The sequence below is a fragment of the Treponema rectale genome (assembly GCF_014202035.1).
Lineage (GTDB): Bacteria > Spirochaetota > Spirochaetia > Treponematales > Treponemataceae > Treponema_D > Treponema_D rectale.
Genome location: NZ_JACHFR010000001.1, coordinates 230,687 through 346,029 on the forward strand (window position 1 = coordinate 230,687; position 115,343 = coordinate 346,029).

General features: G+C 40.0%; 94 protein-coding genes and 2 tRNA genes (2 of these 96 running past the window's edge). 73 read left to right on the plus strand and 23 right to left on the minus strand.

The window, feature by feature from the left end; all coding sequences use genetic code 11:
- Both tgt and HNP77_RS00940 read left to right on the plus strand, forming a co-directional pair.
- Nucleotides 1–724, plus strand: the 3' portion of a protein-coding gene (tgt, locus tag HNP77_RS00935; protein WP_184651287.1) for a tRNA guanosine(34) transglycosylase Tgt. 413 nt of this gene lie to the left of the window's left edge; the window shows 724 of its 1,137 coding nt (coding positions 414–1,137); the start codon falls outside the window, past its left edge; the stop codon is at nt 722–724.
- Between the two features lie 3 nt (nt 725–727).
- Nucleotides 728–2,470, plus strand: a complete 1,743-nt coding sequence (locus HNP77_RS00940; protein ID WP_184651288.1) for a HEAT repeat domain-containing protein — start codon at nt 728–730, stop codon at nt 2,468–2,470.
- A gap of 68 nt (nt 2,471–2,538) precedes the next feature.
- Here HNP77_RS00940 and HNP77_RS00945 read toward each other — a convergent pair whose 3' ends face one another.
- From HNP77_RS00945 to HNP77_RS00955, 3 genes are read right to left on the minus strand one after another with little or no spacing between them, the layout of a single operon-like run.
- On the minus strand, nt 2,539–5,142 hold the full coding sequence (locus HNP77_RS00945) for a helicase-related protein (protein WP_221266501.1): 2,604 nt from the start codon (nt 5,140–5,142) through the stop codon (nt 2,539–2,541).
- Complete coding sequence (locus HNP77_RS00950; protein WP_184651289.1) at nt 5,133–6,338, minus strand: CapA family protein; 1,206 nt, start codon at nt 6,336–6,338, stop codon at nt 5,133–5,135. The genes HNP77_RS00945 and HNP77_RS00950 overlap by 10 nt, the downstream gene beginning before the upstream one ends.
- A complete protein-coding gene (locus HNP77_RS00955; RefSeq protein ID WP_184651290.1) occupies nt 6,322–8,676 on the minus strand; it encodes a coiled-coil domain-containing protein in 2,355 nt (784 codons plus the stop codon). The genes HNP77_RS00950 and HNP77_RS00955 overlap by 17 nt, the downstream gene beginning before the upstream one ends.
- 172 nt (nt 8,677–8,848) lie before the next feature.
- Between HNP77_RS00955 and HNP77_RS12465 the strand changes: the two genes are divergently transcribed.
- Together HNP77_RS12465 and HNP77_RS00965 are read left to right on the plus strand one after the other, a co-directional pair.
- Nucleotides 8,849–10,756, plus strand: a complete 1,908-nt coding sequence (locus tag HNP77_RS12465) for an EAL domain-containing protein (protein WP_184651291.1) — start codon at nt 8,849–8,851, stop codon at nt 10,754–10,756.
- A gap of 114 nt (nt 10,757–10,870) precedes the next feature.
- Complete coding sequence (locus tag HNP77_RS00965; protein ID WP_184651292.1) at nt 10,871–11,545, plus strand: hypothetical protein; 675 nt, start codon at nt 10,871–10,873, stop codon at nt 11,543–11,545.
- Nucleotides 11,546–11,558: 13 nt separating this feature from the next.
- Here HNP77_RS00965 and HNP77_RS00970 read toward each other — a convergent pair whose 3' ends face one another.
- Entirely contained in the window at nt 11,559–11,996 is a 438-nt protein-coding gene (locus HNP77_RS00970; protein WP_184651293.1) for a YcgN family cysteine cluster protein, read from the minus strand.
- Between the two features lie 136 nt (nt 11,997–12,132).
- Here HNP77_RS00970 and rocF point away from each other — a divergent pair, with 136 nt between their 5' ends.
- Entirely contained in the window at nt 12,133–13,044 is a 912-nt protein-coding gene (rocF, locus tag HNP77_RS00975; RefSeq protein ID WP_184651294.1) for an arginase, read from the plus strand.
- 74 nt (nt 13,045–13,118) lie between these two features.
- On the opposite strand, the gene HNP77_RS00980 is transcribed toward rocF, so the two are convergent.
- The 3 genes from HNP77_RS00980 to HNP77_RS00990 form a co-directional block, all read right to left on the minus strand.
- The gene (locus HNP77_RS00980; RefSeq protein ID WP_184651295.1) at nt 13,119–14,441 is read right to left on the minus strand and encodes an aspartate kinase; all 1,323 of its coding nucleotides are present in this window, start codon (nt 14,439–14,441) and stop codon (nt 13,119–13,121) included.
- 30 nt (nt 14,442–14,471) lie between these two features.
- Complete coding sequence (locus tag HNP77_RS00985; protein WP_184651296.1) at nt 14,472–16,421, minus strand: ribonuclease catalytic domain-containing protein; 1,950 nt, start codon at nt 16,419–16,421, stop codon at nt 14,472–14,474.
- Between the two features lie 76 nt (nt 16,422–16,497).
- Nucleotides 16,498–17,715 (minus strand): ABC transporter ATP-binding protein, encoded by a 1,218-nt coding sequence (locus HNP77_RS00990; RefSeq protein WP_184651297.1) that lies wholly within the window; start codon nt 17,713–17,715, stop codon nt 16,498–16,500.
- Nucleotides 17,716–17,922: 207 nt separating this feature from the next.
- On the opposite strand from HNP77_RS00990, the gene HNP77_RS00995 reads away from it, so the two are divergent.
- The 11 genes from HNP77_RS00995 to dapB all read left to right on the plus strand — a co-directional run bounded on the left by HNP77_RS00995 (nt 17,923) and on the right by dapB (nt 29,608).
- The gene (locus HNP77_RS00995) at nt 17,923–18,429 is read left to right on the plus strand and encodes an RNA polymerase sigma factor (RefSeq protein WP_184651298.1); all 507 of its coding nucleotides are present in this window, start codon (nt 17,923–17,925) and stop codon (nt 18,427–18,429) included.
- A gap of 9 nt (nt 18,430–18,438) precedes the next feature.
- Nucleotides 18,439–19,200 carry a hypothetical protein gene (locus HNP77_RS01000; protein WP_184651299.1) on the plus strand — a complete coding sequence of 254 codons (762 nt, stop codon included), beginning with the start codon at nt 18,439–18,441 and terminating at the stop codon, nt 19,198–19,200.
- 1 nt (nt 19,201) lies between these two features.
- Complete coding sequence (locus HNP77_RS01005; protein WP_184651300.1) at nt 19,202–21,424, plus strand: caspase family protein; 2,223 nt, start codon at nt 19,202–19,204, stop codon at nt 21,422–21,424.
- A gap of 73 nt (nt 21,425–21,497) precedes the next feature.
- A complete protein-coding gene (locus HNP77_RS01010; protein ID WP_184651301.1) occupies nt 21,498–24,023 on the plus strand; it encodes a TonB-dependent receptor plug domain-containing protein in 2,526 nt (841 codons plus the stop codon).
- A 119-nt stretch (nt 24,024–24,142) separates the two neighbouring features.
- The gene (locus HNP77_RS01015; protein WP_184651302.1) at nt 24,143–24,781 is read left to right on the plus strand and encodes a MotA/TolQ/ExbB proton channel family protein; all 639 of its coding nucleotides are present in this window, start codon (nt 24,143–24,145) and stop codon (nt 24,779–24,781) included.
- A gap of 14 nt (nt 24,782–24,795) precedes the next feature.
- Nucleotides 24,796–25,206, plus strand: a complete 411-nt coding sequence (locus HNP77_RS01020) for an ExbD/TolR family protein (protein WP_184651303.1) — start codon at nt 24,796–24,798, stop codon at nt 25,204–25,206.
- Nucleotide 25,207: 1 nt separating this feature from the next.
- Nucleotides 25,208–25,609: an ExbD/TolR family protein gene (locus HNP77_RS01025; protein ID WP_184651304.1), complete on the plus strand. Its 402-nt coding sequence runs from the start codon at nt 25,208–25,210 to the stop codon at nt 25,607–25,609.
- Between the two features lies 1 nt (nt 25,610).
- Nucleotides 25,611–26,204 carry an energy transducer TonB gene (locus HNP77_RS01030; RefSeq protein WP_184651305.1) on the plus strand — a complete coding sequence of 198 codons (594 nt, stop codon included), beginning with the start codon at nt 25,611–25,613 and terminating at the stop codon, nt 26,202–26,204.
- Between the two features lie 90 nt (nt 26,205–26,294).
- Nucleotides 26,295–28,211, plus strand: a complete 1,917-nt coding sequence (locus HNP77_RS01035; RefSeq protein WP_184651306.1) for a clostripain-related cysteine peptidase — start codon at nt 26,295–26,297, stop codon at nt 28,209–28,211.
- Between the two features lie 20 nt (nt 28,212–28,231).
- Nucleotides 28,232–28,585 (plus strand): hypothetical protein, encoded by a 354-nt coding sequence (locus HNP77_RS01040; protein WP_184651307.1) that lies wholly within the window; start codon nt 28,232–28,234, stop codon nt 28,583–28,585.
- 234 nt (nt 28,586–28,819) lie between these two features.
- On the plus strand, nt 28,820–29,608 hold the full coding sequence (gene dapB / locus HNP77_RS01045) for a 4-hydroxy-tetrahydrodipicolinate reductase (protein ID WP_184651308.1): 789 nt from the start codon (nt 28,820–28,822) through the stop codon (nt 29,606–29,608).
- Between the two features lie 10 nt (nt 29,609–29,618).
- On the opposite strand, the gene HNP77_RS01050 is transcribed toward dapB, so the two are convergent.
- Nucleotides 29,619–31,967 (minus strand): alpha-L-arabinofuranosidase C-terminal domain-containing protein, encoded by a 2,349-nt coding sequence (locus tag HNP77_RS01050; protein WP_184651309.1) that lies wholly within the window; start codon nt 31,965–31,967, stop codon nt 29,619–29,621.
- A 148-nt stretch (nt 31,968–32,115) separates the two neighbouring features.
- Here HNP77_RS01050 and HNP77_RS01055 point away from each other — a divergent pair, with 148 nt between their 5' ends.
- Nucleotides 32,116–33,612 (plus strand): Do family serine endopeptidase, encoded by a 1,497-nt coding sequence (locus HNP77_RS01055; protein WP_184651310.1) that lies wholly within the window; start codon nt 32,116–32,118, stop codon nt 33,610–33,612.
- Between the two features lie 286 nt (nt 33,613–33,898).
- Here HNP77_RS01055 and HNP77_RS01060 read toward each other — a convergent pair whose 3' ends face one another.
- Genes HNP77_RS01060 through galT form a run of 3 tightly spaced genes read right to left on the minus strand, consistent with a single transcriptional unit; the run spans nt 33,899 to nt 37,380 of the window.
- Entirely contained in the window at nt 33,899–34,780 is an 882-nt protein-coding gene (locus HNP77_RS01060; RefSeq protein WP_184651311.1) for a hypothetical protein, read from the minus strand.
- Between the two features lie 27 nt (nt 34,781–34,807).
- Nucleotides 34,808–35,845 (minus strand): aspartate--ammonia ligase, encoded by a 1,038-nt coding sequence (gene asnA, locus HNP77_RS01065; RefSeq protein WP_184651312.1) that lies wholly within the window; start codon nt 35,843–35,845, stop codon nt 34,808–34,810.
- 14 nt (nt 35,846–35,859) lie between these two features.
- Nucleotides 35,860–37,380: a UDP-glucose--hexose-1-phosphate uridylyltransferase gene (gene galT, locus HNP77_RS01070; protein WP_184651313.1), complete on the minus strand. Its 1,521-nt coding sequence runs from the start codon at nt 37,378–37,380 to the stop codon at nt 35,860–35,862.
- 135 nt (nt 37,381–37,515) lie between these two features.
- Here galT and HNP77_RS01075 point away from each other — a divergent pair, with 135 nt between their 5' ends.
- Entirely contained in the window at nt 37,516–38,343 is an 828-nt protein-coding gene (locus HNP77_RS01075; RefSeq protein WP_184651314.1) for a DNA/RNA non-specific endonuclease, read from the plus strand.
- A gap of 22 nt (nt 38,344–38,365) precedes the next feature.
- Here the strand turns inward: HNP77_RS01075 and HNP77_RS01080 are convergent, their stop codons facing one another.
- The gene (locus HNP77_RS01080; RefSeq protein ID WP_184651315.1) at nt 38,366–39,244 is read right to left on the minus strand and encodes a metal ABC transporter substrate-binding protein; all 879 of its coding nucleotides are present in this window, start codon (nt 39,242–39,244) and stop codon (nt 38,366–38,368) included.
- A 151-nt stretch (nt 39,245–39,395) separates the two neighbouring features.
- On the opposite strand from HNP77_RS01080, the gene HNP77_RS01085 reads away from it, so the two are divergent.
- From HNP77_RS01085 to ilvN, 5 genes are all read left to right on the plus strand, one after another.
- The gene (locus HNP77_RS01085; protein ID WP_184651316.1) at nt 39,396–40,550 is read left to right on the plus strand and encodes an iron-containing alcohol dehydrogenase; all 1,155 of its coding nucleotides are present in this window, start codon (nt 39,396–39,398) and stop codon (nt 40,548–40,550) included.
- A 306-nt stretch (nt 40,551–40,856) separates the two neighbouring features.
- Nucleotides 40,857–42,191, plus strand: coding sequence for a glycoside hydrolase family 27 protein (locus HNP77_RS01090; protein WP_184651317.1), 1,335 nt, complete (start codon nt 40,857–40,859; stop codon nt 42,189–42,191).
- 123 nt (nt 42,192–42,314) lie between these two features.
- Nucleotides 42,315–44,807 (plus strand): bifunctional aspartate kinase/homoserine dehydrogenase I, encoded by a 2,493-nt coding sequence (gene thrA, locus HNP77_RS01095; RefSeq protein ID WP_184651318.1) that lies wholly within the window; start codon nt 42,315–42,317, stop codon nt 44,805–44,807.
- 11 nt (nt 44,808–44,818) lie between these two features.
- On the plus strand, nt 44,819–46,762 hold the full coding sequence (gene aroF / locus HNP77_RS01100) for a 3-deoxy-7-phosphoheptulonate synthase (RefSeq protein WP_184651319.1): 1,944 nt from the start codon (nt 44,819–44,821) through the stop codon (nt 46,760–46,762).
- A gap of 74 nt (nt 46,763–46,836) precedes the next feature.
- Nucleotides 46,837–47,328: an acetolactate synthase small subunit gene (gene ilvN, locus HNP77_RS01105; RefSeq protein ID WP_184651320.1), complete on the plus strand. Its 492-nt coding sequence runs from the start codon at nt 46,837–46,839 to the stop codon at nt 47,326–47,328.
- Between the two features lie 12 nt (nt 47,329–47,340).
- On the opposite strand, the gene HNP77_RS01110 is transcribed toward ilvN, so the two are convergent.
- Entirely contained in the window at nt 47,341–47,808 is a 468-nt protein-coding gene (locus HNP77_RS01110; protein ID WP_184651321.1) for a hypothetical protein, read from the minus strand.
- Nucleotides 47,809–47,870: 62 nt separating this feature from the next.
- Between HNP77_RS01110 and HNP77_RS01115 the strand changes: the two genes are divergently transcribed.
- Nucleotides 47,871–49,550 (plus strand): hypothetical protein, encoded by a 1,680-nt coding sequence (locus tag HNP77_RS01115; RefSeq protein WP_184651322.1) that lies wholly within the window; start codon nt 47,871–47,873, stop codon nt 49,548–49,550.
- Nucleotides 49,551–49,552: 2 nt separating this feature from the next.
- On the opposite strand, the gene HNP77_RS01120 is transcribed toward HNP77_RS01115, so the two are convergent.
- Together HNP77_RS01120 and HNP77_RS01125 are read right to left on the minus strand one after the other, a co-directional pair.
- Nucleotides 49,553–50,122, minus strand: coding sequence for an MBL fold metallo-hydrolase (locus HNP77_RS01120; protein ID WP_184651323.1), 570 nt, complete (start codon nt 50,120–50,122; stop codon nt 49,553–49,555).
- Complete coding sequence (locus tag HNP77_RS01125) at nt 50,119–50,811, minus strand: pentapeptide repeat-containing protein (RefSeq protein ID WP_184651324.1); 693 nt, start codon at nt 50,809–50,811, stop codon at nt 50,119–50,121. Before HNP77_RS01125 ends, HNP77_RS01120 begins: the two co-directional genes overlap by 4 nt.
- A gap of 93 nt (nt 50,812–50,904) precedes the next feature.
- Here HNP77_RS01125 and murI point away from each other — a divergent pair, with 93 nt between their 5' ends.
- The 6 genes from murI (at nt 50,905) to HNP77_RS01155 (ending at nt 57,473) form a co-directional block, all read left to right on the plus strand.
- Nucleotides 50,905–51,735, plus strand: coding sequence for a glutamate racemase (murI, locus tag HNP77_RS01130; RefSeq protein ID WP_184651325.1), 831 nt, complete (start codon nt 50,905–50,907; stop codon nt 51,733–51,735).
- A 54-nt stretch (nt 51,736–51,789) separates the two neighbouring features.
- Nucleotides 51,790–53,652, plus strand: a complete 1,863-nt coding sequence (gene iorA, locus HNP77_RS01135; RefSeq protein WP_184651326.1) for an indolepyruvate ferredoxin oxidoreductase subunit alpha — start codon at nt 51,790–51,792, stop codon at nt 53,650–53,652.
- Between the two features lie 47 nt (nt 53,653–53,699).
- Nucleotides 53,700–54,275: an indolepyruvate oxidoreductase subunit beta gene (locus tag HNP77_RS01140; protein WP_184651327.1), complete on the plus strand. Its 576-nt coding sequence runs from the start codon at nt 53,700–53,702 to the stop codon at nt 54,273–54,275.
- Nucleotides 54,276–54,303: 28 nt separating this feature from the next.
- A complete protein-coding gene (locus tag HNP77_RS01145; RefSeq protein WP_184651328.1) occupies nt 54,304–55,584 on the plus strand; it encodes an O-acetylhomoserine aminocarboxypropyltransferase/cysteine synthase family protein in 1,281 nt (426 codons plus the stop codon).
- Nucleotides 55,585–55,678: 94 nt separating this feature from the next.
- Nucleotides 55,679–56,920: a phenylacetate--CoA ligase family protein gene (locus tag HNP77_RS01150; RefSeq protein ID WP_184651329.1), complete on the plus strand. Its 1,242-nt coding sequence runs from the start codon at nt 55,679–55,681 to the stop codon at nt 56,918–56,920.
- A gap of 43 nt (nt 56,921–56,963) precedes the next feature.
- On the plus strand, nt 56,964–57,473 hold the full coding sequence (locus HNP77_RS01155; protein ID WP_184651330.1) for a GNAT family N-acetyltransferase: 510 nt from the start codon (nt 56,964–56,966) through the stop codon (nt 57,471–57,473).
- 940 nt (nt 57,474–58,413) lie between these two features.
- Here HNP77_RS01155 and HNP77_RS01160 read toward each other — a convergent pair.
- Nucleotides 58,414–59,685, minus strand: a complete 1,272-nt coding sequence (locus HNP77_RS01160; protein ID WP_221266502.1) for a phosphoglycerate kinase — start codon at nt 59,683–59,685, stop codon at nt 58,414–58,416.
- 219 nt (nt 59,686–59,904) lie between these two features.
- On the opposite strand from HNP77_RS01160, the gene rplU reads away from it, so the two are divergent.
- The 8 genes from rplU to rsfS all read left to right on the plus strand — a co-directional run bounded on the left by rplU (nt 59,905) and on the right by rsfS (nt 64,920).
- Nucleotides 59,905–60,222, plus strand: a complete 318-nt coding sequence (rplU, locus tag HNP77_RS01165) for a 50S ribosomal protein L21 (protein ID WP_184651331.1) — start codon at nt 59,905–59,907, stop codon at nt 60,220–60,222.
- Nucleotides 60,223–60,579 (plus strand): ribosomal-processing cysteine protease Prp, encoded by a 357-nt coding sequence (locus HNP77_RS01170; RefSeq protein WP_184651332.1) that lies wholly within the window; start codon nt 60,223–60,225, stop codon nt 60,577–60,579. It begins immediately after the preceding gene.
- 33 nt (nt 60,580–60,612) lie between these two features.
- Nucleotides 60,613–60,867: a 50S ribosomal protein L27 gene (rpmA, locus tag HNP77_RS01175; RefSeq protein ID WP_184651333.1), complete on the plus strand. Its 255-nt coding sequence runs from the start codon at nt 60,613–60,615 to the stop codon at nt 60,865–60,867.
- Nucleotides 60,868–60,967: 100 nt separating this feature from the next.
- Nucleotides 60,968–62,086, plus strand: a complete 1,119-nt coding sequence (gene obgE / locus HNP77_RS01180; RefSeq protein ID WP_184651334.1) for a GTPase ObgE — start codon at nt 60,968–60,970, stop codon at nt 62,084–62,086.
- Entirely contained in the window at nt 62,083–62,739 is a 657-nt protein-coding gene (nadD, locus tag HNP77_RS01185; protein WP_184651335.1) for a nicotinate (nicotinamide) nucleotide adenylyltransferase, read from the plus strand. Before obgE ends, nadD begins: the two co-directional genes overlap by 4 nt.
- Nucleotides 62,723–63,301, plus strand: a complete 579-nt coding sequence (gene yqeK / locus HNP77_RS01190; RefSeq protein WP_221266503.1) for a bis(5'-nucleosyl)-tetraphosphatase (symmetrical) YqeK — start codon at nt 62,723–62,725, stop codon at nt 63,299–63,301. Before nadD ends, yqeK begins: the two co-directional genes overlap by 17 nt.
- A gap of 17 nt (nt 63,302–63,318) precedes the next feature.
- Entirely contained in the window at nt 63,319–64,560 is a 1,242-nt protein-coding gene (locus HNP77_RS01195; protein WP_184651336.1) for an LCP family protein, read from the plus strand.
- A 3-nt stretch (nt 64,561–64,563) separates the two neighbouring features.
- Nucleotides 64,564–64,920, plus strand: a complete 357-nt coding sequence (rsfS, locus tag HNP77_RS01200) for a ribosome silencing factor (RefSeq protein WP_184651337.1) — start codon at nt 64,564–64,566, stop codon at nt 64,918–64,920.
- A gap of 223 nt (nt 64,921–65,143) precedes the next feature.
- Here rsfS and HNP77_RS01205 read toward each other — a convergent pair whose 3' ends face one another.
- Complete coding sequence (locus HNP77_RS01205) at nt 65,144–65,416, minus strand: hypothetical protein (RefSeq protein ID WP_184651338.1); 273 nt, start codon at nt 65,414–65,416, stop codon at nt 65,144–65,146.
- 192 nt (nt 65,417–65,608) lie between these two features.
- Between HNP77_RS01205 and ispE the strand changes: the two genes are divergently transcribed.
- From ispE to HNP77_RS01290, 17 genes are all read left to right on the plus strand, one after another.
- Nucleotides 65,609–66,493: a 4-(cytidine 5'-diphospho)-2-C-methyl-D-erythritol kinase gene (gene ispE, locus HNP77_RS01210; protein ID WP_184651339.1), complete on the plus strand. Its 885-nt coding sequence runs from the start codon at nt 65,609–65,611 to the stop codon at nt 66,491–66,493.
- Between the two features lie 35 nt (nt 66,494–66,528).
- Nucleotides 66,529–66,807, plus strand: coding sequence for a septation regulator SpoVG (gene spoVG / locus HNP77_RS01215; protein ID WP_184651340.1), 279 nt, complete (start codon nt 66,529–66,531; stop codon nt 66,805–66,807).
- 42 nt (nt 66,808–66,849) lie between these two features.
- A complete protein-coding gene (locus HNP77_RS01220; RefSeq protein ID WP_184651341.1) occupies nt 66,850–67,404 on the plus strand; it encodes a 50S ribosomal protein L25 in 555 nt (184 codons plus the stop codon).
- A gap of 117 nt (nt 67,405–67,521) precedes the next feature.
- Nucleotides 67,522–68,889: a tRNA lysidine(34) synthetase TilS gene (gene tilS, locus HNP77_RS01225; protein ID WP_184651342.1), complete on the plus strand. Its 1,368-nt coding sequence runs from the start codon at nt 67,522–67,524 to the stop codon at nt 68,887–68,889.
- Between the two features lie 26 nt (nt 68,890–68,915).
- A complete protein-coding gene (locus HNP77_RS01230) occupies nt 68,916–71,051 on the plus strand; it encodes a tetratricopeptide repeat protein (RefSeq protein ID WP_184651343.1) in 2,136 nt (711 codons plus the stop codon).
- A complete protein-coding gene (locus HNP77_RS01235) occupies nt 71,041–72,693 on the plus strand; it encodes a S1C family serine protease (RefSeq protein WP_246428833.1) in 1,653 nt (550 codons plus the stop codon). Before HNP77_RS01230 ends, HNP77_RS01235 begins: the two co-directional genes overlap by 11 nt.
- A 21-nt stretch (nt 72,694–72,714) precedes the next feature.
- Nucleotides 72,715–74,520 (plus strand): translation elongation factor 4, encoded by a 1,806-nt coding sequence (gene lepA / locus HNP77_RS01240; RefSeq protein WP_184651344.1) that lies wholly within the window; start codon nt 72,715–72,717, stop codon nt 74,518–74,520.
- Between the two features lie 69 nt (nt 74,521–74,589).
- Nucleotides 74,590–74,663 (plus strand) — tRNA-Asp (locus HNP77_RS01245).
- Nucleotides 74,664–74,705: 42 nt separating this feature from the next.
- A tRNA-Pro gene (locus HNP77_RS01250) sits at nt 74,706–74,778 on the plus strand.
- 471 nt (nt 74,779–75,249) lie between these two features.
- Nucleotides 75,250–76,707, plus strand: coding sequence for a SurA N-terminal domain-containing protein (locus HNP77_RS01255; protein WP_184651345.1), 1,458 nt, complete (start codon nt 75,250–75,252; stop codon nt 76,705–76,707).
- A gap of 11 nt (nt 76,708–76,718) precedes the next feature.
- Nucleotides 76,719–78,386: a 6-hydroxymethylpterin diphosphokinase MptE-like protein gene (locus tag HNP77_RS01260; protein ID WP_184651346.1), complete on the plus strand. Its 1,668-nt coding sequence runs from the start codon at nt 76,719–76,721 to the stop codon at nt 78,384–78,386.
- A gap of 51 nt (nt 78,387–78,437) precedes the next feature.
- On the plus strand, nt 78,438–79,430 hold the full coding sequence (locus HNP77_RS01265; RefSeq protein ID WP_184651347.1) for a formylglycine-generating enzyme family protein: 993 nt from the start codon (nt 78,438–78,440) through the stop codon (nt 79,428–79,430).
- 12 nt (nt 79,431–79,442) lie between these two features.
- Complete coding sequence (locus tag HNP77_RS01270; RefSeq protein WP_184651348.1) at nt 79,443–80,420, plus strand: PhoH family protein; 978 nt, start codon at nt 79,443–79,445, stop codon at nt 80,418–80,420.
- Nucleotides 80,401–82,284: an HDIG domain-containing metalloprotein gene (locus HNP77_RS01275; RefSeq protein ID WP_184651349.1), complete on the plus strand. Its 1,884-nt coding sequence runs from the start codon at nt 80,401–80,403 to the stop codon at nt 82,282–82,284. Before HNP77_RS01270 ends, HNP77_RS01275 begins: the two co-directional genes overlap by 20 nt.
- Nucleotides 82,274–82,753, plus strand: a complete 480-nt coding sequence (gene ybeY, locus HNP77_RS01280) for an rRNA maturation RNase YbeY (RefSeq protein WP_184651350.1) — start codon at nt 82,274–82,276, stop codon at nt 82,751–82,753. Before HNP77_RS01275 ends, ybeY begins: the two co-directional genes overlap by 11 nt.
- A gap of 18 nt (nt 82,754–82,771) precedes the next feature.
- A complete protein-coding gene (locus HNP77_RS01285; RefSeq protein ID WP_184651351.1) occupies nt 82,772–83,551 on the plus strand; it encodes a hemolysin family protein in 780 nt (259 codons plus the stop codon).
- A 21-nt stretch (nt 83,552–83,572) separates the two neighbouring features.
- A complete protein-coding gene (locus tag HNP77_RS01290) occupies nt 83,573–85,726 on the plus strand; it encodes a tetratricopeptide repeat protein (protein WP_184651352.1) in 2,154 nt (717 codons plus the stop codon).
- Here HNP77_RS01290 and HNP77_RS01295 read toward each other — a convergent pair.
- Nucleotides 85,720–86,700, minus strand: a complete 981-nt coding sequence (locus HNP77_RS01295) for a tetratricopeptide repeat protein (RefSeq protein ID WP_184651353.1) — start codon at nt 86,698–86,700, stop codon at nt 85,720–85,722. The genes HNP77_RS01290 and HNP77_RS01295 overlap by 7 nt on opposite strands.
- 64 nt (nt 86,701–86,764) lie before the next feature.
- Here HNP77_RS01295 and HNP77_RS01300 point away from each other — a divergent pair, with 64 nt between their 5' ends.
- The 14 genes from HNP77_RS01300 to HNP77_RS01365 all read left to right on the plus strand — a co-directional run bounded on the left by HNP77_RS01300 (nt 86,765) and on the right by HNP77_RS01365 (nt 102,739).
- Entirely contained in the window at nt 86,765–87,079 is a 315-nt protein-coding gene (locus HNP77_RS01300; protein ID WP_184651354.1) for a CRISPR-associated endonuclease Cas2, read from the plus strand.
- 71 nt (nt 87,080–87,150) lie between these two features.
- Nucleotides 87,151–88,290, plus strand: coding sequence for a peptide chain release factor 2 (gene prfB / locus HNP77_RS01305; RefSeq protein WP_184651355.1), 1,140 nt, complete (start codon nt 87,151–87,153; stop codon nt 88,288–88,290).
- Nucleotides 88,291–88,293: 3 nt separating this feature from the next.
- Nucleotides 88,294–89,979: a coiled-coil domain-containing protein gene (locus HNP77_RS01310; RefSeq protein WP_184651356.1), complete on the plus strand. Its 1,686-nt coding sequence runs from the start codon at nt 88,294–88,296 to the stop codon at nt 89,977–89,979.
- Nucleotides 89,980–89,993: 14 nt separating this feature from the next.
- Nucleotides 89,994–90,875: a signal recognition particle-docking protein FtsY gene (ftsY, locus tag HNP77_RS01315; protein ID WP_184651357.1), complete on the plus strand. Its 882-nt coding sequence runs from the start codon at nt 89,994–89,996 to the stop codon at nt 90,873–90,875.
- 10 nt (nt 90,876–90,885) lie between these two features.
- Nucleotides 90,886–91,872, plus strand: a complete 987-nt coding sequence (locus HNP77_RS01320) for a hypothetical protein (RefSeq protein ID WP_184651358.1) — start codon at nt 90,886–90,888, stop codon at nt 91,870–91,872.
- An 8-nt stretch (nt 91,873–91,880) separates the two neighbouring features.
- Nucleotides 91,881–93,158 carry an ABC transporter permease gene (locus HNP77_RS01325; protein WP_246428834.1) on the plus strand — a complete coding sequence of 426 codons (1,278 nt, stop codon included), beginning with the start codon at nt 91,881–91,883 and terminating at the stop codon, nt 93,156–93,158.
- Nucleotides 93,151–93,831 (plus strand): ABC transporter ATP-binding protein, encoded by a 681-nt coding sequence (locus HNP77_RS01330; RefSeq protein WP_184651359.1) that lies wholly within the window; start codon nt 93,151–93,153, stop codon nt 93,829–93,831. The genes HNP77_RS01325 and HNP77_RS01330 overlap by 8 nt, the downstream gene beginning before the upstream one ends.
- 2 nt (nt 93,832–93,833) lie before the next feature.
- Nucleotides 93,834–95,159 carry an FtsX-like permease family protein gene (locus HNP77_RS01335; protein ID WP_184651360.1) on the plus strand — a complete coding sequence of 442 codons (1,326 nt, stop codon included), beginning with the start codon at nt 93,834–93,836 and terminating at the stop codon, nt 95,157–95,159.
- Nucleotides 95,160–95,197: 38 nt separating this feature from the next.
- On the plus strand, nt 95,198–95,743 hold the full coding sequence (locus tag HNP77_RS01340; protein WP_184651361.1) for a UvrB/UvrC motif-containing protein: 546 nt from the start codon (nt 95,198–95,200) through the stop codon (nt 95,741–95,743).
- Entirely contained in the window at nt 95,730–96,842 is a 1,113-nt protein-coding gene (locus HNP77_RS01345; protein ID WP_184651362.1) for a hypothetical protein, read from the plus strand. Before HNP77_RS01340 ends, HNP77_RS01345 begins: the two co-directional genes overlap by 14 nt.
- Nucleotides 96,843–96,853: 11 nt before the next feature.
- Entirely contained in the window at nt 96,854–99,397 is a 2,544-nt protein-coding gene (locus tag HNP77_RS01350) for an ATP-dependent Clp protease ATP-binding subunit (RefSeq protein WP_343042491.1), read from the plus strand.
- 34 nt (nt 99,398–99,431) lie between these two features.
- Nucleotides 99,432–100,043 (plus strand): phosphoribosyltransferase, encoded by a 612-nt coding sequence (locus tag HNP77_RS01355; protein WP_184651364.1) that lies wholly within the window; start codon nt 99,432–99,434, stop codon nt 100,041–100,043.
- Between the two features lie 6 nt (nt 100,044–100,049).
- Nucleotides 100,050–102,143 carry an FN3 associated domain-containing protein gene (locus HNP77_RS01360; RefSeq protein WP_184651365.1) on the plus strand — a complete coding sequence of 698 codons (2,094 nt, stop codon included), beginning with the start codon at nt 100,050–100,052 and terminating at the stop codon, nt 102,141–102,143.
- Between the two features lie 5 nt (nt 102,144–102,148).
- Complete coding sequence (locus HNP77_RS01365) at nt 102,149–102,739, plus strand: ribonuclease HII (protein WP_184651366.1); 591 nt, start codon at nt 102,149–102,151, stop codon at nt 102,737–102,739.
- A 23-nt stretch (nt 102,740–102,762) separates the two neighbouring features.
- Here HNP77_RS01365 and HNP77_RS01370 read toward each other — a convergent pair whose 3' ends face one another.
- From HNP77_RS01370 to tmk, 5 genes are all read right to left on the minus strand, one after another.
- Complete coding sequence (locus HNP77_RS01370; protein ID WP_184651367.1) at nt 102,763–103,215, minus strand: DUF3276 family protein; 453 nt, start codon at nt 103,213–103,215, stop codon at nt 102,763–102,765.
- Nucleotides 103,216–103,306: 91 nt separating this feature from the next.
- Complete coding sequence (locus tag HNP77_RS01375; RefSeq protein ID WP_184651368.1) at nt 103,307–104,482, minus strand: cysteine desulfurase family protein; 1,176 nt, start codon at nt 104,480–104,482, stop codon at nt 103,307–103,309.
- A gap of 1 nt (nt 104,483) precedes the next feature.
- The gene (locus HNP77_RS01380; protein ID WP_184651369.1) at nt 104,484–105,641 is read right to left on the minus strand and encodes a 3-dehydroquinate synthase; all 1,158 of its coding nucleotides are present in this window, start codon (nt 105,639–105,641) and stop codon (nt 104,484–104,486) included.
- Nucleotides 105,642–105,650: 9 nt separating this feature from the next.
- Entirely contained in the window at nt 105,651–106,265 is a 615-nt protein-coding gene (locus HNP77_RS01385; protein ID WP_184651370.1) for a hypothetical protein, read from the minus strand.
- Between the two features lie 49 nt (nt 106,266–106,314).
- On the minus strand, nt 106,315–106,956 hold the full coding sequence (tmk, locus tag HNP77_RS01390) for a dTMP kinase (RefSeq protein WP_184651371.1): 642 nt from the start codon (nt 106,954–106,956) through the stop codon (nt 106,315–106,317).
- Between the two features lie 85 nt (nt 106,957–107,041).
- Here tmk and HNP77_RS01395 point away from each other — a divergent pair, with 85 nt between their 5' ends.
- The 4 genes in view from HNP77_RS01395 to mutS are tightly spaced (at most 15 nt apart) and all read left to right on the plus strand, a layout consistent with a single transcriptional unit that may run on beyond the window.
- Entirely contained in the window at nt 107,042–111,511 is a 4,470-nt protein-coding gene (locus HNP77_RS01395) for a translocation/assembly module TamB domain-containing protein (RefSeq protein WP_184651372.1), read from the plus strand.
- Nucleotides 111,512–111,526: 15 nt separating this feature from the next.
- Nucleotides 111,527–113,998: an outer membrane protein assembly factor BamA gene (gene bamA / locus HNP77_RS01400; protein WP_184651373.1), complete on the plus strand. Its 2,472-nt coding sequence runs from the start codon at nt 111,527–111,529 to the stop codon at nt 113,996–113,998.
- Between the two features lie 12 nt (nt 113,999–114,010).
- The gene (locus HNP77_RS01405) at nt 114,011–114,547 is read left to right on the plus strand and encodes an OmpH/Skp family outer membrane protein (protein WP_184651374.1); all 537 of its coding nucleotides are present in this window, start codon (nt 114,011–114,013) and stop codon (nt 114,545–114,547) included.
- A gap of 1 nt (nt 114,548) precedes the next feature.
- Nucleotides 114,549–115,343 carry the 5' portion of a DNA mismatch repair protein MutS gene (mutS, locus tag HNP77_RS01410; protein ID WP_184651375.1) on the plus strand. The gene runs 1,809 nt beyond the window's last position, so the window shows 795 of its 2,604 coding nt (coding positions 1–795); the start codon lies at nt 114,549–114,551; the stop codon falls past the right edge of the window.

Below are 115,343 nucleotides of genomic sequence, written 5' to 3' on the forward strand. Positions count from 1 at the left end.
ACTTAATTCAGACATACAGATGCAGCTGGATGTATGTACCGGATATGATGTAAAGAGAAAAGAGGCAGAGAAGGCTCTTCAGATAACCACAGACTGGGCTAACCGTGCCGTAGCTGAATGGAAAAAGCAGCAGGAGAACGGATACAAAGGAGTTCTTTTTCCTATAGTTCAGGGAAACTTCTTTGATGATCTTCGCAAAGAAAGCGCTCAGTTTGTAAGTGAACTTGATACTCCCGGTCTTGCAATCGGCGGCTTAAGTGTCGGTGAGCCTGCAGATGTTTTTGCAGAAAAACTTCAGTATACGGTTCAGTATATTACCAGAAGCAAGCCCCGCTATGTTATGGGAATCGGTACGCCTGAATATATTTTTGAAGCAGTTGCAGACGGAATTGATATGTTTGATTGTGTTCAGCCTACACGTATTGCCCGTCACGGTATGTACTTTACAAGAAAGGGAATGGTTTCAATTAAACAGAAACGTTATGAGCATGACTTTACTCCCGTTGATCCTGAATGTAACTGCAAGGTATGCAGAACTTACAGCCGTGCATATCTCAGACATATTTTCAGGGAACAGGAAATTCTTTCTTCAATGCTTGCAAGCTACCATAACCTGTATTTCTTAAATGACATGATTCATCAGATTCGTGATGCAATTAATCAGGATCGTTTTGAAGAATTCCGCAGGGAGTTTCTGGATAGATTTCATTCCGGCGAGGTGTGATTTATGAAGAAGATTTTTTTTACTGCTTTTCTTTTATTAAATGGAATTTTTTTTGCTCAGGAATCTGAAACTGTTCCGCCTGCTATAGATAATCTTCTTACGGCTCCTGAATCATCAGAAGAATCGGAAGATTCAGTTTTATCTGCTGATAATGCCGGTGCCGTTCAGGAAGAATCTGTTGCTGAAGTTAATTCAGAAACACCGGCATCATCTGTTTCTGAAAAAAAAGAAGATCCTATAGTTCAGGCTTATCTTGAAAGCGAAAAGAAAGGAAAGAAAGAAAAAAAATCTGAACCTTACAAATACACAAAAGAAAAACAGTTTGCAGATTCCCGCCGGCCAAAAAAGCCTGATTCTGCAGATATAGAAAGGGCTGCATCCCGGGACGAAAAAAAATCAGGTAATGATTATATCGAAAAATGCAGGGAAACTTTTAAGTTTGGTCTTGAATCAGAGATAAGCGAGCTTCTGGATGAACTTACAAAAAACGAAGACCTGCGGTTTGTTGATGAGATTTATGATCTTTTTTATGTAACGAAAAATCCTGCAATCAGAAATAAAATCCTTACGTACTTTACAAAACTAAAGGATCCCTGTCTCTGTGATTACGCCACTGAAGTTGTAAACGATCCCTATGATGTTCAGAAAGATACTGTTGACTTATGCTTTAAGTATGCAGCTGAAGTAGAGTGTAAGGAAGCTGTTCCTGGACTTATATATCTTATTGATAAGGAAGAAGAAGATTATTTTAATATAGCCCTTACTGCAATCGGAACATTAGGGGGAACTGATGAAGCTCAGTTTCTTGCAGGCTATCTTGACCGTGATGACCTTTCTGTTTCTCAGCGTCAGTCCCTTATGCGGGTACTTGGAAAGATTAAGGCTGTAGAAACATGGGACAAGCTCAGCGAAATTGCACAGGACGAAGACGAAAATGCATTTGTAAGAATGTATGCGGCAGAAGCAATCGGTGCGATGGAAAAAGAAGAAAGTGAAGAAATTCTTGTAAAGCTTTTTGAAGAGAAAGATCCTAATTTCAGACAGTATGTGGTAAAGGGAATCTCTCATTTTCATGATAAGACTGCTGATGAAATTATTTTGCAGGCTTTAAGGGACGGCCAGTATAAAGTAAGGCTTGAAGCCGTAGACTGCGTAAGTGAACGCAATATGAAAGAGGCAGTTCCATATCTTGTTTACAGATGCAAGGATAAGACTGAAGAAAAAGTTGTAAAAGAAAAGTGTTATTCTGTAATTGCAAGACTTGATACAAAAGAGGGAAATGAATATCTGATTTCTCTTGTAAAAGATAAAAAGCTGAATGATACTGCAAGGGCAAAAGTTGCAGCAGCTCTTCTTGAGAATAATCATGCAGGAACGGAAGAAATAATAGAAGTTGCAAGAGATACACTGAAAGATGATCTCCGCAAAAACCTCAGGTATGCCCTTGGAAAAGAATTTGCAAAGTACGGAAGAAAAGAATTTGAAGATATCTGTAAGGCTTATATCGAACACTCTGATGTTGCTACTCAGGGAACAGGTCTTGATATCTGGGCAAAGGGAAGGTATTCCTCTTTAAGGCAGATGGTTGCAGATATTGCTAAGGATGCGGAAGAAACTGAAGAAGAAAAAGAGTCTAAGGATTCAAAAGAAAAGAATAAATTCCGTCCTAAAAAGAAGAATGCAAATGCTGCAAAAGCAAAGCGAATTCTTGAGAGTGTTGATTCCATAACAGGAAGTGATAAGTAAATACCATAATAAGCATAAGGTCCGTATATGGAAGCTGTTCCAGTGTACGGGCCTTTTTTTACGGACGTTTATTCATATAAAGAATTAAGAAGTCTGTATATGACGTTTACCTTTTCTTTCTGTGTATCATTTAACTCCATAGCATTGCATTCATCTATCAGGCGCTCAAGAGATGATATGCTTTCATTCAGTGCAGTAGGAAAGCCTCTTGATACTTTATACCAGAAGGTTCCCCTGTTGTCTGTAAAAAGTGTAATGAAACCAAGTTCCCTGGAAGAACTTTTTGCAATTGCAACGCGCATTATGCAGCCGAGGGTTTTAATAAGCTGTTCTAGATTTTCCTGCGTGCTGATATTTATATTAAGCTTTCTGTTCCATTCCTGTTCATCAATAGGATTAAGATTAAGGATTCTTGCTGCCTTAATGATGATTTCTGCTTTTTCATTATTAAACAGAGTAAACTTTTTATTCATCAGTACACGGCCCTTCATTGCACCGATCTGAGCCAGAAGGTTTTCATTTTTTTCTGCAGCAGCAGCCTCTTTTAATTCATTCCATGGAAGTAAAAGAACTTTCTTTCCTTTTGCTTTTTCTATCTTAAAAATGTGTCCGCCAAAACTTACGGAATCATCATTTTTTTCTTTATTTTTCTTTTCCAGTTTTTTTGCAAAGCGGGAATCACTTCTTCCGACTTTATGGTTTTCTTCCCTGAAACTTGTTCCTGAATATTCAAAGGAGCCGGTAAGCTGACGGGAAGCCTTGCCCCTGAGATGCTGAAGATTAAATTCCAGTTCCGGATTTATTTTTGTAATAAGATTTTTTGTCAGAGGTGAGACGCTCATTGCAAACATACGGCTTGTCTTGACGATTTCTCCTGCAACAATGTAAAGGGGATTTGTCTTGAACATTGAAGAGCCGGGATGAATGGAAATATGATCAGCAGTCAGCGTACGGTAGGTTTCCCTTCCTTCCCTGATGCATACAAACTGAATCATTCCGCTGGCAATGCAGCACAGGTAGTTATCCATCTGTCCGCCGCCTGTAATCGGAACTTTCATTCTGTCTCCGACAATTTCTTCCAGCTGTGTTTTTACATTAAAGATTTCGGCCATGACTTTTTCGTCAAGGTAATTGTTCCTGCACCAGCGTTCCCTGTTGTTTACGGAAGTATAGGTTTTGTAAATCTTTACATAGCTTACAAAATCTCCCTGTATGTCACGGAAAGCATGATGAGCCTGCCGTGCATCCATTTCTTCACCTACTGGAAGTATAAATGGATTTTGTGTACTTAGGAATGCAGCTGCAATAAGAACTTCATCCAGAACATCAGGATACATAAGGAGGCTTTCTACGATGATACGGCTTACTCTTGGTTCAAGAGGAAATTCAACCATGAGTTTTCCGATGCGGCTTAAGGTTCCGTCCTGTTCAAGTGCTCCCAGCATGTTCAGTGTGTTTACTGCTCCCATAAGGTCTTCGTGCTGAGGAGGAGAAATAAAATCAAATTTATCAAAGTCTGTAATTCCAAGTTCAGACATTCTGAGGACAACTTCACTTAAGTCTGTTCTGTAAATTTCTTCAGTTGTATATTCCGGCCTGCTTTCAAATTCCGATTTTTGGTAAAGACGGTAGCAGGTTCCTTCCTGTGTACGGCCGGCACGTCCCCGGCGCTGGTTGCAGCTTGCCTTGCTTACAGGACATTCAATAAGGCTTGAAGTAAAAGTCCGTGGTGAATAAAAATTGAGTTTTGCAAGACCTGAGTCGATTACAGTTGTAATTCCGTTAATCGTAACGGAGGTTTCTGCAATATTTGTACTGAGAACGACTTTCTTTTTACCGAAAGGTGCGCTGTCAAAGACTTTTTCCTGTTCTTCTTTAGGAAGCCGTCCGTAAAGGGGAACTATATGAATCTTTGAATGAAAATGTGCTGCTTCAAGTTTCTGCATGCAGTCTTTAATAACTTTTTCTCCCGGAAGGAAAACAAGAATGTCTCCGTTTTCTTTATTATCCAGGACACGGTCAATCGTAGATTCAATTTTTTGAAGCAGGGCTTCTTCTGCTTCCTCATTGATTGTACTTGCTTTTATAAGAGGCGGATCATATACCATGGCAACAGGAAATACCTGAGTTTCTATCGTTACGATCGGGCAGTTGTTAAAATATCTGCTGAAGGCTTCAGCGTTCATTGTCGCAGAACTTACTATTACCTTGAAGTCTTTTCTTACAGCCAGTACGCGTTTAAGGAGACCGAGAACAAAATCAATGTTAAGGCTTCTCTCATGAGCTTCATCAACCATGATGACAGAGTATTTACTCATCCACGGATCAAGTTTCATTTCCTGAAGGAGGATTCCGTCCGTCATGATTTTTATTTTTGTAGTTGAGTCAGTTTTATCTTCAAACCTCATTTTGTATCCGACAAGTCCCGGATAAGAAGTCTTTAACTGTTTTGAGATAAATTCACTTACGCTTAAAGCTGCAATTCGCCGCGGTTGGGTTACGGCAATAATACCATTTTCTGAGTAGCCGGCTTCGTGGAGTATTACAGGAAGCTGTGTTGTTTTTCCGGACCCGGTCGGGCTTTGTACGACAATAACCTGATTTGTTTTTAATGTTTCAAGAATGCGGTCTTTCTGTTCATAGACCGGGAGTTTTTTGTAGTTTATTCCCATATTAATTTTCCTTTTATTTTTTCCATCAGCAGCATTCGTTTGTGCAGGTAGGCTGACCAGGTTTTCTTTCCCTGCTTTTTTAATTCTTCAATAAAAGAATCATCAAGTTTTTTTATTACAAAATGCCACTGGTTTGTAATGTATGTTGTGATAAGTACAGGATGAACCTGTACAACTTTTACTATTGGTTTTCCGTCATTAATAAGTTTTTCAAATTTTACCTGAGTTATAAAACCTTCTCCGGTGTAGTCCCTTATAGTGTCCGGAGCATCATAGCTTGGAGAAGTTCTCTGCGCACTGATGGTATTGCCCTGTGAATAAAAAATTATTTTATCAGATGCTCCTTCTTTTGAACGGTAGAGTTCCCATTCCTTTGGAACATGGGGATGATTAGCATTTATAATGTCAACGCCGGCATCCAGAAGCTTTTTATAAAAACTTCTTTGTGATTTTTTTGTTGTAAGTACGTATTCTTCTTCTGCAGTATGAAAACTTAGTATGAATAAATCACAGGGATTTTCTTCGCGGATTTTCTTTACAAGTTCAATAAAATTTTCACGGCTTTTTGAATCTGTTTTTATGTAATTTATGTAAGAATTATAATTCGGTTTGTTAAGAAGTTCTGTAACTGCAAGATATACAATTTTCCAGTCCCGTATGTTTATTGTTTCAAAAGTAAACGGAGAAGAAGGAGAGTCCTTTACCCCTGAAGAATATACCGGACGGGAACTTCCGGCTGTAGCGGTTCTTTTTTCGTCAAAGTATTTTTTTGTTGCTTTAATTCCTTCCAGTTCCTGATCATTAGTGTGGTTGTTGCATAAAGAAAATACGTTAAAGCCTGCTTTTACCGCTGCATCGGCATACTGATGATGAACGTTAAAAGCGGGATAACTGGAATAGGGCAGTGAGTCTGTAACCGGTGTTTCAAGATTTACGAAGGCTGCATCGCTTTGGAGAAGAAAATCTTTTATGTCCTCATAAACTTCATCAAAATTGCTGATGTTCCAGTTAGGCTTGTGGGCCATTATGTCTCCGGCAAATGTAAGCGTTATGTTGTTTGTACCGTCAAATAATGTATCTGAAGTTTTAAAAACAACTTCTTCCGTTCCGGATGTAGAGGCGCAGGACAATAAGAACAGGGATGCTGCTGATGACAGTATTATATTACGGAAGCAGAAACTAGAAGCAGAGTTCATAACCTAATGTAAATTTTCCCAGTATTTTTTCTTTCGTACACAATGCCGTAGCACTGACAAATGCACCGCCGCTGGAAGGAGTGTAAAGTTCAAGACTGGCTCCCATTCCGCAGCCTGCTTTATTACAAATGGCACCGCCTTCAAGCCAGCCGCTTATCCTGACATATTTCAGAAGGTTGAAACTTGTTCCCACCATTCCCGTAACGTCATAGTAAAAATCAAGTTCTTCAGCTGTTTCTGCGCTGTTGTAGTAAGAAGAATTCTCTGTGTTTGATTCCAGAGTCTTGCGGTCACCCCCTGCACCAAAGTCAAAGTTTGCACCGATGAATATATTCTTTGTCAGTCCTACTGTAAAAGTATATCCGATTGTAAGGTAAGCTTCTTCCTGATTCATGATGAGGCTGATGTTTCCAGGAACTGCCATGCCGTTGCTGTAGAATGCACTGAAGGTGTCTCTGTCATCCTGAAAACCTGTATATGCAGAATCTGTTGAAGAGGCTTTTGATTCTGACTTTTCCTTTTTCTTTTTTGAGCCGCTCTTTTCTGTTTTTTTCTCTTCTTCAAATTTTGCCCGGGCTTCTTTTTTGATGTCGGCTTCCTGTTCTGACTTGGTACGCCAGTCAACTTTACAGGCAGGAGTATAATTGTATCCTGCTTTTACAGTAGAGTTAATGCTTTTGATTGTTTTAGAGTTGCTTACGTTTTTAAGTTCGATTTTCGTAATCTTAACCTGATAGGCAGAAGGTTTTGTATACCTTTCGGAAGCGATTTTGTAAGTGATGATTGCCTCAATGTACGGAATGTTCATTCTGAAAAAACTGTCATAGGTATCTACTGTGTCGAAATATTCCTGAACAAGCCGGTTTTTCTTTTCAAAATTCTTGTCCCCTGCCTTAGGAGCTTCAGGAATGTCCTTGCCGGTTATTTCCTTGTAGGTAATGAGGTCTGTTGCTGTATGAATTGTTTTTCCGCTGAATGCAAATACAAGGGTGTAATGCCATCCGCCTGCATTACCGTCATAGTTGTCTACACGGAAGTATATGCTGCTGTCTGTAAGGGAGCCGGATTTAAATTCCTTTGATTCCATCTTTGAAATGTCAGAACTGATTTTTTTTCTCAACTGATTCTGAACATCCATAATGCTTTTGTTCAGTTCCGTAGAGTTTTCTACGGCTTTTTCTTCATATTCATTCTGAAGGGCCTGAATGTCAGCGTCAAGACGGGCCTGGGAAAGTTCCGAGCGTTTTCCGTCAGCATCTTTTTCTGCTGTCTGGAGAGGACGGTTTTTTCTTGCTTCTATTTTTTTATCGTATTCTGCCTTAAGGTTTTTATTGTAGGCAGCAACAGCGTCGTTTACAGATTTTTCGTTGGCGTAAAGAGTCTGCTTTTCTGCTTCTATAAGTTCCACATATTCACGGGCAGTAAGTCCGTCAATTTTTTTATTGCGGATTTCCATTGCCTTCTGTTCTACTTCATTTGAAATCTTAAGAATTTCCTGCTGCTGTTTTGCATCGCGGTCCATCTTTGCAATTTCTTCTTCCTGCTCACGCTTGGCATCTTCCTGAAGCCGCTGGAGCTTTTCTTTTTCAGCAGCCTGCTGCCGTTCAAGTACAGCTTTCTGTGTTTCGATCCTGGTGCGTTCTGCTTCCAGTTCAAGGTCTGTGAGTTTTGTTCCGGACAGACTGTTTTCTTCTTTTGAAATGCGTTCAAGTTCTGCTGTAATTGCAGAAAGGTTTTCTTTCATTTCGTTTTCAGAAGCGGAATTTGTTTCTGTAAGCGAGCCTATCTGAATGAGGCGTTTTCCGGCAGAAGTAAGGTTTACTCCCAGGTCGGAAAGAAGCTTTACTGCAGCAGTGCCGTGAACTTTTGTAATGTAGTCCGTCTGAGAGTAGAACGGAGAAGTGTATCCGCCTTCTGATTTGCGTGTTTCTATGCTGAAAATAGTTGCAGAAAGGCTGTAGGTGTCTTTATCTCTGGTTGTGCTGAGGGTAATGTAGTATTTTGCCTGAATGGATTTGCCCAATTCCACAGGATTTTCTGATGAATATTCAGAACTTTCATACTGACGCTGAATTTTACGGATCGTTTCCGTCTGTTCAGCATCTATAATCTGAATGTTTGAGTAACTGTTAAGGTCATTTATTATGTCTGCTTTTATTTTTATTGGAATCCATTGATCACTTTTATCTGATTTACCGTTCAGAAGGGTTGAATCATAAATGAGGACTTTTTTGTCTGATCCGCCGTTACCCGTAAAGTAACCGCTGTCTGCTGATATGCGTGCAGCAGTGATTATGGAAAGAAAAAGTGCTGCTGCAGCTAGTTTTACAACTTTCATACCTGTATTTTATCATTTTAAGCAGCTGTTTACAACGTAAATGATGTTTTTTTAATCTTTCCTTGTAAATTCGTATTTTATGCTTCATAATTTAAAAACAGTTACAAAGTGAATGATGTATTAATAAAGTTTTCTGCGTCTTGCCTTTTTATATTCTTCAGGGGGAAATCCAGTGTGGAATTATAATTACGTGGTTCCTGATTTTATTGTACTTCTTGTGTTCTTTTTTTTCTATCTCTCAAAGAAACGTGTCCCGATAAGGGTTAATAAAAGTTTCCTTAATATTCTTGTCCTTGAACTTATTGTACTTGTGGCAGATGTTCTGGCATCTTTAAGTATAGAACACGGAGCTTCTTCTTCTTTTGCAGTTGTAAAAATACTTAATATTTTATTCTTTGTTTTTTTTATTCTCAGAAGCCTGTGCTTTTTTATGTGTACCTGTGACTTAATGCAGGTCCGGATTGAATGTATAAGACCACTCCAGGTGATTTCTTTTTTTGTTTTTGCTTTGTCGGAATTTTTTGTACTGCTGAATGTGTTTTTTCCCACTGTTTTTGAACTTTCAGACAGTATTATATATTCAAGGGCGTCAACTTATAACGTAATTTATGTAAGCTGCTTTTATTTTATAATGGTTTCCCTTGTGATTATCTTTTATAAAAGTAAAAAAGTTTCCAGAGTAAATTTCTATACGGCCCTGGTCTTTAACCTGATAGTTTTTGCAGGTTATGTTATGAGAATAATTTTTTCAAACTTCCTCATAATGGATCTCTTCTGCCTTGTTGCCATAATAATTATTTATCTGTCTTATGAAAATCCGGATTTTTATCTGGAAGAAAAAAGCGGAACCTTTAATACCAGCTCGCTTAACGATCTGTTAAGGGAACTGAAAGTGACGAAGAATTCCTTTGCAGTAGGTTTTGCAATTCATAATTATAATGAACTGCGGGAAATTTACGGTGGTTCTCAGATGGATAATGCAATTTCCCAGATAGGAGATTTTCTTACAAAAAAATATCAGAATCTTCTGACATTTTATGTACGCAGCGGAAGATTCATCATAATAAATGTTTCTTCCAGTATTGCTGCTGATGATTTCTGCAGTCAGGTATCCCGGAGGTTTTTAGACGGGTGGAGTGCAGATGATGATACTGACGTATATCTTGAGATAGATTTTGCGCGCTTAAGCCCCGAGGTTTCTTTTTCTGAACCGGAGAAAGCAGTAAACGGTCTTATTACTGCGTTAAGCAGCATGGATAAGGTAAGCGGTGCTTCTGTTTATGTAACGGAAGAAACAATAAAATCTATTGAAGGAAAAAAAGAAGTAAAGCGTGCCGTAGAAAGGGCAGTGGAAAATGATGCAGTGGAGCTTTTTTTACAGCCGCTGGTGGATGTTAACACCCATAAACTTGTGGGGGCGGAAGCGCTTGCCCGAATAAGAAATTCTAAAGGAGAATTGATTCCTCCGGCAGAGTTTATTCCCATTGCAGAGCGTAATGGCCGGATAAATATTCTCGGTGAACAGATGTTTGAAAAAGCCTGCCGGTTTATCAGGGACAATGATATGCAGGCTATGGGATTATCCTGGATAAACGTTAATCTTTCGCCTATTCAGTTTTTTAGAATGGATTTAAACGAAAGGTTTACTTCAATATTGAAAAAGTTTAAGATTCCTGCAAGAATGGTACATCTTGAAATAACTGAAGAATCGATGATTGATTATGCTCTTCTGCTGAAGCAGATACTGGCTATGAAAAAATCGGGATTTCAGTTTGTCCTGGATGATTATGGTTCCGGTTATTCAAACGTTACGAGACTGAAAAGGTGTCCTTTTGTCAATGTAAAGCTTGATATGGAACTTGTCTGGGATTATTTCAGGGAACAGGATAAAATTCTTCCGACACTGGTGCAGACCTTTAAGCAGATGAATTTTACCGTAACTGCTGAAGGTATTGAAAACGAAGACATGGCGGAGGCTATGAAAAAAATAGGTTGTGACTACCTGCAGGGCTTCTATTTTGCAAAACCTCTTCCTGCTGATGAGTTTTTAATTAAGTATTCAGCAAATCAGGGCGCGTGATAAAAATACATCAGGAGCTTTTTTTATCAGGAGCAGTCTGCATTTAAAGCCTGCGGCTGCTTATTGCTACAATTTTACTGCAGGGATACCGCCGGGCTTTTGTAAGGAGTCTATATGAAAAAGTTTTTTATTTCCATTTCTGCTGTGCTTCTTCTGGGATCATCTGCATTTGCAAAAAAATGGACTAACAATGTTGGAGTAGGATTTGATTACCAGAAGTCCTTAACCTCTTACGATTCAAGCGATTATTCTGATATTTCACAGAATTCTTTCGGTGTTCATGGAACATATATCGGAGTTCATGAAAACGGCTTTACTGCAAAGGCTGACCTGAATTTTGGTATCTGCCTTACTGATGATATCAGCATTCAGGATTTAGATACTAATATCGGCTTTTTTGAATCATATCTTCTGGGCGCAGGATATTCTTTTGTAAACACAGACCGTTTCCTTGCAGGCATTACGGGAATGGTCGGACTTGATATGTGGGTTTATGGTTTTACAGAAACACAGACCGTGGCTTCAGTTGATCATGATTATACAACTTCTGTCATCAACCTTACTTTTTCTACCGGTTTTGACTTATTTGCAAGAACAAAGATTTCTGATCATTTCGGATTCTATGGCAATCTTGGCATCCGTTATCAGGTAGCAGGCGTTTCTTTGTATGGCAGGGAAGATTCTTATGAAAACGGCGGAACCGTTCATTCGTCAAAAGTTAATGAGGATGAACTTCTTTTAGGAAAATACATTATAGAACCTTCAGTTGGTTTTATGTGGGTTTTCTGATAGATGAACTTAATCAGCATTCAGGTATTTCGTAATCTTCCCAGAAAGCTTCATCTGTATCTTTTTCGTTGATGAGGTTTTTTACCTGAAGTTTTCTGACGGAGCAGCTGTCTTTTGATATAAGCGGATGTTCCGGAGGAAGAGGTTTTCCTTCATACAGTAATCTGTATGCGCAGGTAGATGGAAGCCATTTAAACTCAGGCAGGTTTTCTTTTGTAAGCCTGATGCATTCTTCATTCAGTTCAAGGCGGCTGTTGTACCGGCTGCACTTTCCTGTATTAAGGTCAAGAAAGTTGCAGGCAATCCTGGTATAATGCAGCCGTTCTTTTTTTCCATGCCCCGTGATGTATTTTCTGAGGCAGCATTTACCGCAGCCGTCGCATAAAGCTTCCCATTCTTCTTCCGTCATTTCTTCAAGAGATTTGTTTTTATAAAAATCTGCATCAGTCATAGGTGGGAGTATACTTTAACCTTTTTCAGCTGTCCACTAAGTTACCACTAAGTTATATTAGCTTCATTACTGCTGAGTCATAATTATTATGAATATTATCTTGAACTAACAAGGCTCTTTTAAGTAGAATGCCCCCATGAACGTTCATATTATTGAGATGCCGCTGGATTATGGCGGACGCAGGCACGGAAGTGATATGGGACCTTCCGCAATTCGATTGGCAGGAGTGCGCCGCAAGATAGAAAGTATCGGCCACACTGTTGTCACTGACTCAAAATCAATTGAGGTCATTCCTCAGGAGAATGTTGATATCGGCTCCAACCCTAAGGCAAAATATCTGGAACCGATAGTTAAGGCATGTACTGAACTTGCCGGTGTTGTAAGGAATTCTGTAGAAAAAGAAGAATTTCCTCTTGTTCTTGGCGGAGACCATTCCATCGTTCTCGGAACTGTGGCGGGACTTCATTCAGCTTACAGGGAGAAGGGGAAGCGTCTGGGGGTACTTTATGTCGATGCCCACGGAGACTTTAACACGGATGAAACCTCTCCTACCGGAAACATTCATGGTGAGTGTATGTCTGCCTGTGCAGGTTACGGGCTTAAGGATCTGGTAAATCTTTATGAAGAGGGCCGGAAAGTAGATCCAAAGAACATCTGCTATGTGGGAGTCAGGGATCTTGATGAAGGTGAGAAACGCCTTATGAAGGAAGCCGGGGTTACTGTTTTTACAATCAGTGACATAGACCGCTACGGATTTGATGAGGTTGTAAAAAAGGTAAAGCTGTTTTTTAAGACCCGCTGTGATGTAGTGCACATCAGCTTTGATATGGATTCACTGGATCCTTCCATCGCTCCTGGTACCGGTGTTCCTGTTCCGGGAGGAATGAATTATCGTGAGGCACTTCTCCTGATGGAAGAAATGCATTCAATCGGTCTTGTAAAATCCATGGAAATTGTAGAAGTTAATCCGATTCTTGATGTACGCAACGAAACTGCCGTTATGGCTGTAAATATTGCAGCCCGTCTTCTTGGAGAGAAACTTTTCTAGGACTGATTCCGTCAGACAAAAAAAATCCGGACTTCACTTTTATTGTTGAAGTCCGGATTTTTTTTTATCAAAAACTAGAATAAAGCTTTATGAAGTACCTGAACGGTTTTTTCTACCTGGGCTGTATCAACGATAACGCTGATGTTTACTTTTGAAGCTCCCTGAGAAATCATCTGCACATTGATTCCTTCCTTTTCAAGGGCTGCAAATGCTTTTGCCAGAATACCGCTGGAACGGGAAGCGTCACAGATGATTGTAACGATTGCTTTATTTGTCTTTACGGTTATGTCTGCAACATTTTTTACGTCTTCAATAAGGCCTGTAAGATCAACTTTTCCGTTTACAGTAAGGGAAATTGAAACTTCAGAAGTTGCAATTACGTCTACAGAAATATTCCATTTGAGGAACTGGTTGAATACATGGGCAAGAAAACCTGCTGCTCCGAGCATACGGGAAGACTGAATGTCTATGAGGGCAACATTTTTTACGCTGGTAATTGCCGTTACCAGAGGACGTTCACCGGAATGTTTTTCTACGATAATTGAACCAGGTGAATCTATGTTGTAAGAATTCTTTACTCTTACAGGGGTTCCTGTCTTGCGGCATGGAATCATTGAGCGGGGATGAAGAACCTGTGCACCGAACATGGCAAGTTCCTGAGCCTCTTCATATGTAACTTCCGGAACAGGGTGTGCTTCACTTACTACGCGCGGATCTGTTGTAAGAATTCCGTCTACGTCTTTCCATGTCTGAATTTCATCAGCCTGCATTGCAGCACCGATCATTGTCGCAGAAAGGTCAGAACCGCCTCTTCCTAATGTGGTAATGATACCGTTTTTGTCTTTTGCAATAAAACCGGTAACGATAGGAATTTTTTTATCACTGCCGTTTTTGTATCCGTTAAGATGCTGCGGTATTGTCGTCCATACATCGTCCAGCAGTTCTGCCGACATGTAGTTTGAGTCTGATACCATTCCGATATCCCATGCGTCATAAAACTGAGCCGGAGTTCCCTGTTTAGAAAGGTAAGCTGCCATCATGCGTACGGACATTCTTTCTCCGAAAGATACAAGATAATCTCTCGTGCGCTTTGTAAGTTCATGAAGCATACTGATTCCTGTAAGAAGGAATTTAAGTTCTTCAAGAAGTTCTTTTATTGCCGGAACTTCAATGTCCAGTTCTTTTGCTGTTGCCAGATGAAGTTCTTCAACTTTTTTTATATCCACAGTTCCCTTAACGGCCATGTCTGCTGCGTCAAGAAGGTGATCTGTGGTATCTCCCATTGCACTTAAAACAACAACCGGGAGCTTATCCTTATAAGCCTGAATTATTCCTGCTACGTGGCGGATACGTTCAGCATTTGCAACGCTGGAGCCGCCGAATTTCATTACTATCATACCCGAAGAATTATATTCAAATTCAACGTCTCATTCAACAGGAATATAGTCAACAGTAAGTTCCGGAATATTGATGTTTGCAGCCTTTACGCGGATTTTCTCATTAAGCTCTGTTTCTTTTGACGGCATTATGTAGGCTTCCGTTCCAAGCTCAGGAATAGAAAAGAGAGGAACCTTCTGACTTTTATCCAGACAGACAGCTTCTCCTGTCCATTCAGGATTCTGGAGCAGGTAAACGAGAGTCCAGTGGGTGTTGCTTTTGCGTTCGGCTTTTTTTGCAGCCTGCATTGCAGCATCTCCTTCACTTACCCGCATGAGCATGGTGTCTTTATCAATAAGGGGTCGTCCGTCAAGAAAGGCTCTGAGCTGTTCATGGGCGATAAGGTCTCCGTAACGGCGCAGGGGGCTTGTAACCTGGGTGTACATGTTAAGCCCCAGACCACAGTGCATTGCAGGAGTAACGCCGACGCTTCTTCGCTTCATGCAGCGGCGCAAACGGTACTGACCGGCAAGTCCTTCCGGTATTTCTGAAGGAATGTCCGGGGCATCCTGACTTACATAGGGGAATGGAATGTTATTCTTAAATGCAAATTTTGCAGCACCTTCTCCGGCTAAAAGCATCATTTCTCTGATCATTTCTCCGCTTTCAAAATGATTTACAGCTCTGATGGATACTGTTTTTGTTTCAGGATCTACGCTGAGGTGAACTTCCGGCATGTTAATCTGAACAGCACCTGCTTTAGCTCTTCTTTCTGCATTTTTTCTTGCAATTTCAAAGAGAGGTTTCAGTTCAGCACTGTCTTTCTGTTCATCAGCCTGTTTGTAAGTAAGCCTTTTTACGTCGACAATGGTTTTCATTACGGTACATTCTTCTACGTCGCCGTTTTCAGACAGCTTTATCCGGAATGAAAGAGCCCTGCTTATTTCATTTAGTCCCAGAGCATAGTCAGCCAGACTTCCTTCTGCAAGCATTCGGGCTGCTCCTTCAGGAATGTAAAGGGTTGAACCGCGGGATCTGGCACTTCTGTCAATCGTACTTTCAGGAAGTATGGAACTTGCAGGGTCTGCAATGTGTACCCAGAGGTAGGTTCCGTCAAAGGCTACTGCATCATCAGGATCTGAAGACCATTCATCATCTATTGCATAGGAAATGCCTTCAACTTTAACCCTTTCTTCTTCCGGAGGTGCACTTAAACATTCTGAAGCCGAATGCATTGAAAGGCCCCAGCGCAGTGGATGAGGATTGCGGGTAATTTTCCAGAGTCCCGTATCAAGTAAAAGTTTATGTGCTTTTTCAGGAGTTTCTTTCATGTGGGCATCATGCATGGTTCTTGATTTATCTGTTTTGCCCAGTGCAAGAGCTTCCACGTCTCCCATAAATTTAGAATCTTCCGGAAGCAGTTCATGTTTCTTTAATCTTGTAATAAACTCAGCCCTTATTTCAGCTTCATGGCCTTTTTCGTCTGCTTTCTTTACCAGGGAATCAATTTCTTCACTGGAGCGTGGGGTAAAGGTTATCTTACCGTCCATCTGGTCTTTCAGGTTCTGCATGAAATAAACAGTATTTTTAAGGGCAAGGTACAGCCCCCAGGATTCATCTGCCTTCAGTTCTCCGTAAAAGAGGGAAGTAAGGTCTTCAAAAGAGTGGCTTTCGTTTTTTGTTGAATCATCTGAAGATAAAAGTTCCCAGCATTCTTTTATGAGAAGAGTCAGCCGGTTATCGGAATTGAGGTTATAAATCTGTTCTTCGGAAGGTGAATTTTTTTCAGCAAAATCCAGAACCTTTTCAAGGGATGATGCAGGGCCTTCATGAAGAACAAGTACATCTTTAGGACGGACGTTCTGTTCTCCCCATACGGCTTTTTTAGTCTGCGTAGCCGGTACTGAAAGAAATTTTACGGGGAATTTTCCATTTACTGCATCTCCTGTAACGATTGCCGGAGCGTTTTTATAAACAACAACTGAATTACTTTTAATCATGATAGGAAAGTGTAACTTAATTTTTAAATAAAAAAAAGGCACTGTCTTCAAAACAGTGCCTTTAAATCAACACATATTACATGTTGTCGTTTGCAGAAGCGTCAGCGATAAAGCCTTCGTCCTTCTTGTAACCAACTTCACCTGTAAGTGCATTTACAAGCCATGGAGCTTCGATTCTTTCACAGATGTTAAGTTCTGCATCAAGATCTTCAGGATTCTTGACAAAGAATTTACATCTGTTCATTGCAGGCTGGAAGTTAACTGTTTCACCCAGCTTGAATGATTCTTTTGCAGAAGCCTGAACGCGTGCGATGATGTTCTGTCCCTTTGTAGCAAGGAAGAGGTGTGTTTCTGCACCAAGAGGTTCCTTGTTAGAAACCTTCATCTGCATGTTGTTTTCTGCAAAAGGAGCATCTCCGTAAGCAAGATCTTCAGGGCGAACACCGAAGTATACGTCTTTTCCTACGTATTCCTTAAGTGCAACCTGCTGTTCTGCTGTAGGAACAAGTTCAAATGTTCCTTCGTCAGCGATGATTGCATCACCCTTCTTTTTGATTGTAACTGTGAGGAAGTTCATTGGCGGCGAACCGATGAATCCTGCAACGAATTTGTTGATAGGATGGTTGTAAAGGAACAGTGGTTCACCGATCTGCTGAACGTGACCGTCCTTCATAACAACGATTTTTGTACCCATAGTCATAGCTTCAATCTGGTCATGGGTTACGTAAATCATTGTAGCCTGGAGTCTCTGGTGAAGTGCTGCAATTTCACCACGCATTGTAACGCGGAGCTTTGCATCAAGGTTAGAAAGAGGCTCGTCGAAAAGGAATACTTTAGGGTTACGAACGATTGCACGACCTACTGCAACACGCTGGCGCTGTCCACCGGAAAGTGCCTTCGGTTTGCGGTCAAGGTACTGTGTAAGACCGAGTGAAGTTGCTGCTTCGTCAACGCGACGGCGGATTTCTGCCTTGTCCATCTTGCGGATTTTAAGACCGAATGCCATGTTGTCGTAAACAGTCATGTGAGGGTAAAGAGCGTAGTTCTGGAATACCATGGCGATGTTTCTGTCCTTTGGAGGAACATCGTTCATGAGTTCACCGTCGATGAGAAGTTCACCTTCAGAGATTTCTTCCAGACCGGCAATCATGCGGAGAGTTGTTGACTTACCGCATCCTGAAGGACCTACGAATACACAGAAGTCCTTGTCTTCAATAGTGATATTGGCATTCTGAACGGCATGAACTCCACCGTCATAGATTTTACCAATACCCTTGAGTTCTACTTTTGCCAATTTTGGCCTCCCGAGGGGTTATATTATTTCTATAATTATATGCTGTGATTTTCTATAAGTCAAATGGAATTTTGAATGTTCCGGGTTTTCCTTTGACAGAATCTGTTATAAAACTTAATATTATTTTAAGTATTGGCATTAAAAAAAAGTAACATTTTATTCTTATTCGGGTGTCATATATATAGAGACGGGGTTATTTAATCAGAGATGAAAACGTTGACAAACAGTGACTTTGCCGGGGTGTATGAAAAGTATGCTCCGATGGTATTGAGGCGGTGCCGTTCCATCCTAAAGGACGAAGAAAAAGCTCTGGATGCCATGCAGGATGTATTTGTACGCCTGATGGAAAGCCGGACTCCCATAAAGCAGCTTTGTGCAAGTCTGTTTTATGTAACTGCAACAAGGGTTTGCCTTAACAAAATCCGTTCTGACAGATTAAGGCAGGGCTTTGATCTGGATGCGGTTGCGGAAGTTATGGCAGATGATTTTGCTGAAAAAGAATTTCAGAAAGTTGAGGCAGGAGTAATTCTGGAACGGATTTTTTCAGGTCGTGATGTAAAGGATTCGCTTATTGCATCTTTGCATTTTGTTGACGGACTGACCCTGGAAGAAACGGCAGAGCAGGTTTCCATGTCAGTTTCGGGAGTACGGAAAAGGATTTCTGAGCTTAAAAAGTTTTCCGTAAAATTTATGAACAGGCCAGAGGCTTTATAAGGAGTATATATGATTCCGCAGTTATTATTGGAAGAAATTCTTCTTGGAGAAAAAAAGAAAGAAGATTATTACGAAAAATATGGTAAGGAAGAACTTGAAGGGGCTCTTTCTGAATTAAAGAAATCAGATGAGGACATTCTTAAAAATTATTCCCCGGAAGTTCAGCAGACTGAGGTGATGAAAAAACTTTTAGGCAAAAGAATCTCTCCTGTACAGAAAGGAAGGAAGCTGTTTACTTTAGTTAAGTTCGGTGCAGCTGCGGCCCTGGTACTTGTTTTTGCATTTCCTGTGCTTAACAGAAAAACTGTCCCTGCTGATAAAACAGAAACTGTCAGGATAAAAGGAAATATAAGCCAGAAACTGTTTTTATACCGCCAGCAGGGTAGTGAAGTAGTCCGTCTCGAAAACGGAGATACGGCTGCAGAAAATGATCTTATTCAGATCACCTATGTTCCGGGAATTTATGATTATGGAGTAATTTTCAGTGTTGATGGAAACGGAAATCTTACCCGTCATTTGCCGGAAGCTTCATGGGAATCTCAGAAGCTTGAGAAAAACGGTGAGGAAGTACCGCTGTCTTTTTCTTATTCCCTGGATGATGCTCCGGATTATGAATGTTTTGTTTTCGTTGCATCAAAGAAGGAATTTAATCTTTCTGAAATTGAGACAGTAGAAAAATCAAAATACAGTCTGGATTTTATAAAAAACGGAAATTATGTTCCGGAAGACTGTAGTGTGAAGGTTTTTACATTAAAAAAAAGGAGTGAGTAAAATGAAAAGAAAGGAAGGTTTTTCTGTAAAAAAAGGTTTTCTGATTATGCTTGCAGTTTTTCTGTTTCCAGTGGTTTCTTATTCCCAGAATGCTGCCGGTGGTGAATCAGGAGGTGTAGACCGTTATGCAGTTTTCATCGGCTGTAATTCAGCAGGAAAAAACTATCAGAAACTTTTATATGCCGGAACTGACGCCATGGCTTTTCAGAAAACAATGGCAGAAATCGGAGGCATTTCAAGGTCAAACGGAATTCTTCTGCTTGAACCTTCAAGAACGGATCTTGATGATGCAATGAACAGTATTGCAAAAAAAATTTCAGAAAAGAAAAACGGTTCAAAACGTTCAGAATTTCTTTTCTATTATTCAGGTCACTCAGATGAGAATTCTCTTCTGCTGGGAAAAGACAGGTATGATTATTCTGAATTAAAAGCTGCCATCAATAATATTCCAAGTGATGTTCACGTGGTAATACTTGATTCCTGCTATTCAGGAAATTTTATCAGGACAAAGGGAGGTCAGAAACAGAAACCCTTCCTTGTAGATGACTCCTCCGTAGTAAAAGGACATGCTTATCTTTCTTCCAGTTCTTCCCAGGAATTTTCCCAGGAGTCTGACGAGATCGGTTCGTCATTCTTTACTAATTCAATGCTTACGGGATTAAGGGGTGCAGCAGACAGTTCAGGAGATAAAAAAGTTACGCTGAATGAACTTTATTCCTATGCGTTTACAGAAACTCTTGCTAAAACGGAAAAAACGAGCGCAGGACCACAGCATCCTAATTACAATATTACTCTTGTAGGATCAGGAGATCTTGTACTTTCTGATATTACTAATTCAGACAGTGTCCTTCAGATTGCAGCAGATTTGACCGGCCGTTTTATAATCAGGGATGAAAACGGAAAACTGATTTCGGAAGTAAACAAGCTTCATGATTCTCCGGTGTATCTTGCCCTTGAGCAGGGAAGTTATGACGTTATGCTTATAGAAAGAAACAGAACCAGACAGGGCAGTTTTACACTTGCTAATGGAAAGGTTTTTAAGCTTTCTGCTGATTCGTTTAAAACTGTTGCGGTTGAGGATAACAGAGTCAGGGGACAGGAAGACGACAGTAATGAAGATAATAAAGATAATGAGGAAAAAGAACTGGTTTATGTTCCTGTAGATTTTTCTATTGCTGCAAATGAAATTTCCCGTACTTTTGGAAGTCCGCTGCGTTCTAATCTGTCCTTTGGACTTTTTAATACAAATATTTATGAACTTGACGGTATTCTTTTTTCCGGAGGTATAAGTTCTACTCACGTAACCAGGGGTGTTCAGGCAGCTGCTCTGTTCAACAGTACAAAGTCCCTTTCTGGTGTTCAGGCTGCAGGTCTTTTCAATGTGGCGCATGATACGAATGGTGTACAGGCTTCTTCAATATTCAACAGGGCCCGTGATGTAAAAGGCATTCAGGCTGCTGCAATATTCAACAGTGCTCATGATTTTGACGGAGTACAGGCTTCCTCTATTTTTAACTCTGCACGTAATCTCAGGGGTGTGCAGGCTTCAGGTATATTTAATGCTGCAGATTCCATTAATGGTGTTCAGGCATCGGCAATCGCAAATATTGCAGGAGAGATTAACGGACTTCAGTCAACGGGAATATTCAACAAGGCAGATTACGTTTCGGAAAGCGGTCTTCAGCTGGGTATCATAAATTATGCAAAGAATCTTGATGGCATACAGATTGGTCTTGTTAATATTTCTGATGACGGTATTTTTGAAACAAGTTTTTCTTATACGTCTAATAATAATCTGCGTGCAGTTCTTACATCGGGTGCTAAGCGATTTCATTCTGTATTCGGATTTTCAATGTCTGCAAAAAATATATGCCGGAATAATTACAGTGACGGAGTAACCTATGACATGATTATGGGGTTTGGTTCCAGGCTTGAATTTAGCAATCTGAATTTTGATTTTGAAATCCATGCAAATGAAATATTTCACAGTGACCGCATAAAGGAAGATGCTGAGGATGAAGTTACATATTATCCTTCCGCAAGATTTGCCGCAGGATTTGCACCGTCAAGTCATTTTAAGATTTTTACAGGTCTGATTATTTCTGTTGAACATGAAAAATATGAAGATTCTTTTTATGACTTTAACAGTAACATTCATTTTAAGTACAGAGACTTTACTTTCCATCCGGAGTTTGAAGCAGGGGTAAGTATTTCGTTTAATTAACATAAAAATTAACTTAAAAAAAAGTGACATATTTATAAGCCTTGCGTGTCTAAAAAGATATGGAGGCTATTAAATGAAAAAAGTTTATTTGCTGGGATTTCTTTTTTTACCGGCATTAGTTTTTTCCAGGGAACTTAAGGTTTCTGTTTTTGACGGAGACCTTGAGTTTCCTCTTGAAGGTGCAGCTCTTTCTTTACAGGGCAGTACTTCTTCAGTTTATTCAGATGAAAATGGTGCGGCTGTTTTTGATGTTCCTGATGATGTAGATTCTGGAATTATAACATCCGTCCTTCCAGGCTATGCAAAAAGTTCAGTTGAGTTTTCTTCCGGCGATGTTTTTATAAATGTATACATGTCTATGGCAGATGTTATCGAAGGTGAAGAACTTATCGTAAAAAGAACTGCTTCTCAGTCCGGCGGAGAAAAAACAGGAGTTTCTACAGTAATAAGCAGGGAAGAAATGCAGACAACTGCAAATGTGGGAATTATAGAGGACTGCATGTCTTCCGTAAGAACTCTTCCTGGTGTTTCATACAGTGGTGCATGGGGCAGTAAGCCTTCCATCCGCGGCGGGGAACCTAAAGAAACTTCATGTCTTCTTGACGGAATGTATACGATTTTTCCGTGGCATTGGGGTGGCGGTGCATCTATTTTTAATCCGTCGATTGTTGATTCAATTAAACTTTCAAATGGAGTTTTTTCTGCAAGATACGGAAGGGCTTCTTCAGGTCTTATTGAAGCAGAAACTCTTAAACCGGATTATGAAAAGTTTCATGTCAATGCATCTCTTTCTACAACATGCGCTGATCTTTTTGCCCAGGTTCCTTTTGGTAAAAATACCGGCGGTATGATTTTAGGTTCTCATCTTACTTATCTGGATCCCCTCTGTATGGCAGTGAAGGCTACTGGAAGTGATCTGCTTGATTCCGTTGAGAGAGCTCCTTATATTCGTGATGCTTTTATCAAAACAAGCCTGACTCCTTATCCTGAACTTGATATTTCCATGATAGGATTTTTTGGTAGTGATGGTATAGGAATTGACTTGTCAGAAGAAGATAAGGGAATAACGACTGCAGCTAAACTTGATTATGATATATATCAGGCATTAGGTGGTCTTAACGTAAAGTATCTTGTAACTGACAGTTTTTTCCTTCAGGGACTTCTTTCTTATAATGGAATCTACGAGGACCTTGAACAGAAGGTAACGGAAAATGGAAATGTTTTATACAACCAGGATTTTATAGAAAAGTATTCATCAAAATATTCAGGAGTTTATTCCGGGGCCGGTTATGAGCTGGATAATCTTGAAACAAATGTAGCAGAAAGAATTAACAGTCATCTTGTTTTCGGTAAGTTTGAGGGAGAAATTCAATTCTCCGATATGAATCAGCTTTGCTTTGGTGTTGAAGAAACCTTTTCTACAACAACAACAAAACAAAATATCAACGGGTGGTCTGACATTGAAACCTCGGACGGAACTTTCTTTAAGAATATTAACTTTTCTACATACAGTAAGGGAAACTGCGTTCTGGATAATTCTGTATATTTTTCATGGGTTCATGGAAATGAAAACAGCCTTATTGAATCAGAAGTCGGAGTGAGGGGAGAGTTTATAAATCTCTGGAATAAAAAAGATGATTATACCCTTAACTTCATACCAGATATCTGTCCGAGGGCATCAGTAACATTTACTCCGGTGAGAAATACTTCCTGTTTTGAAAGAGTTTCCTTTAATGCAGGGTCTGGAATTTTTGTTTCTATACCTATGGAAACAATGATGTTTACAAAAGAAATGGGACTTAAGAACTTTGATGTTCATACTAACAGAGCACTTCTTGGCGTTATTGGTGCCGAAGCTGTATTTAACGGCGGCTGGAGTGTAAAACTTGAAAGTTATTACAGGCATTACCTTTCGAGAATTTACACTTACAGTACTCTTGATGCTGCAAGTAACTGGGAGGATATTTCTTTATTTGCAAAGTCAAACGGGCAGGGCCATGTGTTCGGACTTGATTTTATGCTGGAAAAGAAAAGGGAAGGTATATGGGACGGCTACTGTTCATACTCCTTTGTTTATGCACGGCTTAAAAATCCCGCAGGAATTTCTGGTGATGAATCAATTGAACCTGGCAGCGATACTGAACTGGATAAATGGTTTTATCCATCTTATCACCGTTTTCATACTGTAAATCTCGTAAGTAACTGGCACTTCAAGAATAACTGGACCCTTACCGTTAAGGGAACTCTTGCAACGGGAACTCCAAAAGAAAAGACAGGCGGTGTGACCTGTTATGCGGCAGAGATGGATGACGGTACTGTAATTCAGCGCTATACCCGCAGCTCTTTTTACAGCGATACTCTCAGAACTCAGATTTCCTGTCCTGTTGATTTAAGAATTGCAAAAAACTGGGTATCAGAAGACAACAAAAAATCCTGGGAGTTTTATTTTGCCCTTCAGGATGTATTTGTAAATCTTTATTCACCTAAAGGCGGAAAGTCATTCAACAGTTATACAGGTGAAGTAAGCGAAGTTGAAGACTCTGCTGACTTTAATATTGGAATTCCAATACCGTCCCTTGGATTTAAAATGAATTTCTAAAAAATCTGGTGACACTTTTTCTGTCATGAAGTGTCACATAAAGTAAGAGAATAAAATTAAATAAAGTCAGAATAAAAGGTTAAGGAAGTTCAGCGTTTTATTCTGACGGGAGAGAAAAAATGGAATCAGGATTCAGCTTGATAGAATTATTTAAACTTGGCGGACCTTTTATGTGGGTTCTTCTTGCATTTTCTGTTGCAACAATTGCAATTATTATTGAACGCAGTATTTATCTTGCCTGGCACAATTGTAAGGTGTCTCCTTTTACAGATAAAATAAAGTCCCTGTTAAAAAACGGAAACAAAGCCGAGGCAGAAAGATATCTGGCTTCCTGTACACACAGACAGACTATTGCATCCATACTTCTTGCCCTGCTTAAGAGTTCTGTTTATGGAGAAAACAGGATGGAAAGAGCTGCAGAAACGGAAGCTCAGGAAAGACTCAGAAGAATGGAAAGCGGTTTTAATTATCTTACAGCTCTTTCTTCTCTTGCACCCCTTACAGGTTTTCTCGGAACAGTTTCCGGAATGATCGGTGCCTTTCAGTCTATTGCAATGGCTACTGATGTAAATGCCCAGCTGGTTGCAGGGGGAATCTACGAGGCTCTTATTACAACTGTATTCGGTCTGATCATAGCAATCGTAGCACTGGTAGCTTACAACCTGCTGATCCAGAGAGTAGATACTTTTTCAGCAGAAACTTCAAAAGCTATAAATGACCTTTCCGCAGTTCTGCTTGATGAAAATAAAATCGCCTGATTCTGGAGAATGGGATGATAAGAAGATTTATTCGTCATAAAGTAGATGATGCCGGAAGTTCCGGATCACTTAATGACCTTTCTTTTCTGCTTATAATATTTTTTATTGTAATTGCCGGCTTTAATGTTAACAAAGGGTTTCTGCTTAATCTGCCTTCAAAAGACAAACCTGTTACAGTTAACTGTAATGACATAATGAAATGCAGTTTATGTGCAGACGGAACTTTAATTCTTGACGGTGATGCAGTTACTCTGGAAACGCTGTCGGGAAAAATAAGTGAGAAAATCAGTATATGGCCAAATATGACTTTTCTCTTAGTCATAAATCCGGACACTTCTTATCAGAATGTTGTTGATGTTATTTCTTACATAAGAAAACTGAAAGTAGAGAACTTTTCATTCAGAATGGAAAAGCCGGAGGAGTGATATGGTTAACATAAAAAGAAAACGCAGAAATCCTTCAATCACTACTTCTTCAATGTCAGACATTGGTTTTCTGCTGCTGATTTTTATAATGCTCATATCTTTAATGAATCAGAGATATGAAGAAAAAATAAATTATTCAGAAAGTACAGAAATTGAAAAAACGCAGTCTGAATCTAATTTTGAAATATGGATTCAGAAGAACGGAACGGTCTCTGCTGAAGAGAAGCTGCTTTCTCCGGAAGAACTGGAGTCACTTGTTGTTGAAACTGTAACGGAAAATCCTGAAGTCCGTATACACATTATTGCTGACCGGGATACTCCTTACGTTTATGTTGATTCAGTAATAAGTGTTCTTCAGTCACTGCAGCATAGAGTCGTAAGTTTTGTCATAAAGGAAAAATAAAATGAAGTCATTAAATTTTACTTCTGTATTTAAATATTATCGTCCTTTTCTTTTTTTTATAGTTTTTCTTCTTCATGCACTTTTGATTTATTCACTGAACTTTAAGGATGAACCGGTTGTGACAGATACGGAGGAGTTTGTTGATGCACAGGTTTTTAAGCTTGTTGATGTAATTGAACAGCTGCCACCTCTTCCTGTTGAAGAGAAGACTTACGTAGAGGTTACAAATCAGCCGGCAGCTTCAGAAAAAATAATAGAGACTGAAGAAGAAGTAAGGATTGTTCAGGAAGAAATAGATTATCTTCCCCAGCATAAAATATCTTCAGTTCCTGTAATACCGAGTCGGGAAGTTTTATCCAGAATTGTTTATCCGCCTCTTGCCCTTAAGCAGGGGATTGAAGGAATCGTATATCTTGAACTTTATATAGACGGAGAGGGTGTTATAAGGAAGATAAATGTCTTGAAGGATCCTGGACATGGTTTTGCTCAGTCTGCGGTTGCGGCTCTTACCGGTCTGACCTGTATTCCGGCAAATGCAAACGGAAAAAATTGTGCTGTCCGTTACAGATATCCTGTTAAGTTTACCCTTAATTAATATCTTGAAATAATATTGAATAGTAATAAAGATTTTTTATATAATAAAATCCTTGCGGTAAGAATAATTACTGCATTCTGGAGGTTTTAAATGAAAAAATTTAGGACAGGTATGTTCATATGGCTTGTCTGTGCTGTGCTTTCGGTATTGTTTACGTCCTGCTGGCATAATTCAGAGGGATCTAACGAACCGGAATGGGTTAAGGAAAGCGACTGGCTTTTTGTTTTCTATTACGATGCTGACAATAATCTTAATGACGAAATTTATGCAAACATGAAGCAGGCAGAGTATGCTCTGACACGTTTCAGAAATGAAGACGGAACTGTAAGAACTGGAATGCCTTCTGTAAACATGGTTGTATTATGGGATGGACAAAGCGAAGACGGCCTTGATGAAAACGGTAACGTATACGCTCATCCTTCATCAGCTCTCTTTGATCTTGGAGCAGATTTTGATCTTGAATATAAAAGCTGTACTTCAAATAAGTACGGAGTGGGTTATGTATGCTATAAAAACTCAGCTGAATCAGAAAGACCTTTAGGTGATTCATTTAAGATGAGCAGCAGTACAGTTGATTACAAAAAAGAAGTTTCATGGTTAAAGAATGAACCTGACATGGGAAGTGGAAAAACTCTTACTGAATATATGAAATGGATTTCCCGTCATTATGCCGCAAAGCATGTAGTACTCTGTTTAAGTGATCATGGTGCGGGAACGGGTAAAGAAATGTATGCAGACGTAACTTCTTCTTCAAGAACTCTCTGTTATGATGATACAAATGGAGGCGAACGCTGCATTACAAGTCGTAACATTAAAGAAGCTCTTTCAGCTGCAGGATACACTGGTGAAAATAAAATCTCACTTCTCTGGATGGATGTCTGCCTTCAGTCTACTGCAGAAATTGCCTATGACTTGAGAGGTCAGGCTGATTACATGGTTGCTTCTCCAAACGTAAGCATGAGTCATGAGTATGCTCATTTATTCAGCAGCTTTACCAGTGATACTACAGTTCTTGATTTTGGAAAAACACTTGTAAGTGCTTATCATCATGATTATTATTCCATCCCTATGCCTGCAGAGGAGGGCTCTTATTACAGCGGTTGTTCCCTGTTTACAATGTCCCTTCTTGATCTTAATGAATCAAAGCATGAAGCTTTAAAGTCTGCCATTGATTCCTTTGCTGATGCTCTTCTGGAGATTGAAGATGACGGTGTAGATTCTTCGAAGTTTTATGATTTTTATTCTTCGTATGTAAAACAGGATAAGGATAATTATGAAAATACTAAAGACAGAGGCATCGTTTACGGCGGAACTTATGTTTATCTTTCAGATATAGGTGAAATGGCAAAAAGAGCCGCTTCTTATTTTTCTGATAATGCCGCACTCTGCTCAGCTGCACAGAATGTCCTGAATGAACTTGATGCCTCTAATAACGGCGTGATAGTTTATTCTTATGCCGGAAAAAAAGGTCTTGAAGTTTGTGAGGTAAATACTGATGCAGCAGATTCAGCAATGTGTTTAAGTGAGTTGCAGCCTTCTGATTTAGGTTGGTTTGAAGTTACTGAAGGTCAGCTTTACATGACTGGTGGAAAAGATTATCTTACTGGAGAGTCTGTATCAACTGAACTTGCAGAAAACTATTACGGTCTTACCATAGAAACTCAGAATGTCACAACTAAAGATGATATCAGATATTATATAATTTTATATATTGTTACCTTTAAGTATCCTGAGTTAGAAACGGATGATATGTCAGATGAGACCATGGAAGAAATTGAAGATTTTTCAAAAGAACTTGCAGCTTTAAGTGATGATGAGCTTTTAAATAGATTCTCAGCTGAAGCAGTAGCTGCCGGTGCAAAACCGCTGGAAGTATATTATTATGTTGATAATTTTAAGAAACTGCTTAAAGAAGCTGATTATGTTTCCAGCTATTCAGATTACACAGGTTATTCTGAAAAATGGGGTAAGGTAATCAGTCTCTGGCAGTCTGGAACTCAGGATTAATTTTTTTGGAGACAGACTTTATGTTTAAGAAATTGCTTTTTATTTCAGCAGCTGTTCTAACTTTAGTATCTGCTGTCTCCTGTTCATCTTCAAGGCAGGACACCGCAAGTGCAGAAACTGTTTCTGAGTTACCGGGACTTCCTGTTTCTGCAAGGGGAATTCTTCAGTTAAATGAAGAAGGTGAAGCTGTCGTAGTTTCAGGAGGAAAAACTAAAAACCGGGGAACTGTGGTGCTTGTTCCTTGTGAAGGATATGAAGAGGTTTATGCAGGCCTTTCTTCTTTCAGCGGAAAGTCTGTAGAAGTTACAGGCAGGCTTCTTGAAAAGAACAGTCCCTGGTCATCAAAGATGGAACTTATTTCCATAAAGGAATAGTTTTTGAGGTTTCCTTTAGTATTCCACGAATGTAAAAAATAATATAGGGCATCTCTAGAAATCCACTAATGTGTATTTCTAGAGAATGCCGACGAGTTTTAAGTCGTTGTAATGTCACGACTTAAAACATCGCTCTTTCAGAGTTATCTCTAAAAATTGCAATTTTTAGAGATTCCCTATATATTTTAGCTGTTGTCTGTTTTTCAGGCAGCAGCTTTTTTTTGAGAGGTATGTATGAAGATTGCACTTGTTGGATACGGAAAAATGGGTCATATGCTTGAGTCAACGGCCCTTTCCTTCGGTAATGAAGTTGTTACGACAATTGATGTTATTGCTCCGGATGCAAAAGTAAAAGTTGCTTCCGGTGATTATGAGGCTGTAGCAAAAGCTGTGATTGAAAGCGGAGCGGAAGGAGTAATAGAGTTTACTCATCCATCTTCGGTTATGGGAAACATAAAGGCTCTTCTGCCTTCAAAAATACCTCTTGTAGTAGGAACTACCGGCTGGAACGATAAACATGAAGAAGTAGCTGCTCTTGCTGCACAGTGCGGCGGTACGGTTATGACCAGTGCAAACTTTTCTATCGGAGTAAATCTTTTCTATAAAATAGTAGAAGAAGCTTCAAAACTTATTAATGCTTTTGATGAATATGATGCAGCAGTCTGGGAAATGCACCACAATCAGAAAGCAGATTCTCCAAGCGGAACGGCTTTAGATGTTGCCCGTCATGTGCTTGCAGGCTTTACAAAAAAGAATGAAATCGTAACGGATGCTTTCCACTCAAAGCCTCTTCCTAATCAGCTGCATGTTTCTTCAACAAGATGCGGTTCTGTTCCTGGAACTCACACTGTATATTTTGATTCTCCGGCAGATACAATTGAACTTACTCACACGGCAAGAAGCCGTCAGGGATTTGCCAGCGGTGCAGTTCACGCCCTCGAAAACCTTAAGCGTTTTCTGGATGAAGGAAAACTTTCTTCCGGAAAGCTTTACGGAATGAAGGACGTGTTCCCTGAGTTTTAGTTTTTAATTTTTACTGCTGCTTTTTTATTTTAAAGGCAGCGGCACTGAAAGCAGGCATGGTAAATATAAGGTGGTTATCCTTAAGACTTACCGTGCCTTTTTTTGGTTTAAAACTGAAGGGCTTTTCAAAGGTGTTTTCTGCATCCATGGGGAATCCTTCGTACAGTGTCATTTCTGCAGCAGCTGCACTGCATCCGGTTCCTTCCAGAGAAACAGAAACTTCCTGTCCGCTTTCGAGAACGTTTACAGATTTAAAGTAAAAGTATTCATCATCTTCTGTAAGACTCTGGTATAGTAGTTCCGGAGCAAAAGGTTTTGATTCTGTATCATGAAACAGAACTCCGTTGATGTATGCCTTAATTTTTTTACCGTCACATTCCAGGGTAAGTTTATAATCCGTATTCCGCTGAACAATTATTCTGTGCTGGTGAAGGCAGGAACTTTTACCGTTTATTTCTTCGCACACTGCTGAATCCTGATTCTGCCATCCTCCGATTTCCCAGAGAAAGCGCCGGTTTTTTGTTTCACCGAAATAAATTCTGAATCCCTGTTTTGCTGACAGTTCTTTTGCGTTAAGCGTAAGCTTCCATTTTTTTGATTTTATTTTTCCAATTGAAACTTTTCTGTTTGATGCATTTACTGTACAGTCTTTTATTTTTTTACTGCGGCTTATTTTTCCATCATCCTTTATTTCCGTAAGGATAATGTCTGAATAGAAAACGGAGGCTGTGTTAAACGAAAGATAAATTTTCCCTGGAATTGAATCAGGAGATTCATCTTTAAGAAGAGTTTTTCCGTCAGCAGAAGAAACAGTATTAACAAGAGTATCTCCTGTATTGTGCATGAACAGTTTCTGTATTTCGTAGTTCGCAGATGTTATTGAGCTTGTCGAGTTGAACCATATCATGTCCGGTTTCCAGTTTACATAGTCGGTGTGACAGAAAAGCGGAGCATAGCAGGCAAGATGTACTGCAGGAGCTTTTTCAAGGAATGTCATGAAGGCTGCTTCGTAAAGAGCGTTTTTCCAGGTATTACCCCAGCTGGCGTATTCTCCCAAAAATACATGAGGACCTTCAGCCTTGTAGTTCATGTAGCGGCGGGCATTTTCTATGAACCACTCTGGAGCCATGTAATAGTGTTCGTCAACAAGATCAGCCTTGAATTCTTTTGCTTTATTCCAGCCCAGTTCAAATTCACTTCCTTCTGCAAAAGGTCCGCTGGAACCTATTATTTTAAGTTCAGGATATTTTTCTTTTACTGCATCACGGATAATCTTAAATCTCGGAGGAAAATCTTCTCCTACTTCTTCGTTGCCTATTCCCAGATATTCAAGATTAAAAGGTTTTTCATGTCCCATTTCAGTACGGATTTTTCCCCATGTGGTATCAGGTGTACCGTTTGCAAATTCCACAAGATCCAACGCGTCCTGAATGAATTCCTGCATTTTATCCATGGAGCAGGCTCTGAAATGATGTGGATCGTAGCCTGCCGGAAGTACTGGAAGAGGTTTTGCTCCTATATCTTCACACAGAAGGAAATATTCATAGAAACCAAGCCCCAGACTCTGGTTGTAGCCCCAGTTGTTTCTTCTGGAAGGGCGGTCTTCAATTCTTCCAATTGAATTCTTCCATCTGTACTGGCTGTCATGTTCTTCTGAATTTAAGGAGCCGTCATGTACAAGACATCCTCCCGGAAATCTTAAAAAGGCAGGCTTTAACTCCTTTAACTTTTCTGCCAGATCTTTTCTGAGTCCGTTTTTTCTTCCATTAAATGTTTCTCTTGGAAAGAGTGATACAAAATCAATGTAAACTTTTCCCCTTCCTTCTGCAGAGATTAGAAGATTATATTCATCATCCGTTTTGTCCGGTGACAGTTCTGCTTCATATTTCTGCCATCTGTCCGTAATGAAGAATTCAGATTGTGCATGAGCTTTTCCGTCTTTTGAAACAAGCTGCACTTTTATTTTTTTATCGGTCATCTGTTCTCTGCGGGCATAGAAACTGAAGTCATATATTTTTCCGGCTTCAGCAGGGATTCCCTTTGAGTATCCTGTATTAATTACGCCAGTGTTTTCTCCTGGTGCAATAATGTCGATTCCAAGGTAGTGAGGATTTTTCTGACTGACAGGAGAACCTGTTTCTATTACAAGGTTTACTTCTCCCTCTCCGTCATTTTTTTTCCATGCAGTAAGGTGTGTATACGACGGATTGTCTGTCGGACAGAATTCAAAAGCCCTGTTTCGTATAAGTTCACCGTAAAGGCCTCCGTCTGCTGCGTGATTAAGGTCTTCAAAAAAAATTCCGTATAAATCTCCGGTATATTTTGCGTTTTCTTTTTTTTCTGCAGTGATTGTAATCATAATTAATCCTTATGTATCTGTAATGCAGGAACAATTATGGTGTAAAGATTTATAAATGTATACAGCAAAATATGTAATCAAAAACGGAAAAATTGATTATATTGTAATGAAAGAGTAAAGTAGAAATCAGTTCGGAGGATTTTTCTATATGAAAACAGCTGTTAAAAAAATAACTGGTATTTTAAGTGCAGCAATACTTTCTTTTGGTTTTGTAGCACTTTCATGCAAAGTTCACAGGGGTTCAGCAAATGTTGCTTTTGCAGAATCTGTGGACCCGGTTTCTGTAAAGATTCCGGAAGATTCACTTAATATGACTCTGGCTCTTCAGAATACATTCAGGGCTATCAGTTCTCAGGTGCTTCCTGCTGTAGTTCAGGTTGATGTTACGGAAGTTACAAAAGTAAAGCAGTATAATCCATTTAAGGATATGGATCTTCCGTTCCTCTTTGGAAATCCTTTCGGGGATGAAGATGGGGAAGAAAGAGAATATACCCAGTCAGGTCTGGGAACAGGTGTAATCGTCCGCCAGATCGGAAATAAGGCATATGTTCTTACAAACAACCATGTTGCCGGTAAAGCTACTACAATAAAAATAAGGCTCAGTGATGACCGTGAGTTTGACGGTACTCTCGTCGGAAAAGATGAAAGGGTAGATATTGCTCTTGTTTCTTTTGAAGTTACAGACGGAGAAAAACTTACTGTTGCAAAACTTGGAGACAGTTCAGAAGTTCAGCAGGGAGATATTGTTCTTGCTTTGGGAAGCCCTCTTGGTCTTACTTCCAGCATTACCCAGGGAATCATCAGTGCTACAGGACGTGACGGTTCTAAAATTGGTTCAATAAGTGATTTTATTCAGACGGATGCTGCAATTAATCAGGGTAATTCCGGCGGACCGCTTGTAAATATTTATGGAGAAATAATCGGAATTAATACCTGGATTATGTCTCAGTCAGGCGGAAATCAGGGACTTGGATTTTCTATTCCTATAAACAATATTAAGAGTTCAATTGATCAGTTTATCGAAAGCGGAAAAATTGTTTACGGATGGCTTGGTGTAAGCCTTGTTGAAGTTGAAGAAAGCTATAAGAAAGATCTTGGCGTGGAAGGAAAGAACGGAGCCTTCGCTTCTGAAATATTCCTTAATTCTCCTGCAATTAAAGGCGGTATTCGTGCCGGAGACTTTATTACGGCTCTTAACGGTCATGAAATTAAAAACGTAAATCAGCTTGTACGCGAAGTAGGCAGTCTCAGTGTAGGTACAAAGGCTAAGTTTACTCTTTATCGCGGTAAAGAAAAACTTGAAGTTGAAGTAACCATCGAAGAACGCAAGGAAGATGTTTCCGGAGATAATACAAAACTCTGGCCTGGATTTATTGCTTCACCTCTTAATGACGAAATTAAAAAGGCTCTTAAGATAGAAGATGAAAACTTAAAGGGAATTGTTGTTGCAAAAGTTCAGGAAAAGTCTCCTGCTTCTGCACTGCGTATTCAGAATAATGATGTAATTACTGCCGTTAACGATAAGAAAATTACAAGCCTTGCAGAATTCTATGCAGAACTTGCAAAATGTGATTCTGAAGTCTGGTTTGACATTTACTCTGAGGGTCATACAATCAGTACAGGCCGTTACAAGCTTAACAAATAGGTTTACATGTTAATTATGATGCCGGCAGATGCTTTGTATACTGCCGGCATTTTTTTTATGTCATTTTCGGTATACTGCCGGCATTTTTTTTATGTCATTTTCGGGCACGACCCGAAAATCTATTTTTACATAAAAGGACATTTTTTTTTATGTCATTTTCGGGCACGACCCGAAAATCTATTTTTACATAAAAGGACATTTTTTTTATGTCATTTTCGGGTTCGACCCGAAAATCTATTTTACATAAAAGGACATTTTTTGTAGGCAGGGTTTGTAATTTATGTGTTTAAAGGATTTTGAAATCCGGTTCATCTCTGTTGAAGAAAATCTTTACGCTGCAGTTTTCCATCGTTACATTTTCTACAAAAGAAGTGATGTTCATTGCATAAGGAGAAAAAATATCTTCAGGATTATAGGAAGTTTCAATTACAGCTTCTTCATTTTCGGCAGTAAGTCTGCTGAAAGCTCCGTTTAATTTTATTATGTCTGTTACTGCCGGAAAAAGATGCTGCTTGTGTTTTTCTTCGAATTTTTCTTTCAGAAAATTCAGCTGCATTTTTTCTATTTCGAGATGAGGGTGTTCTTCCGGTCTAAAGTCTGTTATATAAGAACAGTTGTTGCACTGCTGCCATTCGTCAAAATCAGAAAAAAAACTGGAGGCATTTATTTTTAGGGCCTGAAGGATTGTGTTAAACCATGTAACAGCCCGTCCGCAGGTATAAAAAGTATGGCATGCAAAAGCCATTCCCCGTGCAAAATCCAGGTCTTTGCTTGAAAAAAATGCTGTGGAGCGTGGAAGTTTGCCATCCTCAAGCTGGGGAAAATTAATGTGGTTAGGGTAGAGGCTTACAGCAAAATCCAGCCGGTCTCTGAATGCCCTGAAGGTATCTGCCTCAGGTTTACCGAAACTCATTGTAAAGCCAAAGACAAGACCTGTATCGTTTAATATTTTTGCTTTTGAAGAGTATAGCTTTTTATCGAAAAGAAGTGCATTGTTTTTCTGGGTGCTTTCCAGCGGAATGTTAAGTGAGCACCACAGTTCCTGAAGCAGAGCTGCAGTTTTCTGATCAATGGCAGAAGGCAGTACCTCCATTTCTGTGAAGGAGTCAGGAGATTTTTTTTGCATGTCAGAAATGAATTTTAAAAGTTCTTCCTTTGTGGAAATCATCTGCCTGCTCCTGCAGTTTTTGTTTTATCAGAGAATGTTAATGGAAGCTTTGCGGCATTTTTCAACCATGTCCTGAGGCCACGTGCTTACCTGTGTCTCTCCTATGTGAGCTTTTCTGAGGAAGTACATGCACAGACGGGACTGGCCTATACCGCCTCCGATTGTCTGATAGAGTTCGCCGTTGAGAAGTTTTTTATGGAATGTAAACTTTTCTCTGTCGGTACAGTTTCTTTCTTTAAGCTGGAGCCTCAGAGTCTCAGGATTTACGCGGATTCCCATGGAAGAAAGTTCCATTGCCTCGTTGAGTACAGGATTCCATACAAGAAGGTCTCCGTTAAGTCCCTTGTGTCCGTCTCCGGTTTCTGTAGTCCAGTCGTCATAGTCAGGAGAACGTCCGTCATGAAGGGAACCGTCAGGAAGAGTTCCACCTATACCGATTACAAAAATCGCACCATACTTTCTGCATTCTTCCGTTTCACGTTCTTTTGGAGAAAGTTTCGGATATTTTTTCAGAAGATCATCTGCATATACAAATGTAATTTCAGAAGGAAGAATCGGCTTTATCTCTTCGTAGCGGTCGTAAACAAAGAATTCCGTCTGCTTGAGACAGCGGTATACTTTTTTAACAATTTCTTTAAGGTACATGATTGTACGGTCATTGTCGTCCATGTGAAGACACCAGTCCCACTGGTCTACGTAAAGAGAGTGAAGGTTGTCCAGTTCTTCATCGGCACGGATTGCGTTCATGTCCGTATAGATTCCGAATCCTTTTCCAAGACCAAGTTCCGTTACCTTAAGACGCTTCCATTTTGCAAGGGAATGTACGATTTCCATCTGAGTGTCACCAAGGTCTTTTACCGGAAATTTTACGGCGCGTTCAACCCCATTAAGGTCGTCGTTTATACCTTCACCGCTCTTTACAAACAGCGGAGCCGTTACGCGGGTAAGGTTCAGTTCTGTAGAAAGAGAAAGCTGAAAGAAATCCTTGATAAGGATAATTGCCTTTTCTGTTTCTTTTACATTGAGAATCGGTCTGTAGTTTTCCGGAATATAAAGTCTGGACATAATTTTCCTCTGAATTATAAGGTCTGTATAAATTTCATAAAGGCTGCATGGCCTTCTTCTGTTCTTTTATAAACACCGGCATCTTCAAGAACCTGGGCAAATACTTTACCGGTTTCATCCTGGAGAATCTTTTCGGCATTGGAAGAATCGATTTTTGAATAATTCTTCTTAAATTCCTCAACCCATTCAGCATGCTTTGAAAGAACTTCATCTTTTGAAATATCTTTACCTTCTGCAATTGCTTTTGCAAGATCTGCAAGCTCACCTTTAAGACGGCTTGGAAGTACCGCAAGTCCCATTACTTCAATAAGACCGATGTTTTCCTTTTTAATATGGTGAAGCTTAGCGTGAGGATGGAAAACTCCCAGCGGATGCTCTTCCGTAGTTATGTTGTTGCGAAGAACAAGATCAAGCTCAAAAAGATCTCCGCGCTTTCTTGCAATAGGAGTTATAGTGTTGTGTTTTACACCGTCTGTTTCTGCAAAAATGAATGCATCTTTGTCTGTATAGCCTCTCCATGCTGCAAGGATTTTTTCTGCAAGGGCAATGATTGAATCAGGATTTTTTGAATCAAGACGGATAACGCTCATAGGCCATTTTACGATTCCGGCTTTTACGTCATCAAATCCCTTTACTGAGAATTCTGTTTCTACAGATGCACGGGCCATTGCAAATTCGTAGTTGCCGCCCTGGAAGTGATTGTGGGTAAGAATTGAACCGCCTACAATCGGAAGATCTGCATTGGAACCGATGGTGTAGTGGGGGAAGAGTTTTATGAAGTCAAAGAGACATCTGAAGGTATCTCCTGAAATTACCATAGGAGTGTGTTCAAAACTGAATACGATGCAGTGCTCGTTGTAGTATACATATGGAGAATACTGCAGACCCCATTCCTTACCGTTAAGCGTAATCGGGATAATACGGTGGGTCTGACGTGCTGCATGATTTACGCGGCCGGCGTAACCTTCGTTCTGTTTGCAGAGGAGACATGCCGGATATCCTGATTTCTTTGCATTGAGGGCTGCGGCAATGGCTTTAGGATCTTTTTCAGGTTTTGAAAGATTGATTGTAATGTCAATGTCACCGTATTCAGTTTTTGACTGCCATTTAAGGTCTTTGCATACTCTGTAACGGCGGATGTAATCTGTGTCCTGAGAAAACTTATAGTACCAGTCAGTAGCTTCCTTTGGAGAAGCCTCATAATGCTTTTTGAATTCAGCACGAATTTCAGACGGTCTTGCAACAAGACAGCCCATTATTTTCGTATCAAAAAGATCCCGGTATACGATGGAATCTTCTATAATATTGTGTTCAACTGCATAATCAAGAAGTTCTTTAAGAAGTGCTTCAAAATTGCAGGCATTTGTGCCGAGTTCAAAATCTGGAATTGCGGCTGCCTGGGCATCATTTTCGAATCCGTCAAGTCCAAAAAGTTCAAGAAGACGGTTCTGAGTGTAGATAATGTCATCTTCCTTTATAAGGCCTGTTTTAAGACCGTAAGCTGTAAGTGCATTTATATTTTCGTAGATACTCATGATTCTGATATTATAGAAAAATTCATACTCTAATTCAATTGAGTTTACACTAAAAAATTATTCTATGTCTGATTTGAACAACTGCCCGGGAAAAATTCCATTGAAACATTTTTTCATTTTATTCATACTTTGCTGATGAGTGCTTCGAGAAAAAAAATTATTCTTATTGTTGTAATAGAACTGATACTTATATGTCTCCTGCTGTATAGAAATTCCAGAAAGTCCCAGGCTCAGACTCCTGTGCCGGAAGTAAGTGACCTTGAACTGCCTTTATGTGAGGCAGTTATAAACGGAGGTAACTGTCCGGATCACGAAATTCATTCTTATGCAGGTTTCAGGCTTTGTTACAGAGAAAGCTATGAAGTGGCAGAATGGGTAAGTTATACAGTTACTAAGGATGAACTTGTAAAGGAAAGCGGAAGGACTAATGATTTCAGGGAAGATGAAAGCATTTCTACCGGTTCAGCTTCTCCTGCCGACTATTACCGTTCCGGATATGACAGGGGGCATCTTGCTCCTGCAGCTGATATGGCCTGGAGCAGGGAATCCATGAGCGAAAGCTTTTATATGAGCAATATGACGCCCCAGACACCGGCTTTTAACCGCAAAATATGGATGTATCTTGAAAGTCAGGTAAGAATCTGGGCTGAACGTTACGGAGAAGTTACTGTTGTTACGGGACCGGTTCTTGATAAGAAGGCTTCTGAATACAAGACAATAGGTGAAAATGAAGTATGCGTTCCGGAATGGTTTTATAAGGTTCTTCTTGTAAAGACTGAGGAAGGAAACGTAGAGACTGTCGGATTCCTTATACCGAATGAAGGGTGGACGGGTACATTCTGGGATTATGCTGTTACTGTAGATGAAGTTGAAACCCGTACCTCCCTGGATTTCTTTTCTGTTCTGGATGATGAAATTGAAAATCAGGCAGAAGGTACGTTTAATCTGAACTGCTGGAAATAGAATCTGAACCTGGAAGCTGTCTTTAATCAGAAAGGGCTGTTTTTAAGGTCTGGAGGTTGTGTTCCATTGCATTCAGGTATGCATCTTTTTCAAGTTTTCCTGTTACGCATGGGTCCAGCTGATAAACTTTAAGCCCCGTTTCTTTTGCAATAATCTGTGCAGCTGAAGAGGAATACTGCGGTTCAGCAAAAAGTGCTATCTTTTGATTTTCAGCTTTTTTTATTCTTATCAGTTTCATGAGATCTGAAAGTTCTTTTTGGGTAGGTTCGGTTCCAGGTTCCCTTTCTATTACTGCGGTAAGATTCAGACCGAAGTTTGAGGCAAAATATGGAAAGGCTTCATGGAAGGTGATGATTGCCGTTCCTGCAAAAGGGGACAGTTCTTTTTCCATCTTTTCAGAAAGAGAGTTAATCTTTTCTATATATATGCGTGCATTTTCCCTGTAAACATCTGCATTCTTAGCATCTGCTTCAGCAAGTCCTTCTGCAATCCGGTTTACTTCAAAAGCTGCTCCTTTCGGACTTACCCATATGTGTGCATTGTCCTCTATAAGGGGATAGCCTTCTGCGGCGGTTATAATGCTGCCTTTTGAAAGTTCCAGGGCTTTATCGATAAAATCTTCCATTCCGGCGCCATTTGCAATGATTATGTCGGATTTAGTTATAAGCTTCATGTCTTTTGTCGTGATTGAATAATCATGAAGACAGCCTGTATCTGCAGGTGCAAGCATCTGTACGGAAACGTCCTGTGCATTTTCAGTTATATTCAGCAGCATTATGTACAGGGGATAGAAAGTAGCGGTTATTTTAAAATTTCCGTCGGCTTTTTTTTTGCTGCATCCTGTAAACATAAGGAGTGATGCAGTAATCAAGGCACAAAATGTGAAAAAAATTCTTTTCATGTATTACAGAATACAGATAAAAAGTGATTTAGACTAGTATATATGGAAGAAGTGCGGTTTTAAGTAATTTCTGGTTAAGAACTGAAAAACTCATTGACCATAGGTGATTTTATAAGCATAATAGGTTCAGTACACAAACGGGGTTGCGCAGATGGCAAATCGCATGATTTTAAATGAAACTTCCTGGTTCGGTAGCGGATCGATAAAAAAACTTCCTGAAGAACTTAAAAAACGCGGAATAGAGCGTGTTCTTGTTGTTACAGACGCTGGTCTTGTAAAGGCAAAAATTGCTGCAAAAATAACTTCCCTGCTTGTTTCAAACCGAATTGTCTATCAGATATTTGATAAAGTTAAATCAAATCCTACAATTCAGAACGTAAAGTCTGCCGTAGAGACTGCTTCCCAGTTCCGTGCAGATGCGATTGTGGCTGTAGGCGGCGGTTCTGTAATTGATACTGCAAAAGCTGTTTCTATAATATGTACAAATCTGGAGTTTTCTGATGTAAGGAAACTTGAAGGTGCATCAAAAACTGCAAAAAAAGGTCTTCCTCTGTTTGCTGTGACTACAACCAGCGGTACGGCTGCAGAAGTTACCATAAATTACGTAATTACAGATGAGACCCGTCAGCGTAAATTCGTATGCATTGACCCTCATGATATACCTGTGGTTGCTATTGTAGATCCGGATCTTTCTTCAAAAATGCCGGCTAAACTCTGTGCTTCCTGCGGTATGGACGCTCTGGTTCATGCTATTGAAGGATATCTTACAAAAGATGCATGGCAGATGACAGACATGTACTGTCTTGAGGCAATAAGAATCATAAGTGCAAATATAAAGGATGCTGTAAAGGGAAAGGCTGCTGCCCGTGAACAGATGGCATACGGTCAGTATATTGCCGGAATGGGATTTTCTAATTGCGGACTTGGTCTTGTTCATGCAATGGCTCATCCTTTGAGCGCCGTGTTTGATGTTCCTCATGGAGAAGCCTGTGCAATTCTTCTTTCTCCTGTCCTTAAGTTTAATGCTGCTTCCAGCGGAACTAAATATAAGGATATAGCCCTTGCCATGGGTGCTAAAGTCGGTGCGAAGGCAACTGCAGCGACCTACAGAAAAACCTGTATGAACGCCGTAGACAAGCTTTTAAAAGAGTGCGGAATTCCAAAGAAGATAGATTCTCTTGGAGATCAGACGATTGATTATGATTTTCTTGCGGAAAGTGCTTTAAAAGATGCCTGCATTGCCGGAAATCCAAAAGAAATTACCAGGAAAAAGGTTATTGAGATTTATAAAAGTATTCTGAAATAATGACTCCGGCAGACTTTGTTGCGTTTTATACATTGAAATTTTTTAATTAATGTTATTTATGCAATATGTCTCGTCAAAAGTTAAAAATATGTTATGATACTTGAAAATGAGAATTAGAGAGTTAGAATTTATTTAGCGTATGGGAATGCGCTAAATGGATATCCAGAGTCTCTCTTGATGTTCATTTTCTGTCTGGGGGTATCGGGAAGTTTTCCTGGTACCCCTTCGTCTTTTAAAAAAAATACTCGACATTTTGAAAAGGTTTTCATAGAATAGCATTCAGTACTGATTTTTTTAGGAGCACTTATGTACAGTAAAAATGATGTGGCGAAGCGTCCGCCTATGGGCTGGAACAGTTATGATTACTACAATACCATGGTTACGGAAGAGGATGTAAAGCGGAATGCAGATTTTATGGCTGAGCATCTGAAAATGTACGGCTGGGAATATGTAGTCGTAGACATTCAGTGGTCTGATCCTGCAGCAGGCAGTTTGTGTCCTCAGGTTCAGTACGTTCCTTTTACAAGACTTTGTACTGATGAATATTCACGGCAGATTCCTGATCCGGTCCGGTTTCCTTCAAGTAAAGACGGAAAGGGGTTTGCTCCTCTTGCTGAATACTGTCATAAAAAAGGTTTAAAGTTCGGAATTCACATAATGAGGGGAATTCCCCGTCAGTGCTGTCATGACCATGCTAAAATACTTGGCACTGATGTAACTGCAGACCAGATTGCAAATCCGTTCAGTGTGTGTAAATGGAACGGGGATATGTACGGCATCGACTGTACAAAAAAAGACGCCCATAAGTATTATGATTCAGTTTTTGCCCTCTATGCCCAGTGGGGAGTAGATTTTGTAAAGGTTGATGATATCTGCAATACAAATTTTTATAAGGAAAATCCTTATTCTGCGGAAAAAGAAATAGAGATGATAGCAGCTGCTATAGAAAAAAGCGGAAGGCCTATGGTTCTTTCTTTAAGTCCGGGGCCTGCAGTAATCGAAAAAGCCTGGCATATGGAAAAGTATGCAAATATGTGGCGTATTACGGATGATTTCTGGGATGACTGGCGGCTTCTCAAGGCAATGTTTGAGCGTTGTGAGGTATGGCAGAAACATGTAGGGAACGGTAACTGGCCGGACTGTGACATGATTCCCGTGGGAAAGCTGGGGTACGGATGGAATAAGGTTTCAAGAAAAACAAACTTTACTCCTGATGAAGAAATTACGATGTTTACTCTCTGGAGTATATTCAGAAGTCCCCTTATTCTTGGAACTGAACTTCCGGAACTTGATGAGCGTACTCTGTCTATAATTCAGAACGAAGAGGTACTTGCCCTGAATGCTTCTTCCCATGGAGCCTGTCAGGTTATGAGGAATGAAAGGCAGACGGTCTGGGCAAGCTGCGGAGAAGGATGCCCTGCAAAAGGCATGGACGTATTCATAGCCCTCTTTAACCTTAGTGATGAGGACGGGGAAGTGGCTGTAAATCTTTCTGACGTTCCTTATCTTAACGGCAGCGGAACTTACCGTGTGCGGGATTTATGGAACCGGAGAGATATGTTCCCGGTTGAAGGAGACGCAGAACTTTCCCTTTCAGTTAATAAACATGGTGCCGTGCTTCTGAAACTGTCAAGAAAGTAAAAATAAACTGCTGCACCGTATGCAATATTACGGTGCGGACTCTGCATTATCCAAACATTGTAAAGACTCCCGGAATTTGATATCATCTTGCAACTAAATTCAAAAAAACGTAAGAGGAAGAATATGCTTACATTAAAATTTGGCGGAACAAGTATGGGCTCTGCCCGTCGTATTTTGGACAGCACGGATATTATGGTAGGCCGCGCAAAGACTGACCGTATTTCGGTTGTAGTTAGTGCAGTGGCAGGAGTTTCCAATAAACTGCAGGCTGCTATTGACGGGTGTGTTGCAGGTGGAGTATCCGCTTCTTATGTAAGCGAACTCAGGTCCATTCATCAGGACATTTGTGCTCAGATAAAATCGACGCTTGCTGATTTTGATACACAGGCTGTAATGGCAAAAATTGAAGAAAACCTTTCTGAACTGGACAGACTTCTTACTGGTATTTCATCTTTCGGTGAATGTCCTTCAGGAGTTCACTGCCGCATCATGGGTATGGGAGAACTTATGTGTGCTCCTATTGTAGAGGCAGTGCTTCTTGCAAAAAAACAGAGCGTTATTCTTCTTGATTCAAGAAAATTTATTTATACGACAGGTGATCAGAAAGAAGGTGATCCTGATTATTCTCACTGTGCTGATGCATTTGCAGATTATCGTGACGGTTCTGCACCTATGGCACAGATCCTTCTTTTCCCTGGCTTTATCTGTTCATGGATCAGCGGAACCGGTGCTAAACCTGTAATGGGACTTTTAGGACGTAATGGTTCTGATTTCTCTGCGGCAATCGTCGGTTCATGTCTTGGAGCTTCTAGAGTTGAATTCTGGACGGACGTTGACGGAATCTATACTGCAGATCCGCGCATCATAAAGGATGCTGTTCTTGTAAAGGACATGAGCTATGAAGAAGCAATGGAACTTTCTTTCTTCGGTTCAAAGGTTCTTCATCCTAAGACTCTTGCTCCGCTGGCTGCAAAGAATATCGAGGCATGGAGTTTGAATTCCCATAATCCTGCTTCAAGAGGAACCCGTATTGCCCGCGGTCCGTTTGTTGATGAAAAGTCAGGACCTGTCCGCGGCATAAGCTGTCTTAAGGACTGTGCAATGATTTCTGTTACCGGTGCCGGAATGAAAGGCCGTAAGGGTATGGCTTCACGCATTTTCTCTGCCGTAAGCAATGCAGGAATTTCTGTTCTCCTTATTACTCAGTCTTCTTCTGAATATACTGTATCTTTCTGTATCCGCAAGGCATACGCTCAGAAAGTTCAGGATATCCTTAAGGCTGAATTTGCCCTTGAGATAAGTACAAAACTGCTTAATCCTATAGAGGTGTACGATAATCTTGCCATTGTTTCCATTATTGGTGATGCAATGAAGCAGAAACGCGGTGTTGCAGGAACTTTCTTTGATTCTCTTGCAAGCCGTGACATTAACATCAAGGCTATTGCCCAGGGATCTTCAGAACGTTCAATTTCTGCCGTAATTAAAGCTGAAGACGGTGACATGGCTGTACGTGTCGTTCATCAGTTCTTCTTTAATACGGTTCAGTCAATTCAGGTTTATGCATTCGGTGCAGGAACTATCGGCGGAACAATGCTTGATCAGATTAATGAGCAGCATGATGCCCTTCTTGAACAGGGAATTGATGTCCGCGTAATGGCAATTGCAAATATTGACGGAATGATTTTCAACGCTGACGGAATTGAACTTGACGGCTGGCGTGACAAGGTAAAGGCTGACGGTAAAAAGACAAACCTTGATGAGATTCTTGAATTCGTAAAGGAGACTAAGCCTCTTAATCCTATTTTTGTTGACTGTACGGCAAGCTATGATCTTCCGGAGCGTTATATCGATATTCTTAAGGCAGGAATGAATATTGCTACACCTAATAAGCGTGCAAATTCAATGAGCATGGATTTTTATCATAAACTCCGTCAGACTGCCAACGAAATGCATGTACGCTTCCTTTACGAAACTAACGTTGGTGCAGGACTTCCGATTATTGATACTCTCCAGAACCTCTTTAAGTCAGGAGATAAACTTACCGGCTTTAACGGAATCATGTCAGGTTCCCTTTCTTATATTTTCGGTAAACTCGATGAAGGTAAAAAATTCAGCGAGGCAGTTCTTGAGGCAAAAGAACTCCGCTATACGGAACCGGATCCTCGTGATGATCTTAAGGGAACTGATGTTGCCCGCAAGGCTCTTATTATTGCCCGTGAAGCAGGAATGGAAATTGAACTTGAAGATATTGAAATGCGTTCTATTTTCCCTGAAGGCTTCTCTCTTGAAGGAACTACTGAGGAATTCCTTAAGAAACTTCCAGAACTTGATTCATATTTTGCAGAAAAAATGGCAGCACTTAAAAAAGAGAATAAAGTTCTCCGCATGGGTGCTTCAATTAAGGACGGAAAGGTTTCTGTCGGCATGCTTGAAGTAGGTCCTGAAGATCCTCTGTTTGGGGTTCGCGGTGGAGAGAATGCATTTGTATTCCATACAGCCCGCTATACTCCTATTCCTCTTACAGTCCGTGGTTACGGGGCTGGAGCAGGTGTTACGGCAGCTGGTGTTTTCGGCGACATTCTTCGTACTGTCAGCTGGAATGTTTCAAGTTTTTAATTTGACTGTGTATGGTAATAGTTCTCAAAAAGGATATCAGTAACGGTCAGAAAGAAAATTTAACGGCTTTTCTTCACTCTCATGATTTCAAGTTAAATGAAGTTAAGGGTGAGGAAGAGACTGTAATTGCTGCCGTCGGAAGAGTAAAACTTGATGTCAGTGAAGTTGAACTTATTCCGGGCGTACAGCGTGTAATTCCCATAAGCCGTCCCTATAAGATGGCGAGCAGGGAATTTAAAAAAGAAAATACTGTTGTTGAAATAAAAAATTCAAAAGGGCAGATTATCCGTATCGGCGGAAACAGAATAGTTGCCGCTGCCGGTCCGTGTACTGTAGAAAGCAGGGAACAGATAATGAGAGTTGCTGCTTCCGTTGCAGAAAGCGGAGCGGTGCTTTTAAGAAGTGCTGCATTCAGGCCCCAGAGTTCTCCATACACATTTGAAGGATTGGGAGAAGAAGGATTAAAGTATCTTAAAGAAGCCGGAGAAAAATACGGACTTCCTGTTGTTACAGAAATCGGTTCTGAGAATTTAATTCCAATGATGCAGGATTACGGGGTAGATGTTTATCAGATCGGCGCCGGAAACATGCAGAACTTTGATTTGCTGAAGAAAGTCGGTTCTTTGGGTAAGCCGGTGATTCTTAAAAGAAGTTATACTGCAACTCTTGAAGAACTTCTTATGAGTGCAGAATATCTTCTTTCTGCAGGAACTGAAAATGTTATTTTATGCGAACGGGGAATAAGGACTTTTGAGCATTCTACAAGAAATACTTTAGACCTTTCTGCAGTACAGGTGCTTCGTTCTCTTACACATCTTCCTGTAATTGTAGATCCAAGCCATGCAGTAGGTATCCGTGAAAAAATACCTGCAATGGCTCTTGCGGCGGTTGCTTCCGGGGCAGACGGCGTTGTTGTTGACGTTCATCCTAATCCTGAGAAAGCTTTAAGCGGTGCCATTCTTTCTATTGTTCCGGAACAGTTTGACAAGATGATGCATGATATTGAAGCTCTGGCTCCTGTTATGGGAAAATCTGTTTATCATATTTTCTCAGGGGAATGTGCAAAATCTGAACGAAAATCTGACAGCAAAAAACTGCTGGTTGCATATTCAGGAAAAAAGGGTGCCTATGCGGAACAGGCAATCGGACGTTATTTTGATGCAAGTGAGGCAGAAGCGGTTGCTCTTGATTCCTTCAGTGATGTTTTTCAGAGTGTAGCAGACGGAAGCTGTGATTACGGTATGATTCCTATTGAAAATTCCCTTAACGGCAGTGTTTATCAGAATTATGATAATTTTTCCCGCTTTGAGGATGTGGAAATCGCAGGTTCTGTTACTTTGAATATCAGACATTCCCTTCTGGGATTAAAGAGTGCATCTCTTTCAGATATTAAGACTGTTTATTCTCATCCCCAGGGATTCGGGCAGTCAAAAAAATATCTTGACCAGCATAAGGACTGGGCTCTGGTTGATTCAGTTTCTACTTCTACTGCCGCAGAGTTTGTAGCCTCTCATGCTTCAAAATCAAATGCTGCTATTGGCAGTATTGTAAATGCAGAGATTTACGGCCTTAAGATTCTTGCAGAAGATATAGAAGATGATCCCGGCAATTTTACACGCTTTGTTGTAATTGCATCCAGAGACCGTATTAATAAATCTGAGAATAAACCTCTGTTTAATATTAAACCAAATATGGCAAGCTTTATTTTTACGACAAAAAATGAAAGCGGTGCCCTTTACAATACTCTTGGAATTTTTGAAAAAAGACGGCTTAACCTTACCCGTCTTGAATCCAGACCGATAAAGGGACAGTTATGGAAGAGCTGGTTTTATGCGGATGTAGAAATTAATAAAGAGGACGGTGATGTTTATGCTCAGTGTGCTTCCATCTATGAGGAACTTAAGGACAAGACTGAAGAAGTAAGGCTTCTTGGAGTGTATGCAGACGGTCGATAAACGCATTGTTAAAATCTTATTTTTTGCTATAATAAATGTATAGTCGCAGCAGCGACAGATATAAAGAGGAACCTATGGAAAAAAAATATGTACTTTCAGTTTTAGTAGAAAATCATGCCGGTGTATTGAGCCGTGTTTCAGGACTTTTCAGTCGCCGCGGATATAATATTGATTCTCTTACTGTATGTGAGACTTCAGAAGAAGATAAATCAAGAATGACCATTGTTGTCAGGGGCGATGAATACATTCTTGAACAGATTGAAAAACAGCTTTCTAAACTTGTTGAAGTAATCAGCATCAAGAACTGTTCAAAGAGTGAAACTACCCAGAGAATTACTGCTCTTATAAAAGTTAAGGCCGGTGGTTCAAACCGTGGTGTAATTATTGAAACCTGTGAAATCTTCCGTGCCCACATTGTTGATGTTGCAGAAAACTCTCTTATTGTTGAAGCAACTGGAAGTGAAGATAAAATTGATTCCCTTATCAGACTTCTTGAACCATACGGTATTCTTGAACTGCTTAAGTCAGGTCTTATTGCAATGGACAGGGGCGAAAAAACTATGTAAGTAAAAGGCAGCTTACTTTCTGTTCAGCTTGATCCATTTTGAGTTGAACAGCTGCCATGAGTTTTTTTCAATAACTGCATCTGAGACCTGTATTACGGTAATCTTGATTTCAGGTATTTCTAAAAAGGCGGAACACTTATCTGTAAAAGTAAGGGGACCGCTTTTTTTTATTTCTGCAATTTTAACCCTGCTGATTAATTTAGAAAGGCTGCTGCAGTCATTGTCGGAAAATTCCGCATGAATTCCTATGTTTACGGAAGAATCATTTTCATCATAAAAAATCTTCTGAAGAGTCAGGGATTTTAGTTTTTTCGGATCAAAGAGATTTTTTTCATCATTAAAAAAGATATAAAGAGGGTAGCAGGGATATATACGGGCATCTGAAAATTCACTCAGAAACTCAGAAAGCCTGATGACCTGTTTTTTTTGAAATTCTGAAAGTACAAAAAGCGTATCTTTATGAAAATGCAGAACCTTCATGATTTCTCCCGTATTACATTAATTGACCTTATCTAAATTTCAAAAAAAGTGTAGCATAAATTATGTTGAAAAAAAATTATTTTTTTATCTTAATCTGTATTTTTATTGCATATATTTTTTCAGGCTGTACTAAAGCAAAACTTCTTACCGCAGCTGGAGAAAAACTTGAGCCTGTTACGGAACAGTCTGAGAAGTGTGCTGTTGAAGATCCCCGTAATGAGCCTTACCTTTTTTATAAATTTACTGATAAACAGAAAGAACTTATAAAAGACATGCAGTGTGAAAAGTCCGGAGCTTCTTTTGGAATAAAAATTTCCGGACCTGGAGATGAGTCCCGTTTTTCATTTGGCTTTTTGTATAAGGAAGATTTTAAATCCGGAAGTAAGATCGTAACGCCTCTTTCTTCCCGATGTCAGGTCAGGGGAAAATATTCCGATGTAAAAGCAGATAAGTTTTCCCTGCAGCTGTGCATTAAACGCACGGATGAGCCGGAAGGATTTTATTTCTATTCAGCAGGTAAAGCAGACCTTCTTGACAGCTGGATTGAACCGTATAAGATTGGAATTGAGTTTTTACCGGAACCTCTTTTTTCCTATGGCATAGATGGCGGAACCGTTTCTTCAGAAATATATTCCGTTGATTTTTCACGGGCAGAAAAAACTTTACCAGAGGGAATGAAAATAACCCTGACACTGAATACAAAAGAAACTGCTGCAGCTAAGAATGAAGACAGAATTGTTTTTGAAAACAGGGGCGAAGTTTTTACAGTCAGGTTATCCGGTAAAGACAGTTTTGATTTTGATTCCCGGTGTTTTAAAAACGGAACAGGAGTATTTAAATTTACCGGTGGAAATAAGTTTGTAAAAAGTTTTACTGCTGTCTGGTGTAAGGAAGATGAAGCGATAGCTGCTGATATTGGAATGATACTGGATTGGCCGGAAAAAAACTGGCGTCAAAAGGATTATGAATTATTTCGCTGGAGTATTTTTCCTGATGTATTGTTTTTTGATTTTAAGGATTATCAGATACAGGACTCTTTTTTAACCCGGCTTGCATATTTTGTTGAAAAGACAGGGTATAAGGGGACTTTTGTAGATGACGATTTTATTTTGAATAATCACGGTTATAATGCCCATGATTATAAAGCAAAGGATCTTGCAAATTTCTTTACGCAGGCTTTGAGACACAGTGTTCAGCTGAACGAAAATGAACTTCTTTTACGCAGTATTCTCATAAGAAACGGCATTATAGTTACTTTACCGGACGGAACTTTTGAAGAAGGGACGGGATGTATTATTTCTATTTCAAGAGAAAGCAGTCCTTCCTTAAGAAATCAGCTGGTGGCCCATGAGTGCTGGCATGGAATTTATTTTATGGATTCCGGATTCAGAGATTATGTAAAGTCTCTTTACGGCAGTTTTAATCCTGATTCACTGTCATTCTTAAAATCTTACTGGGCAACGGCAAAAGGGCTTGGTTACGATTTAAATGATGATTATCTTATGAAAAATGAGTTTATGGCATATCACCTTCAGCTGTCACCTCAGACTACAGGAGCATATTTTGTCACACGTTCCTACTGGTCAAATATGAGAAGCTTCCCGGACCTGCAGCGCTACGTCCAGCAGACGAAGGGTAAAGATTTTGAAATGGTCGCATACAGTCTCAGTGATTACGTTTATGAACGCTGGGGACTGTATGGAGGAAGAACCTTTCTTGTGTTCAGGGAATCCCCTGAGTAAGCTTAAGGCTTTACATCAAGATTGTATTGTTTTTCGGATGCAACGGTTGTTGGCGGACCATGTCCCGGCATAATTACCGTTTCATCTGTCTGAGAAAAAATCTTTTCCTGAATTTTAGAGCTGAGAAGTTTTTTTGAATAAGAACTTGCCGTTTCTCCGATTATCCCGGAGGTGATGGTGTCTCCGGTAAACATGGTTGTACCTATTTTAAAAACCATACTGTCAGATGTATGCCCGGGTACTGAATAATACTGAACTTTTAGTCCTGCAGTCGTGATTTCTCCGTCCCCCTGAAGGACTGTAACCTGTTTGCCGGCTACTTCATAATCAGCAGCATATATTCGTGGCGAATAGATTTTCATGAGGGTAGAAAGGGCCTTTACATGACTTGTGTGGTTATGAGTTATGAGAACGGCCGTAAGTTTGTATTTTCCCCGTTCGATAATATCAATCATTTTTGGAGTAACGATTCCCGGGTCAATGATAATTGCTTCCATAACAGAAGGATCGTCGTTTACAACGATATAGCAGTTTGTAAAATCATCGAAAGAAAGATCAAAGTAGAGTTTCATATCTGCTGCCTCTCTTCTGAGTTAAGGATGTCTTCATCAGGTGCGGAAGCTTCGAAGTCTCCCATAAGGCCTCCCCGGTTTCTGTCTACAAGTGCTTCCCTTGTGTTTGAAAGTTTGAATGAAACATGTTCCCTTACAGAGTTATAGAAAACGGTTTTTTTAAGGTTGCAGTTTCTCATGGAAGTATTCATTAATACGGATTTTATGAAACGGCTGTTGTACAGGTCTGAATCATCAAAACTTGACTGGTAAACCGTAACTCCGTTGCAGTTAATGTGTACAAGATCACTACCTGTTAATATTACGTGTACAAGCTTTGAACCTGCAAAAGAAGTAAACTGTATGTTGCTGTTTATGAAATTGCAGTCCGTAAAAGTGCAGCCGTCGTATATTCCCATGCGCATGCGGATTCCGTCTGCGTGAATGTTCTGAAAGCTGCAGTTTTGAAAATTACATCCGTAAAAGCGTTTGTTATTGAGGTTAAGGTCCTTTATTGTAAGGCCGGGACAATTCAAGCCTATTACTGTATCGTGCCTCATCATGTAACTGCAGATTTTTGACGCAATGTCTTCAATGTCCGGAACGTGGTCAACACACCATCCGCTGCTTACGATGTTGTCATTTTCGTCGATGGTACTCATGGCATTTTTATTGCAGCCACTGCACCTGCACCTGTTGAATTCGTACATAGGCATATTCTATCATTGAACTAAAAAAACAATCAATCTAAGTTTGACATGAAAAATACAAAGGAGTAAACTTCTGACTGCGTGTTATAGTGTATGAGTGTTATTACAGATTTTGCATTTTTAGACAGTGGTACCGGCGGGCTTCCGTATATGGCGGCCCTCAAAGAAAAGATTCCGGAAGCAACTTTTGCCTATTTAGGAGATACAAGAAATTTTCCCTATGGAGAGAAGACCGTCAGTCAGGTTACAGAATGTGCCGGAAAAGCAATAGAACTCATTTTAAAAAACTGGAATCCCCGGACTCTTGTAATTGCCTGTAATACTATCAGCGTAACTTCTCTTGATTTATTAAGAAAACGATTTCCTGAACTGCCTATTGTGGGAACAGTTCCTGCCATAAAACTTGCAGCTTCCGTTACAAAAAATAATCGTATTGGACTTCTTGCAACTAATGCCACTGTCAATCATCCTTACAGCCGTCATTTGATTTCTGACTTTGCAAGTAACTGCACAGTAATAAGCAGGGGAGATCCAGATCTTATTGATTTTATAGAACATGATCTTTTTACGTCTTCAGAAAAAGAAAAAAAAGCTGCCGTAATGCCAGCCGTAGAATTTTTTAAGAAAGAAAACTGCGATACGATAATATTAGGCTGTACACATTTTACTCATCTGGCAGATGTAATTCAGGATGCCGCCGGTCCTTCCGTAAAGGTTGTTGACAGCAGGGATGGGGTTGCAAATCAGGCTCTTCGTCTTCTTAATGCCGGAACATATTCTAAAAAGAATGAATCTGAGTCAGATAATTCCCTTCACCTTAAGTCCGGTGCTTTTTATGTAACGGCAGCAGATGAAGCCCAGTGCAGGGAGTATGAAATTTTATGCCGTAATATGAAGATTGCCTGGGGTGGAGTCATAGGCTGAAACAGTTTATAAAAAACCATTTTATTTTTGTATCATTTATTGTAGAATGTCCCCATGTCAAGACAGATGATTATGGGAAATCAGGCTATTGCCCTGGGTGCATTAAAGGCTGGTGTAAAGCTTGCAGCAGGGTATCCCGGTACTCCTTCAAGTGAAATTATTGAATTCATTGCAAAGTATAAAGACAGAACAGGAACCTATGTTGAATGGTCTGTAAACGAAAAGGCAGCGGCAGAGGTTGCTGCAGGAGCTTCCTATGCAGGTAGCCGTACTCTGGTTACCATGAAGCAGGTTGGACTTAATGTTGCCAGTGATCCTGTAATGTGCCTGTCTTATGTAGGCGTAAAGGGTGGTATGGTCATTGTCTCTGCAGATGATCCGGGACCGATTTCAAGTCAGACGGAACAGGATACAAGAGTTTTTGCATCATATTCAAAGCTTCCCTGTTTTGATCCTTCTACACCTCTTGAGGCTTTTGAAATGATTCAGGAGGCCTTTGAACTTTCAGAAAAATATCATACGCCGGTTCTTTTAAGGCCTACAACAAGAGTTGATCATGCCTATGAAAGCATGGAGTTTCCTTCTCTCGAAAAAAATTCCTTAACCAGTGAATTTGAAAAAGATACAAACCGGTGGGTAATTTTTCCCAGAAGTTCATATTTGAATCATAAAAGGATTTTTGACAGAAACGAGCACATTCTTCCTGCAGAATTTTCTGATTCAAAATGGAATTTTATTGAAGGAAATGGAAAGGCTTCTACTGGTGTTGCAGCCGGTGGAATCAGCTGGTGTTATGTAAAGGAAGCCGTAAGTATTTTAAAAGCCAGATATCCTGAAAGTGAGGAATTAAAAAATATTAGCTTTCTTAAAATAGGTACTCCTTATCCTTTTCCGGAAAAGCTTGCGGAAAAATATCTGACTGAAAATAAAAGAATTGTTGTCTTTGAAGAACTTGATCCTGTAATAGAAAATGCCCTCATTCATATCTGCGGTAAAACAGGAATGAAAGCTGAAGTTTGCGGAAAAGCTGACGGAACTGTTCCTGAAGCAGGTGAACTTTCTGTAGAAACTGTTGTAAGTGTTCTCGAAAAAGTATTTTTCAATTCAGAAAAAAAAGAAGAGTCCGGTGCAGAGTCCGTTCCTGAACTCCCTGTAAGACCTCCTGTTTTATGTGCAGGTTGTCCTCACCGGGGTTCTTTTTATGCTGTAAAGCAGGCCATGAAAGGTAAAAAAACAGCGTATTGCGGAGATATTGGCTGTTACACTCTTGGAAATGCCAAACCTCTTGATATGACCGATACGTGTCTCTGTATGGGTGCGGATATTACCATGGCTCAGGGATTCTATCATAATGAAAATGACAGGCATTGTTTCAGCTTTATAGGTGACTCAACTTTTTTTGCCAGCGGAATTACCGGAGTAATAAACGGTGTTTATAATCAGGCCCGTCAGACTGTCTGTGTTCTTGATAATTCAACAACGGCAATGACAGGACATCAGCCTCATCCCGGAACAGGAATGACTATGATGGGTAAAACTGTAGAAAAACTAAGTATAAAAAAAATACTTGAGGCTGCAGGGGTAAATCCGGTTCTGGAAGCAGATCCTTTTAATCAGGAACAGGCTGTTGCTGCCGTTAAGCAGGCCTCTGAAGCAGAGGGGGTAAGTGCAGTAATCTTTAAGGCTCCATGTATTGCAGTAGCTTCTAAACTTGGTTATAAATTTAATGGTCCTGTAAAAGTTCAGGCAGAAAAATGTATTGGCTGTCAGAAATGCATCAGGGAACTGGGATGTCCTGCATTGAGTGTAAGTTCTTCAGTTTTGAAAAACGGAAAGCATAGGGCAGAAATAGACGCCTCTCTCTGTACCGGATGCGGTTTGTGCAGAGATGTATGTCCGGTAAAGGCAATCTGTTAGGAGTCAGGATAAAAATTATCTTTGTGGGTTTTATTAAGGAGAAATCTGTGTCAAAAAATATCTTGATATGCGGAGTAGGCGGACAGGGAACTGTTCTTGCAGCGAAGGTTCTTTCTCAGGCTGCTGTTTCCGGAGGACAGAAGGTGCTTTCTGCAGAAACCATCGGAATGGCCCAGAGAGGCGGTTCTGTGGTAAGTCATGTCCGTATTGGAAGTGATGTATATTCTCCCGTTATTCCCCGGGGATGTGCTGACGTCATAATTGCTTTTGAAGCGGCAGAAGCTGTAAGAAACATTTCCTATTTAAAAACTGGTGGAACTGTAATTGTCAGCAATGAAGTTGTTCAGCCGGTAACAGCAAGTCTTTCCGGAAAGTTTTTTGATTCAAAAGTTATGATTGATTACTTAAAGCAGAACGCTACCGTAATGTGTGTTGACGTAAAGAAAGCCTGCATGGAACTGGGCAGTTCCCGGGTTGCAAATATGGTTTTAGTAGGGGCTGCCTGTAAGTCAGGCATAATGGAACTTTCAGAAGTAAAAGATGCGGTCAGGCTTCTTGTAAAACCTGAATTTTATGAATTGAATGTCAGGGCTGTTGATTACTGTGCAGCTTTGGATATATAAAAGTTAATATAAAAAACGGAGGCAAATTATGGAACAGTCAATTAATACTAAGTGTGTACAGGCCGGATACACTCCAAAAAACGGAGAGCCGCGTCAGATTCCTATCATTCAGTCTACAACATTTAAGTATGATACCAGCGAGGACATGGGAAAGCTTTTTGATCTTGAAGCTTCGGGTTATTTTTATACAAGGCTTCAGAATCCTACAAATGATTATGTTGCAGCTAAAATTGCAGCTCTTGAAGGTGGAACTGCGGCAATGCTTACATCTTCAGGACAGGCTGCAAATTTCTTTGCAATATTTAATATTTGTGAATGCGGAAGCCATGTTGTAGCAAGTTCTTCAATCTACGGAGGAACTTTTAACCTTATTTCCGTAACTTTGAAGAAAATGGGAATTGATGTTACTTTTGTATCTCCTGATGCTTCTGAAGAAGAATTGAATGCTGCATTCAGGGATAATACCCGTGCAATGTTCGGGGAAACTATTGCAAATCCGGCTCTTACCGTTCTTGATATTGAAAAATTTGCAAAAGTTGCTCATGCACACAATGTTCCTCTTATTGTTGATAATACATTCCCGACCCCTGTTAACTGTCGTCCGATTGAATGGGGAGCAGATATTGTTACTCATTCAACTACAAAATACATGGACGGTCATGGTGCTGCAGTTGGCGGTGTAATTGTTGACAGCGGAAAGTTTGACTGGATGGCTCATAAAGATATGTATCCTGGACTTACCACTCCTGATGAAAGCTATCATGGAATTACCTATGCAGAACGTTTCGGAAAAGAAGGTGCTTTTATTACAAAGGCAACTGCTCAGCTCATGAGGGATCTGGGATGCATCCAGTCTCCTCAGAATGCCTTTCTCCTGAACCTCGGACTTGAATCCCTTCATGTAAGGATGCCTCGTCATGTAGAAAACGGACAGGCAGTTGCAGAATTCCTTGAAACTCAAAGCAAGGTTGCAAAGGTAAGCTACCCTGGCCTTAAGTCCGACAAATACCATGCGCTTGCTGAAAAATATCTCCCGAACGGAGGCTGCGGCGTAGTTTCTTTTGAACTTAAAGGCGGAAGGACTGCTGCAGAAAAGTTCATGAAAAACCTTAAGCTTGCTGCGATTGAGACTCATGTTGCTGATGCACGTACCTGCTGTCTTAATCCTGCTACTTCAACACACAGACAGCTTACTGATGAACAGCTTGAAGCTGCCGGAATCTCTGCAGGTCTTGTACGCATGAGCTGCGGACTTGAAGATAAAAACGATCTTATTGCAGATTTGAAACAGGCGCTTGAAAGCATTTGACATCTTTAATTTCTTATGTTACTATTTATAGTAACATAAGAACAGGCAGCTTCCCTTTCCTAGTGATGTCTGCCTGAAAATTGAGGATGCCTATATGAAAATGACCGAAAAACAGCTTGAACTTATCCGTACACAGATTGCCCGCGTAAAGGCATGTGGAAATCCATTCTATACAGAACGTTTTAAGAATATAAATCCGGAAGATATAAAAACACAGGAAGACTTTGAAAAACTTGTTCCTTTCTGTACTAAACAGGATCTGAGGGATGCTTATCCTCTTGGACTGGCAGCAGTTCCTGAAGAAGAAATCGTACGCATTCATTCTTCCAGCGGAACAACCGGCGCTCCCGTAATTGTACCGTACACTCAGAAAGATGTTGATGACTGGGCAGAGATGTTTGCCCGCTGTTATGAAATTGCCGGAATTACAAAAAAGGACCGCATTCAGATTACACCGGGTTACGGTCTCTGGACTGCAGGCATAGGATTCCAGGCTGGCTGTGAAAAACTCGGTGCCATGGCAATTCCTATGGGACCTGGAAATACAGAAAAACAGCTTAAGATGATGCAGGACCTTCAGGCAACCGTAATTTGTGCAACTTCTTCCTATGCACTTCTCCTTGCAGAACAGGTTGAACAGCGCGGCATCGGAAAGAATATCAAATTAAAAAAAGGAATAATCGGTTCGGAACGCTGGGGTGAAAAAATGCGCAACCGCATAAAGAATATCCTTGGCATTGAACTTTACGATATTTACGGTCTTACAGAATGTTACGGACCTGGAATCGGAATCAACTGTGAAAAGCAGACAGAAGGAATACATATTTTTGATGATTTCCTTTACATAGAAATACTTGATCCTCAGACAGGACTTCCTGTAAAAGACGGAGAAGTTGGTGAAATCACCCTTACTACTCTGGTAAAGGAAGGAGCTCCCCTGTTCCGTTTCAGAACTCATGACCTTGCAGCTTTTATTACTGAACCATGCCCGTGCGGCAGGTCATATCCCCGCATCACACCGATTCTCGGAAGAAGTGATGACATGGTAAAAGTTAAGGGAAACATTATTTTCCCAAGTACTATTGAGGATGTCATTAAAGCTGTTCCCGGAACATCAAGCGAATACCGGGCAAAAATAGAACATGTAGACGGAAAGGATAAAATGACTGTTTTTGTTGAAGTCGAAATGGGGGTAGACCGGGCAGAAACTGCACTGGGAATTCAGTATTTCTTCAAGCAGAAGTACAACATGACGCCAGAAGTGCAGGTTGTAGGAATAGGTGAGTTACCTAGAAGTGAAAAGAAAACAAAAAGGATTGAAGACCTCAGGGATTAATTTTTAATTTAAAGAAGAATTCCTGTGAAGCGGAGAATGTTTGATGTCAGAAATAAAAATACAGCGTGCATCTTCAGATGATGCAAAAGAAATCCTGTCGCTTTTAAAAGTGATAGGAAGTGAATCTGATAATTTGTCCTTTGATGAAAACGGACTTTCCGTAACAGAAAAGGAAGAAGCTGACTTTCTTTCAAGTATCGAACATTCAGACCGGGAAGCTTTCTTTGTAGCCAGAAAAGCATCTGAAATAATAGGAACGGCTCACTATACGGCATTTTCTAAAAAAAGAATGGCTCACAGAGGAGAGTTTGGAATCTGTGTAAGAAAATCTGAATGTGGAAAAGGAATAGGATCCCGACTCCTTGAAGAGGTTCTTCGTTTTGCAAAAGAAGTAGCCCGGTCAGAAATAGTGTCTCTTGAAGTACGGAGTGATAATCAGGGGGCCATCCGGCTTTATAAAAAATTCGGATTTGAAAAAACAGGCTGCTTTCACGGTTTTTTTAAAATAAATGATGAACTGATTGATTTTGATATTATGGAAAAAATGTTGTAAGAAAATCAGCTGTAGAAATACAGACATTCCGTAAATAAAATACTCGTACCGAAATTAAGGTATCCCGCAGAATAAAAGGAATATTGCCGAAAGAACGATACTGCAGATAATCAAAGATAACTTAAACAAAAAAACTATGATTTGACATGCAGGAATTGTCGTGCCGAAATTAAGGTATCCCGCAGAATAAAAAGAATATTGCCGAAAGAACGATATTGCAGATAATCAAAGATAACTTAAACAAAAAAAACTATGATTTGATACGAGGAAACTGTCGTACAGAAATTAGGGTATCCTGCAGAATAATAAGGAATATTGCCGAAAGAACGATACTGCAGATAATCAAAGATAACTAAAACAAAAAAACTATGATTTGACACGCAGGAACTGTCGTGCCGAAATTAAGGTATTCCGCAGAATAAAAAGAATATTGCCGAAAGAATGATACTGCAGATAATCAAAGACAACTAAAACAAAAAAACTATGATTTGATACGCAGGAACTGTCGTGTCGAAATTAAGGTATCCCGCAGAATAAAAGGAATATTGCCGAAAGAACGATATTGCAGATAATCAAAGATAACTTAAACAAAAAAACTATGATTTGACACGCAGAAACTGCCGTGTCGAAATTAAGGTATCCCGCAGAATAAAAGGAATATTGCCGAAAGAACGATACTGCAGATAATCAAAGATAACTAAAACAAAAAAACTATGATTTGATACGCAGGGACTGTCGTACCGAAATTAAGGTATCCCGCAGAATAAAAGGAATATTGCCGAAAGAACGATACTGCAGATAATCAAAGATAACTAAAACAAAAAAAACTATGATTTGACACGCAGGAAGTGTCGTGTCGAAATTAATTTCTCCCGCAGGCTAAAAAGCCTGTCGGGAGATAAAAGTTTTATGCTGTCAGCAAAGCTGTCAGCATAAAACACTATTTTGTAGCAAGAATAGCAATTCCAGGAAGTGTCTTACCCTCAAGGAATTCAAGTGAAGCACCGCCACCAGTAGATACATGGCTCATCTTGTCAGCAAGGTGGAACTTGTTAACAGCTGCAACAGAATCTCCACCACCAACTACAGTCATGGCACCACGGCCAGTAGCATCAGCAACAAGCTGTGCAACAGTAGCAGTTCCCTTTGCAAATGCATCAAATTCAAATACACCTACAGGTCCGTTCCATACAACAGATTTTGCTGTAGAGAGAACTTCTTTATAAAGTGCGATTGTTTTTGGTCCAACATCCATAGCCATCAGGTTGTCAGGAATATCAACACCGTCAACGGCAACTGGAGTAGCATTTGCATCAAATTTATCAGCAGCTACATGGTCAACCGGAAGAACGATTTTTACACCTTTAGCTTCTGCATCTGCAAGAAGTTTTTTAGCTGTGTCAAGGAAGTCATCTTCAACAAGAGAAATACCAACTTTATGACCCTGAGCCTTAAGGAATGTATAAGCCATACCTCCACCGATTACCAGTGCAGAAGCGTTCTTGAGAAGAGATTCAAGAACGGCAATCTTTGAAGAAACCTTAGCACCACCAATGATGGCAACCTGTGGTTTTGGAGGATTTTCAACCATTGGCTGAATGTATTTTACTTCTTTTTCCATAAGGAATCCGCCTACACTTGGTACAGGCATGAATTTAGCAATAGAAGCTGTAGAAGCCTGGTCGCGGTGAGCAGTTCCGAATGCATCGTTTACGAAGATGTCTCCGTAGGTAGCAAGTTCTTTTGCCATTACGTCGCGTTCTGCAGGATCTTTAGATGTTTCTTCTTTGTGGAAACGAACGTTTTCAAGCATTGCAACTGCACCCTCTGGAAGAGCATCGATTGCAGCTTTCTGTCCGAGTGCATCAGGAAGGAATGTAACATCCTTTCCGAGTTTTTCTGAGAAATATTTAACGACAGGAGCCATGCGGTTCTTTCCGTTGATGAATTTTTCTGCATCAGCATCTGTCCAGGTTTTTCCTGCTTTTTCTGCTTTTTCCTGAGCTTTCTTTACATCCTTTTTCGGATCTCCAAGGTGGCTCATGAGAACGAGAGAGCGTGGATTCTGCTCAAGAATGTATTTAATAGTAGGAAGTGCAGCCATGATACGAGTATCGTCCTGAACAACTCCGTCTTTCATCGGTACGTTGAAATCAACGCGCATGATGATGCGTTTTCCTTTAAGATCAACGTCTTTTACCGTCTTAATCATAATATTCCTCCATTATTACTGAATATTAAAGTATCGGAATCACTATATATATTTTTTGAGTTAAATTCAATGCTGCATGGCTTTTATCTGTATTTATGAATTAAAACGAGGTTAAACAGTTGACCAACCATGGAAAAATTTGATAAGATTTCGCACTATTGGAAACGTCAGCAAGGAACCCGTTACTCCTTGCCGAAAAAAAAATTCAGAGGTTTTAAAATGTACGCAGTTGTTGAGTATAAAGGCAATCAGTACAAGGCAGAAAAGGATGCCGTTCTTCAGGTTAGCAAGATTAGCGATGCTAAAAAGGGCGACACAGTAACAATCGACACTGTTCTTCTTGTAAGTGACGGTGATAAAGTTTCTGTCGGAACACCTTATGTAAAAGGTGCAAAGGTAACTGTTGAAGTTGGTGATACTTTCAAAGATAAGAAAGTTCTTGTTTACAAGTATAAGTCAAAGAAAGACTACCATCGTCTTATCGGTCATCGTGAGGAATACACAAACGTTACTGTAAAGGACGTTGTGCTTGCATAAGTGACGGAAGTTCTTCTGGTTTGCAATTCCCGCGGAGAATTTTCAGCAGTATGTGCTGCGGGACATGCGGGATTTGCAGAAAAGGGCAGGGATATTGTCTGTGCAGCAGAATCCGTTTTGTTGGGTACAGCGCTTGACCTTTTGAAGAATACCAGGGGAGTTTCAGTAAAGTCTGATACGGCTTCCCGCGGAACTCTCGCATTCAGTGTGGAAGTTTCTGCCGGACTTACGGAAGAGGAAAGAATTCTTCTGGGAGAACGGTTAAAATGCACTGCGGATTTTATAAGAAACGGAATAAAATCTGTTTCTGAACAGTATCCGGAAAACGTGCAGCTGCGGGAAAAAACTGAAGAATAATAGTCTGGCTTTTTTAGTCAGCGGAGGATTAAAATGGGAAGATCTAAAGGCGGTAGCGGTGCAAAAAACGGACGTGATTCAAATCCGAAGCATCTGGGCGTTAAAAAATACGGCGGAGAAGCAGTAACAGCCGGAACAGTTATCGTTAGACAGCGCGGTACACGTATTCACGCAGGTGATAACGTTAGACGTGGTGGTGATGATACTTTGTTTGCTACAGCAGACGGTGTTGTTAAGTTCAGCGAACGCATGAACAAAAAACTTGTTTCTGTTGTAGAAGCAAAATAAGTTTACAGGTTTAAAAGCTAAGCTGTATATGTATGAAGCCCGGTTAGTTGAATTTCTAGCCGGGTTTTTTATTTGTTGTTAAGGGGAAAAGGGTAATCGTATGATTCAGTTTGCAGATGAAGCTTTAATCCGTGTAGTATCAGGAAAAGGCGGAAATGGATGTGCTTCATTCAGAAGGGAAAAATATATTCCTAATGGCGGACCTAACGGCGGTGACGGAGGCCGCGGGGGCGATATTATTTTTAAGGTAAAGAATAATCTCCGTACACTGGCACATCTTCGTTTTCATCCGGTGTTTAAGGCTCAGAATGGTGGTGACGGAATGAGCTGGAATAAATATGGAAAAAATGGAGAAGATAAGATAATTCCGGTTCCTCCTGGAACAGTAATAAAGGATGCTGAATCTGGAGAAATAATACATGATTTTGTGAATGATACAGAGGACGATCAGTTTCTTTTCCTGCGGGGTGGAAACGGAGGATGGGGAAACGTTCACTTTAAATCCAGTACAAATCAGGCTCCGCGGCGTGCAAATCCCGGTGAACCTGGTGAAGAAAGGGAATTGAGGGTTGAGCTTTCCATAATGGCTGATATAGGACTCGTAGGATTTCCTAATGCAGGAAAATCAAGCCTTCTGGATCTTTTTACCAATGCCCGTCCTAAGATTGCCCCATACCCGTTTACTACAAAAGTTCCTAATCTTGGTGTCCTTCATGTAGATGATGAGAGCGACCTGATTATTGCAGATATTCCCGGCATAATTGAAGGTGCAAGTGAAGGTGCAGGACTTGGCGTCAGGTTTTTGAAGCATATTTCAAGAACTGCAGGACTTCTGTTTATGATTGACTGCAGTGATGAGAAATGCATGGATGCCTATTCAATGCTTTTAAAAGAACTTGAAGGTTTTGGTGCTGAACTGCTGAAGAAACCCCGTATTGTATTGTGTAATAAAATTGATATTGAGGGAGCTGCTGAGGCTGCGGAAAATGTAAAGAAAAGAATTGCTTCAGAAGACCCTGATGTAAAGGTTATAGAAGTTTCAGTTGCTTCAAGAACGAATATTGATTCTGTCAGAAGGGAGATTATTTCTCTTGTTCAGAAAATGGATCGTCTCCGTACTCCCGGAAAAAATCATGGCGAGGGAAAGGAAAAAAGCCGTTTTATGGCCGAAAGAGCTGTTGACGGTACCATGGAAACTCAGTATCCGGGGCAGCAATGAAGATAGCTGTTCTTGGAGGCAGTTTTAATCCGGTTCATAATGCCCATGTTTCTGTTGCCGCTCAGGTGTGTGACAGTCTCGGTTATGACAGGGTTCTTTTTATACCCGCATATAAGCCTCCTCATAAAGAGATGAACGGGGTGCTTTCTGCGGAACACCGCCTGAAGATGCTGGAACTTGTCTGTGAGGATGATTCAAGATTTGTATGTGAGGACTGTGAGATAAAGAGGGAAGGTGTTTCATATACATATGATACTGTCTGTTATCTTGAGGAAAAGTACGGCAGCAGTCTTACCGGTAAAATAGGTCTGGTAATGGGAACTGATCTTTTTGCAGGTTTTAAATACTGGTATAAGGCGGATAAGCTTGCGGAAAAATGTACTTTGATCCTTGCAGACCGGCCTGAAGAAAAAACCGGCTCTTCCTTTTCAAATCATGCGCTGGGGAATTTTGCTTCCGTAAATTCAGAAGGTTTTGATATAACAAAAGACAGTCTTTTTGATTCTGCATTGAGGCTTGAGAATTCTCTTTTAAGCATAAGTTCAACCAGAATCAGGGAGATGGCAGCCAGGGGAGAGGATTTTTCAAGCCTTGTTCCGAAAAAAGTTTTTGATTATATTGTTAATGGAAAATTTTATGGAAATCACAGCTGAACTTGTTGAACGTGTAAGAAAATATGCTGCTTCTCAGGAAAAAAAGAAGAGGTATGAACATTCCTTAAGGGTTGCAGAGACAAGCCGGTTTATGTGTTCCGTTTATGGAGAGAATCCTGAAAAGGGATATTTTGCAGGGCTTGCCCATGATATCTGTAAGGATATTGATGAAAAAGTCATGGAAGAACTTGCATCTCATGACGGTTATGGATTGTGTGAAGCGGAATTAAAAAAGCCGGCCCTGCTTCACGGAAGGGCTGCAGCTGTTGTACTCAGGCGGGATTTTGATGTTTCTGACAGTGAGATACTTCAGGCGGTAGCCCGTCATACTTTAGGCTGCGGAAATATGTGTGCACTGGCAAAAATTGTTTTTGCAGCTGATAAAATTGAACCGGGTAGACCTCAGTCCACGCAGGAATACAGGGACAGACTTTTTTCAATGCCTCTTGATGAAATGGTAAAATCAGTTATTGAAGAAAGCATGGAATATCTTAAAGCAAAGGGAAAGACTTCTTCTCCTTTAACTTTGGAATTCTATAAGAGTGTTTCCGGCAGTGTATAAAGTAAGGAGATATGGCAATGAATTATTCATCCGGAAAAAAGAATGTAATTTTTCTTCTCGTTATTCTTTTTCTGATCATAGGGGCAACAGTATTTTTCTTTTTCAGTATCAGGACAGATGCCGTAAATGATATCCTTAAAAATAAAGACAGTATTGTTTCTGTTTTATGGCTTCTGAATGACGGGGATGATATACTTGCTTCTGAAATTCTTGTAATGTATCCCCCGACAAAAAAAAGTGCCATGTTTGATATTCCCGGAAATACGGGAGGTATTTATAGAAGTCTTGGCAGAGTTGACCGTCTTGATCAGGTATATAAGGAAAAAGGAGTCATAAGTTTTGCAAAGGAAGTAGAAGGAATTACAGGACGTGAACTTCCTTTTGTAGTTGAAGTTTCTCTTGAGGATTTTTCTGCATTGACGGATATTCTCGGAGGACTGAAGATTTTTATAAGTGATCCTGTGTTTACGAAAGCGGAGGATGATTCCTATTTTCTTTTTCCCAGCGGAGGCGTAACTTTAGACGGAGACAAGATAAATTCGTACCTGCATTATTCGGTAGCCGGAGAAAGTGAGACTTTTGTAAAAGACAGGCGTCAGAATACGCTTATTGCTTTTTTATCAGCTCTCAGGGAAAACAGTTCTATAATTTTTGATGAAGATAATTTTTCACTGTACAGCGGATATTTTAAAGGGTATCTGAACGGTGAAAAACTTGATGAAGAAAGTTTGCATAAGGTTTTAAGCCTTCTGCTTAATATGGATTCGGACAGAATTACTACGAATTCCATTACGGGTACTCTTAATACGGTTGATGGAAAGAAACTTCTCTTTCCGGAAGATAACGGCATGCAGATCAAAAAGGTTTTGAATCTTACTGTTACGTCCCTTCTTTCGGAAGAAATGTCTTCCCAGAGCCGTGTATATGTTCTTGAAATTCTTAATGGTACCGACAGAACAGGTCTTGCTTCCCGTACTGCAAGGTTGTTCCGTGATGCCGGATATGAAATATTAAGGTATGAAAATGCTGACAGGGATGACTATCAGTATACAACTATTGTAAGCCATATCGGTAATTTTAAATCTGCGGAAACCATTGGAAGCTTTATCCGCTGCAGGAATATCGTAGAAGATGAAATTGATTCATCAGCAGGACTTGGAACCAGTGCTACTGCTGACTTTACGATTATTCTTGGAGATGATTTTAACGGCACTTATGCTACAAGCGGTTATTCCGGTAATAAAAACGAGGGAGAGTGATTTATGTCTAAAACATTTGAAGAAAAAGCATTGGAAATTGCAGCACTTATGGAAGATTCAAAAGGACAGAATGTAACTGTTCTTGATATTTCTCAGCTCAACAGCTGGACGGATTTTTTTGTAATCGTAACAGTTTCCAGTGGAGTTCAGTCACAGGGTATGCTCAAAGCTGTAAAAGATTATGCTAAGGAAAACGATCTTGAGATTCATCTTACTCATCAGAAAACTGAACAGGGGGAAGACTGGAATCTTATAGATTTAGGTTCTATTGTTGTACATCTTATGTCTGAAGAAGCAAGGAACTTTTATGAACTTGAAAAACTGTGGCATGCAGGAAAAGTTCTGAAGGGAAATAGTTAAGGGAATCTCTAAAAATTGCAATTTTTAGAGATAACTTTGAAAATGCGATGTTTTAACTCTTGTTATTTTCAAGAGTTAAAACTCGTCGGGTTCTCTAAAAATTCGCCAAAGGCGAGTTTTTAGAGATACCCTTAAGTTTTAACTGCACAGATAAAATGAAAGGCACCGGAACTGAATTGTATCAGAACCGGTGCCTTTTTTATAATCAAAATACTTTCATGAATTAAAGATCAAGATCAGCAGGATCGCTGTCTTCTTCTATCTCTTCTTCTTCATTGTAGAATCCGTCATCAAAACCTCTGTGGCGGTTGTCATATCCGTCTTCCGGTTCCTGATCATCGTATGGTTCGTCATAGTCGTCCATTTCATCATCAAAGGCAGATTCATAATCAGACTCTTCGTCTTCTTCGTAGTCGTCTTCAAAATCATCTTCGTAGTCATCAGAAATGTCATCACGATAATCATCGTATTCATCTGAAAAGCCTGCACTGAACATAGCATTCTCCGCAAATAAAAAATTACTGTATGCAACAGCCACTTCAAAATGTAAAATAGGTCTTTCATTTAGTCAAGTAGACTGCAATTATTGTTTTACTCAATGAGAAAAAAAATTCAGATTAAAATAAATTACAAAATATGTTTTTTTGTATTGACTAAAGTAAAAAAAATATCTATATTCCACATTTGTATGGCTGACAGTCTGACCGTCTATTCACCGGCGAAAATTAACCTTGGACTTAAGGTGTTTCCTAAGCGAAGTGATGGTTTTCATAGCATAAGCAGCATTTTTACCACAGTTGATCTATGTGATGAACTCGAAGTAAGTCTTGTAAAAGAAAAAAATGTCTGTAACGTGAAGTGTAAGGGAATGGAATTGCCACCCGATAACACTTTTACTGCTGCATACAAAGCTTTCTGCGTGCTGACCGGCATTCAGGATGGTGTCTCCGTAAATGTTACGAAACACATTCCTTCCGGCGGTGGATTGGGGGGCGGCTCAAGTAATGCTTCTTCATTTATCCAATCTATTGATTCATTATTCAACACACATTTGAAAGCTTCCCAACTGCATGAACTTGCAGGCAAGGTCGGTAGTGACGTGTTCTTTTTTACGAGTGCACTGTGGCATCGTATGCAAAAAGGATACCCCTCCAGTCGTTTCGCAGCTTTAGTTGAGGGACGGGGTGAGATCATTAATCCGATTTGTGCCCGTGATGATTTTGCGGTTGTGCTGGTTTTTCCAGGTGTCAGCGTTTCTACAAAGGCAGCGTATGCTTTAGTAGACGAAGCTTTTGAAAATGGAACGCTTTCTGATGAAATCGATGATGTTTCATTGGAGCACATGTACAAATCAGGTGTCGCAGACTGGAAATTTAAAAACAGTTTTACGATTCCTGTAATCAGTCGTTATCCGGAAATTGCCCATGCATTGAATGACATTAGGGAAGCCGGCGCTGATTTTGCGGATATGACAGGTTCCGGATCAACGGTCTTTGGCATATTTGCAGAAAGAAAAGATGCTCTTAAAGCCTCGGAGCGTCTTTTAGATAAGTGGAAAACCGTTCTGGCTTAACAGAACAATTGGATTAAAAAGAAGGAGTAGGTTGTATGCAGGTTTCAGAAATCCGTATTCGCAAAGTAGAAGGCGAAGGAAAATTGAAAGCTTACGTAACTGTTACATTTGACAGTTGTTTCGTTGTTCACAACGTTAAGATCATTGAAGGAAAGACAGGTCTTTTCATTGCCATGCCTAGTCGCAAAACGGCAAATGGTGAGTATAAGGATGTTGCTCATCCGATTAGCCCTGATTTCCGCGTTGCACTGCAGAATCAGATTATTGGCGAGTATGAAGCTGGCCATGTTGAAGTCGGTTCGGCAGAAGACTAAAATCAGGCATTACATAATTAAATTAATAGGAGTACGAAAAAAATGGAGCAGTTGGTAATTAACGCAAAAACACGTAAAGATGCAGGTAAAAAGTATGCTAAGGAACTTCGTAAAACAGGTAGTATCCCGGCAGTAGCATATAACGAAAAAGGAGAATCTATTCTTCTTGAAGTAAGTGCAGCTGAATTTTCAAAAGCATGGAGATCGGTTACAAAGGCAACTCTTGTAAATCTTAAAATTGACGGACAGGACAATCAGGCTTATATCAAAGATACTGAATATGATATTAAGACAGACAAAAACCTTCATGCAGATTTTTACATTGTAAGCGGAAAGAAACCGGTTACATTCAACTATAAAGTTCATTTCTCTGGTACACCGGCTGGTGTTCTCAAGGGTGGATTTATGGTAAAGCATGTTACTGATGTAAAAGTAAAGGCTCTTCCACAGGATCTTCCTGCATCAATCGTTTGTGATGTTTCTAAAGCAGAAATCGGACAGAAGATTACTGTTGCTGATCTTAACCTTGGAGACAAGATTACAGTTCTTACAAGAGCTGATTCTGTAATTATTACTATTGCACCACCAAAGAAATGAGTTTGATCGGTAGCAGACCGTAAAAATTATTTTCAGAAGAGGGACAATCCTTTGAAGTATAGTTTGTGCTTCATTCGGGACTGTCCCTTTTTTTATTTTAAACGCTATAATTGAATTATGATTTTTCAGGAACAGGATTTTATACAGCTTGTAAAAAAAGGATTATTTGAATGCGGAGTTGATTTGAGTGCAGACTTGCGTGTTGGCGTTGCCGTTAGCGGCGGGGCTGATTCTGTTTCGCTGCTGTATTCTCTTTCAGAAATTTTTACTCCGGAACAGGTTTTTGCTGTTACGGTAAATCATAATCTCAGGCCGGAAGAAGAGACCTGCGGGGATGCTGATTTTGTTGAAGAAACCTGCCGTTCTCTGGGAATAAAATGCCGGCGTACTGATGTTCAGCGGGGGCTGGTAAAGGCTCTGGCAGAAAAAAGGGGCATGGGAGTGGAAGAAGCTGCCCGTAAAGTCCGCTATGAGGTTTTTGAAGATTTTATAAAGTCGGAAAAGCTGGATTATCTTTGTCTTGCCCATAATAAGAATGATGCCGGAGAAACCATGCTGATGCGTTTCTTAAAGGGCAGCGGAATTGAAGGATTGTGTTCAGTTCCAAGAGTCAGGGGCCGTATAATCCGTCCTCTTCTTGATGTAACCCGCAGCCAGATAGAAAGTTTTCTTTTACACAGAGGTATTTCCTACAGGACGGACAGTACGAATTTTGATTCGGCAATGACGAGGAATTTTTTAAGAAATGAAGTGATTCCCCTGCTTGAAAAAAATATGAGCGGCTGGAGGAATGCCGTTCTTCTGGGGGCGGAAAAAATCAGGGGTGATGAGGATTTTATTCAGTGTGAACTGGAAAAAGCTTTTGAGGTTACAGGCTATAAGGCTGGTGAGATAATAGAGTTTGATGCGGAATCTTATTCTGCTCTTCATGAGGCTTTGCGTCGGAGAATTATTCTTGATGCGGTAAAGCGTTCCGGTCCAGACAGTCTTGTGAGCCATGATTTTATTATGGAAGCTGACGGAAACATCCGTACATGCAGGAGTTTTTCCTGTGAGGCAGGGGGAATATGCATCCGTAAAGAAAACGGGCGGGTATATGTAGGGGTAAAAAAACTGGAGGCGACAGAAACGGGCTTTTCTGTTATTATAGAAAAAGAAGGAAGCTTTTCTGCAGGTGATTACTTTATTGAAGCAGGGAAATCTGATGATGCAGTTCATCTGATCTGCAACGGTAAGGAAATCGTACTTGATAAGCTTGAGTTTCCTTTTGCATTCCGGAGTTTTCAGGTGTCTGACAGAATCAGGAAGGCTGACGGTACTTATAAAAATGTGTCCAGAATTCTGGATGATTTTAAGGCGGGGGCCTTAAAGGAAAAAGTTCCCGTGGTTCAGCAGCTTTTCGGTACGGAAGAGGACGGCTTTATGAGCATCCGCTGTATTTTTGGAAGTGTGGCAGGCCTTAAAGACTGGATTGTTAAGGAATGAAGTCAGGATATTGTATGAAGTTTGATATGAAAAAAATTGTTTTGTTTTTTTTGATTTTTTTTGCTGCTGGTATATTAAATGCGCTTCCTCCTGTAAAAACAGGAGATTCCCTTAAAGACAGTGCCCTTCAGGCAAACCGGCGTACTGCCCTGAGATGCCTTCAGCTTGCTTCCGGATATCTGTCTGAGAAAAATTATGATGCAGCCGTATCTCAGGCTTCCCTTGGAATTGCCTATGATGAGACTATTTCTGACCTGTGGTACATCCTTGCCTCTTCAAAGAATTCTCTTCAGGCTCCTAAGGCCCAGGTACTTCCTCTGCTGGAAAAGGCTTTTGAACTTAACAGCTGGGTAAACTATAACCGGGATAATGCCCGCATAATGCATGCCGACATACTATCTGATACGGGACATTCAAGGGAGGCTATTGCTGTTCTTGATGCAGCCCCTTCGGTTTTTTCAGCTGATGCTGAGTATATAAGGGCAAAATCCTGTTACAGACTTGGTGATTCTGATAATGTTTCCAAAGCCCGCAATAAAATTGATGGGGCCAGAAGAATTTTTCCTGATGATACGAGATTTCCACTTCTGTTTTTTAAGAATGAATCCCACACAGATAGAAATCCTGACGTTCAGAGGATGACAAGGTACTTTGTAAAGACTATTACTCAGTATGTGGAGGTATCTCCAGATAAAGATGCTGAACTTGAGATATATGCCGCATGGTTTGCTTCCGGAAGTGACCGGGAACATCTTTTAAAGTCTTTTAAGGCCCGGGGACTTTCTCATCCTTTGTATGCTGTTGTTGCCCTGGAGTCAGGCATAATGAATCAGGAGCAGGCTTTTAACTATATTGCTGATTTTGCAGATACAGCCATAGATTATGAACTTATGGAAGAATTCATTCAGATGCTGGATGAGGAGGCAGTTCTTGCCCTTGCGCGGGAATATTTTGATTCTTTCGGCGGTTTCATTCAGCGGGATACTGACGGAGATGGAATAAGCAATCTCTATGTTAAGTATTCCAGGGGAAGGCCTCAGGATATTTTCTATGACAGTGAGCAGGACGGTATTCTTGACTGGAATGTTGTATGTGATTATGGAAGTCCTGTGAGCGGAAGCTTTCCTTCCAGAAAAATGAATTTTACGTGGGATAAATTTCCATATCTGAATACGCTTACTTATGCTGATGATTCCCTGCCGGAGCTTTCATTCGGTTTTGTAGCAGAAGGATTGAGCTGGACTCCCGTGCTTATAAGGGAGGATGTTCTTATCAGTTCTCTGACCGGTTCCCGTTTCTTTTTTCCTCAGGTTGTAGAAAAACCGGAAGTGCTTGATGCTGCCGTGCTTTTAAGGAATGCTTCGTCTCTTGAGATTCCGGGAAAAGAAAGGGAAAATTCCCGCATACGTTTTACAGTTCTAGACGGAGAAATTGTTACTGCGGATTATTTTCAGGGTGAAAAAGAATTTGCACGGGCATGGTTTAAGAATAATCTTCCTGACATGAGGGTCTGTGACAAGGATGGAGACGGACTTTATGAGGTGAGTGAATTCTATGCAGTGGATAATGACAGAAAAATGCAGGTGCATTCTCTGGAAGACATACGTTCCGTTACGGTAAATCTTTTCGGCATTCCTTCAGAAGGAAAACAGTTTTATCTTAAAATGGTTCAGATTGATATGGACGGAGATACTTCGCCGGATTTTACGGAAGAATATTTTGACGGAAACGGCAAGATTGCTTCATGGGATAATGACAGTGACGGAAAATGGGATGTGCGTCATGTAATAATTTCAGGTAATGAAGAGCAGAGTTTGTTTTATGACGTGATGACACACAGGATGATTACAGTTACAAGCATGAACGGAAAACCGGTGGAAGTCAGTGACGGTATAAGTGCTTTTGAAATTACGAAAGATTCTGTATATGATTTTTACTGGATAGGAAATGATTTTTCACATTCAAGAGATTTTTATGAATCTGCAGCTAAACTTGCCCTTAAAACTCTGGCAGCCGGCAGTTCATCATGTTACAGTACGGTCTTTGAATTCGGTGACGTGCGTATTCTTGCCGTAAAGACCGGAAATATCTGTCTTGGAAAGATTGTGGCTCAGAAGGAATATTCAGAAGCAGAAGGTGGTTTGGAAAATCATGATGAATAATATGAGCAGAAAGTTTTTGTTTATATTTTTACTTGTTTTTTTATTTTCGGCATGCATTACTTCGAATCATGAAAATGAAGTTTTTGTTCCGGTTGATTATACAGAAGAAGATGCTGTTAATGATGAAATAGAATCCGTCAGGGCTTTGATTTCTGATTATCCTGTCAAGGCTTTATGGAGGAGTCTTCTTGTCCGTAATAATGTGCCTCTGAATGAAAAAGCAGTTTCTCTTTTTAATGAAGCCCAGGCTGCCGTCATTGAGAAATTTGATGCTGCCGTAAAAGATTCTGATTATATGACTGCCCTGAGGCTGTATAAATCTCTTTCTGCAGCAGAATGCAGGGAAAAGATTGTTTCGAATCATACAGAGGCTTCTTTAGAGACTCTTGCCTATAAAAATGTTCCGGGGCTTTCTTCATCATGGAAAAAGCAGAGTGTGCAGAATCTTATTAACGGAACTGTAACGGTTTTTGTTGACAAGGGGCTTAAAATCGAACGGGGAATGGGATATGCTGACGGTGTATTGGGAAGCGGTTTCTTTATATCGGAAGACGGATACATCATTACAAATCATCATGTCATAAACGATCTGGTTGATAAAAAATATGAGGGATTTTCCCGTCTTTATATAAAACTTGCGGAAGATCCTGATACAAAGATTCCTGCGAAAGTAGTCGGCTATGATTCTGCACTGGATCTTGCTCTCCTTAAGTGTGAGATAAAGGCTCCCTCAGTGTTTACGCTGGGGTCATCAGCTGATTTGAATGCAGGGGACAGGGTGTATGCCATCGGTTCTCCGCTGGGACTTGAAAAGACACTGACAAGCGGAATTATTTCTTCAACGGACAGACAGCTTTTTATGGCAGGACCTGTGTTTCAGATTGACGCAGCCGTTAATTCCGGAAATTCAGGCGGACCGCTTATTGATGAAAACGGAAAGGTTCAGGCTGTAGTTTTTGCCGGCGTGCAGAATTATCAGGGATTGAATTTTGCGATTCCTGTTGAATATCTCAGGTACGAGCTTCCTTTTTTGTATGCAGGAGGCGAGAGGGAACATCCGTGGATCGGTGCTTATGGTAAAACAAAGAGACTTGCCGGAAGCGGTAAGACTAATGAAGGTCTTGAGGTTTTTTATGTTCTTCCAGGTGGAAGTGCATCCAGAAGCGGTATTGAAGCAGGGGACCTGATAACCGGTTTTGACGGTAAGACGGTTTCTTCCGTATATGATTTTCACAGATATCTGATGATGTGTCAGAGTGGAACTGTTGTAAGCTGTAACGTAAAAAAAGCTGACGGTACAGAAAAGAATGTAGCCGTTTATCTTGAACGGAGGCCTGACAGTCCGGGATATGAATTTTACATTCATGACCGCATAGCTGATTCAATGCTTCCTCTGGCGGGAATGAAGCTTACTCAGGTTTCTGCTGCAAAGAAAGAATACATCATTGAAAGTGTTGTAAAGGGAAGTGCGGCAGATGATGCCGGCTTTAGCGAGAATGATACGCTTAAGCTGATTGACGTGCAGATTGCGGAAGATAAGTCTGCAGCCGGAATTGCGGTATATGCAAAACTAAGAAAAAAAGGTTATCTTGATGTAAGTATAGGTTTTACGACATCATTGGACAGCACCTATTATTTTTAATATTTGATTTAAGGAATTATTATGACAGAATTAAAGTACAAGCGTAATTTTTGTATTACCGCACATATTGATCACGGTAAGAGTACACTTGCAGACCGTCTTATTCAGAAGGCAAAAATTATCGAAGACCGTCAGATGATGAATCAGATTCTTGATAACATGGATATTGAGCGTGAGCGCGGTATAACGATAAAAAGTCAGGCGGTTACCATTCCTTATCATGCAAAAGACGGACATGATTATGAACTTAACTTCGTAGATACTCCGGGGCACGTAGATTTTTCATATGAGGTATCAAGAGCCATTGCCAGCTGTGAGGGTGCCCTTCTTCTTATTGATGCTACGCAGGGGGTAGAAAGTCAGACTGTAAGCAATATGTATCTTGCCCTTGAGCAGGACCTTACAATCGTTCCTGTAATAAACAAGATAGATCTTGCCAGTGCAGATATTGAAAGCTGTAAAAAACAGATTGATCATGATCTTGGCCTGGACAGCAGTGATGCTCAGCTTGTAAGCGCAAAGACCGGAGCCGGTATCGATGATCTTATGGAGGCAATTGTAACAAAGTTTCCGCCTCCGCAGGGAGATGTAAATGCCCCGCTTCAGGCCCTTATTTTTGACTGTCACTATGATGAATACAGGGGTGTCGTTGTTCATATACGCGTAAAGGAAGGACGCATTAAGGAAGGTGATCAGATCCGCCTTATGAGTAACGGTGCTGAGTATAAAGTAGAGCAGGCAGGTGTATTCAAGATAAATTACGAGCGTACCGGAGTGCTTGAAGCTGGTGATGTAGGATATCTCATTACTGGAATCAAGACCGTCAGTGACGTGCGTGTAGGTGATACTATAACTACAGTGGCTGATCCTGCTTCAGAACCTCTTGCAGGTTTTAAGGATGTAAAGCCTGTAGTATTCAGTTCCATTTATCCTATTGATTCCAATGATTATGAGGAATTAAAGGAAGCAATGGAAAAATTGAAGCTTAATGATGCTTCTCTTGTTTATGAAAAGGATAATTCCCTGGCACTTGGAAACGGTTTCAGATGCGGATTTTTAGGTCTTCTTCATCTTGAAATAATTCAGGAGCGTCTTGAAAGGGATTTTGATCAGGTAGTAATTTTTACAGCTCCAAGTGTCCGTTATAAGGTAAAGACTCCGGGGCATGAAGAAATTTTTGTAGATAATCCGGCGGATTTTCCGGCAGGAAAGATTGATTCATCTCAGGAACCTTACATTAAGGCAAATATCATAACTCCAAGTGAATATCTTGGTTCCATTATGGAACTGTGCAGAATGAAACGCGGACTTCAGGTAAACATGCAGTATCTTGATGAAAAAAGGGTAGAGCTTATTTATGAAATGCCTTTAAGTGAAGTTCTGTTTGATTTTTACGATAAGCTTAAGTCTTACAGCCGCGGTTATGCAAGTTTTGATTATGAGGTTATTGATTACCGGCCTACGGATCTTATTAAGATAGATATCCTTATAAATTCAAAGCCGGTAGATGCTCTTGCCCAGCTCTGTTACAGACCTAGTGCCGTAGAAAGGGCTAAGGTTGTCTGTGAAAGGCTTAAGGGAGAAATTGCCCGCCAGCAGTTTAAAATTGCAATTCAGGGAGCCATCGGAGCTCAGATTATTGCCAGGGAGACTGTAAATCCGGTAAGAAAGGACGTACTTGCCAAGTGTTATGGTGGTGATGTTACCCGTAAGAGAAAACTTCTTGAAAAGCAGAAAGCCGGTAAGAAGCGCATGCTTATGGCAGGAAATGTCGAGCTGCCGCAGAGTGCATTCCTTGCTGTCCTTAAAGAAAAGGAAGATAATTAAAAAATATTTTGTAAAAACGGAATTCGCTGTTGACAAAAAATATGTGTTTATGCTAAATTAGCGTCCGTTGGGGTGTTAGCGAAGTTGGTTATCGCGCTGGCCTGTCACGCCGGAGATCACGAGTTCGAGCCTCGTACATCCCGCTAGCCTGCTCAAAAGAGCGGGCATTTTTTTTCGTTAATTTTCGGGCAATAGCGCAGTTGGTAGCGCGCTACGTTCGGGACGTAGAGGTCGCCGGTTCGAATCCGGCTTGCCCGACTTTACAGCAGAGGACGCGACAGCGTCCGTACGGATTCGAAGCCTCTCGGCTATGCAGAGAGGCAGTGGCTTGCCCGACTTTACAGCAGAGGACGCGACAGCGTCCGCACGGATTCGAAGGGGCTGTCCAATAAGTATAAGTCATTGCCGTGCTCGACACGGCAATCTCTTGTATTTAGGGTTTAATACAAAACCTAAAAACGGCTGTGTCAAGGCTTTAAGCGAAGCGTGCCTTGACCAGACGTATTGTAATTAAATAGATTTTCGGGTCGAATCCGAAAATGACATTTTTTGAACTTATTGGTCATCCCCCAGTGGCTTGCCCGACTTTTCTTCTTATTCTTCTTTTTTCATTTTTGAGTGTAATTTTTATAAACATTTAACCGTCTTCCCATCTTTCCGTTGACAGATGATTTTTACAATGTTAATATCTTTCTGCTATAATTTTATTTATAAAAAAAGGGTAAATCCATGTCTGAAGAAAAAAGAAAGATTAATATCGGTGCAGTTGTAATTCTTATTATTTCAGCTGTAGTGTTCATTCCATTCGGAGGAAGTGCTGTTTTTGACGCTTTCTTCAGTGCAGGCAACACATCATTTGGAAAGATTAACGGTGAAAAGATTAAGTATGAACCGGGATCTGATTTTTATAATGCAGTTGCAAACACAACTAATCTGTATAAAGAGACTTACAAGGTTGATGCAAGCAATCCTTTTTATACAAAAATGATTGTACGCCAGGCATATTTTGAGACTCTCCGCAGCAGAGTTTATTCCAGTGCAGTTGAAAAGAGTGGTTATGAAGTTCCTGAAGCTGCAGTTGATGCATCTCTGGTTAAGTATTTTTCACCGGACGGAACTTTCCTGAAGGCTGCTTATGAACAGACAACAGAGGGAGAAATCAAGACTCTTCGTGAAAACTATGAAAAACAGCTTGTTTTCAGAAGATATGCTGATGATATGTTCGGTTCTGCAGACGGACTTTACGGTGTAAAGACTTCTTCTAAGGAACTTGATTTTATTGCTTCACTTTCTTCAGAAAAGCATTCATTCGAAACTGCTGCATTTGATACATCTGTATGTCCTGATGAAGTTGCTTCTTCATATCTTGCAGATAATGGTGCAAAATTTACAAAATACAGCCTTCTTGCCGTAACAATGGATAAAAAGAAAGATGCACAGGCTGTTCTTGATTCTGTAAAAGCAGGAGAGCTTGAATTTGATACTGCTGTAACAGAAAAGTCTCAGAAATATTATACGAATGATTCTGGTGAGCTTTCAGGATCTTACGGATACCAGATCGACGGAATGTTTGATGATGTTTCTTCAGCAGAAACTGTAAAGGCTCTTGCTGCAGACGGTATTTCTGAAGTTCTTCCTACAAAACTTGGCTTTACTTTCTTTAAGTGTACTGGAACTCCGGTAGAGGCATCCGTAAAAAATGAAGAGGTTGTTAAAACTGTAAAAGATTATGTAAAGTCTAACGAAGCAAGCCTTATCGAGAAGTATTATCTTGGAAAGGCAGATGAATTTGTTTCAGAAGCTTCAGTTCATGGATTTGATGCTGCATGCAAAAAATTCAATATCGAAAAGACAGAAATACCTGCTTTTGCCGTAAACTATGGTTCAAGCAGTCTTATTAATTCAACAGCATCAACAGCTCCCCTCAGCACTATAGGCAATGACAGGGAACTTCTTGAGAAAGTTTTCGGTCTTAAAGTTAAGGAAGTCAGCACTCCGTTTGTATCAGGTTCAAATGTTATCGTTGCAATCTGCACCGGTATCCAGAATGATGAAGCTGATACTGTAGGACTTGATAAAAAGGCAGCAAATGCTGATGAGTCATCTGCAGCTTTTGTAATCACCAATGATTATTATGATAAGGATACTTTTGAAGCTGCTTATGCAAAAGTATTTGTTCGTGACTAACAGGATTTTGATTGACTGATTCTGATAAAGAAAGGCCCCGTCTGGTTGAGTCCGGGCAGGGCCTTCGTTTTTTAAATATTGAATATAAAAACCGTTTTCTCTATTCAAAATATGATCCCTTCAGGAGTATAAGGGGAGTAATTGAATCTCTTTCCCTTTTGGAAGGAACTCTTGTGGTTATATGCTCACCCGGACTGTTTTACGGTATTGATGAATTAAAAAGAAAACTTCCTGAAAATACATTTCTTATTGCCGTTGAAGCAGACGATGAACTTGCTCAAATTTCTGAAAATTGTGAGATCCGCAAGGATAATTCCGAAATTCCTTTGTTCAGATGGAGTCAGCTGGAACTTCTTGACGAATATGTCCGTAAACTCTGCCGCAGTGGAAAATGCAGGAGGGCTGTTCGTATTGATTTTTGTGCAGGCAGTGCATTTAGTCCGGATAAGTATTCCGTTATCATGGCCGGACTTACAGATATAATTGGAGGTTTCTGGAAAAACCGTATTACTCTTGTAAGAATGGGAAGAATGTTTTCCAGAAATGTATTCCGCAATATAGGACTCAGACGGAGAAGTCCGGTACTTGATGATGTTTCTGCATGCGTTAAAAAAGATATTCTTGTAGTCGGGGCAGGGGAAAGTCTTGATTCATTCATGTTCTGGGATGAAGTAAAAGCCGGCAGTTTTTTTGTAATTGCAGTTGATGCCGCCCTGATACCTTTAAAAGAGAGGGGAATAGAATGTGATGCCGTTGTTTCCCTTGAAAGTCAGAGCGTGATAGACAGTTTTTATGTAGGCGTAAAAAAATCAGAAAAGACGGTTCTGTTTGCAGATTTATGTTCAAGAAATGAAGTCTGCATGAAGTTCAAGAAACGGGTGTTTTTTTTAAGTGAATACTCTCCCGGTCCATTCATTGATTCCATTAAGGAAAAGAATGTTGCAGGGGTGACAGTGCCGCCTTTAGGTTCAGTAGGACTTGCTGCAGTTTATATTGCACTCAGGCTTCGCAAAGATGAGGGCGTTAATGTTTTTACAGTAGGGCTGGATTTTTCCTTTTCCGTTGGGGCTACTCATTCAAAAAATGCTCCTGCTCATATACAGCGTTTGTTCTGTACAGACAGAAAAAGAAGCGTTGAGAATTATGATGCAGTTTTTTCGGGTGCAGGATATTTTACCAGTGATAAAAATAATAACCCCGTCTGTACGACAAAGATTCTTTCCATGTATGCGGCGCAGTTTAAAAATGAGTTTTCAGGTGCCGCTAATCTTTATGATGCAGGTAAATCCGGTCTTGATCTGGGACTGCAAAGGGCAGATGATGACTTTATCCGGACCCGGTTGAATTATCTTCGAAGTGACTGTTCAGATGAGTCATGCATTCCGGATGAAGTTTTCAGGACGGATTTTCCTCTGGCTGTTGAGTTTCTGAATGATGAACTTGAAGACCTTGAAACTGCAGCTTCTCTTCTGTCTGAGGGGGAAGAGTCTGTTTTCAGGGACAGTTCCCTGGCTCTGGAGAAACAGATACGAAATCTCCTTGAAAAAAAGGACTATCTTTATCTTCATTTTCCTGACGGTTTTGAATTCAATTCAGGAATTCAGTTTTTGAAGCGGCTGAAGGCTGAAATTCTGTTCTTTATCAAGCAGTGTAAGATTTCTATACAAAATTCAGTATAAATGCTATAATGTAAAAAAGGTCAGCTGTTTATCAGCTGCTGGAGGAAAACTTTGAATTTTAAGAAATTTGTTTCTGCTGCTGTTTTTTTGTCCGGAGCATTTGCTTTTGCTCAGGATTCAGGTTTTAGTGCCGCAGACAGTATTGCTTCTAAAATGGTTTCTGTCGAAGGCGGGACTTTCAAGATGGGAAGTCTGGAAAATGAAAAGAACGAATCTCCTGTACATGATGTAAAGGTTAATTCTTTTTTAATGTGTGCAACTGAAGTTACTCAGGAAGAATATGAAGCCGTAATGGGATACAATTATTCAGCCAATAAGGGAGGAACGCTTCCTGTAGAAGAAGTAAGCTGGTACGATGCAGTTATTTTCTGCAATAAACTTAGCGAAATGTCCGGATTTGAGCCTGTTTATTCTTTAGGCGGTTCAAAAAACACTGATGAATGGGGTGAAATTCCGCGCATGGATGCTTCAGAAGAAGTAAAGGCAATCTGGTCTTCCGTAGAAGCTGATATTAATGCAGACGGATACCGTCTTCCTACAGAAGCAGAATGGGAATATGCTGCTAAGGGCGGAAATACTCCGGAAAATTCCGTTTATTCCGGCAGTCCGATTATTACTGTATGTGCATGGAGTAAGGTAAATTCTGCAGACGGAATTACAAAAGAAGTCGGCCTTAAACGTGCAAATGTTCTCGGCCTTTTTGACATGAGCGGAAATGTCTGGGAATGGTGCTATGACTGGTATGGCAATTACCGTTATGCTGCAAATGACAATCCGTTGGGAGAAAGTGATTCAACTGTAACGGGAAAAAAGATTCGCCGCGGTGGTTCTGTAAAAAGCGATGCTGTATTCTGCCGCAATGAAAACCGCGCAAGTTCAGTTCCTGTTTTAAGGGGTGTTGATCTTGGATTCCGTGTTGTACGTTCTGCTCCTGCTGCAGCTGTGCCTGAAGCTGAAACTTCTGATTCCGTTGTGTCTGACACTGACGATGTTTCTGATGGAATAATCGAAGATGTTTTTGTAGACGACGGATTTTCAAAATAACGGACAGTTACTTTGTCAGCTTATACTATAATAGTTCCGGACTCTACTGTTCTTCAGCGGGTGTGCGGAACTAATGATAGCAATTTAAAACTCATTGAATCTTATCTTGGTGAACCTTTATTTGCCTGCGGAAATGAACTGTCAATTGACGGTAGAAATCCTGAAAATGAACAGAAGTTTAATTTTATAATAAACCGCATTCTGGATGAAATTGCAGACGGTTCCTCAGAACTCTCTGACTGTGAACTGGTAGAATCAGTTTTAAATACGGTTCCCTGTTCCATTCAGCGCAGCTGCGAAAAAGAGCATGAACTTTTTGTCCGTAATTCAATTACCGTAAGCGGCGGTCTCAGACGGGTTTATCCTAAAACAAAAGGACAGTCAGATTTTATTCAGCTTATGAGAAGCTGTGACATGGTTTTTGCTACCGGTCCTGCAGGGTCCGGAAAAACTTTTCTTGCTGTTGCGGAAGCGTTAAGGCTTTTGCTCAGTCATCAGGTTAATACCATAATACTTACCCGTCCTGTGGTAGAAGCAGGAGAAAGTTTAGGTTATCTTCCCGGAGCTCTTGAAGATAAAATTAATCCTTATATCCGTCCGCTGTTTGATGCAATGAATACTATTTTGCCGAGAGAGACTGTCAAGAAACTTTGTGAAAGTTCAGCAATAGAGATAGCGCCTCTTGCCTATATGAGGGGACGTACTCTCAATGACTGTGCCGTGATTCTGGATGAAGCTCAGAATACTACACCGGAACAGATGAAAATGTTTCTTACCCGTCTTGGTGAAAATTCAAAGATGTTTATAACGGGAGACATAACTCAGGTGGATCTTCCTAAAAGAGTTCCTTCAGGACTTATTCATGCCCTGAAAATACTTGATGGTATTCCGGGAATTGCAATAAAAAAACTTACTGCTGAAGATGTGGTAAGAAACGAACTTGTCAGGAAAATTATTGGGGCTTATGAAAATGAAGAAAGACAGAACTGATGAAACGACAGATAGTTTGAAAAAAACTTTTTTTTCTGTATTGAAATATCTGTCACTGAACTATAAAAAAATATTACTCATTATTGTCACGCTTTTTGCAGCTTTGGTCTTTGCTTTTATAAAGACTGCTTCTTCAAATACGCTCAGTTCCTATAACATTGATGAAATTGAAGTGAACTGGGTTCCGGATAAAACTATTGTTGCCACAAAAACGCTTCCTGCAACGGCAGCTGACAGTACGACAGTAGAAAAAGGTGAAGTGATTGCAAAAAAACAGATACCTATTGATGAGACTCAGTACAGAAAACTTAAGAAAATGGCAGAGACTGCATCTTATGTTGATTACAGGGCATTTGCAAATTCAGCTCTGTTTCATGTGATTCTTGTAGTTCTGGTTTTCTTTTTTTCCAGCCGGGTATTCTTTCCGACGGGAATTGAGTTTAAAGAACTGATTACTGAATGTATATTCTATGTAGCAATATTCTGTTCGGCGGTAATGGCAAATAAAAGTATTGAGTTTTCATCTCCGTACACTACCTGCATGTGGATTCCTGCTGTGTTCTGCGTGTTTATTGTTGCCATACTTTTCGGTCAGCTGAATGCGGTCTTTTTTTCCATAATAGTTTCTTTTTCCGTTCTTAATGCATGTGCCTACGAACTTGAGCCTTTTGTGTTTACCCTGGCAACGACTTTAACAGCCAGCCGCATCGTTCATAAAATTGAAAAGCGTACGGATATGGTTGCAGCTGCCATAGTACAGGCTGTCCTTAATGTTGTATTTCTTTTGATTGTAAAAATAATTTTCAACGCTTCCATTGCTGAAAAATGGATTTCAATTTTTGGTGTCGCTTTGAACGGATTCCTTTCAGGAATTCTTTGTCTCGGAATGCTTACGCCGCTGGAAGTGATTCTTAATACAGCTTCACCATTCAGGCTTATGGAACTTAGTGACCTGAATAATGCCACAATGAAAAAAATGCTTGTTACTGCAGGGGGAACATATAATCATTCCATGATGGTTGCTTCTCTTGCTGAATCAGCCTGCCGGGAAATAGGGGCAAATTCTCTTCTTGCCAGAGTCGGTGCTTATTATCATGACATCGGTAAGATAGAAAATCCTGAATACTTTGTAGAAAACCAGACGGGAATTGATAATGTGCATGATTCGATAAATCCGTCCCTTTCCGTGACTGTAATCAGAAGTCATGTAAAGCGGGGAGTAGAAAAGGCATACGCCCTGAGGCTTCCCGGACCGGTAATTAATATTATCAGTGAACATCACGGTAATCAGGTGCTTTCTTATTTTTATAATGAAGCAAAGAAAATTGATCCGGATGTAAATCCTGATGACTATTCATACTCTGGAACTCCTCCGTCAACGAGAGAGAGTGCTGTTGTAATGCTGGCTGATACAGTTGAAGCTGCATGCAGAACTTTGGAAAAGAAATCTGTTCCTGCTCTGGATAAATTCATTACGACGCTTATAAACGGTAAAATTGAACACGGGCAGCTTAATAACTGCGGACTTACATTTAAGGATATTAGTATAATACACGATTCTTTTGTTCAGATTCTTACCGGCTACTATCATTCAAGAATAGAATATCCTGAGCAGAAGGAATCAGCAGAGAAAGAACAGAAAATTCCTGAAACTGCGGACAGTTTAAAAGAGAATGAGAAAACTGAAGCTAAAGTCGAAACAAAGTCTGAATCCAGGTCAGAAGCAAAATCTGAAGGAAAATCAGATTTGAAAAGTGAAACTAAAACAGAGTTAAAAGCTCCTTCAAAAAAAGAACCGAAGTCAGAGTCAAAAACAGAAGAAACCAGGACGAGAAAAACTAAGGGAAAGACAAATGGCAAATAGAATACTTGTTGATGTTGAGGAAAATTATCCGGTTCCTTCGTGGCTGGATAAAATTGAACCTTTTACTTCCAGAGTTCTTGAAAAATGTGGATATGACGGACAGGAAGTTTCCGTACTGTTCTGTTCGGATTCGTTCATTCAGAATTTGAATTCAGAGTACAGGGGAATTGATTCTCCTACAGATGTATTGAGTTTTGAGAACGGAGAGACCTATTCTGATGAAGATGGAACACAGTGGTTTGCTGCCGGCGATATTGTAATCAGCCTTGATACTCTTCCTAAAAATGCAGAATATTTTGAAGTTGATCAGGAAGAAGAATTAAAAAGACTTATCGTTCACGGACTATTGCATCTGAACGGTTATGATCATGGAGAAGAGCATGTAGAAAAAGGAAAGGAGCCTGACTGCGAGATGCTTGTTCTTCAAAAGAAGATTATGGAAGAATTAAAGGACGAACATATTTTTTAAGGAAAAAAACAGAAGAAAATGGGACTATTTGGATTTGGTAAAAAGAAAGAAAAAAAACACAGGGTAGAGACCGTTGAATCTCTTCAGGAAGAAATTCTTGCTGAAGAAAAAAGTGATATGATTCAGGGGGTTGAGGATTTAAGCGAGACTACCGTTAAAGAAGTTATGATTCCCCGTATTGACGTTGATTTTATTTCTCTGGGCAGTACGGATGAAGAAGTAATTGCTAAGATCGTAAAAAGCGGACATTCAAGATTTCCTGTATATTCCGGTTCAATTGATAATGTAATCGGGGTGCTTTACGTAAAAGACCTTATCGTTAAATTCAGCGAGCACTCAGAGCTTAACCTGGAAAAAACTATACGCAAGGCATATTTTGTTCCTGAAAGCAAACGTATTGATGTACTGCTGCGTGAATTCAAGAGGCGGCATGTACACATTGCCATTGCAATTGACGAGTACGGCGGAATGAGCGGTATTGTCTGCATGGAAGATATTATAGAAGAAATTGTCGGAGACATTCAGGATGAGTTTGATAACGAAAGGGCTGACATTGTTTCTTTAAGCGATAATATCTGGATCTGTGATGCCAGAACTTCTCTTGATGATCTTAATGAAGAGATACATTCTAATTTTCCGACAGAGGATTTTGATACACTGGGTGGTTTTGTATTTGATCTGTTCGGAAAGATTCCTGTTAAGTTTGAAAAAGTAAACTGGAAAAATTACGATTTTATCGTACAGGAAATGGAAGGACATAAAGTTAACGTTATAAAAATTATTTGCCATGATTCATAAAAATCTGGGGCGGGAGGGATTATGGTTTTACTGAAGCGTATAAAGAAACCGGTAACTGTACTTTTATTTTTAGTTTTATCTTCTGCTTGTTTTGCAAAAGATGCGCTTTCTCTTTTTAAGGACGGATATTCCAGACAGCAGGAAGATGATTATTATGGAGCAATAGAAAATTACCGTGAGGCAATTCAGCTTAATCCTCAATATGGAGAAGCCTGGTATAATCTTTCTTTATGCACTTATTACCTTGGTGAATATGATCTTGCCCTGGAGTATATTGATGAAGCTTTAAAATATGCTAAGAACTATGCCGACATGAAAAATCTGAAGGGACAGATTCTTATCTCCAGTGGAAACATCGACGGTTCACGAAAACTTTTCTCTGAAATCCTTAAGGAATATCCTAATAATGTAGATGCCAGATTCGGACTTGCAGAACTTGATCTTTTTGACGGAAGTCTTTCAACTGCAGAAAAACGTTATCTTGATGCATTGAAGAGGGACGGGACCAACAGAAAGGCTTTACTGTCTCTTGCCCTTGTAAGTGCAGAAATGGGAAAGGCTGATGCTGCAGAGCGTTACATAAACATGGCTCTTGAATATCATTCAGGAGAATCAGGCGTACATTATCTGGCGTCTTATCTTGCCTGCAAGCGCGGTGATTTTACTGAAGCAGAAAAACGGGCCAGAAGTGCAGTTCAGATTGACGGGAATTTTGATAAGGCTTATGAATTGCTTTCTGGAATTCTTTATACTCAGGGAAGATACAAGGAAGTTGTTGATTTATGTGATTTCAGAATCGGTCGCAGCAGAAATTTAAGTAAGGCATGGTACTTAAAAGCCAAGGCTCTTACAAAACTGAATAAAATTGATGAGGCGATCAGTTCTTATAATACAGGTCTTTCAATAAATCCTCAGGATGAAATAATGCGTCTTGCCCTTGAACATCTTGTTGATAAAAAACTGAATCTTGAGGATTCAAGACGTGTTCAGTGGGAAAAATTCCATCTTGATAAGGCAGAGGATTATAAGCGTAACTTTGACGGACAGAGTGAGCGGTATGAATATCAGAAAGCGCTTGCTATAAATCCACTGGATCAGGATGCCAGACAGCGCTTTGCAGATATGCTTGAAAAGGAAGGCTTGTATGAGCTGTATCTTCATCAGCTGAAATTCATAAAGGAAAATTTTTACGACAGGCTTGAGGCTGATAAAAAGAAACAGACTTCAGAGAGTTCTCCTGTGAGGGAAAAGTCTGCACAGGAAATAAAGAATGATGATACTATAGCTTCACTTGAAAATCTTATGGAAGATAATCTGAGTGCAAGATGGAATGTTGATCCTTTTTATTTTGATAAGACACGATGGAAGCTGGGAATTTATTATGAAAAAACTACAGTGCAGCTTCTTCATCCGGATTCCGAGGAAATTCTTGCTTTAAGCGTAAAAAATATTTTTAACGGAGTTGCAGGTACTTCTGTTGAAGTAAAGTCTGATCCTGTTTCTGGTTATGGTGAAGCCTACAGGGCTGCCAGAACGGCGGGAATGGATTACTTTGTGATTATCAGAACTGATGAGACGGAACGTTCTTTTACTCTTGCAGCTGATGTTTACTCAGGAAGAACCGGTACTAAAACCGCAGACTTTCATATTTACAGGACTGGCAATGATCGTGTTGCAAAGGCTGTAAGACGTCTCAGAAGTGCTGTTCTTGATATTCTTCCTGTCCGGGGAAAAGTTCTGCAGATTGTAAACGGAACTATTCTTGTTGACCTTGGAAAAAGCGACGGTGTTGTAAAAGGATGTCAGTTTGATGTTGTTCGCAGAGGGCAGGTAACTACAAAGGATACAGGTCCCGGTGTTGTTTATAACGACAGTGCTGTTGTGGGTTCCTTTGTTGCAGAAAAAGTTGATGAAGAAATCTGTGAAGGAAAGTACACCAAGAAAGGTTTCTATGATACATTGAATCAGGATGATGAAGTTATTCTCGTTAAAGTTCCTGACAGTGATTCGGCTAAAAAAACGGACGCTGCCAATGAAACCCGGCCTGGTGCTGATAAGGACGGCGTACCCTCAACTCAGCAGGCAAAGACACTTGAGCGGGAATCTTTAAAAGAAAGTCTTAAGACTCCTCTTAAAGAAACTACGCTTATAAATCTTATAGAGCAGGTTCACTGATCTTCTGTATTGAAAAGGTTAAGGGTGCTTTCTATCCATTTATGTGCAAGTGCGGGATATTTTTCTTCAACGGAAAGAAAGCAGGACAGTGCTGAAGAATACCTTCCCGTGTAATAGTAAGATTCTCCAAGATAAAAACTTGCCCTTGAAGCAGTATTTTCAGATCTGTTCTGGGCAAGGAATTTCTTTAATTCAGATGCAGCAAGGTTAAAGTCTTCCTTTATGAAGGATTTCCTCAAAACTTCAAAAAGCAGGTAGTCATCACCGCCGGACGGACTTATCAGGTCATCTTCAAAGATGTACATTTCCAGTGCTTTTTTTGCCGGAGACGTATTTTTTCCTAAAAGAGAAAGTGCTGCATTTTCTGATTCCTCAGAGATTGAACTTTTTCTTTCTCCCTGATTGTTAAGTACGTCTATGTAAGGAAGGGGCTGATCCCTAAGCTGCCCGTTGTCATATTCTTTTTTCTTTTTTGATTCCTGAACGGATGGCTTTGCTTCTTTCTTTGAGTATCTTTTCAGTTTTGTTCCTTCAGAAGTTGAATTAACTCCCGGAAGTATTATGTAAAACGGCGTTCCTCCGGACTCATCCTGTTTAGCGTCAAGTTCCTCATCGTAGTACAGTTCACTGCCGGTCCAGCTGCCTTCTTTTGTTACTGAAATTACAGTGTAAAAATATTCAGAATAGTCTTCCGGAGTATCTGCATAGGTTTCTGATTCTGAAGAAAGTTTTGCAACCGGCTTCATGTTCTTAAGGTCTTCTGCTGACGAAAAAGGCCTGTTGTTTCTGTAAATGAGGAGGGCTGTTATATGGGAATCTTCCGTTTTTTTTGGAAGGTGCCATGATACGATTATTTTTTTTGCAGATGGAGAGGTATTTATTCCTGATACTATGGGCCGCTGAGACTGAGCTGCTGCGGTCTGTGCTGCCGTTATAAAAGCTGACAGTAAAAAAAGTAGTTTTAATTTTCTCATACTTTAAATAGTGAACTAATTTCATCAGTTTGACAAGTAAGGAAGTTTTAATTATCCTATATTTATGTTTGTTTCTGTAATAGTTGAACCTGGCGGAATGGACAGTGCAAAGGCTCTCGTAAATATTCTCACAATGTATGGATTTAAGAAAATTCAGCGCTCCTGCTGGGAATGTATGAGTATTACGGAAGATACAGTTTCTGCCTTGAAAAAAGACGTGGACCGCGTAACGGATTATTATGACAAAATCAGAATGTATCAGTTTCCTGTTAACGGACTTTTTGTAATTACTGAATTAAAGCAGAAAAAGTGGAAAAAAGCTCAGTTCAAAGCTCCTGACAGAAGCAGTATTCCTTCTGACCGTAATTCAAAATATTGACAGCCTCAGATTTTTTCTTAAAACACTGTTTATAAAATCACAAAAAAAATTATTAAGTTTAGGATAGTATTATGCTTGAAGATTTAAAAGAACCTGTTGAACAATTGAAAAAGGATATTGACGATGTATGGTCCCGTCTTAATCCGGAAGAAATCCGCGGTAAAATCGCAGAAAAAGAAGCCCTTACGACAGCGGAAGGTTTCTGGGATGACAATGATAAAGCCACAAAAGTAATGAATGATATTAAAATGCTTAAGGGGCGGATTGAACCGTGGGAAGAACTCCGCAAAGCTTCTGATGACATGCTTACTCTTTATGAACTTGGCATGGAAGAAGGAGATCAGGGACTTGAGTCTGAGCTTAAAGAAATGTATGAGAAGGCTAAGGCTGAATTTGATCACCAGAGTATTCTTAATCTTCTTTCTGATGAAGTTGATAAAAATGACTGCTTTCTTTCCGTACATGCAGGTGCCGGTGGAACGGAAGCCTGTGACTGGACATTCATGCTTTCCCGCATGTACCAGAGATGGGCAGAACGTCACGGCTATAAAGTCGAGGTACTTTCTCAGGAAGAAGCAGAAGGCGGCTTAAAATCAATTAACATGAAAATATCCGGTCCTTATGTGTTTGGATACACAAAGGGAGAAGCCGGAGTTCACCGTCTTGTACGTATTTCACCTTTTGATGCGAATGCAAGGCGTCATACATCGTTTGCATCTGTGTATGTATTTCCGGTACTTGATGATTCCATTGAAGTTAACATCGATCCTAAAGATCTCCGCGTTGATACATACCGTTCCGGCGGAAAGGGTGGACAGCATGTTAATAAGACAGAGTCTGCCGTTCGCTTTACTCACCTCCCGACAGGAATTGTTGTTGCCTGTGACAGTGAAAGGAGCCAGCTTATGAACAGGGCAACTGCAATGAGCATTCTCCGCTCAAGACTGTATGAGTATTATAAAGAACAGCAGGAAAAGGAGAATTCAAAATTTGCCGGAGAGAAAAAAGATATTTCTTTTGGAAGTCAGATCCGTTCTTACGTATTCCAGCCGTACACAATGGTAAAGGATCACCGCACCAAGTATTCAGTTGGAAATATTCAGGGTGTAATGGATGGTGATATTGACGGCTTCCTTGATTCATATCTCAGTGCCAAATGGAAGGGTGTAGCTTCTGACGGCGATGACGATGATGATATTGGTGAAGACTGATTTATGAAAAAAAAATTTTGCTGCTGTATTTTTTTATGCCTCTTTAGTTTACCGGTCTTTTGTGATGACTGGGTGCTTGCAGCAACAAAATTTAACTTTACAAGAAAGACGGCAGTTTCTTCTTCTCAGGATTCTGCTGCTTCCCTCATACCTCAGCTTATTCTGGAACGTATTGCAGAAAATACTTCCAGAATGACGACGGATGAAGAATTACTTGACCGCAGGCTTAATACATTCCTTACTGAGCGGCAGAGTCTTTTTCTTCAGCTTTCAAAAGAAGTTCAGGCCAGGGATGCTCTTGTTCTTACGGAAGATAATCCTAAAAAACTTAAAAAACTTATTGCAGAAGAAGATTTAAAAATAAAGGAACTTCAGGATAAAATAGAAAAGAATCTTGAAGACTGTGAGAAAGCTCGAAAGGAAGTTGCTGCGAGGACTGCAAATCTTGAAGCGGTAAAAGAAAAAAAATCTTTTTCACTGATTCCCTTCAATCCTTTTGCTGAAAAAAAAGAAGAACAGCTGGTCCCTTTTCCTTCTTCCGAAAAAGTAGTCCTTTATAATAATGACAGTACGATTCTCTTTTCTGTTTCTGAAGGTGCGGCTGCAGAAGGTTATGAAAGCCGGAGTTTTGAAAAGGAAGCTGTAGCTAAAAAAATAAACGGCCTTATCTGCGGCAGTATTTCAATTTATGGTAACTATGCCTCCGTCACAGCGTCTCTGTATGTTTATCCCGGATGTAAAAACATGGGAACAGTTACTGAGGTCGGCAACATAAATGACTGTCTGACGATTGCCTCGAATATTGCATCCTACATGATTCCAAAGATTTTAAATAGCCGTCCTGTTGAACTTATCGTAAATATTTCTTCAGAAGAGGAACTAACACCTGTAGTAACTGTTGACGGGGTGGTTCATTCTGAGTATTCGAGAATGATTGTTGATTTAGGTATTCATACTCTGGAGTTTTCAGCAAAAGGGTATAAAACAAAAATAATTACATATAATTTTGAACATGATTCAAGATTCACTGTTGAAGTTCCCATGGAAAAGGAAGAAAAATCTCAGGTTTTGCTTCACTTCAGGTATCCGATTATTTCTGAAATATATGCAGACGGACAGCACGCGGGGACTGTAGGGGATGAATCACTTAATGCTCTTGTCACAGTTAACGGCCAGGCTGTCATAGGACAGGTTGTGTCAGATATTGATTCATCGTATTATTTCTATTACATTCCTGAAAATCTTGCAGAAAGTGAGACGGAACTTATTGTAAAAGGCCTGCCGTCCGATGTAGCAGCGCAGATTGATAAACGCAGAATCTGGATGTACAGGTCATACACACTGCTGGTTGTTTCCCTTCCATTTACTTTGTATACGCAGGGAAGGTATCTGTCTATGGTGAACGGATATAATGCCGGAAGTTACAGTGATGTGGATGAAATAAACCGGTGGAATACAATGCAGCGGATCAGTACCGGGATTACAATAGGCTGTGCCTGTTTTTTTGCAGTAGAACTTGTAAGGTATCTTCGTTCTGCAAACCGGGCTCTTCCTGTGTATGCGCAACCTGCCGGAGAGAAGGATATTCTGAAAGGGGAAGACTGGTATCGGGTCAGAGTCAATCAGATGATTGAACAGAAAATGTCCCTGCAGAATGTTCCGGAATCAGAAAATGAATCTATAAAATAAATTTTGGAGAATATATGTCTAAGTTATCTTTTGGTCAGAAATTAAAATCTTTATTCGGATTGTACAAGGGTGCAGGAGATGATTTTTTTGAGGAACTGACAGATGCCCTTATCGAGGGAGATCTGGGGGCAAAAACTGCAGTTGAAGTTGTAGATGCTTTAGAAAAAAAATGCCGTTCAGAAAAAATATCCGGAGAAGAGGTCGTAGCTGCTGAATTGAAACAGATGCTTCTTTCTTATATTAAAAGCATAGATTTTATGCCTGAACCTTCAAAAGTTAACGTGTACATGCTTTTGGGAGTTAATGGTGTTGGAAAAACCACAACAGCTGCTAAAATGGCAAAACTGTATTCTGAAAAGGGAGTGAATGTTGTTCTTTCTGCATCTGATACATTCCGTGCCGCAGCAGTTGATCAGATTTCAATGCATGGAGAAAAACTTGGGATCCGTGTCGTCAGGCATCAGATGGGCAGTGATCCGAGTTCTGTAGTTTTTGATGCCTGTGAATCAGTACGTGCTTCCGGAGGCGGTCTTGTTATTGCTGATACGGCTGGTCGCCTTCATAATAAAGAGAATCTTGTGAATGAATTAAAGAAGATAGACAGAGTTGCATCATCAAAAGCAGATGAAGGATGCTATAAAAAAATTCTTGTAATTGATGCAACTACAGGTCAGAATGCCGTACGTCAGGCAGAAGTATTCCATGAAGCCGTAGGCGTGGATGCTGTTGTCATCACAAAATATGATTCCACTGCAAAAGGCGGTGAAGTTGTTACCATAGGCAAGGAGTTCGGCATACCGGTGCTTTTTGTGTGTACCGGTGAAAAATATGAGAATATTTCCGGCATGAACTGTGAAAAATATATAGATGAATTTATGACTGCAAAACAGGTCTGATATTTACGGCATGGAAATAATTTTCTTATCCTTAGGGGCAATTCTTAATTTTTTAAATCCTCATGTTCCGGCTTCTCAGGAGTGGTATTTTTCCCGTTCAGTATATTCGGATTACAGCAAAACTTTTTATCATTATTATGAATATGGAGAATATCTTCCAAATGAAAATCTTTTTTCTGATGATCAGTCCTATGAAGCTGCAGATGTTCTCGGTTATGAGTCAGGGGTTGAGCTTACAGATGTGCTGGAAAATCCTGCTTTCGGTCCTCAAAGTGGAGGTGCGCTGAATGGTGAGGGAAGTTTTATTCCGGAAACTTTTGAGAGAAAAAATGATAACACTCTTGCGTTTTTTGAATACGGAGAAGAAAAACTGTCTGTAAATAAAATTCCTGAGGGTACGTCAATTGTTTCTGTAAATAAGGATGAAGTAATTCAGCGTATTTATGGTGAAGATAATTTATTAAAAGAGAAAACTTTCTGGAAAAACTCTTCTGAAAAAACAGAAACCCCTGCAAAGAAAATTATTTTTACATATTCTTCTGATGAACAGAAAAAACTGATAAGAACTTTTGAAGAAAACTTTCAGGGGGGAATTTTCGTAGAGAATATTTATGGTCAGAATGGAAAATGTACTCAGATAAAAAAATGGGCCGCCGGTGAAGATAACAGAAAGTATCTGACGTCGGTTCAGGATTATTTATATGATGAAGAAAACCGTGTAACAGAAAAAAAAGTAAAAGAATATTCTGTAGAAAATGACAGGTCCCGCCTTAAGTATTCACAGCGGAATGTTTATGCCTATAAGGATTTTACAGATGAGGCTGATGAAGACTTTTATGAAAATGGTGAGCTCAGGGTTTCTACAAAACATATTGATGATAAGATAAAAAACATTACTTATTTTTTTGATGATGATTTTAAGCTTGTTGTCCGTTATGAACATGGAATTAAAGTTTCAGAGACTGTTTATCATAAAGATACAGAGGTTAAGAGGTAACTGCAGAAATGATGCTTTCTTCCCGTTTGCGCTGGATTTTTTTTGTTTCAAGACGCCTCACGAAAATTGACAGAAAAGGAACATCCAGACTTGCTTCTTTAGGAATCTGTTTTGGTGTCATGGCTTTAATTGTTGTCATGAGTGTAATGAACGGTTTTCAGATGACTTTTATTGACGCCATCCTTGAGGTTTCTTCCTATCATGTCAGGGTATCTGATGTTAAGGATGAGCAAGTTTTTTTAGACTGGTGCAGTAAAAATAAGAAAATAAAAAATGTAACTCCTTTTTATGAAGCTCAGGGACTTTTTGCTGTCAGCTCAGGAGAACAGTGTGCCTCATTAATCAGAAGCATTGATGCAGAAACTGCCCTTAAGGATAAAGAGTTCATGAAGGAACTTAATATAATTTCCGGAAGTTTTAATCTTGATTCAGAAGATTCAATAGTAATCGGAAATACAATAGCCCGGTCTCTCGGCGTAAACACGGGAAGCAGGATATGCATTGCAGCAATGAGCGGTTCCAGTGATGTAAGCCTTATTTCTCAGTCAAGGATTTTTACTGTCAGGGGAGTTTTTTATTCAGGATATCCCGAGCTTAATGCTGCCTATTCATTTGTAAATCTTGAGAGCGGAAAAAATAATTTTGGAAAAAAAGCAGCCCTCAATTATGGAATAAAACTTTATGATTCATCAGGGGCAGACTCTCTTATGGCTCAGCTTTCCGAAGAATTTCCTGAAAGTAAAATTCAATCCTGGAAAGAGTTTAACAGAAGCTTTTTTGGCGTGCTTAGAATGGAAAAAAATATTCTGTTTTTAATGGTGCTTTTGATTTTTCTTGTGGTTGCAATAAACATTTATAACGGAATGAAAAAACTTATTTATCAGAGAAAGACAGAAAGTGCGCTTCTTGAAGTTTTTGGTGCAGGAGAGAGTGATCTGAAAAAAGTTTTCCTTCTGCAGGGCTTTGTTACTGGATTAAAAGGTGCAGCTGCCGGTCTTGCAATCGGACTTGCGGTTACTTCTAATATGTCTTCTGTTTTTATGGCAATGGCTAAAGTTCAGTATTATTTTGAATATCTTTCTGTAAGGCTTGTTTCTCCCGAAAATCTGAAATATCTTGCAGAAAATTCCATGTTTAATGTATATGCCCGTATACCGCCCCGCATGGAACTGAAGGAGATAATGATTATTTTTATGTTTGGAGTTTTATCTTCAGTTGCGGCTTCCTTCCTTGCTGGAAGAAGACTTCTAAAAGTATCTGTTGCAGAGGTGCTTCGTGATGAATGAATTAATTCTTGATGTTAACGGATTAAAAAAATCTTATGTTACTCCCGTAGAAAATCTTGTAATTTTTGAAGATTTAGATCTTCAGGTATTTAAGGGAGAAAGTGTCGTTATTGCCGGAAAAAGCGGCAGCGGAAAATCAACCCTTCTTAATATAATCGGAGGGCTGGATCATTCTGATTCTGGAAGCGTCATAATGAATGGCTGTGATATTTCAAAACTAAAAGAAAGTGAACTTACCGCTTTCAGACAGAAAGTGCTTGGATTTGTTTTTCAGTTTCATCATCTTTTAAAAGATTTTACAGCTCTTGAAAATATTTTTCTTCCTGCATACATGGCCGGAATGAGTAAAAAAAATGCAATGGAAAAAGCCAGGGCTCTTCTTGCTGATGTAGGACTTTCAGAAAGGGCATCTCATCTTCCTGCAGAACTTTCAGGGGGAGAAAGGCAGAGGGTTGCAGTTGCACGTGCTCTTATAAATGATCCTCAGATTGTACTGGCTGATGAGCCTACAGGTAATCTTGATCCTGAAAATGCTGTCCTGATCGGAGAACTTTTGTTTAATATTACGCGACAGTATCAGAAGACTCTTATAATGGTCACCCATGATATGAATCTTGCAAAAAAAGGCAGCGTCAGATATTTTCTTGAAAATAAAAAACTGAACAGGGAGTAATAATGAAACTAGCTGCCAGTTTTTTTTATGCAAAAAGAATTTTATTTCCCCGTGCAGAGGAAGGCCGGGATCTTCTCGGAAGAAAGAGTCTTAAGGGGGCAATGCTTTGCATAGGCATAAGCCTTGTTCCCCTTATTGCAGTTCTTGTGATAAGTGAAAGCATGATTGACGGAATGACGGGACGCATGATTCATCTTGCAACAGGTGATCTTCAGGTTCAGTATGATTCCTTATCTTCTCATGCTTCAGGTGAAGAAGAATTTTTAACTGCAGCAGAGTCTTTAAAAAAAGTAGATGGAGTTCTTCAGGTTATGCCGGAGGTCAGGAGTGAGGCTCTTGCATCTTCCGCTGGAATAAGGACTGGAGCGGTTATACGCGGTATAGAAAGAAATGTTTTTAAGGATAATTCATATTTCAGTTCTCTTTTTGATGTTATTGAGGGCAGTGCAGACCTTTCAGAGAACAGGAGTGCAGTGATAAGTTCTAAAATGGCAGAAATACTTTCCCTGAAGCCCGGTGATAATGTAACTCTTATAACCGTTAATTCTTCAGGAGGACGAATGACACCTAAAGCCAGCGTGTTTAAGGTGCGCGGCATCGTCTCTTCCGGTTATCAGGAACTTGATCAGCTCTGGGTATTTATTTCTGTCTCTGATGCATTTTCTGCCCTTGCTTCTTCCGGCAGGCAGTATTTTGTTAATATTTCGACTTCAGATCCGTTTTCTCCTGAACTGGACAGAGTTTTGCATAATGTTGACAGTTTTCTTAAGGCGGACCGGGAGAATTCTTTTATAAATCTGTCTTCCGTTTATACATGGAAAGAACTGAATGCTTCTCAGACAGAAAATTTTTCTTCCACAAAGGTAATGCTTCTGCTGGTAATGCTGTTTATCGTTCTTGTAGCGGGAATAAACATCAGCTCGGCTCTGGTAATGATTGTAATGGAGCGTTCAAGAGAAATTGCAATATTAAAAAGTACGGGAGCTTCTTCTTCAGGAATTGCGCTTGCATTTATAATTACAGGACTTGGCTGCGGAGCAGGGGGAATTATCATCGGACTTCCTGCAGGCCTTTTTGCAGCTGTGAACATAAATCATATAATTACAGGAATTGAACGTATGGTAAATTTTATTACGCGTCTGCATTCCGGTGAAAAGTTTCATCTGCTGAATCCTGCTTATTATATTCAGAAAATTGAAGTAGAAGTACCTTTTGAAGAACTTGTGTTTATTGTATTTTTTACGCTGTTTCTGTCTTTTGCGGTATCTGTTTTTCCTGCACTGAGGGCTGCAAAAGAAAAACCGATGGATACTTTGCGTAAAAACTGATATGTGTTAAAATAGACGTATTTAAATGGGGATTTAACATGATTTGTGATTTTTGTCATGAAAGGGAAGCTGTAATATTTTTAGAGCAGACTACTATGAACGGTCAGAAGCGTAAGGTTAATATATGTACAGAGTGTGCTCTTGAACGGGGAATTACTTCAGATCCGTCTTCAATCAGCTCTTCCATCGGCAATCTTTTTAAGGAACTGGCTAATATTTCAAAAAAAATAGCAGCTCAGGACAGTAAAATGTGTCCTGTATGCGGTACGAGTCTCGGCAGTATAAGAAAAACCGGTAAAGCCGGCTGTCCTGAATGTTATGCTATCTTTAAGGATGAAATAAAAAAATATCTTGAACTGAAAGGAATTTCCGGTTCTTATACGGGAAGCATGCCTGCGCGTCTTGCAAGTTTTCATTCAGTTCTTACAGACAGAATTGCACTTCAGAATAAGCTTAATGCAGCTCTTGAAAAAGAAGACTATGAAAAGGCTGCCATGTACAGGGATTATTTAAAGGCGCTGGAAAAGACATCTGTTTCTGGAACGGAAGACAGTACCTTCTGGAGGGAAGATGATGAAAACTGAGTCAAACCTCAATGATGCCTGGTATGCTCAGTGCGGAAGTGAATGTGATGTCGCACTTTCTACAAAAGTCAGGCTTTCCCGCAATCTTGCCAATTTTCCCTTTCCTGCAAGGCTTTCTCCCGGAGAAGGAGACAGAATTCAGGCAATTCTTTTAGATGCCTTCAACAAGGTTGACGGAGAAAATTTTCATGCCATCAATATAAGTGCTCTTGATAAGGTAAGCGCCCGTATTATGGCGGAGAGGGAGATTCTTGATAATGAACTTCAGACTGAAGGCGGTATCATATTGAGAAATGACGGACGTTTTTCCGGCGTAGTAAATGTTCGGGATCATATCTGCATTTCTTCCTATAATGCCGGCTTTGAGGTTGAAAAGGCTTATTCTGCTGTAAGTGAGTTTGATGATGAACTGCAGAAATATGTTCAGTTTGCCGCCAGCTATGATTTCGGCTATCTTAATTCAAGTCTGGTTGATTCAGGAAGCGGCATGCGCATCTGTGTAAGACTTCATCTTCCATCTCTTTCTCTGCTTAAACGCATTCCGGCTCTGGTAAGGGAATGTTCGGACGACGGATTTGTTCTTTCTGCATCCTTCGGTTCAGGGGGAGCCAGTGCCATAACTTCCCTTAATTCAGCTTCTTCAGCTTTAGGATTTTTTTATAATCTTGAAAATGTAAGCAGTGTAGCTGGAAGTGAACTGGAGCAGACTGCAGGTATGGCTTCAGAAATAAAGAAAATAATTGACATGGAACGCAATGCCAGAACACAGGTATTTGCCCTGATGAAAAGTGATATCCGTAACGGAATGAAAAGAAGCGTTGCCATTGCCCGGGCCAGTGTTTTTATAACACTGAGGGAAGCCATTGATATTATAAGCATGCTTAAATTTGCAAAGGATCTGGGCGTTTTAAGTGGAATTGATGATGAACAGTTACATGCGCTTTTGTACAGAATACAGAACGGACACCTGGAGTTTGTAATGAAAAGCGGTTCATTTAAGTTTGAAAATGATGTAGATGAAAATCCTGTACGTAAGGTAGAGAAACTCAGGGCCCTTACATTACAGGAAACTTTTGAAAATATTGTTCTTTCAGTATAAGGAGGATGACTGTGAATAATCTTAGTCTTTCGCCGAGAGCACAGCGGCTTCTGGTAGCTCTTGCCCCTGATGAAGCATATAAACTGGGAAGTACGGTTCTTGAACCTGAACATGTTATTCTTGCACTTTTAAAATCCGGAGACGGACTTGGTTATATAACGCTTCGTACCTTGAGAATGAATGTCCTTACCCTCCAGCTTGCCATTGAGCAGAGCATGACTGCAAAAATTGCAGATATAGAGGTTTATGACCTTCCTCATTCACAGCGTCTTAAGAATGTTATGGAACTGGCAAATGCAGAGGCTTCCCGTTCCGGACTTTCGTATGTCGGTACGGAACATTTTCTTCTTGGTGCCGTAAGTGAAAATCCTTCACTTATGAATAATTATTTTAAGAAAGCCGGAATTACCTATGAGCAGCTGCGGAATGCAGTTATGGACGTAGAAAAAAAAGTTCCTTCTTCTGCCAGAATTGACGGTACTTTTAAACCGGGAATTCCTGGAGCCGACGGTGAGCTTCTCATGTCTGACGGTACAAGCAGAAGAAAACCGAATGCAAATTCAATTCTTGAAACATTCAGCCGTGATCTTACTCTTAAAGCTCAGGAAGATGAAGCTGATCCTGTAATCGGACGTGGAAATGAAATTCAGCGCCTTATTCAGATTTTAAGCCGCCGGCAGAAAAATAATCCTATTCTCGTAGGAGAGCCGGGAGTCGGTAAAACTGCTGTGGTTGAAGGACTTGCTGCAAGAATTGTTAAGGGAAACGTTCCGAAGAATCTTCTTGATAAGAGGGTTTTATGTCTTGACCTTGCGGCAATGATTGCAGGAACAAAATACCGCGGAGAATTTGAAGAACGCATGAAGCGTGTAATGAAGGAAATCCGTGAGACTAGAAATGTAATTCTTTTTATTGATGAGATTCATACGATAATCGGTGCAGGCGGTCCGGAAGGTTCAATGGATGCAAGCAATATGATGAAGCCTGCCTTAAGCCGGGGTGAACTTCAGGTTATCGGTGCGACTACCAGCAAGGAATACAGAAAGTATTTTGAAAAAGACAGTGCCCTTGCCAGACGCTTTCAGAAAATTGTAGTAGATGAACCGGACCAGGTGGAATCAATTGCAATACTTCAGGGATTAAAACGTAAGTATGAAGAATTTCATAACGTAATTTACGATGATGATGTAATTCCTGCCGTTGTTAAATACAGTTCAAGATATATAAACGAACGGTTTTTACCGGATAAGGCAATTGATATTCTTGATGAGGCTGGTGCTGCAAAAAAAATCATTGATGATGAGCGTCCTTCTGAAGCTTATGAACTTGAAAAAGAAATAGAATCTCTTACAGAAAAAAAGACTGTTCTTGTACAGCAGCAGGACTATGAAAAGGCTGCAATGATCAGGGATAAAGTCGGAGAACTTCGCCATCGTCTTGATGAAGTTAACCGTGAATGGAAAAACAGCGGAAAGTCGGCTGCAAAACATGTTACCGTGGATGATATACTTTCAATAATAAGTATGACAACAGGAATTGACGTAGAGCAGCTGGATGACGGAGAAAGTCATCGCCTTGTTAAAATGGAAGAATATATTCATCAGACTGTAATTGGTCAGGATGAAGCTGTCCGGCTTATCTGCAGTGCCGTCCGCAGAAACAGAGCCGGTGTTTCTTCCGTAAAGCGTCCAATCGGATCTTTTATTTTCCTTGGTCCTACCGGTGTCGGAAAAACACAGCTTGCAAAAACTCTTGCCAAATTCTTATTCGGTACGGAAGATGCCCTTATAAGAATTGATATGAGTGATTATATGGAAAAGCATAATGCTTCCCGTCTTGTAGGAGCTCCTCCTGGATATGTAGGCTATGATGAGGGAGGCACACTTACAGAAAAAGTAAGGCAGCATCCTTATTCTGTTGTCCTTCTGGACGAAATAGAAAAAGCTCACTCTGATATATTCAACCTGCTGCTGCAGATGCTTGAGGAAGGGGAACTTTCTGACAACCTCGGTCATACCGTCAGTTTTAAAAATACCATTGTAATCATGACAAGTAATGCCGGTGCAAGAAACATTATGGCAGAAAACCGCATGGGATTTTCACTTTCCTCTTCAGGTGTCCTTCCTTATGACGACATTAAATCCAGTGCCATGGAGGAGCTTAAGCGCATCATGACTCCGGAACTTCTCAACCGTGTGGACGATGTTGTTGTATTCAGCCCTCTTGAGAAAGAACAGATTAATTCAATCCTTAATATTCAGCTTAGGGAACTTGAACTCAGGCTTGGTGAGCAGAACCTTTCTCTGTGCATAAAACCTAAAGCAAGGGAGTATCTCATTGAGCACGGTTATGATCCTTCAATGGGTGCCCGCCCTTTGCGCCGCCTTATTGAAAGGGAAATTGAAGATGAGCTTGCAACTCTCATTCTGTCCGGAAAGAGGGGAAATTCTGCAACCGTAATGGTTGATTATAACGGAGAAAAGATAACCGTCCGTTTTAAGAAAGAAAAGCATGAAAATAAAACTCAGCAGACTTTACTTGTTGAAAATGTCTGAAACCCTGTATAATTAGATTGATCTGGAGAATAATATGAAAGAATTTTTACAGTATGATGAAGTAAGAAATAATGCTCTTATATTGGCTGATAAAATTTATCGGGAAGATAATTTTGTTCCTGATATAATTTATACCTCCCTCAGGGGCGGAGCTTATATGGCAAACGTTATCAGTGAATACTATAAGGTTGCCCTGAAAAATCATAAACCTGTTCTTTACGCTGCTGTCGTAGCACGAAGTTATACAGATGTTTCAAAGCATGAAGCTGTCAGAATTGACGGATGGACTTACTCACCGGAATATCTCCGTATGGGAGATAAAGTTATGCTGGTTGATGATATTTATGATTCAGGAAGAACTCTTAATTATCTTGTAAGCATTCTTCTTGAAAAAGGCGTTCCTAGAGAAAACATTAAGGTTGTAGTTCATGATTACAAGGTTTATCATTATAAGGAACAGCCTCCTGTAAGACCTGATTACTGGTGCAGGAAATTTGAAATAAATAATCCGGAACAGAATCCATGGATCAACTATAACAGCCATGAGCTTGTTGGTCTTACCTCTACTGAACTTGAGGAAAACTATTATAAGCCGTATCCGGAACTTAGAAAAATTCTTGAACCGCTTTTTAAGCAGGATAATTAGTTTTTTATGAAAAAGATTTCCGGTTTCATTAAATATTTACTTTTCTCATTGTGTATTTCTTCTGCCGGTGCTTTTTCTTCAAAAGATATTCTGTCGCCGGTTTCAGGTCAGTGGGTCAATGTTCAGCCTCTTGTGCTGAATACTTCTGATGGCAGTGAAGTATATTATTCTCTTTCAGGCAGTGATCCTCTTGTATCAGGGTTTTCTTATGACGGACCTGTCGTGATTGATGAAACCGGGGATGTAAAGGTACGGATTGCCGTCATTTCAAAAAGCGGAATACGTTCTGACTTTACCGTCATGTATACGGTAAAACCCTCTGCTTTTTCGACTGCTGACTCTGATACCGCACTGCTCATTCAGAATATAAATTCAAATCCTATCCTTAAGTATTCTTCGTCCGGAGAATTTTATATTCCAAAGGATTTTGAGCTGTCGCTTAATAATTCTTCTGTTTTTGAGAAAGGTCATAATCTTTTAATAAATAAAACTTCCGTTCTTGAACATTATGCAGCCTGCACCTTAAAGAAAGATAATTTAAGCTGGCATTTTGTAATAAAGGTTGCAGAAACTCCTTCCGCTGAGAAACTTGTAAAACGGAGCGTGCCTTTTACTCTTGATAACTGGACGGATTTTACTTATACGGGAGAAAATCTTATCTATCAGATTGATGATGAATACTGGACTGCTTCAAGGGAACTGACTGTTCTCGACAGAACAAAGCCTCATGTCATAAGGTGGCAGTCAATTGCATACGAGGAAGGCAATCCTGTAAGTGAATATGTTCTTCCTGCCATGCCGGTATTCAGTGCAGTAAGTGCAGAGGACGGCAGCCTTGAGTTTAAGTGTTCTGACAGTTCCTACAGATTTGCCCTGAACTCTGATAATCTTTATTCTTCCGTAACGGCGGATACTTTTGAAGGAAATACTTTAAATCGCTCTGAGGTATTTAAGGTCTATTGTTCCAATGTTTATCAGGGAACAGTTCATTTTGATTTTTTTGTTGACAGGCAGAATCCGGCTCAGCCCGTATTTGAAAGTACGACTCAGGATGGTTTTGCCCGGAGTGAAGTAAAAGTAAAAATCAGATGTGATGAAGAAGATGCGGGGATTTATTATTCCGTAAGTGAACCTGTTGAATCTGCCTCTGCTTTTGAAGAAACTGCACTGGCTGAACTTGCAAAGACTTCTACGGGAGATTTCCGTAAATATGACGGATCTGTGATACTTCTTAAGTCTCCCTCAAAAAATGCTTCGTATTTCAAGATATGTGCATATTCTTTAGACCGGAGCGGAAACAGGAGTTCTGTTGCTGAATATGATGTAATTATTGATCAGTATAATTATTATCTTAATTCTTCACCAAAAAATAATTCTTCCGTTCATGACGGAAGCTGGTCATCTCCATTCAGGACATTTGAAGAAGCTCTGGCTGTCATTAATTCACAGAAGTCAACCAGGGTACATGTTACGGGGAATATAGAAATAACAAAACCTCTGTCTGTAATAGAACGGGACTGTGTTTTTATCTGCAGGGACGCCCGCTTTGTTTTTGCACCGCAGTCAGCTTTGCAGGTAAACGGAGCATCGGTTGAAGTTTCCAATTGTATAATTGAGCGTACTGATGATTCGTCAAGAGATGGTGAACTGCCGTTTATAACTGTAGAAAAAGGAAAACTGCTTCTTGATAATGTTGAAGTTGTGGGTATTTATATAGGAGACGGAATTCTTATAAATTCTGCTGAATCAGAGATATGCGTTTCCAGATCCGGACTTACGGTTCAGTCTCAGTCATATGCATGTGCACTGTCTGCTTCTGACAGTACCGTCAGTATTCAGGATAGCCGCATAACTTCTTCTGCTCCCAACTGTGTCAATGTTACAATGCACGGCGGCTCTGCAGAAATTTTATCTGACATGTTTTATCTGATTGGAAGGGTAGGGCATTGTCTTGAACTTGCAGGAACATCAGCCGGTATAAGCAGCAATACCTTCAGTCTGCAGCTGGATTCAAAAAAATCAAAGGATTCCTGGCTCTGGCAGGATATTAAAGCAAAAATAAAAGTTAAGGCAGAAAATACTGTTCTTTGTTTGGATTAAAAAAAATGAGTCTATACGTTGGTTTTGATGAAGCCGGAAGGGGGCCTCTTGCCGGTCCTGTAAGTGCCGCATGTGTTATTCTGCCGGAGGATTTTCCTGTAGAAATCCTTAATGACAGTAAGAAACTTTCTGAAAAAAAACGGAAGGCCGCAGAAACTGTAATAAAAGAAAAGGCCTGCTGGGGAATCGGTCTTGTAAATCATGAAGAGATAGACAGGATAAACATACTTCAGGCCAGCCTTAAAGCTATGCAGGTTGCATATAAGATGATGATTATAAAACTTCCTGAGTGGTGCCGTAAAAATTCAATAATCATGCCGTCAGAAAAAGAACTTCTTGCCGTAACAGACGGTACTTTTGTTCCTGATGTTTCATGTACTGTCCGCTGTGAACCTAAAGCTGACGGTAAATATCCTTATGTCATGGCTGCAAGCATTCTGGCAAAAACCTGCCGTGATGAAATCATGATGGAATATGACAGGCTTTATCCTCAGTACGGATATGCAAAGCACAAGGGGTATCCGACTCCTGCCCATAAACAGATATGCCGCCAGATCGGACCATCTCCAATCCAGCGGCTTACTTTTAAGTATTAGCTTTTGAAATAAACTGTGTAAAATCAGTATTCAGTTTTTTCTGAATCAGCATTTCTTTTTGACGTAATGTGAATTACTTTTCCAGTACGTTTAATACCGTCGTCTTTCTTTTCTGCGCGTTTTTCAGCAACCAGACGGCTTTCGCCCTTGCGGCGGTAAACTTTTTTTGCTGTTTTTTCTGATTCTGCTCCATCAGGATTGAATTTTGCAGCTTTTGCGGCCTTTTTTTCTGCCCTGATTTTAGCTCTTTCTTTCTTTACTTTTTCGATGTAAGTAAGGGATTCATCCAGTCCCTTGAAGAAGTCTTTCATGTCATCTGCAAATACTACGATGTCACGGCGTTCTTCTCCGTCTTTTATCTTGCTTTCTACGATCTGGAGGAAAATATCTCCGTTACGGTTTTCCTTCACATTAAAATAATAGCTTCTGTTATCAAGATTAACCTGATTGGTAAAAAGTTCTCCTCTGATAGCCATTTTACTGTCCTTCCCTAAAAATAAGTTGATTTTTGAAAATGTGCAGATCTGCACCCGACAGGGCTTAATATAGCAGATTGCACTTTTTATATCAAGTAAATAAAAGACAGATTTCTTTTACGGCTTCAAACAGTTCATCCGCAGCTTTTTGCGTACAGGATGTATCAAAACTGAACCGGACTGCACTTTCTTTTTCTTTTGCACTCAGCTGCATTGTATCAAGTACAGGACGGCCTGCGTGACTGGAAGAGCAGGCGCTTCCGGTAGAAATATAGAAGCCTTTTTCGCTTAAAGCCCGTTCCATAACCTGACCTGGAATTCCAATGAATGATGCCTGAAGTACAAAAGGAGAAAAGTGGTGGTCGTCGCTTTCATTTTCGCGGCAGGACGGAATAATCCTGCAGTTTTTTAAGGTTTTTATTTTTTTTATGAAGGACGAAGTTATAAGTTCCTGATCCCTGAAAGAGTTCATTGAAGAGGGATTCTTTTCAGAAATCAGATATTTTTTCAGGCAGGATGCAAAAGCTTTTGCTCCGAATAAATTTTCTGTTCCTGAGCGTACTGACTTTTCCTGACCGCCGCCTTTCAGGAAGGAATTGATTTCTCTGTTTAAATAGAGAATGCCTGCACCTCTAGGCCCGTGAATTTTATGGGCACTGAAAGCTGCTGAATCTATTCCTTTTATATTCAGGTTCAGTGGAATTTTTCCGGCTGCCTGAACGCAGTCTACATGGAAGAAAACTTTTCTGTGGCTCGCAGAGTATTCATTCAGCGCAGATGCAATCCCCGGTATATCCTGAACTGCTCCGGTTTCATTATTTACGGCCATTACTGTAACGAAAACTGTATCTTCCTGAAGGGCATCAATAATGCTCTGGGGCTGGATAAAGCCGTTTTTATCAGGATTAACCGTTATCATTTTCCACCCTGTATTCGTTATCATTTTTGCCATTTCTCTCAGGGCAGGATGCTCGATTGCGCTTACAATAAAACTTCCTTTCTGAGGTCGCGAAAGTATTGAAAGAAGCGGAATATGATCACTTTCTGTTCCTCCAGAGGTAAAGAAAATTGTCTGCGGCTTTACTCCCAGTGCGGCGGCACATTCTGCACGGCAGGATTCCAGTGCTTTTTTTGCATCTGTTCCTGCAGCATGAATACTTGAGGGATTTGCCCAGTGTTCCAGTGAAAAATCTAAAGCTTCCCTCAGTATGTCCGCATCCGGAAAACTTGTTGCGGCATTATCAAAGTAGTGTTCTCGTAAATACATTTTAATCCTTCAAAACATTCAGAATGTCATTATCAGAAACTTCAGTTATGAAAGTATCCTGGAAGTTTTTCTGGAGAATTACTTTCACTGAAGAAGAACTGTTCTTTTTATCCTTGTGCATTGCTTTTATCAGCTGTGCCTGTTTCTGACCGCTGAGACAGTGGGGAATGCTTTTTGCATCGTATCCATATGAAGATATTAAGGACAGGCATTCTGTCTTATATTTTTCTGAGCATAAGCCGAGGTTAAAAGAAAGTTCAGCGGCTCTGGCCATTCCCCAGGCAACTCCTTCTCCATGGGTTACAGAACCCAGTCCGGCTGTGGACTCAAGGGCATGTCCGAAGGTATGTCCAAGATTAAGAAAAGCCCGTTCTCCTCTTTCTTTAAAATCCTTAAAAACGATGGAAGCTTTTGCTTTTGCACATTCAGTTATGATGGTATTTATGATTTCCGGATTTCTGGAAAGTATGTCTTTCTGTTTTGTCTTGAACAGTTCCGTCATTTCCGGAGAAAATAGAAGGGCTGTTTTAAGCGCTTCTGCAAGTCCAGACAGGTATTCTTTTTCCGGCAGTGTCTGGATAAAACTGCTGAATACATGCAGGGCTCTTGCCGGATAAAAAGCTCCTATCATGTTTTTATAGGATTCAAAATCACAGCCGGTTTTTCCTCCGATTGCCGCGTCTACGTCAGCAAGCAGGGTGGTTGGAACAAATTCTACTTCAATTCCCCGCTTGAACATGCTGGCGGCAAAACCTGTCATGTCACAGAGAACTCCGCCTCCTATGGAAACAAAAAGAGAATTTCTGTTGAAATCTTCATCAATGGCCGTACTTACTATTTTGAGAACATTCTGAACTGTTTTAAAAGCTTCTCCAGGTCCGAGGACTAAAAGAAAGTCACTGCCGTTTTTGAATACATCATTTATTTTAATGTTTTTGATGGTGTTTTCAGGCAGAAAGCGTGAAATGAAGGGTTTCATGCATTCCAATGCAGCAATGTTTGTATCCGTTACAAAAAGCCGTTTTATATTTGAGTCGGTATTTGAAAAGTAAATTGAATCTAAATCAACTTTCCCTGAATAAAAATGAATGTCAGTTTTATCAAAACCCGAGTTCTGGGGATACTGTAAAGTGAATGTATCTGATTCTTTTAAATCCATGAAAACATTTTAGTATGTTTTGTTTTCCATTGCAACGAGGTCGTCTATTACCCTGTTAAGGCGCGTCAGTTCACGGTCCAGTATTTTCTGATAATCCAGTTTTCCGGTACAAACCCGTTCTCTTTCGTCTTCCCAGTTCTGAAGTCCCGTCAGGAACATAAACTTAAATTTTCCCACATTTGCTTTTTCTGCCCAGAGTTTTGCTTCTTCCCAGTAAGTATAGCACAGGGTATAGGCTTCCTTAGCCGTCTTAAGGTTTCTCAGGTATTCGTCCTTGTAAGGAGCATCGTAAAAATATGCGGCACTTTTATCGTAAATCCTGCCGAGCCTTAAATGCTGTTCAATCAGTTTTAAGTTCAGGTGAAGCATGAACAGGTAGCGGTATTTTTCCCACTGCTGTTCGTTTTCTATTTTTGTATATGCGTACAGAGGATTTGCAAAATCTGCCTTTACAGCCTGCTCAAGCCAGTAAATGTTTTCAATGCAGTCATCGCTTTCCTGTCCGTAATGAACGTGATAGAGCTTGAGGTAGTCTTCCTTATATTTGCATACATAGGCTGAAACTGTTCCTGCAGTTATAAATAAAAGAGCCGTGAGTATGATTTTCTTTAAGCCTTTCTTCATATATAGAATTTCGGCATCCGGAGGATAAGATATTAGCGGATTGTAAGAGTCAGAGCAGGGCTTTTATTTCCTTCTGTATTATTGCTGCTATATTTTCCCTTGTATCAGTGGCATCGATTATGACAGTTTTCATGCCTTCTTTTCTGCCTTTTTCAGAATATTCGCTGATTACCCTCCTGTATTCAGTAACTGTTCTGGACAGAAAGTCTTCTTTTTCGTAAATTTCCCGTTCACCTCTGGAATCTACGCGTTTTAAGGCATCTTTTGCTTCAATATCAAAATAAAAAAGCAGTTTTGGAAGCGGAAAGCCTTCATTCAGCCGTTCCGGTACTTCCCTGTCACAGCCTATGCTCTGATATGCAAGGCTTGAAAAGAAATATCTGTCACAGATGACGGTTTTTCCTGATTCACAGGCTTTTTTTATTCCCGTAATAAGATGATTTCCTTCTGAAAAAAGTTCTCCGTTTACATGCTCATTTCTGTCTGCGGCAAAAAGATAGGCTGCAGTTTCATTTGTTATTTTAAAAGAGCCTTTAAGCATCTGGCGCAGAAATACTCCTGTCGGTGCGGCAGAGGGTTCTGCTGTATAGTATGAATTTCTTGTTTCCGGTGTTTCTTTAAGAAGGTTCAGCTGTGTCGTGGTTCCGGCTCCGTCAATACCTTCAAACACAATAAAATTATTTAATACCATATTATGCCACCTTCCTGATAAACGTTCTTCAAAACTTCTTCATTATTTTAGCGATAGATGATAAAATTGCAACGGCGTATTGTTCATGAAAAAAAAGGTCATTTTACGGACTGTTACCGGAATATTGATATTTCTCCTCATTCTTACGGCTGTTTTTTTTGCGCTCCGGCCGTTTTACAGGACTGTAAATTTAACCTTTGACCGTTACGAAAAAAAACTTAATTCCTATCTCTCAGAAAAGACGGGTCTGCTTTTAACTTACGAGTCCATGTCACCGTCAATACTTACAGGAATTCGTATAAAGGGTATTGCAGTTCAGGATGTTTCTACCGGTGAAAAAATCCTTACTATAAACAGGGTAAATATTAATTACAGCATCAGGGAATTTATCAGAAAAGACCTGGATCATGCCTTTACGGAATTCAGTGTATTTGACGTTAATTTCGATTATGACAGCGAGAAATGCCGGAACGTTCAGGATAAACTTCAGCTTCTCGTAAAGGATATGCAGGAAGAGGAAGAATCAGATGTTTTTATTTCTCATAAATTGCGGAAAAGCATTAAAGACCTTCTTTTCAGGCTCCCCTTTGATGTTGACGTGCGTAACGTAAACTTTCACTGTTCTTTGGGTGGCGATGAGTATTCTGCAAAAATAAATGAAGCCGTCATCAGAAAAAACAATACAGGTTCTTCTTTAACCGGAACGTTGACAGGAACCGCTTTTGCATCTTTAAAGGCTTTGGGAATGCGTACTGCCGGATTTACAGTGGGTATGAAGGGAGAACTGCAGAAAAACATAGACGGAAGTTCTCTTTTGATTTCCCTTGATAATCTTGAAAAAGCGTCTTACTCCATCAGGGATGTATCCCTTCTTGTAACATACGGTTCCGGTAAGATTAATGCCCGTACGGTTCAGTATAATCTTCCATATAATCTTTTTGCTTCTGTTGATGCGGACAGCGGAACTTTTGATGCAGAATTCCGCAGTACTGAACTTAATCCTTTCAGAATGTTCAGGATTCCTTCTGATGATGAAAATCTTCTTATGTGGAACGGGTCAAAGCTTACTACCTCCACTTCATTTCATGCAGGGCTTTTAACCGGTGAACTTGACTGGAGCAGTAATACATCTTTTATATTTTCAAGGAACATTTTTGACAGAGGACAGAGTCTTGCTTTTGATGTAAAGGGAGACTCAAAAATGATAAACCTTAAGTATCTGAAGGCTGAGGGAGCTTTTGCCGATGCTGATTTTTCAGGAAAGTTTGATCTTGAAAAAATGAAGCCCCAGGGGTCAGGACAGGTTCATTATATAACCTTGCCAAACGGAAATAAGATTTCTTTTGATCTTTTTGTAGATCCTTCAAAAAATTCTACTGTTTTTTATATTCCGGAATTTGTATTCGGAGACAGAAAGTTTTCATGGCTTGAACTGGACGTATTCAGTAAAGAAAATTCTCTTGACTTTACGTTTACAATGAATGATTTCAGTCATGAGGATTTCAATCTTTTTGCATCAAAACCTTCTTCCGTAAGAATAGACGGTTCTCTGTCCCTTGAAGATGAAAGTTATTTTCAGGCGGTTGTTGCAGTTAATAATCTGTTTCTTGACGGAGCTGTATCTGCGGCCGGATGGTTTCTCGATGAGCCGGGCAGTGATTCCATATCCTCTGCGGCAGCTTCTCTCGAATCTTACATTATGTCTACTGAGTTTTATGTATCTACGGATTTTAAATCCGTTACATATAACTGTCCTAATGCTCTTTTTGCCAACACGAAGGAAGACCGTCAGTTCGTAATTCTTTCATTTGACGGAACAGAAACTTCACTGCATGTAAGTCAGGCCGGCATTAATTACGGATCAAATTCCTTTATGGCAACATTGAATGCAGAGTATTCTCCTGAGGATGAACAGGCGATTTTTCAGAGTGATGTAAATATAAATAATATTCCATATCAGCTTAACGGAATTTATTCTCTCGGTGAATGGCTGAACATAAGCGGTAATTACGGATTGAATCTTGTCGTAAACTTTGACAGGGGAATTTCCGGAACTGTAGAGACAACTTCTCTTCCTGTAAGCGCCGGTGGATTTATTTTTGATTTTACGACGGAAGCTACATTTTCAATTCCTGATTTTGATGATTTCTATGTTGAAATTTCAAAGTTTGAGGCAGAAGAATTCTCAGGGATTCTTGCAATGCACCCGAAAGTATCTTTTATCGGAAAGGCTGATTATTCAGGAATCGTTTTATCCAGCCTGAATTATTCAGATACGTTCTCAATGTTTGAGGGAAGTGCGTACGGCTTGTGGAATATAAATGACGGCATCTTTGATTCGTTCAACATGCAGATATCATTAAAGAATCCTTTGACCAGTGAATCCATAGTTGTGGACGGTTCGTTTACCAATCCGCTTCAGGAAAAACTTACCATGGATAATTTGATGACAAACTGCTTCTTTAATGCACAGGCAAATGTAGAAGATTTTTCTCTCCGTCATATTTTCTCAACACAGCCGGATGATGAACGGTTTTCTGCAACTGTAACTTTCAGCGGTACAGTTGAGAATCCTTACGTTACGGTTAATCTTTCAAGTTTCTCGATGCAGCTTGCAGGTGCTCCGCTTTTCATGAAAGGAAGCATGGCATACATGGAAGAGATATTTACTGTTCCTGAGTTTTCTGCATCCTGGACAGATTTCTCCGTAAAAGACTTTTCCGGTTCATTTAATATGAAGGATTTTGACGGACTGGCTCAGTGTGTATTCAATGCCGATTTTGACGGACAGACTTTAATTGTTCCTATGGTTATGAAGGCAGAAAATCTTTCTCCTTTTGAAACGGAAGGAAAAGTTCTTCCGGAATCTTTCTCTCTTGAAATTGATGCTGATAATATAGGCGGTACTTTAGGAAAGAATGCGCCTCCTCTTCATTTTTCAATCATCCGTTCTCCTGGACGTGTGGATATAATGACAAACGAATATCTGGGAGCCTATGGTGAATATCTGGACGACGGTACTCTTAATTTTTCTATTCTTGATGATAAGCCGATTCATTTTGATGCTTCCGGTTCTTTTAAGGACATGATTGTCAATCTGAATGTAAGTAATATCTATATAGACGTTACAAAAATTTCTTTCATATTTAATTCAGACGGTTTTTATGTACATAACGGAATCATATCAGGACAGCTTAATCTTTCCGGACTTCTTACAGATCCTAATCTTGACGGAGAAGCTCTTATCGAGAACATTGATTTTAATTTTCCTGATTATGTACCTGAACATTTTACGGCTTCTCCTCTTCTGGTTCAGATTACTCAGGATGAAATTGAACTTCCGGATTCACTGTTCAAGATAAAGAAGGGAATGGTAACGGCAAATGTAAGGCTTGCTCTGGACCGCTGGAGAATTGAAACATTTGAAGTAAATGTCCGTACTGAAAAAAACAGGGATCTTCCTTTTGATGTTAAGATTCCTCAGCTGCGGGTTACAGGCTTTGCAGGCGGTTACGGTTCCATGATATGGGAAGGAGATGACATTACCATAGACGGAAACTTTACCGTACATGATACAAAAGCAAATGTAATTACAAATACAGGCCTTCCTCTGATAGATTTTTCTGAACCGACTCAGGCTGATATTGAATTTGAAGAATGGTTCAATACACTTAATTTCTATATAACTGCATCTGTAAAAATTGCCCAGAAAGTCGAAGTGGAAGTAAAGCCTTTTATACGTACCCTTATTGCTCCTAATACGGATCTTTTCCTCTCAATGGATACTGATGCAGGACTCTGGAGTCTTAAAGGAGATGTTGTCTTAAGGGGAGGAGAGGTTTCATATTTGAATAGAAACTTCTACCTGAAGGAAGGAAGCATAAGCCTTAATGAAAATCAGTCTAATTTTGATCCTCTTGTTACTATCCGCGGACAGATTAATGAACGTGATGCAAGCGGTGATCCTGTTCTTATAACTCTGTCTGCAATAAAACAGCATGTTTCTGATTTTGACCCGGTCCTTTCATCTTCTCCTGCAAAGTCTGAATCAGAACTTATGGAGATTCTCGGTCAGATTATTGCCGGTGACAGCACTTCTGCTTCTGATGTTCTTGTAAGCAGCCTTGACTACAGTGTTCAGGTAACTTTCCTTCGCCGTCTTGAAGGTGCATTGCGGGATTTATGCAATTTTGATATATTTTCTGTCCGTACGACACTCGTTCAGAATTCCATTAAACAGGGATTCAATATGAACAGTGATTCAGAAAAAGGTGCATTGATCAGTAACTTATTTGATAATACGACTGTTTATATTGGTAAATACTTTGGAAGCAATATATACGTGGATGCCATGATGAACTGGACGTATGATGAAAATAAAAATACAACAGGTGATGCTTTTTCTGGCGGTCTGGTTTTCCATCCTGAAATGGGTCTTGAACTGGATTCTCCTTTTGCAAACATACGATGGAGTTTTGCTCCTGATATGGAAAGTTTGCAGCAGACTTGGGTTCAATCCACGTCTATTACGCTTTCATGGCGATTTAATTTTTAAAAAAAGAGGAAATATATGCGCTTTAAGCACGGTTTCTTTGCAGCAGTTTTATTGCTTGCAGGTTTAGTTTCAGCTCCGGTTTTTGCCCAGGAGGAGTGGTATTATAACAAGCCTGTAAAAACCATAACCTTTGAGAATTTAAAAAATATAAAGTCAAAAGATCTTGATGGTATTGTCAGTTCGTATATAAATAAGAATTTTACAGACGAGCTTATCAGTGAACTTTACGATAAAATGTTTGCGCTGGATTATTTCAGTGACGTTGAGGTTCAGGCTCAGCCGGGTAAGGATAAGGGAAAGTCCGTTAATATAGTAATAAAAGTTGTGGAACTTCCGATTATTACGCGGATTGTTTTTCAGGGAAATTCAGAAATTCATACAAGTGAACTGAAGGATGTAATTCTGTCTAAGGAAAGGGATGTTTATAAACAGGCAAATCTGTGGGCTGATGAGCGTGCCGTACGCAATCATTACATAGATTCCGGTTATAATGAAGTTAAAGTACGGTGCTATATTGAGAGACAGGGTGAAGACATAATTGAGCATATATCAATTTCTGAAGGTAACAAGACCATCGTTAAAAAAATAAACTTCAATGGAAATGTTGTTGTTACGGCCAAGACCTTAAAAAGCAAAATTTCCTTAAAGGAAGCCGGACTTTTCAGCGAAGGAGCTTTTCAGGAAGCTTCCCTTACTGCGGATTCAAAAGCAATAGTAGATTATTACAAAGACAGGGGATACGTGGACGCAAAGGTTCTTAACGTAAAACAGGAGCCTGTCCTTAACGAAAAAAAACAGAGAAAGGAAATATACATTACTTTTGAGATTCAGGAAGGCTCCCAGTATACTTTCGGCGGCATAACTTTTGAAGGAAACAAAGTTTTTTCAACGGATACCCTTGAAAAACTTGTTGCTTTGAAAACCGGAGACATTTATAAGGAATCACGTTTTGTAAGAACAAGATGGGCTGTCCAGAACCTTTATTATGAAAATGGCTATACTTCAAATCAGTTTGTTCCTGAAGTAAACAAAGATACTGAAAATAAAGTTATTTCTTATGTGCTCCGTATATATGAAAACCCGAGAAGCCATGTTGAGCATGTTATTATAAACGGTAATACAAAGACAAAGGATTATGTAATCCGCCGTGAAATTCCTGTAGAACCTGGAGATATTTTTTCAAATACAAAGATTATGACGGCTTTCAGAAGTCTTAATAACCTTCAGTATTTCTCTTCCGTACAGCCGGACGTACAGCAGGGCTCTGAATCTGATCTTGTAGATATTATCTTTAACGTTGAGGAGCAGGGAACCACTCAGCTTGACTTCGGATTTACTTTCAGCGGAATGAGTGATCCTGATGCATTCCCGGTTGCACTTTATGCCAAGATACAGAATTCCAATGTGTTCGGAGAAGGTAAGACGCTTTCTTTGGGAACTACTCTTTCTACAACCGAACAGTCCGTGAATATGGGTTATGGACAGAACTGGCTGTTTGGAAAACCTATCAGCGTAGGCTTCAATATTGGTTATTCTCATTCAACAAATTATGCGCTCAGAAATTATTTTGATTTCTATTCCGGAGAGATTAATGATGATAATTACTATATGGAATATGAGCAGCATGAATTCAATCTTGGAACTTCCCTCGGATACAGATGGGTTAAGGACTTTGGAACCCTTACACTTAAGGGCGGAATAACCGGAAGTCTTATTGATAATATTTATGATGATGACAGATTTGTTCCGTATGATTCTTCTATAAGTCAGTACTGCAATAACTGGGAACCTAAGAATTCTGTATGGAGTTCATTCTCATTTGATGCCCGTGACAGTTCTTATGATCCGTCAACAGGATGGTTTGGAAGCCAGCGCGTGGCATGGTACGGACTTCTTCCTGAGGGAATATTTGGTTTTGCACCTGAATGGGGTGAAAAAGAATTCTATCTGCGTACGGACACAAAACTTGAGCGTTATTTTACCCTGTTAAATCTTCCTGTAAGCGAAACCTGGAATTTCAAGCTTGTATTTATGGGATATACCGGACTGTCAATGCAGTTCCCGTTCTTTGATACTTCAATCAAGCGTTCCAACCAGCTGTATATTGACGGTATGTTTAATGGCCGCGGATGGGAAATTTATAATACTGATGAGGGAAGGGGCTGTACTGTATGGAGTAACTATGCGGAAATACGCATGCCTCTTGTACCTGGCGTTCTTGCAATAGACGGTTTCTTTGATGCAATTGCAATTAAAGATTCAGTTTCAGATTTCTTCAGCGGACTTACTGATGATGACTGGTATTACAGTTTCGGTCCAAGCATCCGTTTTACGATTCCTCAGCTTCCGATCAGGCTTCTGTTTGCAAATACCTTCAGGGTACAGAACGGAAATGTGGTATGGTGTGATCAGGACGGTGACCCTAATTCAAATAAATGGTATAGTAATTTCCACTTTAAGTTCTCATTTACTAATATAAATTACTAGTCTGGGGGAAATATGAACTCATTAAGAAAATATCTTATAGTATTGGGTGCGGTTTTTGTCACTGCAGCATCAGGTGCTTTTGCTCAGCAGATTACTAAGTTTGCAGTTGTTGATACAGCCCGTGTTTATCAGGCTTATTACAGGGATTCTGCACCTGTACGTAATTACGAAAGCAAGAAGGCAGAATTTCAGAAAGAAATAAACAAGCTTGTTTCAGAAATTCAGGGACTTCATGATAAAAAACTTGAGTATCAGCGTGCCGGAAAAGATTCTGATGCCCTTAAAGTTGAACAGCAGATTACTAAAAAGACAGAATATCTGAATGAATATACTTATGCAAAAAACATGGAACTGAAGAGCCTGGAAAAGTCTCTCCAGAATAATAATGAATTTTACAAGAATCTTTACAGTACGCTGGAACGTGTTGCGGAAATCGGAGGTTACAGTATGATTTTAAGCCTTCAGCAGAATAATGCAATTCTCTGGTACAGTTCTTCTGTTGACGTTACTGATGAGGTTATTTCCCGTTTAGGAATTAGCGGCGAGTAGAATGGCTGATGAAATCACTCCTCTTTTTGCCCAGTACCTTGGAATAAAACAGCAGCATCCTAATGAGGTTTTATTTTTCAGACTGGGCGATTTTTATGAAATGTTCGACGATGATGCCGTTGAAGTTTCCCGTCTTTTGAATCTTACCCTTACCCACAGAGGACAGAATCCTATGTGCGGTATTCCCTATCATGCAGCAAAAATATATATAGCCAGGCTTCTTCGTCTTGGAAAAAAAATTGCCATTGCAGAACAGGTTGGGGATATTCCTGCTCCTGGTAAAGGTCTTACTGAACGAAAAGTCATAGAGATAATAACTCCTGGAACAGCTCTTGAAAGTGAATATCTTGACGGCGGAATAAATAATTTTCTTGCTTCATTATGTGTCCGCGGAAAAGAAACAGGTTTTTCTTTTATTGATGTAACGACCGGTGAATTTAAGGCAACATCTTTTGAAACAGCTTCCATTCAGGAAAATTTTCCGAAAGAACTTGGCCGCTGCAGTCCGAGGGAACTTATTCTTCCGGAAAGTCTCAGAAGTAACAGAATAATACAGGATACTGTTGCTCTTTTTGACTCTATGGCTGTCAGTTACTATCCAGACTGGAACTTTTCACTGGATTCAGGATATGAACGTCTTACAGAACAGTTTGGTACTGCAAACTTAAGGTCATTTTCCCTTACAGAAAATTCTGTTGAGGTAATGAGCGCCGGTTTTCTGCTTGATTATGTATCCAAGACGACAAATGTTTCTTCTCCGCATATTAAATCTATTCAGGTATATAAGGACAGTGAG

Bases quoted from the DNA above. Each gene is read 5' to 3' on its own strand.
- HNP77_RS00940 (WP_184651288.1), top strand. From the start codon at position 728: ATGAAGAAGATTTTTTTTACTGCTTTTCTTTTATTAAATGGAATTTTT.
- HNP77_RS00945 (WP_221266501.1), bottom strand. From the start codon at position 5,142: ATGGGAATAAACTACAAAAAACTCCCGGTCTATGAACAGAAAGACCGC.
- HNP77_RS00950 (WP_184651289.1), bottom strand. From the start codon at position 6,338: ATGAACTCTGCTTCTAGTTTCTGCTTCCGTAATATAATACTGTCATCA.
- HNP77_RS00955 (WP_184651290.1), bottom strand. From the start codon at position 8,676: ATGAAAGTTGTAAAACTAGCTGCAGCAGCACTTTTTCTTTCCATAATC.
- HNP77_RS00965 (WP_184651292.1), top strand. From the start codon at position 10,871: ATGAAAAAGTTTTTTATTTCCATTTCTGCTGTGCTTCTTCTGGGATCA.
- HNP77_RS00970 (WP_184651293.1), bottom strand. From the start codon at position 11,996: ATGACTGATGCAGATTTTTATAAAAACAAATCTCTTGAAGAAATGACG.
- rocF (WP_184651294.1), top strand. From the start codon at position 12,133: ATGAACGTTCATATTATTGAGATGCCGCTGGATTATGGCGGACGCAGG.
- HNP77_RS00980 (WP_184651295.1), bottom strand. From the start codon at position 14,441: ATGATAGTAATGAAATTCGGCGGCTCCAGCGTTGCAAATGCTGAACGT.
- HNP77_RS00985 (WP_184651296.1), bottom strand. From the start codon at position 16,421: ATGATTAAAAGTAATTCAGTTGTTGTTTATAAAAACGCTCCGGCAATC.
- HNP77_RS00995 (WP_184651298.1), top strand. From the start codon at position 17,923: ATGAAAACGTTGACAAACAGTGACTTTGCCGGGGTGTATGAAAAGTAT.
- HNP77_RS01000 (WP_184651299.1), top strand. From the start codon at position 18,439: ATGATTCCGCAGTTATTATTGGAAGAAATTCTTCTTGGAGAAAAAAAG.
- HNP77_RS01005 (WP_184651300.1), top strand. From the start codon at position 19,202: ATGAAAAGAAAGGAAGGTTTTTCTGTAAAAAAAGGTTTTCTGATTATG.
- HNP77_RS01010 (WP_184651301.1), top strand. From the start codon at position 21,498: ATGAAAAAAGTTTATTTGCTGGGATTTCTTTTTTTACCGGCATTAGTT.
- HNP77_RS01015 (WP_184651302.1), top strand. From the start codon at position 24,143: ATGGAATCAGGATTCAGCTTGATAGAATTATTTAAACTTGGCGGACCT.
- HNP77_RS01020 (WP_184651303.1), top strand. From the start codon at position 24,796: ATGATAAGAAGATTTATTCGTCATAAAGTAGATGATGCCGGAAGTTCC.
- HNP77_RS01025 (WP_184651304.1), top strand. From the start codon at position 25,208: ATGGTTAACATAAAAAGAAAACGCAGAAATCCTTCAATCACTACTTCT.
- HNP77_RS01030 (WP_184651305.1), top strand. From the start codon at position 25,611: ATGAAGTCATTAAATTTTACTTCTGTATTTAAATATTATCGTCCTTTT.
- HNP77_RS01035 (WP_184651306.1), top strand. From the start codon at position 26,295: ATGAAAAAATTTAGGACAGGTATGTTCATATGGCTTGTCTGTGCTGTG.
- HNP77_RS01040 (WP_184651307.1), top strand. From the start codon at position 28,232: ATGTTTAAGAAATTGCTTTTTATTTCAGCAGCTGTTCTAACTTTAGTA.
- dapB (WP_184651308.1), top strand. From the start codon at position 28,820: ATGAAGATTGCACTTGTTGGATACGGAAAAATGGGTCATATGCTTGAG.
- HNP77_RS01050 (WP_184651309.1), bottom strand. From the start codon at position 31,967: ATGATTACAATCACTGCAGAAAAAAAAGAAAACGCAAAATATACCGGA.
- HNP77_RS01055 (WP_184651310.1), top strand. From the start codon at position 32,116: ATGAAAACAGCTGTTAAAAAAATAACTGGTATTTTAAGTGCAGCAATA.
- HNP77_RS01060 (WP_184651311.1), bottom strand. From the start codon at position 34,780: ATGATTTCCACAAAGGAAGAACTTTTAAAATTCATTTCTGACATGCAA.
- asnA (WP_184651312.1), bottom strand. From the start codon at position 35,845: ATGTCCAGACTTTATATTCCGGAAAACTACAGACCGATTCTCAATGTA.
- galT (WP_184651313.1), bottom strand. From the start codon at position 37,380: ATGAGTATCTACGAAAATATAAATGCACTTACAGCTTACGGTCTTAAA.
- HNP77_RS01075 (WP_184651314.1), top strand. From the start codon at position 37,516: ATGAGTGCTTCGAGAAAAAAAATTATTCTTATTGTTGTAATAGAACTG.
- HNP77_RS01080 (WP_184651315.1), bottom strand. From the start codon at position 39,244: ATGAAAAGAATTTTTTTCACATTTTGTGCCTTGATTACTGCATCACTC.
- HNP77_RS01085 (WP_184651316.1), top strand. From the start codon at position 39,396: ATGGCAAATCGCATGATTTTAAATGAAACTTCCTGGTTCGGTAGCGGA.
- HNP77_RS01090 (WP_184651317.1), top strand. From the start codon at position 40,857: ATGTACAGTAAAAATGATGTGGCGAAGCGTCCGCCTATGGGCTGGAAC.
- thrA (WP_184651318.1), top strand. From the start codon at position 42,315: ATGCTTACATTAAAATTTGGCGGAACAAGTATGGGCTCTGCCCGTCGT.
- aroF (WP_184651319.1), top strand. From the start codon at position 44,819: ATGGTAATAGTTCTCAAAAAGGATATCAGTAACGGTCAGAAAGAAAAT.
- ilvN (WP_184651320.1), top strand. From the start codon at position 46,837: ATGGAAAAAAAATATGTACTTTCAGTTTTAGTAGAAAATCATGCCGGT.
- HNP77_RS01110 (WP_184651321.1), bottom strand. From the start codon at position 47,808: ATGAAGGTTCTGCATTTTCATAAAGATACGCTTTTTGTACTTTCAGAA.
- HNP77_RS01115 (WP_184651322.1), top strand. From the start codon at position 47,871: ATGTTGAAAAAAAATTATTTTTTTATCTTAATCTGTATTTTTATTGCA.
- HNP77_RS01120 (WP_184651323.1), bottom strand. From the start codon at position 50,122: ATGAAACTCTACTTTGATCTTTCTTTCGATGATTTTACAAACTGCTAT.
- HNP77_RS01125 (WP_184651324.1), bottom strand. From the start codon at position 50,811: ATGTACGAATTCAACAGGTGCAGGTGCAGTGGCTGCAATAAAAATGCC.
- murI (WP_184651325.1), top strand. From the start codon at position 50,905: ATGAGTGTTATTACAGATTTTGCATTTTTAGACAGTGGTACCGGCGGG.
- iorA (WP_184651326.1), top strand. From the start codon at position 51,790: ATGTCAAGACAGATGATTATGGGAAATCAGGCTATTGCCCTGGGTGCA.
- HNP77_RS01145 (WP_184651328.1), top strand. From the start codon at position 54,304: ATGGAACAGTCAATTAATACTAAGTGTGTACAGGCCGGATACACTCCA.
- HNP77_RS01150 (WP_184651329.1), top strand. From the start codon at position 55,679: ATGAAAATGACCGAAAAACAGCTTGAACTTATCCGTACACAGATTGCC.
- HNP77_RS01155 (WP_184651330.1), top strand. From the start codon at position 56,964: ATGTCAGAAATAAAAATACAGCGTGCATCTTCAGATGATGCAAAAGAA.
- HNP77_RS01160 (WP_221266502.1), bottom strand. From the start codon at position 59,685: ATGATTAAGACGGTAAAAGACGTTGATCTTAAAGGAAAACGCATCATC.
- rplU (WP_184651331.1), top strand. From the start codon at position 59,905: ATGTACGCAGTTGTTGAGTATAAAGGCAATCAGTACAAGGCAGAAAAG.
- rpmA (WP_184651333.1), top strand. From the start codon at position 60,613: ATGGGAAGATCTAAAGGCGGTAGCGGTGCAAAAAACGGACGTGATTCA.
- obgE (WP_184651334.1), top strand. From the start codon at position 60,968: ATGATTCAGTTTGCAGATGAAGCTTTAATCCGTGTAGTATCAGGAAAA.
- nadD (WP_184651335.1), top strand. From the start codon at position 62,083: ATGAAGATAGCTGTTCTTGGAGGCAGTTTTAATCCGGTTCATAATGCC.
- yqeK (WP_221266503.1), top strand. From the start codon at position 62,723: ATGGAAATCACAGCTGAACTTGTTGAACGTGTAAGAAAATATGCTGCT.
- HNP77_RS01195 (WP_184651336.1), top strand. From the start codon at position 63,319: ATGAATTATTCATCCGGAAAAAAGAATGTAATTTTTCTTCTCGTTATT.
- rsfS (WP_184651337.1), top strand. From the start codon at position 64,564: ATGTCTAAAACATTTGAAGAAAAAGCATTGGAAATTGCAGCACTTATG.
- HNP77_RS01205 (WP_184651338.1), bottom strand. From the start codon at position 65,416: ATGTTCAGTGCAGGCTTTTCAGATGAATACGATGATTATCGTGATGAC.
- ispE (WP_184651339.1), top strand. From the start codon at position 65,609: ATGGCTGACAGTCTGACCGTCTATTCACCGGCGAAAATTAACCTTGGA.
- spoVG (WP_184651340.1), top strand. From the start codon at position 66,529: ATGCAGGTTTCAGAAATCCGTATTCGCAAAGTAGAAGGCGAAGGAAAA.
- HNP77_RS01220 (WP_184651341.1), top strand. From the start codon at position 66,850: ATGGAGCAGTTGGTAATTAACGCAAAAACACGTAAAGATGCAGGTAAA.
- tilS (WP_184651342.1), top strand. From the start codon at position 67,522: ATGATTTTTCAGGAACAGGATTTTATACAGCTTGTAAAAAAAGGATTA.
- HNP77_RS01230 (WP_184651343.1), top strand. From the start codon at position 68,916: ATGAAAAAAATTGTTTTGTTTTTTTTGATTTTTTTTGCTGCTGGTATA.
- HNP77_RS01235 (WP_246428833.1), top strand. From the start codon at position 71,041: ATGATGAATAATATGAGCAGAAAGTTTTTGTTTATATTTTTACTTGTT.
- lepA (WP_184651344.1), top strand. From the start codon at position 72,715: ATGACAGAATTAAAGTACAAGCGTAATTTTTGTATTACCGCACATATT.
- HNP77_RS01255 (WP_184651345.1), top strand. From the start codon at position 75,250: ATGTCTGAAGAAAAAAGAAAGATTAATATCGGTGCAGTTGTAATTCTT.
- HNP77_RS01275 (WP_184651349.1), top strand. From the start codon at position 80,401: ATGAAGAAAGACAGAACTGATGAAACGACAGATAGTTTGAAAAAAACT.
- ybeY (WP_184651350.1), top strand. From the start codon at position 82,274: ATGGCAAATAGAATACTTGTTGATGTTGAGGAAAATTATCCGGTTCCT.
- HNP77_RS01285 (WP_184651351.1), top strand. From the start codon at position 82,772: ATGGGACTATTTGGATTTGGTAAAAAGAAAGAAAAAAAACACAGGGTA.
- HNP77_RS01290 (WP_184651352.1), top strand. From the start codon at position 83,573: ATGGTTTTACTGAAGCGTATAAAGAAACCGGTAACTGTACTTTTATTT.
- HNP77_RS01295 (WP_184651353.1), bottom strand. From the start codon at position 86,700: ATGAGAAAATTAAAACTACTTTTTTTACTGTCAGCTTTTATAACGGCA.
- HNP77_RS01300 (WP_184651354.1), top strand. From the start codon at position 86,765: ATGTTTGTTTCTGTAATAGTTGAACCTGGCGGAATGGACAGTGCAAAG.
- prfB (WP_184651355.1), top strand. From the start codon at position 87,151: ATGCTTGAAGATTTAAAAGAACCTGTTGAACAATTGAAAAAGGATATT.
- HNP77_RS01310 (WP_184651356.1), top strand. From the start codon at position 88,294: ATGAAAAAAAAATTTTGCTGCTGTATTTTTTTATGCCTCTTTAGTTTA.
- ftsY (WP_184651357.1), top strand. From the start codon at position 89,994: ATGTCTAAGTTATCTTTTGGTCAGAAATTAAAATCTTTATTCGGATTG.
- HNP77_RS01320 (WP_184651358.1), top strand. From the start codon at position 90,886: ATGGAAATAATTTTCTTATCCTTAGGGGCAATTCTTAATTTTTTAAAT.
- HNP77_RS01325 (WP_246428834.1), top strand. From the start codon at position 91,881: ATGATGCTTTCTTCCCGTTTGCGCTGGATTTTTTTTGTTTCAAGACGC.
- HNP77_RS01330 (WP_184651359.1), top strand. From the start codon at position 93,151: ATGAATGAATTAATTCTTGATGTTAACGGATTAAAAAAATCTTATGTT.
- HNP77_RS01335 (WP_184651360.1), top strand. From the start codon at position 93,834: ATGAAACTAGCTGCCAGTTTTTTTTATGCAAAAAGAATTTTATTTCCC.
- HNP77_RS01340 (WP_184651361.1), top strand. From the start codon at position 95,198: ATGATTTGTGATTTTTGTCATGAAAGGGAAGCTGTAATATTTTTAGAG.
- HNP77_RS01345 (WP_184651362.1), top strand. From the start codon at position 95,730: ATGATGAAAACTGAGTCAAACCTCAATGATGCCTGGTATGCTCAGTGC.
- HNP77_RS01355 (WP_184651364.1), top strand. From the start codon at position 99,432: ATGAAAGAATTTTTACAGTATGATGAAGTAAGAAATAATGCTCTTATA.
- HNP77_RS01360 (WP_184651365.1), top strand. From the start codon at position 100,050: ATGAAAAAGATTTCCGGTTTCATTAAATATTTACTTTTCTCATTGTGT.
- HNP77_RS01365 (WP_184651366.1), top strand. From the start codon at position 102,149: ATGAGTCTATACGTTGGTTTTGATGAAGCCGGAAGGGGGCCTCTTGCC.
- HNP77_RS01370 (WP_184651367.1), bottom strand. From the start codon at position 103,215: ATGGCTATCAGAGGAGAACTTTTTACCAATCAGGTTAATCTTGATAAC.
- HNP77_RS01375 (WP_184651368.1), bottom strand. From the start codon at position 104,482: ATGTATTTACGAGAACACTACTTTGATAATGCCGCAACAAGTTTTCCG.
- HNP77_RS01380 (WP_184651369.1), bottom strand. From the start codon at position 105,641: ATGGATTTAAAAGAATCAGATACATTCACTTTACAGTATCCCCAGAAC.
- HNP77_RS01385 (WP_184651370.1), bottom strand. From the start codon at position 106,265: ATGAAGAAAGGCTTAAAGAAAATCATACTCACGGCTCTTTTATTTATA.
- tmk (WP_184651371.1), bottom strand. From the start codon at position 106,956: ATGGTATTAAATAATTTTATTGTGTTTGAAGGTATTGACGGAGCCGGA.
- HNP77_RS01395 (WP_184651372.1), top strand. From the start codon at position 107,042: ATGAAAAAAAAGGTCATTTTACGGACTGTTACCGGAATATTGATATTT.
- bamA (WP_184651373.1), top strand. From the start codon at position 111,527: ATGCGCTTTAAGCACGGTTTCTTTGCAGCAGTTTTATTGCTTGCAGGT.
- HNP77_RS01405 (WP_184651374.1), top strand. From the start codon at position 114,011: ATGAACTCATTAAGAAAATATCTTATAGTATTGGGTGCGGTTTTTGTC.